Source organism: Kitasatospora sp. Ki12, assembly GCF_054601375.1.
Genome location: NZ_BAAIHT010000002.1, coordinates 795,196 through 909,790, shown reverse-complemented (window position 1 = coordinate 909,790; position 114,595 = coordinate 795,196). Strand labels below are relative to the sequence as shown.

The window sequence follows — 114,595 nt, the reverse complement described above, 5'->3', positions numbered from 1 at the left end:
CCCGCAGCTTCAGGATGTCCATGGCCGCGAGCTCGTTGGCCAGTCCCTGCTGGTCCTGCTCGGCCGCCGGCTTGGCCTGCTCCTCGTCCACGAGTTCCTGGGCCGCCGCCAGGTTGTCCTTCAGGAACTGCGGCCACTGTGCGGGATCGTTGCTGTAGGTGTAGTGCGGTGTCACCCGGTAGTGGATCAGCTTGGGCCACCTGGCGTCGGGGTTGTTCAGCGGCGCCGCCGGGTCCAGGACGTGGGTGACGGTCGGGTGCGTGTCCTTGTACGGCTTCAGCGCGGCCGCGCTCGTGGCGGCCCCCTGGACGTGCTGCCCCGGGGCGGCGAAGCCGATCTTCTTGTCGCCGAGGTCGATCGGGTGGTTGGCGGCGATCCACTGCTCGTAGCCCGCGGCCAGGCCGGTGGTGCCGCTCTGCATCGCGGTGCGGATGGGCCGCTCGACCTTGGTGAAGTGCTCGTTGGTGTTGGACTTGGCGGAGCCCAGGAAGATGTTCCAGGCGGTGTCGTTGGCGCCCGCGACGAAGTCGCCGTTGATCGCGTGCATCGCGGTGGCCGCGTTCTGCTGGCCGTTGGCGCGCACCAGGTTGCGGTCGGCCGCCTTCATCACGGAGAAGTCCGCGGGCTCGCCGGGTGACGAGCCGCCACCGCTGTTGCTGAGCATCCGCTCCAGGTACAGCGAGTTCCCGAGGGTGCCGCCGCCGGGGTAGACCAGGCCGGCTCCGTTGAGCACGTCGGTCTGGAGGCCGGCGAGCGACGCGCTGCTGGGCGTCGTCGTGGCGAACGGCGTGAAGGCGGCCGCCCGTTGCACCACCGCCTCCCCGGCCCGCGGCCCGGAGCCGTGCGCGTCCGTGTGCTCCTCGGTCGGCTCCGCGATGGCGGGCCCGTTCCCGGGCAGCGCCCTGCGCATCACCCGTACGGCGTTGGCCTCGGCCTCGCGCTCGAACCGGTCCGAGGGGTCGGAGACCCTGAGACCGGAGCCGTTGTCGGCGCCCGCGACGGGGCCCCGGCGCTGCTGGAGGACGTGGGTGAGCTCGTGCGCCAGGGTGTGCCGATCCCCGCCGCCCTCCCCGATGACGACGTGGTTGCCGGAGGTGTACGCGCGGGCCCCGACCTCGGCCGCCGAGGCGCGGGCGGCGCTGTCGTCGTGGACCCGGACGGCGGAGAAGTCGGCGCCCATCCGGCCCTCCATCTCGGAGCGGACGGCGGCGTCCAGCGGACGGCCGGGCGTGCGCAGGACGTCATGGACGGCCGAGCGCTGCACCGCGTCGCCGCTGCGTCCGTCCCGTTCGAGCATCTGGACGACGGCCCGGTTCCCGACGGCGGCCTGCAGCCCCATCAGCTCCGGCCGCGCGGCCCCGCCACCACGGCGGGAGGGGTGGGCCGTCGTACCGGCCCGTCCGGTAGCCCGTGCGGCAGCCTGGGCCCGGGCGCTGTCCCGGGCGCTGTCCCGGGCGCTGTCCCGGGCGCTGTCCCGGGCGCTGTCCCGGGCGTGCAAGGGGGCATGCAAGAGGGCCTCTTCCCACGCAGGAACACCGACCCTTCCTGCATACGCGCCCGGCGCCCGGAGCGCCAGGGACCGAAGGGCAGACCCGGGTGCCCCGACGGGCACCCCGTGGGGCAACACCCGGGGCTCAGGTGAGGGCGGCGACCAGCAGGGTGAAGGCGGTGATGATGACGGCGATGCGGACGTAGTGGTACCGGTCCCAGCGGTTCAGCTGCTCCTTCCAGTCCTCGGGCCGGTTCTCGGGGGTCCACATCTTGGTCCGGTTGTTGATCGGGACGAGCAGCAGGATCGACATGATCACGCTGAGGACCAGCAGCGCGCCGGCGGTGACGACGAGTCCGGCGCCGTCGTGGTGCCAGCCGGCGACGGCCCATACGGCGCTCAGGACGAGCGAGCCGATGTACCAGAACGGCATGACGGCGCCGAGCATCCGGCCGCCGTGGCTTCGGCCGAGTTGGCCGCTGTCCTCGGGGAGGGCGTCGAGGATCCGGTTGACGACGAAGGCGACGGAGAACTCCACCCCCACCATGAGGCCGACGATCACGGTGGTGGCGATCCGAAGTGCGTCGAGCATGACTGCCCCTCCTGGAATCTAGCGTTGCTAGCTGATGAGGCAACGCTAGTACTGCTGCCGCTTGGTTGTCTAGCAGTGCTAGGATCGAATCATGTCGGTACAGGAACGCAAGGAGCGCGAACGGGCCGTCCGCGAGCGCCTCATCGTGGCGACGGCCCGCGAACTCGCCGAGCGGCAGGGCTGGGAGGCGGTCACCACCCGTCGGCTCGCCGAGCGCATCGAGTACAGCCAGCCCGTCCTCTACAGCCATTTCCGCGGCAAGCGCGAGATCATCGGCGCCGTCGCCCTGGAGGGCGCCGCCGAGATGGCCGCGGCGCTGCGGGCCGCCGCCCGCGCCGCGGACGGCCCGCGCGCCCGGGTCGCCGCCCTCGCCCGCGCCTACCTCGACTTCGCCGAGCGCAATCCGGCGGTCTACGACGCCATGTTCCAGCTCGACGGCGGCCTGGCCTTCGCGGACGAGGAGACCCCGGAGCCGCTGAAGGACGCCTTCGCCGCGCTGCTGGAGACTCTCGGCGAGGTCGCCGGGGCGGGCGTCCACCCGGCACTGTTCACCGAGCTGTTCTGGGCGGGCCTGCACGGGCTGGCCACCCTGACCCGGGCGGGACGGCTGCCGCCGGAGGACACCGAGCGGAGGGTGGAACTGCTGGTGGACCGGCTCGCCGTGGTCTGACGTGCCGTCCGGGTGGGCCACGGCATCGCTTCTGCACACTCGCGCGCGGCATCGCCTCCGGTCACTCGTGCCGGTGGCGGACCGATCGCACACCGTGCCACGGAAGGTGAGGGATCGGGCACAGTGGGTAGGAGCCGGGCGTCACCCCCTACCCACGGGAGCCCCGCATGGCCCAGCAGGCCGACCTCATCCTCCACGGCGGCGAGATCGTCACCGTCGCCGAGAGCGCCGACGACCCCGGGAGCGCCGGGAGCACCGAACGTTCCGGTGGCGACGCCGGGCCCGAGGCCGTGGCCGTCAAGGACGGCACGATCGTCTTCGTCGGCCCCCGGCAGGAGGCGCTGGACCGGTGGAGCGGCCCGCACACCGTCGTACGGGACCTCGGGGGCCGCGCCCTGCTGCCCGGGTTCATCGACGCCCACGGGCACCTCGGCGGTATCGGCCTGCAGGCCACCATCGCCAACCTGCTGGCCGCGCCGGACGGCGACGTCACCGACCTCGACTCGCTGAAGGACAAGCTGCGCGCCTGGGCCGACAGCCCGGTGGGGGCGGACTCCGGGTGGATCGTCGGGTTCGGGTACGACGACGCGATGCTCGCCGAGGGCCGCCACCCCACCCGCGACGACCTCGACGAGGTGTCCACGGACCGTCCGGTGCTCGCCATCCACCAGTCCTTCCACCTCGGCGCGGTGAACAGCCTCGGCCTGCAGCGGCTCGGCTACTCGGCCGCCACTCCCGACCCCGAGGGCGGGGTGATCCGGCGCCGCGAACTCGCCGTCCCGCCCTCGTACGGCGAGCCCGACGGAGTCCTGGAGGAGAAGGCGTTCACCCCGGCCTCGGACCTCGCGCTGGAAGAGCTGCCGGAACGGGCACTGCTGACACTGTTCATCACCGGCGCGGCCACGGCGGCGCGCTTCGGCTTCACCACCGTCCAGGAGGGCGGCACCACCCTCAAGAACCTCAAGGCGCTGCGGGACACGGCCGCCGCCGTGCCCTTCACCGTCGACGTGGTCGCGTACGTGAAGGCCGACGAGGCGACCTCCTCCGCCCTGGACGACCCGATCGGGGTGAGCGACGAGTACGTGGACGGCGTCCGCGCGGCCGGCGTGAAACTGGTCCTGGACGGCTCGCCGCAGGGGCGCACGGCCTGGCTCACCGAGCCGTACCTGACGCCGCCGGCCGGGAAGCCCGAGGACTACTGCGGGTACCCGGCGCAGCCGGACGACGCGGTGGTGGCCAAGCAGGTCGGCACCGCCGTCGAGCGGGGCTGGCAGGTCCTGGCGCACGTCAACGGGGACGCCGCGATCGACCAGTTCCTCCGGGCGGTCGAGGCGGCCGGCCCGGGCCGGCGGCCCACCGTGGCGATCCACGCGCAGACCGCCCGCGAGGAGCAGATCGACGCCTTCGCCCGGCTGGGCGTCGTGCCGTCCTTCTTCTCCATGCACACCTACTACTGGGGCGACTGGTACCGCCGGACCGTCCTCGGCGAGGGGCGGGCGGCGACCATCTCCCCCGCTCGCTGGGCGCTCGACCGGGGCCTGCGCTACACCTCGCACCACGACGCGCCGGTGGCGCTGCCGAACTCGATCGCCGTGCTGTCCAGCCAGGTGACCCGGCGCACCCGCACCGACGGGGTCGTCCTCGGGCCGGAGCAGCGGGTGTCAGCGCTGGACGCGGTCCGCGCGATCACCCTCAACGCCGCCCACCAGTACGGCGAACAGGACCGCAAGGGGAGCATTGAGGTCGGCAAGCTCGCGGACCTGGTGATCCTCAGCGCCAACCCGCTGACGGTCGACCCGGAGGCGATCGGCGACATCGAGGTGATCGAGACGATCAAGGCGGGGACGACCGTCCACCCGCCCGCACCCGCTGGCCGGACCTCCGCGGCCCCGGCCACCGCGCCCACCCCGCGCTGGGGCTGCTGCTGACCGGCGGCTCTCACGCCACGCCCGGCGGCGGCCCAGGCCGCCGGGCGTTCGGGGCGTTCGGGGCGGAGCAGGCCGGGCGATGCCGAGTGGGAGGTGTTCAGCCCTCCAGGCGGCGCTTGCTGAGCCAGGCGACCATCTCGGGGTCGTGGTGGTCGAAGAACAGCGTGGCGCCGGTGTCGAGGGCGGCGACGGCGGACATCTGGTCGTCGGTGAGCCGGAAGTCGAAGACGTCGATGTTCTGCGCCATCCGGTCGGGGTTGACCGACTTGGGGATGGTGACGATGTCGCGCTGGATGAGCCAGCGGAGTACGACCTGGGCCACGGACTTGCCGTGGGCGTCGCCGATGCCGGCGAGGACGGGGTGGGTGAAGAGGTCGTTCCTGCCCTCGGCGAAGCCGCCCCATGCCTGGTGCCGGACACGGTGCTCGCGCATGAGGGCGTGGTCGGCGGTGCGCTGGAAGAAGGGGTGGGTCTCGATCTGGTTGACCTGCGGGACGGTCTCGTTGTTGAGGATCAGGTCCAGCAGGCGGTCGGGGTAGAAGTTGGCGACGCCGATCGCCCTGGCCAGGCCCTCGCGGTTGGCGGCTTCCATGGCGCGCCACTGGCCGTAGACATCGCCGTAGGGCTGGTGCACGGAACCGTCCGGGGCCCGGCGCGGCGGCCGGGCCCCGGACGGTGTGGGGCGCACCGGTGGGGTGGGTCAGGAGAGCAGGCCGTTGTAGTCGGGCAGCTTGAAGGTCTGCTCGGCGTGACCGCCGTTCAGGTCCGTCCAGTTGTTGCCGACGCTGGCGATGATCGTGTAGCCCTCGTTCTCGATCTCCGTGCGCTCGTCGGTCTTGTACTGCTGCACCGACTTGAAGAGATCGCCCAGGCCGCGCCCGTGCAGCTCGTCCACGGTGTAGCCGGCCTTCTGCAGGCTGTAGCGGGTGACGGGTTCGATGAAGTCCACCCGCGCGGTGACGAAGATGACCGCGACCCCGCGCGAGTGGGCGTACTGCGCCAGCTCCACCACCGGCGAGATGCCGGGCATGGTGAACGGGTGGAAGTGCGTCGCGAGGGTGGTGTTGTCGATGTCGAAGACGATCGCGGGCGTCTCGTCCGACGGCTCGGCGGTGCGCTGCTCGATGTAGGCGCGGGCGGGCGCGATCGCGGCGGTGACGTCGGCCAGCCACTGCTGCTCGGTCACCGTGCTGCCGGCCGCGGCGGCTACGGGAGCGGGGGCGGGGGCCGGGGCGGCGACGGCGGGGGTGGCGAGACCGGCGGTGATCGCGGCCGTCAGGGTCGCGGTGGCGACGAGCTTTGCCTTGAGGCTCATGTCTGGAACTCGGCTTTCGATGTGCGGGACGGACGGACGGTCGGTCAGGTGATCGGTCGGTCAGGTGGTCAGGTGGTCAGGTGGTCGGTGCGGCGCTCGGGGTCGGGCTGCGGTACGAGCCGGCCACGATGGGCCATTCCTGGTGGTAGAGCTTGAAGGGCAGGTCCTTCTCGAACAGCGGGGTGCCGAGGACGGCGATCCTCGCCAGCACGGCCCCGTCGACGTCGAGCCCGCCGTAGAGGCCGCCGCTGCCGTCGATCCCCGGCCTGACGCCGCCGCTGTCGAGCGCGACCGTGACCGTGCCCCGCACCTGGGCCCGCAGGTACGGCCGGACGGTCGCCTTCACGCCCAGCGCGTCGTACAGCGCGACCGACCCCTCGGCGACCAGGGCGCTGCGCACGTCGGCGGAGCCGGTGAAGACGGCCTTGACCGGGGTGACGCTGGTGCTGACCGGGTCGACGGCGCTGTGCCAGCCGGCCGCCTTGGTGTAGTCGGCGTGGAGGGCCCAGGTGCCGTCGACGGTCTGCCCGACGTCGACGCTGACGGTGCCGTCGGCGCTGACCTCGGCGTAGACCGTGAGGTTGAGGGTGATCACCACCGGGAGCGCGCCGACCATCACGGTGGGGCTGGCGGTGAGGGCGGCGACCGGGATCCTGACCGGGCCGGTGGAGCCGGTGAGCCCGGCGGTGAGGTGCCAGTCGGCGTGCGCGCCCAGGTCGAAGCCGACCGTGGCCTGCTCGGGAGCGAGGATGCCGTGGGCGCCCTGGTAGGTGAAGACGACGCTGGGGTCGAGTTCGATCGAGCCCGTCAGCGCGGCCGTGGATCCGCCGGGCAGCGGGACGCTGTCGTCGGCGTCCAGCTTCAGCACGGCCGAGGCCGAGCCACTGCCCCCGTCGGGCTTCGGGACGTAGGAGACCTTGAGGTCCTTGACCTTGGGGGTGACCCGGATCTTGTGCGGATCCAGCGCGGCCTTGATGTTCGCCCAGGTCTGGCCGAGCAGTTCGGAGATGGTGGCCGGGCGGGTGTCGACCTGCACCTTCCCGGCGCCGGCGGGCTTGACGGCGGTGATCGCCAGCAGCGCGCCCTGCGGAGCGGCGGCGGACGGCGGGCTGTCGATCAGCCGGCCGGTCCGCACGGCGGCGGTGGCCGCGGCGGTGGCGGACGGACTCGGAGCGTTCCTGCCGTCGTCGGCGACGACGGCGAGCACGGCCTTGCCGCTCTGCCGGTCGTACGAGGTCAGTGTGAGGTCCGCCGCCCCGGCCTCGACGGTCGCGACGGCCGGTGTCCCGGACGGGGACGGGGTGGCCGTCGTCGGAGCGCCGGGGACGATCGGGGCGGCCGACGGGCGGACGGGCGACGTGACGGACGACGCGAGGGGCGTAGGCGTGGCGGACGGTGCGCGGTCGGCGGCCGGGGTCACCAGGGTGACGGAGGGGTTGCCGCCGGGTGCCGGGGAGACGGGCGGGCTCCCGTCGGGCGGAACGGGCACGGCCTGGGCGGCGGCGCCGTGGTCGGCGGGCTGGGCTGTCGGGCTCGTCGGATCGCAGGCGCTCAGGGAGAGCACCACGGAGACGACGAGCGCCGGCAGCACGAGGGTGCGCATGGACATGCGGAGGGTCACCTTCGGCGTAAGGCGGACAGGAAACGGGCGGGAACGAGCGGGAACGGGTCGGAACGAGCGGAACAGGCAGGGAAGCCGTCGGCAGGCGATCAACAAGCTGTCAAGGGCATGCCAGGCGACCGGTCGGCAAGGTCCACCGGGGGAAGGCCCGGGTGGCTACGGCACAGCGAGGCGGGTCACGCGGGACACGGCCGAGGTCCGCCGTCGGCCGGGGCCGCGAAGGCGAGTCGCCCTTCGCGGCCTTGGCCTGGCGCCACAGGGGAAGACGCCAGGCCAAATCCGCAGGCAACCCTAAAACTAGAACCAGTAGTTTTGCCAGGCGAGAACGTACACTAGTCCACGACGAGGGACCAATACCCGGGGGTAACCACCGACGGACGAGAGGACCGAACAGATGGGCAGGCCGTCACGGCCACTGCTGACCCGGGACGGAATCATGCGGGCCGCGCTCGCCCTGGTCGACGAGGAGGGCGCCGCCGCACTCTCGACCACCCGCATCGCCGCCCGGCTGGGCGTCAAGGGGCCCTCGCTCTACAACTACGTCTCCAGCCGCGACGAGATCATCGCCGGAGTCAGCGACCTCATCGTCGCCGAGATGGACCTCGACCCGACCGTCCAGCCCTGGACCGCCGCCCTGGACGCCTGGGCCCGCTCCTACCGTGCCGCCCTCGCCAGCCACCCGAACATGGTGCCGCTGCTCGCCTCCCGGCCGACCCGCTCCGTCGCGGCCCTGCGGAGCTACGCCTGCGCGTTCGCCATGCTGCGCGAGGCCGGCTGGCCGGAGGAGCGCGTCCTCCCGGTCGTCCAGTCCCTCGAGTACCTGCTGATCGGCTCCGCGCTCCACCTCAGCCAGCCGCACGACGCGGCCTGGGCGGACGACGACCTCCCGCCCGGACTCGAACCGCTGCGCAACGCCCCGCCCGACTTCCGCGAGCAGGCCTTTGAGACCGGCCTCGCCGCCCTGATCCGCAGCTTCCAGGACACCTTGAACGACCTTCAGACCCCTCGGCGGCCCCCGCACGACGGCTGACGCGGGTGGTGCGCCGGGCCAGGGATCGGCGGGACCGGCGGTTCTGAGGGGCCGGTATGTGACGTGATGTCGCATCCGTCGTCACTGGAAGGTACGGGATTGCCGCGTTCCGCTGACCGGGAGGTCCGGGGGTGCTGGAGTGTCACCCGTGAGCGACCGCCGGTCCTACGAGAGCGACTCATCCGATGGGGTCCTCGCGGGCCGCACCGGCCGGTGTCGCACGGTCCGGATGACCGCCGCCGCCCTCGCCCGACACCTTCGCACCCAGGAGTGACCGCCGTGACCACCGTGCCCGCCCGCCACGACCACCGCATCGTGGTCATCACCGACCACGGCTCCGACGAGGGCAGCAGCGCCGTCCTCGAAGCCGCGGTCGAACAGCTCACCGGCGCCGCCGCGTTACCCCTCGACGCCCGCCGCTTCATGACCGGCGGCGCCGACCGCGCCGAGGTCCGCGACGGCCGCCTCGCCCTGCACCTCGCCGAGGACGGCCGCACCCTCACCCCCGACGCCGTGATCGTCTACGAGATCCCGCCGGGCGACCGCCACCGCTTCGAGGACTTCCAGCGGGTGCTCGCCCGGAGCGACACCGCCCGCCTCGGCGCCGCCGACAGTGCCGCCTGGCGCAACGCCACCGACAAGAGCCGCACCGTCGAACGCTTCGCCCGGCACGGCGTCCCGCACGCCCCGACCATCACCCTGGACGCCCCGGACCGGGAGGCGGCGCTCGACGCGTTCAGCCGACTGGGCGGCGACGTGTGGACCCGGCCCGCCACCGGCCTGGGCGGCGACGGCGTCTTCCACGCCACCACCACCGCCCAGCTGCTGGCCGCCCGCGACCACTACGCCGCCACCGGCCGGAAGTGGCAACTCTCCCGGGACGCCCGCAACTTCGATGCCCGGGGCCGCCGCCACCAGCTGCGCGTCGTCGTCCTGGGCGAGCGCGTGCTGCGGGTCTGCGAGCACGTGCAGGAGGCGCTCGACGAGCCGTGCAACGAGGCGCGGGGCGCGCGCTCCACCGTGCTGCCGCCCGAGGAACTGCCGCAGCGGCTCGCCGACCTGGCCGTCGCCGCGACCCGCGCGCTCGGGCTGTCCTTCGGCGGGGTCGACCTCGCGGTCGAGGACGGCGGATGCGTCTTCGAGGTCAACGTCCACCCGGTGATCAGCGGCCCCGGCGCGCTGGAGGGCGTCGCCCTGCCCCTGGTCCAGGCCCACCTCACGGGGCCCTCGGCACCCTGACCGGCTGACCGGCCCGCGCTGCTGGTGGCGAAAGGACTGGCCCTCGGCTGACGGTGCCTCAGTCGAGGGAGTCAAGTAACGGATGGGGGACGGGACTTGGCTGCGGGGCGGGTCCTGTTGAGTTCGAAGGTCGTTTCCGCAGATCAGCACGGGTGGTCGCGGTCGCGTTACCCAGTCGTTACGTCTGCGGGGCTTGTGGCCCCGGTCACACAGACTTCATCATCCTCGTCAAGCGGATGTCAACGCTGACATGAGTCAACGATGACAGTGCGGTTGCCGCTCACCCCAGCCCTGGACCTCGAGACCGCACCTCCTAGGAGCCACGATGTCTCGCACTCCCCGCCCCACCCTGTTCAGAGCCTCCGCCGCCGTCCTGGTCGGCGCCATGGCGCTCACACTGACCGCCTGTGGCTCGGGTTCGAAGGGCGCCGCCGGCACCGGCTCCTCCGGAGGCGCCGTCAAGGTCGGCCTCATCACCAAGACCGACACCAACCCCTTCTTCGTCAAGATGAAGGAAGGCGCGCAGAAGGCGGCCCAGGAGGACGGCGTCACGCTGAGCACGGCGGCCGGCAAGTTCGACGGCGACAACGCCGGTCAGATCGCCGCGATCGAGAACATGGTGGCCTCAGGCGTCAAGGGCATCCTCATCACGCCCAGCGACTCCAAGGCGATCCTGCCCGCGATCAAGAAGGCCCGGGCCAAGGGCGTGCTGGTGATCGCCCTGGACAGCCCGACCGACCCGCAGGACGGCACCGACGCCCTGTTCGCCACCGACAACAGGAAGGCCGGTCAACTGATCGGCGAGTACGCCAAGGCCGCCATGACCGGCAAGCCCGCGAAGATCGCGACCCTCGATCTCGCGCCCGGCGTCGCGGTCGGCCAGCTGCGCCACGACGGCTTCCTGGCGGGCTTCGGTGTCGCCGCCGGCGACCCGGCGGTCGTCTGCTCGCAGGACACCGGCGGCGACCAGGCCAAGGGCCAGACCGCGATGGAGAACTGCCTGCAGAAGGCGCCCGACATCAACCTCGTCTACACCATCAACGAGCCCGCCGCGCTGGGCGCGTACACGGCGCTGAAGGCCAAGGGCCGCGAGAAGGACGTGATGATCGTCTCGGTCGACGGCGGCTGCGCCGGCACCCAGGCGGTCAAGGACGGGAAGATCGCGGCGACCTCGCAGCAGTACCCGCTGGTGATGGCCGAGAAGGGCGTCAAGGCGGTCGCCGACTTCGCCAAGACCGGCACCAAGGCCTCGGGTTACACCGACACCGGCGTCACTCTGGTCACGGACAAGCCGCAGCCGGGCGTGGACCACAAGGACACCGGCTTCGGCCTGGCCAACTGCTGGGGCTGATCCCCGCTCCGAAGCAGCGGCCCGGCCAGGAACCCCCCGCCCTGACCCGGCCCGGCGGGGACCGCCCACCCCGCCCCGCCCCGGGCCGCTTCCGCTCTGCCGGCGCGACGCCGTTCGCTCGGCCCGTCGACCGGCTCCATCGGCAAGGACCTCCTCATGACGACCTCCACCGCCCCGTACGCGGACCTCACCGGGCCGACGTTCGCCCGCCGGATCATGACCGCGCCGACCGCGGGCCCGCTTGCCGCCCTCGTTCTGGCCTGCGTCTTCTTTTCCCTGACGACGGACCAGTTCCTCTCCGGCGGGAACTTCTCGCTGGTCATCCAGCAGGTGATGGTGGTCGGCACACTGGCCATCGGCCAGACGCTGATCATCCTGACCGCCGGCATCGACCTGTCCTGCGGGGCGGTGATGGCCTTCGGATCGATCGTGATCGCGAGGACGGCCGCGGACGGCACGGTGCCGCCGCTGGTCGCGGTCGCGCTCGGGCTCACCGTCTGCGCGGGCTTCGGACTGGTCAACGGTCTGCTGGTGAAGCTGATCCCGCTGCCGCCGTTCATCGTCACGCTCGGCATGCTGAACGTGGCCTTCGCGCTCACCCACATCTACTCCAAGGAGCAGACCGTCTCCGACCTGCCGAGCCAACTGACGTTCCTCGGCGGCACGTTCCCGCTCGGCCGCACCGACGTCACCTACGGCTCGCTCGTCGCCCTCGCGCTGTTCGCCCTCTTCGCCTACCTGCTGAGCAGCACGTCCTGGGGCCGCCACGTCTACGCACTCGGCAACAGCTCCGAGGCCGCCCGGCTCAACGGCATCCGCATCGGCCGGCTCACCATCGGCCTGTACGCGCTGGCCGGACTGGTCTACGGTGTCGCCGCGCTGCTCCTGATCTCCCGCACCGGCGTCGGCGACCCGCAGGCCGGGCAGACGGACAACCTCGACAGCATCACCGCCGTGGTGCTCGGCGGCACCAGCCTGTTCGGCGGCCGCGGCAGCGTGCTCGGCTCGCTGATCGGCGCTCTCATCGTCGGGGTGTTCCGCAACGGCCTCCAGCTGATGGGCGTCGCGTCCATCTACCAGACGCTGATCACCGGCGTCCTGGTCATCCTCGCCGTCACCGTCGACCAGCTCTCCCGGAAGAGGACCCGTTGATGAGCACCCGGACTCCCACGCCCGTCCTGCAGGCCCGCGGCCTGGTCAAGCGCTACGGCCACGTCACCGCCGTCGACGGCGCCGACTTCGACCTCCTGCCCGGAGAGGTCCTCGCCGTGATCGGCGACAACGGCGCCGGCAAGTCGAGCCTCGTCAAGGCCCTGACCGGGGCCGTCACCCCCGATGCGGGGGAGATCCGGCTGAACGGCGAGGCCGTCCGCTTCAACGGCCCGCAGGACGCCCGGGCGCACGGCATCGAGACCGTCTACCAGGACCTCGCGGTCGCCGCCTCGATGGACATCGCCTCCAACATGTTCCTCGGCCGAGAACTGCGCCGGCCCGGCCCGCTCGGCAGCGTGCTGCGGATGCTCGACAGGAAACGGATGCGCGAGGAGGCGGCCGAGCACATGGCCGGCCTGAAGATCGGTCTGCGCTCGCTCACCCAGCCGGTGGAGACGCTCTCCGGCGGCCAGCGCCAGGCCGTGGCCGTGGCCCGCGCCGTCGCCTGGGCCCGCAGCGTGGTGGTGATGGACGAGCCCACGGCCGCGCTCGGCGTCAAGGAGTCCGGACAGGTGCTCGACCTGATCCGCCGGGTCCGCGACAGGGGCCTCCCGGTGGTGCTCATCAGCCACAACATGCCCCACGTCTTCGAGATCGCCGACCGGATCCACGTGCACCGGATGGGCCGGCGCGCAGCCCTGATCAAGCCCGGCGACCACTCGATGTCGGAGGTGGTCGCCATCATGACCGGCGCGCTCACCGTCGACGAGGACGGCGGCGGTACCGTTGTCGCCGACGCCGACGCCGAGGCCGCCAAGGCCGCCGGAGTCGGAACCGACTGAGAAGAACGTCCCCCGCAGTGGCCTCGCGCGCGAGACCGGGGCCGCTGCCTGGCGAAGGTGGGTACATGGCCGCGCCCCGTCGTACGACGCTGCACGATGTGGCTCAGGAGGTCGGCGTCAGCGCCAAGACCGTCTCCCGAGTCCTCAACGGCGACGGCCCGACCTCGGCGCAGACCCGCGAGAAGGTCCTGGCGGCGGTCGAGAGGCTGGGCTTCCAGCCGAACCTGATGGCCCGCAACATCCGCACCGGCGGCCCGGACACCACCGTCGGACTGATCATCCCCGACATGGGCAACCCGTTCTTCGGCACCGTCGCCGGAGGAATCGAGGACGCGATCCGCGACCGCGGACTGACCCTGCTGATGGGCTCCAGCGCCGACGATCCCGACCGGGAACGGGCGCTGACCAGCACCTTCCTGGCCCGCCGGGTCAGCGCCCTGATGGTGGCGCCCACGGCCCGGGCCGACCACGCCCACCTGCGGACGGCCCGCAACAGCGGGATGCCGGTGATCTTCCTCGACCGGCCCGGTGCCGGCCTGACCGCCGACTGCGTGGTCAGCTCCAACCGGGACGGAGGCCGTGACGGCACCGCCCACCTGATCGCCCGCGGGCACCGGCGGATCGCCTTCGTCGGCGACCGGCCGGTGGGCCTCTTCACCCGCCGCGAGCGTCTGGCCGGCTATCGGGAGGCGCTCGACGCCGCCGGCCTGCCCTACGACCGCTCGCTGGTGGTCGACGGCCACACCCAGGCCGAGGCCGCCGAGGCCACCGTACGACTGATGCAGCGGGCGGAACCGCCGACCGCGATCCTCGCCGCCAACAACCTGTCCGCCATGGGCACCGTACTCGGGCTGGCCCGCGCCGGCCGACGCGACACCGCCCTCGTGTCCTTCGACGACCTGCCGTTCGCGGAGGTGCTGGAACCCGCCATCACGGCCGTCGCCCAGGACCCGGCCGCCATCGGCGCCGCCGCGGCCGAACTCGCCCTCGCCCGCCTCGACGGTGACCGCAGCCGGGCCCGGACCGTCACCGTCCCCACCCGCCTCATCGTCCGCGGCTCCGGCGAACTCCCGCCCGCTGCCTAGCGTTTCGGAGCGACCTCCGAGCACAACGGCCCACCCGGACACCGTTCCGACACGGCCGTCCCGCCGCCGTGCCTCGGCACCGCCGTGCCCAGGGGCCCACCCCGCGGATCGTCCCCGTCGCCCAGTCCCGCACACCCGACGGAAGGAGCACCATGTCCAGAACCACCCGGCGCCGCCGACTGCTCGCCGCCACGACCGTCCTGTCCGGGCTGGCCCTGCTCACCGCGTCGCCGGCCACCGCCGGCCCGCCGTATCACGAGCAGTACCGGCCCCAGTTCCACTTCACCCCGGCCCGGAACTGGATGAACGACCCCAACGGCCTGATCTGGTACCAGGGGCAGTACCACCTGTTCTTCCAGTACAACCCGTCGGGCAACAGCTGGGGCAACATGTCCTGGGGTCACGCGGTGAGCACCGACCTGGTGCACTGGACGCAACTGCCGCTCGCCATCGCGCAGGACGCCGACGAGATGGTCTTCTCCGGCAGCATCGTCCTCGACAAGGACGACTCCACCGGCTTCGGCAGCAAGGAGAACCCGCCGCTGGTGGCCGTCTACACCAGCCAGCGGAAGGGCACGGGCAAGCAGGAGCAGGCCCTCGCCTACAGCACCGACGGCGGCACCACCTGGACCAAGTACTCCGGCAACCCCGTCCTGGCCATCGGCTCCGCCGACTTCCGCGACCCCAAGGTCTTCTGGTACGCGCCCACCCACAGCTGGCTGATGGCCGTCGCCCTCTCCGACCGGCACAAGGTCTCCTTCTACTCCTCGTCCGACCTGAAGAGCTGGACCCATCTGAGCGACTTCGGCCCCGCGGGCGCCACCGGCGGCGTGTGGGAGTGCCCCGACCTCTTCCCGCTCGCGGTGGACGGCGACCCCGGGAAGACCAAGTGGGTGCTGGTCGTGGGCACCCAGTCCGTCGCGGGCGGCACCGGCACCCAGTACTTCACCGGCGACTTCGACGGCGAGCGCTTCACCTCCGACGACCCCGCCGCCTACGTCCCGCCCGGCGGCACCGTGCTGCAGGACTTCGAATCCGGCTCCTACGGCGACTGGACCACCACCGGCACCGCCTTCGGCACCGCCCCCGCCACCGGCACCCTGCCCGACCAGCAGACCGTCTCCGGCTACCGGGGCGCCGGCCTGGTCAACAGCTACAACAGCGGCGACGGCTCCACCGGTACCCTCACCTCACCGGAGTTCACCGTCGGCAGGCGCTACCTGAACTTCCTGGTCGGCGGCGGGAACCACCCCCACACCGACGGCGCCGACACCCAGACCGCCGTCAACCTCCTCGTGGACGGCAAGGTGGTCCGCACCTCCACCGGCTCCAACAGCGAGACCCTCGACTGGACCTCCTGGGACCTGAAGGACCTGATCGGCAAGCAGGCCCGGATCCAGCTCGTCGACCACAACACCGAAGGCTGGGGACACATCCTCGCCGACGACTTCACAGCGGCCGACGAGCCCGCGCTCAGCACCCCGCAGCGCGCCCACTGGGTCGACTACGGCGAGGACTTCTACGCCGCGGTCACCTACAACGACGCCCCCGGCGGCCGCCGCGTCATGCTCGCCTGGATGAGCAACTGGAACTACGCGCAGGCCGTCCCCACCTCCCCCTGGCGCAGCGCCGACGCCTTCCCCCGTCAGCTCTCCCTGCGGACCGTGAACGGCAGGATCCGACTGGTCCAACAGCCGGTCGGCGAACTGAGGACCCTCCGCGACGCCGGCTCCACCATGCCGACCACCCCTGTCGACAGCGGCAGCACCCCGCTCGCCGTCCACGGCAGCACCCTGGAGCTGGAGGCCCAACTCACCCCGGGTACCGCCGACCGCTTCGGCCTCGACGTCCGCACCGGCGGCGGACAACGCACCCGGATCGGCTACGACACGACCACCGGCGAGGTCTCCATCGACCGCACCGCCTCCGGCCTGGTCGACTTCGACCCCATCTTCCCCGGCGTCCAACGAGCCCCGCTCGCCCTCGACGGCGGACCCCTCAGCCTGCACGTCCTCGTCGACGCCTCCTCCGTCGAGGTCTACGCCGAGAACGCGCGCGGCGAGCAGGTCGTCCTCACCGACCAGGTCTTTCCCGACCCCTCCAGCACCGGCGTCGACGTCTTCGCCGACAACGGCACCGCGACCCTCGACCGCATGCGGGCGTGGCAGCTGGGTTCCGTCTGGACGTGACAGCCCCGGGACCGTGGCCCGATGCTGCTCGTACGTCCCGTCGCCCGCGGCGCGATCGAGATCAGTTGACCTGGCCGGCGGGCCGTACGACGAGGTGGTTGATGTCCACGCCTTCGGGCTGGTTGACGGCGAACAGGATCGTCTCGGCGATCTGCTCGGCGGTCAGGGTCGGGGCCGCCGCGGGTGATCCACCGCGCTCGTCCCAGAACGGGGTGTCCACGACCCCTGGGGCGACCAGAGTGACGCCGACGCGGTCCCCGGCCACCAGGAGCCGGACGTTCTCGGCCAGGGCGTGCGCGGCCCACTTGGTGACGGAGTACAGGTTGCCGGGCGTGTTCCTGGTGCCCGCGACCGAACCGACGATCACGATCCGGCCCTTGGACTCCCTCAGGTGCGGCAGTGTCTCGCGGACCAGCAGAGCCGGGCCGAGGACGTTGGTGAGGATCATGGCGGCATGGCCGCGGGGTCGTGGTCCTCCAGCGTGCCGGGCAGGGAGAACCCGGCGTTCGCGATCACCGTGTCCAATCGTCCCCACGAGCCCGTGACGTGACGCACGGCGGCGGCGACATGGTTCTCGTCGCCGGCGTCACCGGTGATGGTCAGCAGCCGCTCGCCGGCTCCGGCGGAGGCGGCGAACGCGGCCAGGCGATCGGCGTCGCGGCCGGTGATCGCCACGCGGTGGCCTTGCTTGAGCAGGGCGCGGGCAGTGGCCGCACCGATCCCGCTCGAACCGCCGGTGATCAACGTGACGGGTTCCATGGCACGGCCTCCTTGGCGACGGCGGTATCGGGGATGCGCCAGGTTCCAGGTGTCGATGAACACCGAGTCGGCGGACGCAGGCTACCTGATCATCATGATGTCGTGACGCGACACCAAGACCGGGTGGCCTGCGACGCGGGCGTCGATCCCGGGTTGACGGGGCCGCTCGACCGGCCGTCAACTCGGGCCGGAGCGACCGGATTCAGCGGACTTGTACATGACCGGTCAAGATTGGGTAACGGCCGTCCCGGCTTCTTGTCCGCTGAATTGTTAGCGTTAACACTCTCCCCAGAGCGAAACGGCGACGCCACCTCCGGTTCAGCCCACACCGCTGCCCGGACCACCCTCCCGGTGGCACAGCAGATCGACAGGAGAAGTCCATGACCGCGCTTCGCGCACGGCTGTCGGCGATGCTCATCGCCGTCTGCCTGCTCTTCACCGGCCTGGCCGCGGCCGCCCCCCAGCAGGCCGCGGCCGCCGGTCCCGGCTACCTGATGGTGCACTTCATCGGCGAAGGCTCGACCGGTCAGCAGATGTACCTCTCGCACAGCACGGACGGCGTGCACTGGAACGACCTCAACGGTGGCGGGATGGTCCTGCGCTCCACCGTCGGCACACAGGGCGTGCGCGACCCCGCACTGGTGCGCTCCCCGGACGGAAGCCGGTACTGGATCATCGCGACCGACCTGTGCATCGGCTGCGGGCAGAACTGGGACCAGGCCGTGAACAACGCCAGCCGCAACCTGGTGGTGTGGGAGTCCACCGACCTGGCCACCTGGTCCCAGCCGTGGCTGCTCAACGTCGCCGGCGCGATCCCCGACGGCCGCAACGCCTGGGCGCCCGAGGCGATCTGGGACCCGGCGAGCAGCAGCTACGTCCTGTACTGGGCGACCAACGCGACCCTCGACGGCGTACTGAAGCACCGCATCTACGCCGCCCGCACGTCGGACTTCCGCACCATCACCACCCCACAGGTGTACATCGACCGCCCTGGCACCCAGGGCATCATCGACACCCAGATCATCGAGGTGCCGTCGGGTGTCGGCAACTTCCGCTACGTGCGGGCCTCCGGCGACGGGCAGATCACCCTCGAGGGCGGCAACTCGATCCTCGGGACGTGGACCGACCTGGGTAACCTCTCCGGCATCGGCCTCACCGGCTCCCAGGTGGAGGGCCCGATGTGGATGAAGTTCAACGGCACCGACAAGTGGGCGCTCTACCTCGACCAGTACGCCAGCAGCGGTGGCTACATGCCGGTCCTGACCACCGACCCGTCCAACCCGGCCGTCTACCAGCGGCAGGCGTCGAGCGCCTATGACATGGGCGGCACGAAGAAGCGCCACGGCTGGATCCTCAACCTGACGGCCGCCGAGGAGAGCCGGGTGCTCGCCCGCTGGCCCAGCACCCCCGCCCAGCGGCTCCAGTCCTTCAACTTCCAGGACCGGTACGTGCGGCACGTCAACTTCGACGCGCGCATCGACCCGAACGTCAGCCCCGTCGACGACTCCCGGTTCCGCCTGCGGCCCGGCCTCGCGGGCACCGGCACCGTCTCCTTCGAGTCGGTGAACTTCCCCGGGTACTTCCTGCGGCACTCGGACTACGACTTCCAGCTGGTCCCCAACGACGGCAGCAGCCAGTTCGCCCAGGACGCGACCTTCCGCCAGGTCGCCGGGCTCGCCGACCCGACCTGGTCCTCGTTCCAGTCGTACAACCACCCCGACCACTACATCCGGCACTACGCGTACGAGTTGAAGCTCGACCCGATCACCACCGCGACCGGCCGCGGTGACGCCACCTTCCGCGTGACCGGCTGACCGGACCGGGTAGCTGACCCGACCGGGTGCCGGCGCCTCCGAGGAGCGCGCCGGCACCGCCTTCTTTCTCCGCCCGCACCCAGGAAGCACCACCGATGAGACGTTCATGGCACGCACTGCTGGTGTCCGCGATCCTGGCGGCGACGACCGTGCCCGTGGCCCTGGCGCCGACCGACGCCGTCGCGGCCGACGGTGACATCACCCCGTCGATCCTCGCCGACAGCGACGTGGTCCTCGGCGGAAGCGCCGTCGTGAACGTGCCGCCCGGGTCGCACACCTACTCGGGGGTGATCAGCGGACAGGGGTCCCTGCGGGTCTCCGGCACGGGCACCCTGATCCTCACCAAGGACAGCACCTTCACCCTGCCCGGCTCCCAGCAGGGCCAGTCCGTCACCATCCCCGGCGGGAACCACCCCTATGTGGTCGTCAGCAACCCCGACCGGCCCGCGATCACCGTCGACGCCGGCGCCACCCTGCAGTACGGCAACGGCGGAACCACCGGCCTGATCGGCGCCTTCCCCTACAACTCGCCCGGCTACCAGCAGAACCAGGACAACATCCGGATCGACGGCACGCTCAACCTGTCGCTCACCCGGCTGTTCAACCTGGGCACCGTCAGCGGCTCCGGGACGATCTTCCAGCCCCGCAACCTGTGGGGCACGCTCCAGCTGTGCGGAAGCAGCCCCTTCTCCGGGGTGCTCGACATCGGCACCGGCGCCAACTACGCCGCCACCACCTGCGCGGCCGACCTGCCGAACGCCAAGGCCGTCCTCAACCGCGGTTCGTGGATCATCGACACCCCGCTGAACCAGACGGTCGTCCAGCGCCAGAACTTCTACAGCCGCGAATACGGCAACGACGTCAACGTCCACTCCCGGCCCGGCAGCAAGGTCATCCTGACGGGCACCTACAGCTACAGCGACAACACCGGCACGGCCCCGCCGACGCTGAGCAACGGCAACCTCAACCTGGTACCGGTCGCCCACCAGTTGAACAAGCGCGGCACCAACATCGAGGGCGCCGACGTCCACTGGGGCGACGGCACCACCCACCAGATCTTCCTGCCGGGCACGGCCGAAACGGCGTACATCAACCTGCACGCCAACTCGCAGCGCTCGCGGCTGACCTTCGACTACAACGGCCCGGTCACCCTCGGCCTGCCCATCGGCGGCGGGAAGTACCACGACACCCTCGCCGCTCCCGGGGCGGGCGACATCGTCATCGCCGGAACGTCCGGGAACGACGTCACCTTCGCCGCCGCGCAGTTCTACGACGGCTCCACCACCATCCAGCGGGGCGCCACGCTGCGCCTCGGCTCCGGGACGGCGGGAGCGGACGGGAGTCTCCACACGAAGGGCGCCCTCGACGCGATCAGCGACGACGGCTCGCTGATCGTCCAGAACGTCCGGACGCCCGTCACCCTCCCGGCGGTGTCCGGCGCCGGGTCGGTCACGCAGAACGGCACCGCGACGACGACGCTGACCGCCGCCTCCTACACCGGCGCCACCACCGTGGCCCAGGGGACGCTCACGGTGGCCGGTGCCTCGCTCGCCTCCTCCAGCGGGGTCGCCCTCACCGGTGCGTCCGCGGTCCTCGACCTCTCCGCGGCGAAATCGACGACGCTGCGCAAGCTGGAGGCCGTCACGGGAGCGAAGATCATTCTGCCCGGCGGGGCCCAGAGCCTCACCGTGGGCCCGCAGGAGGCCGCGCTCGCCGGCGACACCCTCAGCGTGGGAGGAGCGGCCTTCTCGGTCGCCCGCACGGCCGGTCACATCGAGCTGACGGCCACGACGCCGGCGACCGAATCCGCCTCCCCGTCGGCAAGCGCCACGAACGAGGCCGCCGGCCAGGCCGACCCCCCGGCCCCGGCGGGGCCAACCGACAGCCCGGCGGTGGCCCGGGCGGGCGGTACGGCCTGGGGGACGCTCCCTTCGGCCGCCGCCGCCTTCGCCGCCCTGGCAGCCGCGGCCGGTCTCGTCCTCCTCGCCCTCCTCGCTCTCAGGATCCGGCGCAGACGCCGGCCCGTCGACCGCCACCGCCGGCGCGGCCGCCGACAGCAGCCCACCGAACCGACCTCGCACGGGGGCGGTCGAAGGCGACGCTGAGCGCGCGGCACCTCGCCGAGCAGAGATCTTCCGGGCGAAGCGCGAGAACCCTTGGGGCTGGATCAGCACGTCGCCACGCCCTGCCGAACTGGGGTGAGGCTCGGACGCCCGGTGGTGCCTCATCGCGGGCCGTCGCCGAGGACGGATGGGACGGTCGCCTGGATCGAGCGGCTCACCGAGCTGCCGGAGCACCGCTGGCCCGGCGTGCGGCGGCCGGTGCGCGCCCCCTTGAGCTGTGGGTCGCACGGGTTGTCGCGAAGCCTTGACACTGCGTCACGGGCCGAGAACCCTGGTGCTGTACTCCAGGGACGCGAGGGGCACGATATGCCGTGGATCGACGAGAGCAAGCGCCACGAGGGTTTCCCGGCGGCGGTGTTGGCGGACGGCAGCGAGCCGGCGCCGTTGCCGGACGGGCGCACCACCTGGTGGCTCTACAACGGTGCGGACGGTCCTCGGGCCGCTGCGGTGCGCGGTGGCTGCAGCTGCGGCTGGCGGGGTGAGCGGGTGCACCTGCTGGACTTCGGCGACGACGTGGCGACCGAGGCGGTGGGCGAGGCCACCGGGCCGTTCGCGGACTGGGAGGTGCACGTCGACCTGGCCGAGGGCGTGGTGCCGCGCGAGGTCGAGGAGCTGGTCGCGGCGCTGGTCGACCGGATCTGCGACCTGACGGAGAGCCGGCCGTACGCCGCCGCCCGCGCGGCTGCCCGCTTCGAGCGGGCCGCCGGTTCGACCGCGCTGCTGGCCGGCCGCAAGGCCCGCAGCAGCATGATGACCTGGGAGTACATCGGCCGCGCCTTCGGCTGCGGGCCGGAGGAGGCGCTGGAACGGTTCGGCGAGACGCTGCACGACGACGTCGACCGGGGTGAAGAGGCGTAGGCCGTCAGCCTTCACGCGTCGCCGCCGCAGGCGGCCGGAGGCGGGCCCGGGCGCCTGGGGCCGGTCAGGGGGTGGTGAGGCCGAACCAGTACTCGAAGGTGTCCAGCAACTGGTGGAGAGTGTTGAGCGGTCCGCGGACGACAGATCGTGTAGGCGAGAGGGAAGCGGACCGTCAGCCAGGGGGCCTCCTGCTCCACCGCATCCGCCAGGGGGCTCAGACGGGTGTCAGCGGACGTCCGTCCTCAGTTGCCTGTCGCCTCACGGAGGTGTGCCAGGTAGCGGTTCGGGTCGCTGCCGTGGGCCTGGTCCTGGGCTCCGTGGCGGATGTGGGCCAGGTCTCCGCCGGGGGTGATGCGCAGCATGGTGGTGGCGGCGTGGGGAGTGCCGGTGCGGCGCAGGGTGTCGGCGTCGGTGACGGGGGTTTCGGGGCCGAACATGGCGGTTGCCTGGGGGGCGGTGGCGGCGGGTGGTTGTCCGGTGCGGTTGGCGCTGCTGACGTACAGACGGGGGAAGCGGTCGAGCAGCGGGGTGAGGGGGTGCCAGCGGGTGCCGAAGAGGAGGAGGTGGCCGTCGCGCAGTGCGGGGGTGGTCCAGGCCGGTGGCGGGGTGTCGGTGTGTACGGGCACCAGGAGGGTGACCAGGTGGTCGCGGAGCAGGGTGTACGCGGTGCGCAGGGCGGTCGGTGTCAGGTCGAGTCGCGCCGTGAGGTCGGTCCAGGTGGTGTCGTCGTGGACCCACAGGGCGACTTCCTGGTCGGTGGGGCGGCCCTTGGCGTTGTTGACGGCCTGGGGGGTGGTGGCGGTGACGACGTAGGTGAGGGGGCTGGGGTTGGGCAGGATGACGGCGCGCCCGGCGGTCAGGGCGTGGGCGGCGGGGCTGGTGTCGAGCGGGGCGGTGGCCGGCATGGGGCGGTTCCGTTCAGGATCGGGGTGTGGCGGCGGTCAGGCCGTCGAGGTAGGCGGCGAAGTCGGCGTCGGCGATGACGGCCTGGTTCAGGCGGTAGGCGCGGTCCTTGGCCCAGGCCAGTGCGGTGCGGGTCTGGGCCGGGTCGAGTCGGTGGCCGAGTCGCTCGGCGACGGCGCGCAGCACGCGCCCGCTGGCGAGGTGGGTGAGGACCACGGTCGGTGCCAGCCCGAGGTGCTGTCGGGGGTCGTAGGGCTGGAAGGTCTGGGGGTGGGTGAAGGGGGTTCCGGTGGAGATGGTGGCGACGCCGGTGCCCACGACGGGGGTGGTGACGGTGAGCGGGACTCCGGTCTCGGCGGACACCATCCGCGCGATCGTCGGAAGCCGGGTCAGGTCCGGCTGCGTCCACCACGGTTCGCAGCCGGGGCCGAGGATCTGCTCGGCCTTGGTCCGGTCGTGGGCGAGCAGGAAGAGCAGCTGCTCGGTGGCGGCCATGCCGCTGCGCTCGGCCATGCCCAGCCACGAGCATGCCGCCACCCGCACTCCGCTCTCCAGGGCGGTCAGGGTGTTGGCCAGGCCCAGGCCCAGGTCGTTGTGCAGGTGCGAGACCAGGACGGTCTCGGGCCCCGCGCCGGCCGCGACCCGCTGGAACAGGTCCCGGGTCCGGCCGGGCAGCAGGTCGCCGACCGTGTCGGCCAGCACGATCGTCCCCGCGCCCTGGGCCGTCATCGCCCCCGCGTACTCCGCCACCAGGGCGTGGTCCGCGCGGGGAGCGTCCACCAGGCACACGTCCACCGCGACGCCGTCTGCCAGACCCACGGCCTCCTTCACCACGTCCAGACCCCGGCGCAGGGCCTCGCGGGCACCGCTGTGCACCAGGGCCCGGGCGGTCGCCTCGGAAGCGGCCACGATCACCATGACCCGCGCGTGCGCCGCACCCCGCACCGCGCTCAGTGCCAGCCGTACGTCCGCCACCGTGCCCCGGCAGATCGCGGACGGACTGACCGAACCCTGCGCCTCCAAAGCGACTTGGCGCGTCGCCTCGAACTCCTGCCCGCACACGGAGGGGAAGCCGGCCGCGAACACCACGTGCCGGGGCCCGTCCGCCCCGAACACCGCCCCCTGCTCCCGGGCCAGCCGGACCCGGAAGCCGGCGCTCATCAGGGTCTTGGCCTGGGCACCGTCCCGTGCCGACTCCTCGAAGAACACGACCCGCCCGGCCCCGGCCGACTCCCGTACCACGTCCACTGACGACAACGCCCCAACCCCTGTCCTGGCGCGGCACTCGCGCACCGCGATACGTCGAGACCGACTCGGGCGGATCGTAGACCACTTCCAGGCCGCCGACGTTGACGCGGCATCCCCCGCCCCAGCGTCTGATGCGCCTCGCCGAGCAGTGCGACGGCCGGCACCGCGCGCGGGTCCCGCCGCTGCGGGCGTCCTGCGGGCACCTCCCGATCTGTCAAGAGCAATGGTGGACTGACGCATCGTCATGGGAAGATCCGCAGCGAGTCGGCCGGTACGGTCCGGGTCAATGCCACGACCATGACCGGTGCGGTCGCCTCGTCCTTCACCACCTTCCAGGAAGCCCGGCCTTGACCGGGCTTCCTGCAGCCTGCGACCACTCCAACGCCTTCCTCACCCGGGCGCGCGCCGTCACCGGGGAGGAGTTCCTCTACGCTGCGACCGGCTCGCCCGGACCGTTCGGGACGTCTGGGGGAGGGCCGGTGTCAGCGGGTGCCCGGGGCCGGCCGGTCCAGGGCGGACAGGGTTCCGTAGCGGTCCGCGACGTGGACGCGGAGGTCCCGGTGGCGGGTGAGCAGTCCGTCCAGGTCGGTGCGGAACTTCGGCGAGCGGGTCATGTGCTCGGGCACGACCAGGTATCCGCCCTGCTCCGGCGGGATGATCCCGGCGACCAGGGCGCGGCGGACGACGCGGTCGTGGCGGGTGGCGGCCCCGGTGCCGTGGAGGGGGTCGTGGGCGAGGGCGACGACGCCGCCACGGGCGGAGAGCTGGTCGAGGTCGGGGACCAAGCGCCAGATCTGCTGGGCCTGGTGGCTCTGGACGGAGCCGGCGAGGTTGGCCTCCAGGCCTCGGGCGTGGCACAGGTCGACGAAGAAGCGGATCTCCTCCATGGACAGGATGCCGGTGCGGGGCAGGCCGTGGGCGTCGGTGTCGTGGGCGTCCAGGTCGACCAGCTCGTCGCTGCCCGCGGTGGAGATCAGCCCGATGCGGGCGACCTTCAGCAGGATGCTGGTGTCGATCATGATGGCGTCCGCCCCGGCGGCGGCGCTGGCCTCGACCATGGCTCGGATCGCCTCGGTGTCGGTACGGCGGCGACGGGTCAGGCCGTAATCGGCGTGCGGGAACGGCTCGTTGACGGTGACGTGGGTGCCGCGTGCCGCGGCCGGCAGGGCACCGCAGGCCTTCAGCTCGGCCTCGTCGGGACGCCGGTCGGGGAAGAGCGGGCGTCCGTCGTCGCCGAGCAGGGCGTCCGCGTGCTCCGCCAGGTCGAAGGCGCCCGGCGCGTCGGGCGCCGCCGGGTCGTACTCGCGCAGGCCCACCAGGGCACGGCGCACCTGGGGCAGGCTCTTGCGGGCGTCCCACAGGTCCAGGTCCTGTGCGAACAGCACGGACATGACGCGGGTGCGCCCGAGCCCGTCGGCGCGCCGCAGCGTGGCGGTGATCTCACCCAGGACGTCGGTGAGTTGGCCGACGCCCATGCCGTCGAGGCCGACCTTCACGATCGGGCACGGGTGGACGGCGGTGCCCATCGACACCGCGACGCCGAGCGCCGCCTGGGCGGCCTTGCCGACCATCTGGTACGGGGACTTGCCGATCGCCAGCCCGCCCGCGGCGCGCCGGTACAGCAGCTGGTCCTCGCCGATGTTGGTACTCAACTGCACGGGCAGGTCCCGGCGGGTGGCGAGCACGGCGTCGGCGATGTCCATGATGCGCCGGGGCTTGATCGTGCCCAGCGCACTGCGCGGGTCCTCGCTGTCGATGATCCGCGCCCCGCCGAGCACCGCCTCACGGGCCTCCTGCGGCCCGAACACACTGACCAGCAGCCGCCGGTCCCCATCGATCCCGCTGCGCACGCGACTTCCCCACCCTCTGATCACGATCTTGACGACGGGAGCAGACGGTAGCCGTCGGGCCATGCTCACGTCACCACTTCCGTGAGTGAAGCCCTTCCGGACATCGGATGTGATGAACTGAAGGGTTGCGGTCGCCGGCCGGCCTGATTGCGGCGGGACTTGGAGGCACTCGAACGCGGTGGTGATCACGTCGGTCCAACGCACTGGTGCAGGACCGCGTGCGGTCGGGAGTAGGTCGCCCGGCGGCGGGGCGGGGCGGGGGTCCGCGGTCCGGGTCTTTGCCCTTGCCGCCACGTTCGGCCCACTGCCCGCCGGGCTCGGGCGTCGGGGAGGCGACCCTTCGGTCCGGATCGCCGACCCCACAACGCTGTCGCAGAAGCCGGGCGGATGCTCAGGGCTGGGTCAACCGCTCCTCGTAGGCCAACGAGTTCGGCCCCCAGCCGTCCACCTCGTTGCCGTTCACGTCCACGGTGGCGTCCATGTGGCCGATGGCATAGAGGACCGCCAACGCCACCGCCTGGGCATCGTGGTCGTCGATCTCGTGGACGGAATGGCGGAGCGAGTTCTGCACGCGGCCACAGAGGTTGGCGGCGACGCCGAGAACCGAGAAGCTCGACCTGCGCAGACCGGACGCCTCCAGAGCACTGCTGCCGCCGCGCAGGATCTCGCACGCGGCGTCGAAGGCCTCGGCGAAATCCGTGGCGGCATACGAGCCGGACTCGCTCCTGTACAGGCGGAGGAAGTGGTTCTTGATGAGCCAGTCCCGCAGATTGTCCACCTGCAGGACGAGCCGCTCGGCCGCCTCCACCCACCGGATGGTGGATGCGCCCCGCATGAGCAGCCTCTCCAGTTCGGTCAGGTCATCGGGAAGGCGGTCGGTAGTGTCCATCGGAGGCGGCCTCTCTCTGTCGGAGTGTCGGGCCTGGGCGTCACCGATGACAGGTTGGCCTGGTTGCTTCGCGGACACGGACACCCCGGTTGATCACATGCGGTGGCAAGCATGCCACCGGCTGCCCGCTACCGGTAAGACCTGCGATGGGTGAAGCGAAGCCGGGGCCCGTTCAGAATTACTTGACATCCTCAACTGTTCAGTTCTACCGTTTCGGCATTACTTAATGGGATGAACCATCGAGTGAGTCAACACTTCTTGCGAGGAGCACCACCCATGAAGGCCATCACCTACCGCAGCTACGGCGGACCGGACGTCCTGGAGTACGGGGACGTGCCCGAGCCCAAGCTCGGTCCGGACTCCGTCCTGGTCCGCGTGGTGGCGGCGTCGGTCAACCCGGTCGACTGGAAGATCCAGGCCGGCTACCTCGACGGCGCGATGGACGTGGTCTTCCCCGTGATCCCGGGCTGGGACGTCGCCGGGGTCGTGGAGCGGGTCGGCGTCGGAGTCACCGAGTTCACGCCGGGCGACGAGGTGATCGGCTACGTCCGCGAGGACATGGTCCGCCGCGGCACCTTTGCCGAGTACGTCGCCGCGCCCGTGCGCACTCTCGCCCGCAAGCCCGCCAACCTGGACTTCGCCCAGGCTGCCGGCCTGCCGCTGGCGGGCCTCACCGCCTACCAGGCGCTGAGCCGCGCCCTGGAACTCAAGCCGGGTGAGACCGTGCTGGTCCACGCGGCCGCCGGCGGGGTCGGCTCACTCGCCGTCCAGATCGCCATCGCCCTCGGCGCCCGGGTGATCGGCACCGCCAGCGACCGCAACCACGACTACCTGCGCGGCCTCGGCGCCGAGCCGGTGGCCTACGGTGAGGGCCTGGCCGACCGCGTCCGCGCGCTGGCGCCGGAGGGCGTCGACGCCGTACTCGACCTGGTGGGCGGCGAAGCCCTCCAGATCTCGCCGGCGCTGCTCGCCGAAGGCGGCCGCCTCGCCTCCGTCGCCGACGGCGCCGTCCTCGCCCTCGGCGGGCGCTACGTCTTCGTGCGCCCCGACGCCGCCGACCTCGCGGCCCTGACCGACCTCGCCGAGAGCGGCCGCCTCACCGTCGAGGTCGCGGCGACGTTCCCCCTGGAGCAGGCGGCCGACGCCCAGCGCCTCAACGCGGCCGGCCACACCCGCGGCAAGATCGTCGTCACCATCCCCTGACCCCCGCCTGAACCGCCCCCATCAACAGGACCGTCCCGCACCACCCCGGAAGGACCCGCCGTGTCTCTCGTCGTGATCACCGACTGGCTCGCCGACACCGGCGCCGACCAGCACGTCGCCGATCTGCTCCCCGCCGTCACCGAGGCCGCGCTCACCGAGCCCGGCGTGCTGTCCTACCGGGTGGTCCGCTCCCTGCGGGACCAGGGCGCCTTCGTCGTCTTCGCCGAGTACGAGGACGAGAACGCCCTGGCGGCCCACCGCGAGAGCGTGTCCTACCAGCGACTGGTCCTCGCCGGCATCACCCCGCACCTCATCGACCGCCAGGCCGAGGCCTACGCCCTCGTGTGACGCGAGCCGCCGACCCGCGGCGGCGTACCAGCTCCTCCAGGCCCGAGCCGGTCGGGTCACTCACCGTGCACCGCCACTGCCTGGGGGTTCATCGCAGACAGCAACTGGTCGCAGGACCTTCCGCGAGGGTTCGGTCTTCCGAGGAAACGCACGTTGCCGGCGATCGCTTGCCGGGACGGAGGCCGAGTGCCCGGGCCGGGGGCGTTCAGTGCGAGGCTGCGGGGGCATCGGCCTCGGTGTGCGCCCGGAACGGTGCAGTTCGGGCCTCCTTGTCCGGGGCGTGGTGCTTCGCTTGCCGTTGTCCCGCCGGCCACCCGTGCTGGGAGCACACTCGGGACTCGGCGGCTGTGCCCGGAGCATGGTTCCCGGGTGGGCACACGGTGGCATGCGCGGTGGTGGACAGCGTCCCCGGCCTCGGGGACTGCGTGCGCGCGGCGCTCGCCGCACTGCCTGAGGACCGGACCGGTGAGGTTGGCGCCGTCGGCCTCGCCACCGATCTGGAACGCGGCCCGCTGCGGCTTCGGCCGGTCGCCGTCCTGCGAATCTCCCCGCCTTGTCATCCCGCGGCGGCTGGCGCCCTCACCAGGCCCGACCCGATCCTCGCAACCGCCTCCACCACCGCGAGCGCCGCCCGGGGCGCCGCGCTCGCGGCTGGGGCGGAGCCCGCCGTGGTCGTGGACGCCGCCGCGGCGGAACTGCGGTGCGTGAGCGTCACCGACGGCGAGGTGGAACGCTCCGACATCGGCCGCGGGCTCGGCGGTGTCGACCTGGACCTGGACGGGATCCGCGCCGATGTCCTTCCCCACGCCGACCTGGCGCAGGACGGTTCAGGCCAGGTCGCCGACCGGGTCGCCGCCTTGGTGGCCCGGGTCCAGCAGGCGTACGCACTGCTCTGAATTGGTGGTCGTTTCGGCGGTGAAGCGCGCCACGACCGCCGCTAAGCAGGCTCGAATGCTACGGGCGCAAGCCGATCGCCTGCACCGAGAACTCAACCGCGACGTGTGACCGCCCGCCCCCGGCGCCGCAGCGCTTCCCACACAACCCTGGCCACCAGCGGGCTACTGAGTGCTACCTCCTCCAGCCAGGTAGCTGTCAGCAAGTCGCTGCGATTGGCGACGAGTTCGTCGGCGGCCTCCTCCAACAACTCCTCGACAACAGCCGAGCTGTCACCGAGTAGATGCTTGCGGTCAACCGAAAGCGTCAGGCCGGGAGTTGAGGGCCGTAGGTTGACGACTGCGCCCCGAAGGCCCTCGTTTCCCGCGTGGGGCCCTGAATGCTGGGGGTCGACGCGCAGCCCATCGACGAGAAGCCCGCCCCCGTATTCGCACCAGATGACCTGCCCTCCGAGGCAGGGCAGAGTCCAGCCTTCAGCGCGCGGCCCGCTCTTCTCACGCCCGAGCCACCGCGCGGCCCTCAGCTCTCCGGTCTTCCATACCGACTGCCCATAATCATGATTATGGGCAGTCGCCTCAACTGAATGGCTTTGGAGGGTAGTTGTGACTTCGGCGATACCAAGCACCCGCTCCAGAGACATCAAAATGTCCAGAGGCTCTGAGCTCGCAGCCTCGAAGCTGGGCTCTCCTTCACGGAGGATGAGCCTGACGCTGGTCCCAGGTGCGCCAGTTTCGGCATGGCGGTGGATCCGGTAGAGCGAGGTTGAGCTGGCGATGGCGGGCCTTACCCCCAGACCGGCCCAGCCATGAGACAGGGTGGCGCAGGGTTGATCACCTGGGCGCGGGTCGGGCATGCGGCTATCCGTGGATTCAAGGGGTATCGAGCACACATCGGGACGGCCCTATCCGCGCGCCCTCCAGGAACTGTGGCGGGACGTGTTCATGCAGTGGTTCCGCTCGGACCCGTACGAGAGCCGGCCGGGCCCGGCGCTCCTGCGGACCCGGCCCGTGGAGATCGGCGTGGAGACCGACTCGCAGCTGTTGATCCCGGTCGAGCGGAGCGGCGGCAGTCCCCGGGCGTGAACACGGGGCCCAGCCCTTCGGACGGACGGAGTCCGTTGACCCGCCGGGCGGGTACGCCGTCCGCTCCGGGGTGAGGCCGGCGCCGAGGAGTCACCGGATTCCGTGAACGCCGTCCGGAGCCGTCCGCGCTGCATCACTCCACGGCGTCAGGCGCTTCGACCGTGAACGTCACGAAATCGACCTCGGCATCGGAGGGCAGGCCGGGATAGTGGCCCTGGAGGCCCTTCTTGAGCTGGTCGACGCTCGTGAAGCCGTCGCGCCGCGCCTGTTCGGCGGTGAGGCGATCGAGCCGGTGGCGTTCGACGCCGGTGACGGTGCCGTTCAACGTGCGGGGGGCTTCGTCGTCCTCGAAGAGGAAGATCGCGGGACCCGGCGCGATCGGATCCTCATAGCGGACGGTGGAGGTCTTCCGCGCGGTGGCGATGTCCTCGTAGTAGCGCTTGTTGAACCGGACGATCCGACGCGCATGCGCACCGGGGAAGACGTAGGCGTCCGGCAGAAGCTCCCGAATCGGGCGCAGCGTCGGCCCGTCGTCGGTCGGTACGGCGACGAAGACGTCGGGGTGGAGGTCGAGAAGCGCTTGGCGGCAGCGGCCACACGGCGGGATCAGGCCACGACCCCGATCTCCCGCAGCGGCGACCGTGACGAGCGGGCCGGCTCCCGCCGCGGCGGCGGCACCGAGTACGACGAGTTCGGCGCACGGTCCGCCGGTGAAGTGGTAGACGTTGACCGCCTCATGGATCCTGCCGGCCGTGTCCATCGCCGCTGCGGCCACGGTGTGGTTCGGGTTGCTCCCGAGGGTGGCGGCGAGCCGTTCCGCAGCCTCGATGACGCGGCGCTCGGAGTCGAAGACCTTCATGGAGACCATGGCGCCAACCGTAGACCGGGCCAGCCTGACTCTTCGACAGAATTTCCCTCGTGAACCTCACCGTCAGCGTGGTCGGCAGCTTGCCATCGAGACCCGCGTAGCAGAGGGGTGCCGACCGGCACGGTCCGCTGCGAGAACCTCGGGGGCGCGGCCACCCAGGTGCTCGGCTTCAACCGCCAGCGCGTGGAGGCCGACCGCTGGACCGCGTTCGGCTCGCACTGTGCCCTGGACGCCCTCTCCTGCGCCCGGCATCCGTGGCGGCCACGAAAAGGGCGACGTCGAGGGCCGGATCGAGTGGTTCCGCCGCATACCCTCTGGTCCCCGTTCCTTCTCCGAACCAGGCGCGGATCGGCGAACAGGCTCCGTTCTCGACGGGGCTCAGGAACAGACGTGCCAGTCGCGGTACCGTGCAGGACACCGACGAGCCGGTCGGTGGGTGGGCGCCTGAGGGCCGCGCTGCTGCGTGGTTGTCAGCTTCGCCGCGGCCGCCGGATCCGGAGTCTTGGCCAGTCGGCTGGGCACGCGCTGCCGACCCGCCCGGGGGAGTGGCACTGGTCTCCTTGCCGTCGATGTCCTGCGCGGCGCAGATGGTGGTCGAACGCGGTGGCGACACCGGGGGTTCGTCGCGCCGTGAAGGACCCGGGTGGTTGAGCGGGCCGGTTGAGCGGACGTTCGCGTGGCCCATGCGCTCACGTTGCCTTGCCTCGCCCCGCCGGCGGCGCCCCCGGCGCGGGCCGCGGCGGCGCACAACTCCCTCGTGCGCCGGTGTGTTTCCGGTCGTCGTCGGGTCGGGCGGGGCGGTCTGCCTGCGGGAACGTTCCCGGCGGTGCCCGCGCCGCCGCACCGGCGGTTCGGACGGCGCCGCGCGTGGGAACCGGGGCCTGGGCGGACGCGTCGATCGCAGCGGCCGCGATCCGGGCGGCGGCCGCCGGACAGGACTGGGGTGGGGGTCGGCGATGGACGACGAGGCGGTACGGGACGCCGGCGACTGGCAGCTGCCGGGCTACACCCACCTGCGGGAGCTCGGCGCGGGAGCCGCGGGCCGCGTGGTGCTCGCCCGCCACGACGCCACCGGCACGCCCGTGGCTGTCAAGTACCTGCACGACACGGCCGCCGGCCCCGCGCTGCGTACCGAGGCGCAGACGCTGGCCCGGCTCGACTCCCCGTACGTCACGCGGCTCTACGAGTACGTCGAGGGCGGGCCGCACGCCGCCCTGGTGATGGAGCTGGTCGACGGCGTCTCGTTGCGCACGCTGCTCAAGGAGCGGAAGGCGACCACGCCCGAGGCGGCGCTGGTCGTCCTCAAGGGCTCCCTCCTGGGGCTGGCCGCCGCCCACGCGGCCGGGCTGGTGCACCGGGACTACAAGCCCGCCAACGTCCTGGTCGCCAGCGACGGCACCTCCAAGCTGGTCGACTTCGGCATCGCCGTCCCCCGCGGGTCCGACCGGGACATCTCCGGCACCCCCGCCTACCTGGCGCCCGAGCAGTGGGCCGGCGCACCGGCCTCGCCCGCCGCCGACGTCTACGCGGCCGCCGTCACCTTCTTCGAATGCATCACCGGCAAGCGCCCCTTCACCGCGGGGACGATCGGGGGACTCGCCGTGCAGCACCGGGAGTCCCGGATCCCCGACGAGCTGGTGCCGGACCACGTGCGCCCGCTGGTCCTGGCCGGGCTCGCCAAACGGCCGCAGGACCGGCCGGCCGGCGCGGCCGAGTTCGTCCGGCTGCTCGACCGGGCGGCGGCGGCCGGGTACGGCGCGCGGTGGGAGGAGCGCGGCCACGAGGACCTCGCCGCCCTGGTCGCCCTGCTGGCCCTGCTGCTGCCCCGCGGCCCCGGCGGCCCCGCACCCGCCGGGACGACGGCGCTCGCGCACACCCGGCTCGTCGGTGCGGTCGTCGGTCCCGCCGTCCCCGGTTCTCCCGGCGCTCCCGCCGCTCTCGGGACCGTCCGGCGGCCGCTCCGGCGAAGACGGGCCCGGCTGAGGGTGGGCGTGATGGCGGGCTGCCTGGTGCTGGCCGTGATCGGCGGGGTCGCGCTGGCCGGCGTCACCGACCGGGGCGAGCGGACGCTGACGGGCAGTCCGGTGCCCCGGTTCACCACCCTCCTGGACCCGGCCCGGGCGACCGACCCGCCGCCGCCCGACCCGACGCCCTTGCCCACCGGGCGGCCCTCGCCGTCACCCACCCTCTCGCCGTCCCTCGTCCCGGTGCCCTCGCCCTCCGGTCCGCCCACCACCGACCCGGCGCCCGGTCCCGACGCCACGACGGACTCCGGCCCCGGCCGCCCCAGCCCCAGCGGGGCCGCCCCCGCCCCGTCGCGTACGCCCACCGGTCCCGTGACCTCCGCGGCCCCACCGCCGCCGCCACCGCCCCAGACCGGCCCGACCAGCCCCCCGCCGAACCGCTCCACCCCGCCCACCACGCCTCCGACCACCCCACCCCCCACCGGCAGGACCCCCACCACCCCGCCGCCGGTCCGGGTGGCGTCGGTGAACGTCGACTCGATCGCCTGCGACGGCGGCTACGGCATCCAGGCCACCGTCACCGTGGTCACCTCCGGCCCGCCCGGCGCCACGCTCGTCCTCAGCTGGACGCACAACTCGGCCCCCAAGGTCCCGAGCGAGACCGTCGCCACCGACACCGTGAAACTCGGCACCGGCCGCACCACCCTGACCGTCCACCACCAGTTCGGCACCGGCGACAGCCGCCTCCAGTGGGGCGTCCGGGTCTCCACCACACCGGCGGCCGGGAGCACCCCGACGGCCTACCGGGAGCTGTACTCCCCGTCCTGCCACGAGCCCGGCTGATCCGCGCACCACCGCCCAGGAGGTCTCCTCGTGCCCCCGTCCGGCCCCACCCCCGACCAGGACCCGACCGAGCGCCTCGCCCCGGGCGCGCCCGGCCGCACCGCACCGTTCGACCGCGTCGGCCCCGCCCCGGACGACCACGAGAGCGCCACCTTCCTCGACCCGACCGTCTGGGACTCCACCCCCGCCACCGCCACCGCCCCGGGCTCCGTACCCTCCGCGCCTTCCGTCTCGCCCGCGCCCTCGCCCGCGCCCTCGCCGGAGCCGGAGCTGCGCCGCTTCGGCCCCGGTGTGCCGCCGCAGGCCGCCGCGGTGTGGCGCGGCGAGGCGTCGACCGGCGGACCGGTACCGCCGACCCGTCGACGCAAGGCCTTCGGCCGGCTGGTCTGGGCCGCCGTCCTGCTCGTCCTGCCGGCCGTGCTGCTCACCCGCTGCCGCGCCGATCCGCCGCTCGACCTCACCGGCGTCTCCGTCACCGCCACCCCGGCCACCGGACCGACCTGCGGCGGGACGGCCGTCCTCACCGCGTCGGTCACCACGAACGGCGACCCCGGCACCATCCGCTACCACTGGCTGCGCAGCGACGGGACGTCCTCCGGCGAACTCGTCCAGCCGGTGCGGTCCGGCGAGCGCCGGGTGGACCTGGTGCTGCGCTGGACCTTCGACGGCCCCGGCACCCTGCGCGCGACCGCCACCGTAGAGGTCCTGGCCCCCCAGCGGCTCAGCGGGTCGACCACCTTCGACTACACCTGCGCCGGCTGAGCGGTCTCGGGCCGGAGTCGGTCCCGGCCGAAGCCGAGGGGGCGCAGCGCCACGGCGAGTCGACGGCAGTCCGTTCCATCGCCGACGATCCTCGGCCGAGGGCGGTATCGCATAGGTGTTCGGGCGGGCCGTCGACGGCCTTGGCCGGGCCGTTGGACGTGCCGGGTCGGTCGAGGGGGGTCGGCACGTCCGCGGCGCGCTGTTTCCGGTGTTCTGCCGAGGCGCCCAAGGCGTGGACGGCGTCGAAGCGGGTCGGGTCGGCGATCGGCGACGGGTGGCCGGTCGCCAGGGCCGCGTCATTGACGGTGTGCCGGGACACCCCGGGCCGGGCCGGCGGCTGTCCGGGCGATCGACGTCCGGTCGATGACGACGCTCTCCCATGCCCGCGTCACCGCCTGCGCCGAGGGTTTCGTCCTCGGCGCGGCGGATGCGGACGTGCCTTGGCGCCGGACCCGCCCGCGGCCCGAACAGCGGTGGCGGCGGATGCGGACGTGCCGGATCCTTGCCCGACGGCCGATCGGGACGTGCGCCGATCGGGACGTGCGCCGGTCGGCGCGGCACGCCGTCGCGCGGCACCCCTGAACAGCCGTGGGCACGACACGGCCGAGGTCATTCAGCCGGCAGGACGTCGTCAGGTCGGCAGGTAGTCTTCGCCGAAACGGATGGGATCGCAATTCCTCTCCAGAGAAAGCCCGTTCGAGCGACGGCCGGTCAGTTTCGATCCATAGAGAAATGATCCGGTAAAATTCGGCGTCACATGATCTCGGACCTCGGGGGGACACCGGGTCCGGAACCAGGGGGAAGAGAACGTGGCTGATCCTGACGCCGCTTTGGAGTTCAAGGTCCATCCCGCCGAGCTGGACGGTTGCGGGCAGAGTGCCCAGCACGTCGGAAGTCTGATACCGGGCGAGACGTCGAAGCTCTCGGAGCCGTGCAACCACGCCGCCGGCACGCTGCAGGGCTGGCTCACGGCCGCCGCGGTGCGCGACTGCGGTACCAACTGGAAGACGCTGCTGGACAAGCTCGCCTGCGACATGGGGGACGTCGGCACCAGGCTCGGCACGACGGCCGCCTACTACCGCCAGGTCGAGAAGGACGTCCACTCGAACATGCGGAACCCCGCCGCGCCGGTCCCGGACGAGCCGGACCCCTTCGGCACGACCGTCGTCCCGGGCCCGGTGAGGCCCGCCGGCGCGAAGGCCGCGGAGTAGCCCCGTGGACATCAAGACGCTCTACGACGCGAACATCAACAACATCACCATCGCGAAGAACGCCTTCGACGCGCTCTACTCGGCCTTCGGCCGGCACATCGAGTCCTGGCAGCACGAGGTCGCCGACCGACTCACCAACTCGCACTGGACCGGCACGGCCGCCAACCACGCACAGGCCCGGATCCAGCTCCTGGGCACCGAGCTCCAGTCCGCGCACAGCGAACTCGACCTCGTCGGCAAGGCGCTCGCCAAGGCCGCCGAGCAGATCGCGCTGGCCCAGGCCCACCTGGTGTACGCCCTGGACGACGCCAAGGCCGCGAAGCTCAACGTCGCCCCCGACGGCACCATCACCTGGGACAAGGAGCCCACGTCCGCGAACTACGCGGGCGCCGGCGCCGAGACGACGGCCATCGCCATCAGCAACCGCATCACCGCCGCGCTCAACGAGGCCGACCACGCGGACCAGGAGATCAGCGCCCGGCTGAACCACTTCGCGACCAACGCCAGTGACGGCACCGGCCTCGACGCCGCCACCGTGGCCAAGGACCAGGCGGCCGAGACCGCCCGCGAACGGATACCCCCCGCCGGCACCGACCCGGCAAGCGTCAAGAAGTGGTGGGACGGCCTCACCGACACCGAGCGGCAGAAGTTCGTCCAGGACAACCCCGCCCAGGTCGGCAATCTCGACGGCGTCCCGGCCGCCGCCCGTGACCAGGCCAACCGGGTCAATCTCACCCGCACCCAGGCCGACCTCCAGAAGCAGCTCAGCGACCTCGACAAGTCCGAGCCGCTATCGGTCACGGGCACCCCGTACGGGGCCACCGAGAGCCCGGACCACATCGTCTGGAAGGCCGAGCGCGACGCGCTTCAGGGCAAGCTGAAGGGTCTCCAGGCCATCCAGGACCGCCTCGACAAGCCGGTCACCGATCAGGACCCGCGCCCCTACCTGCTCGGACTCGACGCCGCGGCGCCGGGCGGCCGCGCGATCCTCGCCCTGAACGACCCGGACACCGCCGACCATGTGGCCACCTTCGTCCCCGGCACCGAGTCCAAGCTCGCCGGCGTCGGCGGCACCATGGACAAGGCGAAGGAGATGTACCGCAGCGCCATCGACGCGAGCCCCGGCGGCAAGGTCTCCACGATCGCCTACGTGAACTACACGGCACCGCAGTCGGCCAAGCCCAGTTTCCCGCAGCCGATCCCGGACGCGGCCTACGAGGGGTACGCCAAGGACGCCGAGCAGAACCTCTACAACTTCGAGTCCGGCCTGCGGGCCACCCACCAGGGGCCCCCGTTCCACAACACGATCATCGGACACAGCTACGGCAGCACCGTCGTCGGCTACGCCATGCGCGACAAGGGACTCCCCGTCGACACCGTGGTCTTCGCCGGAAGCCCCGGCGTCGGCGTCGACAGAGCGGCCGACCTCAGCACCGACCTGGCGAAGGGGACGAAGATGGACCCGTCCCACGTCTACGCGGTGCTCGGCGGCGACGACTCGATCACGGACTGGACGCCCGACCCCCTTTCCGCAGACAACTACAACCCCGCCAGCGACGACTACCACCTACGCTTCGGACGCGACCCGATGAACCCCGCCTTCGGCGCCCAGCACCTGCCGTCCCAGAACACCGACCATGACCACTACTGGAACAAGGGCACGCCGTCCTGGAAGGCGTTCGGCCAGGTCATCGCGGGAAGGCCGGTCTCATGAGCCGACCGTCACAGGTGGTACCGCGGCGCGGACGGAGCGTCGGCCGTGGACGGTCCGCTCGCGTCGCCGTCCTGGGTCTGCTGACCGGGGGCGTCCTCGCCCTGGCCGCCTGCGGGAGCGACGCCCCGTCCATGAACCTCGGACAGGCCGAGGAGAAGGTCAAGGCCTACGCGTCCGCCGCGCTCGAGGTGCTCCCGGACAAGGACACCGTGAAGATCCCCGATCCGCTGGTCGACAAGGACGAATGCGAGTCCGGGCCCGCCGACTCGCCCACGCGGTACATGCCGTACATCTCCTACAAACTGCGCGGGATCCCCGGGCAGAAGGTCCAGGGCGTCTTCGACTCGGTAAAGCAGCGGCTGAAGCAGGACGGCTTCTCCGTCGAACGAAGCGACGACAAACGATTGGACCTGTCCAACGACGCGAACAAGTTCACCGCCTCGGTCGTGGTCGGCGACCCCGAAACCGCGCCGGACACCCTGGACCTGACCGTCCTCGCCCCCTGCGTCCAACGCGGCGGCAGCTCCGGCAGCTCCGGTAGCTCCGCCCACGGCTGACCACACGCCCGCCCGGCACGGTGGGGACCGGTCCGGGCGAGCGCGCGGCAACGGTCCGCCGTCCGCCGGTGGTAGTGGAGCCTTGCTTCCACCGCCGGCGCTCGACGCTCCGCCGCAACGCTCCTCGCCGCCGGCGAGCTCCCGTTGTCGGCCTCGGTCCGCCATCGGCACCGGCGCATAGGATGCGGCTCAGGCTCTTTGACACCTCAACAGTTCACGTACGGCGTTAAAACCAATAGAGCGGCGGCATACACGGTCTTGGCAAAGAAGTAGCAAAGCCGCCGCATCGCCCCAGGTCGCGAAGGGGTCCTCCCCGCACCTGCGGGGGTCAGCCGGCCCGCCTCATCCACGCCGCACAACCCGCCAGCTCATCCACGCACCCGCGGGTCAGCCGTCAAGCGGTCAGGGTGGGCGGACGGGTATTTACCGGGAGTTGCCTTGGGGATGCGGTGGCCCCCCGCGGAGAATCCAGCGCCGGGTCGGCTTCGCTCACGTGAAGTAGCAGCGTTTGATCAGCGGTTTGGCCAGCAGTTGGCGATCTTGAGTGCTGCGGATGCTTACGAGAAATGACGTCGCCGTGGTGCGGTGTCACCGGAGTGCGGCAGAAGTGGTCCGCCTCTTGATCACCGGTCGTTAGACTCCCGGGGTTCGGATGCTGTCGGTGGACTGGAAGGCCAAGCCATGGACGATGACCGTTGGGCTGGCTGGCCGGAACAGTGGGTCGGCACGGACTGCGACGTGCGGACGGCCGTGGGCGCGATCCCGCGGGAGGTCAAGGACGGGTTCAGGTACGACGGGGTCCCTTGGCAGCGGTTCCGGCACTTCTACGGCCCGGGCGAGGAGATCCCCGGGCTCCTCACAACGCTCGGCTCCGGAGACGCCGAAGCCGCCAACAGGGCTTTGCGGCAGCTCTGGACGAATCTTCACCATCAGGGCGGCACGATCGCGGTGGGAGCACTGGCGGTGCCGTTCCTGCTCCGGATCGCGGTGACCGGGCAGCCGGGGCTCCGTGCCCAAACTCTTCGCCTGGTCGCGGAGATCGGCCGGTGCCAGCACATGGGGGACGGATCGCGGGAGGGCCTGCTCCAGGTCGCCGAGGAGCCGTTGATGTTCGAGGGCAGCACGGGGTGCCCGGTGGACTGGACGATTCGAGCCGCCCGTCAGGCCATCACGGACGACCTGGACCTTCTGCTCCCGCTTCTCTCCGGTCCCGACCCCGAGGTCCGATCCGTGACCGCCTACGTCCTGGCGGCGACGACCGGCGAGCTTTCACACGTCTCCTCGGCTCTGCAGTCCAGGCTGGCGAAGGAAGACACTGCGGTGGTCAGGGTGAGCCTGATCCTGGCGATCGCCCAACTCGCCCGCGAGCACCAGGATGGCCGCGCTCCCGCGTGGGCCCGGGACCTGTGGTCGGATCCCGGACGACCGCCCGAGGTCCGCATCGGCGCCGGCCTGGCCTGGCTGTGCCTGGTCACCGACCCCGCCCCCGACGAGCTCCGCACCCTCCTCACCGATCCGGGCACCCGTCAATACGGCGACCTGCTCCAGCCGGTGCCATGGCTCACCTGGGTCGACCCCACCGGCTTCGGGCTGCGCAGTTGCATCGACGAAATGCTCACGGCGAACATCCCCAGAACAGTGCTTGACGATCCTTGGGGTGGAAGACCATCAAGCTGAAGCATGCAGCGGTCAGCCGACTTTGGCGGGTGCTTCGGCCCGCGCCCGGGTGCTGGCAAGACGGTAGGAGTCGGTTCCGGTCGCGATGATGGTGTCATTGAAGGTGAGTCGGTCGACGATCGCCGCGCAGAGGCGGGGGTCGGCGAACGTCTTCGTCACCAACTGGGGCTGGCACTTGTTCGCTGCGGTGCATCCGCCCTACGGCCCGGTGCCTCTGGACCCAGCCAGCTGAGCAGTGTTTCAACGCTGCCTGGCTCACCGTGAGGACCAGAACACCGAGAACCCCCACGCGATCGTCACCCGCATCACGAAGACCGGCCGGGCGCCGGCATCCACCGCCCATGCCATCCACATCCTGGACCCATGCGGCATCGGACCACGGACTCTCAGGAGCACCCGCCTGGCCGGCCTCGTGAACACGCTCGACCCCGAGCTCGTCGCCGCGGCCCTCGGCATGGACCCCGAAGACGTCATGATCTACCTCTCGGACCATGTCGATGCAGGACGCCTGCCCGACCAGCAAGAACGGAGACGATAACGTGCGGCACCTCACCCGATCCTTCGCAGTAGGAGCGTTGCGCCGCGGGACGCAGATCGAACAATTCCTCGGCGCCTTCGAACACGAGGGCCGCCAGGCGCTTCGCTGGCTCGCTCTCGGCCCAGGCCGAGAGGGGATCACCATCTACCTCAGCGAAGTCGAGGACGTCGGCAGCACCACCTACTCGGCCGTCGACGACTTCCCGTCCATCGACCCCGATGACAACACCTGGGGGAAAGTCATCGCCACGAAATCGACCCCTGAGGAGGCGCTCGACCTTGCCGAGAACGAACTCGGCGCTCAACCCGGCCGCTGGGTCAACGAAGGCCTAGTCTGCTCCGAATACCACGACTACAAGATGGCGGCGCAGGACGAACTCACGAACCCGTGAAGTCTCGCCGCTGCCTCGCACACGTTCGCCGGAACATATGCACTTTGCCTACTCCCCATGCGGACGTGCAGCATGGCGCGGTGCAGGACGGTCGCTGCGGCCAGGGCGTCGGCACTCAGGTGCCCCTTCTGCGAGGGGCTGACGCGGGCGGGCCGGGTGTCGCGGGGCGGTGTGGTCGCGTCGGCCCGGCGCCCGGCCGAGGACAGGTGCCAGCGGCCGTCGTCCGGGTGAAGGTCGGCCGTCGCCGCGCGGAGTATCCCTCGATCCCCCAGGGCGATGGACACGCCGTCCGCTCGCGCTCGCAGGACGGCGCCCTGGGCGTCATGCGAGTCGAAGCGGACCTCGGTGAGGTCACGCAGCTGTACGGCCAGCGTCGCGGTCTCGGGCGAGGTGCCGTCGTCGACGGGGTAGGAACGGGTGACAGCCAGTTCGAGCCGGGCTGCTGCCGACCCGCTCGACCTGCAGATGGCGGACCTCGGCCGAGGACAGGTCGTAGTCGGCGGCCAGGTTCTGCGCGGTGTGCGCGGTCAGCGGCGTCACCGAGGCCATCACCAGTCCCCGATAGTCCCGGCGCGGCGTGGACGGTTTCCGGGGCGCGAGGAGCCCGTCCAACGGCTGTCCGGCGGCCGCGGTCTACTCGGTCATCCAGGCGCGCCGTTCCTCACCGAGGTCGGCCATCCATTCCAGCGCCGCTGTCGCTCGACGCTCGCGCCCGCCGCGCGTGCCGGCCGTCGCCACGCGAAACAGCGGGAAGGTGTTGTTGTCCCACACGTCCGCCGCCGCGCGGATCGTCTCCCGGTCGAAGCACCGGGCGTCGGCGGCGGCGTCGGCGATCTGCATCAGCGACCGGTCCAACAGCGCCCCCAACAAGGCCAGGGCAGAGTTGCGTCGGCCCTGCGCCGTTCCACGCGGCCCACCACTGTCCACACGGCGCTCCGGAGAAGAAGCATCAAGGTTCGCCATCCCCGGATCGTCGTTCGATCGGTGTCCCAGTCCGGGCCGTTCAGAGGGTGACGCTGAGCGGGGACGGTTCCGACCGGCGAAGGTCGTTTCCCGGTCCGTTGGAGATCGTTTCCCGAACTGTTCCGACGTGGGCTGTCCCTCATGGGCTGTCCCCTCGGCCCCGTCGACGTCCCACGTGTGTCGGAGGCTGCTGGAACACTGCGGCCGTGGTCAACGAAGCTGCTGTCGACGCTCCCGGCAGGCCCACGGTGTCCCTGCCGCCCCAGGCCCTCGCCGAACTCACCGCCACCGCGTGGAGCGAGCTGCCGCACGTCTGCACCGGCCTGCACAACGTGCCCGACACACCGGACGTCCTCGCCCGGCTGCTCGACGCCGATCACACCCGCCGGGCTCGCGCGGTCTGGGACCTGTACCGGCTGCTCCTCCACCATGAGCGCGTGTTCCCGGCGACCGCCCCGGCGGCGCTGGTCGTCGCCGCTCTGCTCGACGATCGGCGCACGCTCGTCGAGGGCCAGTGGGAACGGCGAGCCGGGCGGCGGCCGCTGCGCGCGGAGCTGCTGAACTGGCTGGCCTCGTTCGCCGATGTCGCCCGCCTCGACGCCGTGGACGGTGTCGGCGCACCGCGGGACCTGGCCGCCGCCCGTGCCGCACGGCCGACGCTCCTCACCCGGGTCGCGGTCTTCTGCGAGGACGGTGATCCGCTGGTGAGGGAGGCCGCCATAGCGGCCACCGCCCTGCTGCTGGCAGACCCCGCCCTCGCCGCGTCGGCCCCGCAGTACGCGCCCGTCGTCCGCGACGTCCTGGCCCGGAGTGCGGACTCGTACTACCGGTGGATCGCGCGGGAGCGGCTGGAGGCCTGGGGTGAGGACACCACGGCCCTCACCACCGGGGAGGAGGAGGAATACCGCGCGGCGGTGAGCCAGGCGCACGCGCTGGCCGAGGACCCGTTCGGCGACGGCCAGGAGCAGGCGATCCGTTGGCTGGGCGAGCAGCCGGAGGACACCGCTGCCCTGGAACCGCCCGGCCGCTGGCACCCTGACTGGACGGCACCGGCACCGGAGCCGGCGGCCCCGCACGAGCCGGCACCCGAACCGCCTACGGCCGTCCAGGGGAGTGATCCGGCGCATCGGGGCCCGTGGCGGATCGCCAGAGGCGAGGAACGCCACGAGTGGACGTTCACGCCGTACGTCGGCGTCGGACCGCTGCACTTCGGCATGACCCTGGACGAGATCACCGCCGCCCTCGGCGAAGAGGGATCCGTCTCCTCCTACTACGCCCCCGGCAGCGGCGAGCGCCAGCTCAACTACGCCGATTTCCGCACCGCCGGAGTCAGGGCTCTCTTCCGGACGGACCGCCTGGAGTGCGTGGCCGTGAACGCCCTCACCGGCCCCCAAGTACGGCTGGACGGCGCCCCCCTGACCGGCTGCGCACCGTCCCGGGTGGAGGACTGGCTCGTCCACCGCACCGCGTACGGCCGGCTGCTGTACAGCCCCGCCGCCGACCCGGTCTTCCCCGACCTCGGCCTCGCGATCCGCGCCCAGCGTGCGGGCGACGTCAACCTGACCCGGCCGCTCTTCCTGCTGCACGGCTGGCTCGACCTCTGGCACTCACTGCCCAGCGAGGAGTGGGACTGCCGGTAGCCTGCCGGGGTGCGGCCCGGCTCATCCACGGCCACCGCGGGGTCTGGAGAGCGCCTTTCGGAGGTCGCCGATCAAGGGGGCATTTCCATGGACATCGATACCGGCCGCGAGAGCCCGGACGGACGGGACGAGCTGTTCGAACCTGAGCTGCACCGTATCTTCCGGACTGTGGCCGTCGACCGGTTCCGAGGATTCGCGATGCCCCCGCACGCCGGGCTCCTCCTCGGGCGGGAATTCGGTCCATGGAGTTCGGACCGCGAGTTCCTCGGCGAGTTCCACAACGAGATCCACCACCAGGACACCTGTGACAAGGCCACCACCCAGGGCGTCCCCTTGCTGGTGGCGCTGGCCGTCGACGACCGTGTGCCGGCCCGGGAGCGGATGGGGCTGGTCATGGCGCTCTTCCGCATCGCCACCGAGGCCGACCGGCACAGGGCGGAGTACTGGCCCGGCGCGCATCCGCAGGCGGATCCCGCAGCGGCGGCCCGGGCGAGAGCCGCGGTCGGACATCACCTCGCGGAGGTGCTCGCGCGTTGGGATGCGGAGTGCCTGGGAGTCCGGCTGGCCCTCGCGGCTCTCGGGGCCGCCTTCCGTGATTCGCCCGTCGCCGCCCGCCTGCGGCGAAGGGTGAAGGCGCTCGCTGATGAGCGCGGGGAGGAGACGTCCGTGGGCGGTTACCTGCGCTTTGTGACACTGATTGCGGGCGGAACGGATCGGCAGGTGCTCACGGCGGTGACGTCACCGACCGCGTCGCACTGGCGGGCCACGCACCCTGAGGCTCCGCTGCAGGCCCGCGCCGTGCATCTGCTCGACCAGATGCTCTCGCAGGTGAGGGCGACGCTGCTCGCCTGGCGCCCCTGACCGAAGCCAGTCGCCCCCGAAGCAGCCAAGGCAGCGGAAGCAGCCGCAGCAGGCACAGCAGGCGCACGATCTACGTGTGCCGGGTGCCACCGCCATCGCACGCCGCCTCAGACAGGCGCACCCAAAGAGGAGATCCCGCTCCGCCGAACCGCCGAGCGGGATCTCGTATCCCTTCACGAGTCGGACTCCTGTGGCGCCCGGGCGCGCGCCTCCGGCAGGAAGGTCGCGAACGGCTTCTCCTTGAGGACGTGCACGCCCCGGCCGGCGCACTCCTCGATCACCGCCCGGCCCGCGTGGTGCGGGACGGCGACGATGACGAAGTCCGGAGTGACGGTGTCCAGCAGGTCGGCGACCCTCGTGAAGCCCGGGACGTCGTGCGCGTCCAGCTGGGCCCGCAGCGTGTCCGGGCTGTTGTCGCAGACCGCCACGAGTTCGGCCCGGCTGGAGGCGAGCAGGCCGGGAAGGTGGTCTTCGAGAGCCTGGTGTCCGAGGCCGATGACCGCCACGTGTCGTTTCATGGGCTGACTCCTTCCGCTTCGTGAGGGAACTTGTCGATGCGTGTCGAGTACAGCGCCAACTGCGCTTCCCTGGACAGGCGTTGTCTGTAGTCCCGGGGTTGTCCCGCGCTCGCACGCAGTAGGCTGCCTGTCACCGTCAATGATGGAAATTGGCCCCGTGGACGCCCCGATCCGGCACTCCCTCGCCTACGCCCGTGAACTCCGCGGGTGGTCACAGAGCGACCTCGTCGTGTTCCTCGACCGGGCCGCCCGCAGGCACGGGCTTCGCTCCGGCGCGGACAAGACGGCCGTCAGCCGGTGGGAGAACTGGCGCAAGCAGCCGAACCTGGACTCCCAGGTCCTGATCGCGGAAGCCTTCGAGGTCCCGATCGCCGACATGGAGCTGTTCGAGTGGCCCGACTGGCTGCCCGGACGCGAGGTTCCGCTGCCCCTGGGATCGGCGTACACCGTCCAAGCACTTCGAGACGCACAGAGAGCCGCCATGGACCGCCGCAGCTTCATGACCTTCAGCGCCGTCTCGCTGGCCGGCCTCGCCGCCCAGTGGGCCACGATCGAGCCCGATCGCCTGAATTCCGCCCTCGAGGGCGGGACAGCCGTGGACTCCGGGCTCGTGGACTGGTTGGAGCAGACCACCGCGAAGCTGACGGCCCTGCCCACCGAACAGCGCCAGCACACGGTCAAGCTGGTGGACGCTCATCTCGCCACCGTCACCGACCTGATCGAGGGCGGCGGCCACGCCGAGCCCGTCGCCAAACGGCTGCACCTCCTGGCCGCGTCACTGGCCACCACCTGCGGCTGGTACCGCTTCGACCAGGGCAAGCACTTCGCCGCGGGGAAGCTCTGGGCAGGAGCCTTGCAAGCCGCCAACGCCGCGGGTGACCGCGATTTCGGCGCCGGTGTGCTCTCCGACTTCGCCTACCAGTCGAACTGGATCGGCCAACCGGACACCGCGGTGGACCAGCTCGGCCACGCACTGTCCGCTACCAAGCACCCCACCGCCCGGTCGCTGCTGTTCCTCCGGCGGGCCAGGGCCTACGCCGCGCTCGGCGAACGCTCGGCGTGCCACCGCGACCTGTCCGCTGCCGAGACTGCACTGTCGACGCGGGCCACCGACCCCGTGCCAGGCTGGTGCGCGTGGATGAGTCCCGCAGACCTCGCGGTCGACTCCGGCCAGTGCCTACTCGATCTCGGCCGGGCCGACGAGGCGCACGCCAGGATGGCCGAGGGCCTGGCCCTCCTACCCAAGGCCCGGGACAAGACGCGCGGCATCTTCCTGACCTACCAGGCCAAGGGCTTCCTGCGATCCAACGACGTCGAACAGGCTCTCGCCGTCACCACCGAATCCCTCGATCTGGCCACCCGAATCGGCGCCGAGCGGTGCGTCACCCTGGTCCGCGAACTCGCGCCGGCGTTCAAGCCGTACCGCCGGGTCGACGGCGTCGCCGATCTCATCGAGCGCGTACGAGCCGCGTGACGGACCAGCGCCCCGGACCATCCATGATTCCCCCTTGCCCGGAGAACGGCCGGCCACCTCGAAGCCGGAGAGTCCGTCCTGGCCCCCATGGCCCGCGAGGCCGGCGAGGAACTCGGCATCACCTTCCGGGAGGAGGACCCCTTGCCGTGGTGCACACCCTCCACCGTCTCGACGCCGACGACGGTGTCGGACACCTCCAGCCGTTCTGCGCCCCGCGCACGTATACCGGGAAGGTCACCAACCATGAACCGAACAAGTACGCCACCCTCCGCTTCCGGCCGCTGGACGGGCTTCCGCAGCCGATCGTCGGATACACCGTGAACGCGCTCGCACTGATCACCGCGGACCGCTCACTGTCCGCCGTCGGCCGGCCGGCATGAGCACCGCGAGCCACCCGACGGCCGGGACGCCTGCGGGGAGCCCGGAGACTCGGCTCGTGGTCGTCCGGGGGAACTCGGCGTCGGGCAAGTCGTCGGTGGCGGCGGGAATCCGGGAGCGGTTCGGCCGGGGCCTGGCCGTCGTCGCGCAGGACAACCTCCGCCGGATCGTGCTGCGCGAGCGGGACCGGCCCGGCGGCGCGAACATCGGACTGATCGACACCGTCGCACGGTACGCGCTGAACGCCGGCTACCACGTCGTCATCGAGGGCATCCTGTACGCCGACCACTACGGCGAGATGCTCACGCGCCTGGTGGACGACCATCTCGGCGTCACCTGCTGCTACTACCTCGACATCCCGATCGACGAGACGTTCCTGCGGCACGCCTCGAAGGCCGATCGCGAGTACCTGGCCGCCGTCACCGAGCGGGAACTGCGCGACTGGTACCGCGACCACGACGTTCTGCCGGGCGGCATCGAGACCGTCATCGGCGGCGACAGCACCCTCCGCGACACAGTCGAGCGCATCATGCGGGACACCGCGCTCTCGGAGCTGCCCGCGCGCGACAGCTAGAGGCAGCTGTCGCGCGCCGTGTCCGCGCCATTGACCGTTCCACCCCGGCAAGGAGCCCCCCGACGCACGGACGGGCGGCTGTCGGTCGGCATCATCGCCCACGGCCCGGACACCGACCTGGTCACCGTCCAGATCCACCGGCTGACCACCGCGCCCGGCTGACCGGGACCGGGCCGGCCTCCGCTGACGGCCCGCACCATCGCCGTCCCGCTTGTCGCGCGGCGGACCTCCTGGAGAGAGTCAGGGAAGGGTGGCTGTTCAGGCGAGCCTGCCCTGGACGATCGAACCGTTCCGCTAGGAAGACGACGAAGGCTAACGTCAAGCTGACGAAGGCCCGGACGCGGACGTACTCGCCCGGAAGCCGGTTGCCGGCTTGCCGTCGTTCTTCGATCTGCGGACGGCCCGTGACCGCAGACGGGATCCGGTACCCGAGTGGGTACCGGACCCCGTCCGACTGTGGAGCGCCAGGCCCGGGTCGCACGGACTCTTCCTACTGAAAGTAGGACGTGCTCTGGTAGCACCGCTGACGCCTGACGAGGAATCATCTCCCTCGCGACAAGAAGAATATTAGCAGGTCAGCGACCCTCCATCGACGGCGGTCACGGGGGAGCCCCGAACCGGGGCCGACCGCCTGGAGGAAGCTGGACGGGGCGGTGGCGTCGCGCAGGGAACAGGGCGTCCTCGCCGTCGGCGTACGGGGTGCCTTGCCGCCGCTTGCGCCGTCGCCTTTGCCGTCGCCGCCGTTTCCTCCGGGGCCGACGCGCCGCGCGGTGGCCGCCGGGGCCGTCCCGCACCGCTCACCGGGGTCGCGGAGAGGCCTTGCGGAGGAGCTCTTCAGCGGTGCAGGTCTGGTCAGGGTCTATGACGAGACAGATGTCGAAGCCCTGGCCATCCCGCTGGACGTGGGCTTCGAGGTTGTCGACGGTCACGCGATTCGGCTCTGTCTCAGATCTTGTGATGCTGGGTGGTCCGCAGCTCCCACTGCCATCGATCCCCTTGAACCCCTTGAACGGCCTCTCGGAACGCCGTGCCATGCTGGCTGACCATGATCGCCATTGCTGCAAGCGGAAAGAGACACGATGCGAATCCCATGGCGCCGACGGCGGGCCGGGCGATCTCGACGGCTCCTCGAACTTGCGGGCGTGAAGCCAGGGTCGGTGGATGACGACGACGACCTGGACGTCTGCCGGCAGGTCGCCTTTCGGGTAGCCCAGCGGGACTGCGGCGCGACCGCTGAGGTTCTGGTGGTCGTCGAGGAACTGCTGAAGGACGAGGCCGAGTACGAGTTCGTTGTCACCCTCCTGGAGAACCTCCAGAACCTCGTCTCCCACGACCTCGACACGTTCCGGTCTCCCGGCGAGATACGCCTGCTGCTTGGACCCCGAAGCGCGATCTGCTGGGACACCGTGACCGGCTTCTGGGCCGCGGTAGCCGACTGGAGGGTCGGCACCGGTGCGCCGCTTGAGTCTGCCGCCACGCTTCTCGGCGTCCAGAACGAAAGCCTGCGGATGCTCCTGTGGACAGCGAACAGAACCCTCCCCACGGGCGAGAAGCTCGGGATCGCTGACGCTGTGCGCTACGAAAAGGCCGTCGGGTCGCCCATCCCTGGGTTCAGCCACATCGCCGTCGCGCTGCGCATCACCGGACAAGGCAGCTCCTGACCCGCCGACAGGGGGCAGACACGCTGGCGTTGATCTTGTGACGTAGTCGGGTCAGGGCGTGAGGAGTACGCGCTTGCGGAGAGAGTCGAGATTGGCTCGTCCGAATCCTTGCCTTTTGAGTAGCTTGGCCCTTGTGGCCTGCCCCTCGATCTGGCCGGAGCTCCACAGGGTCGAGAGCCCGGCGGTGACGGCGTCGGTGTCGCGGCTCAGGCCGTTGATCGGGGAGTGCGGAGCGGGTAGGTCGTCGGCGAGGACACGTTAGACACGGGCCATGATCACAGCCAGCGCTGACACCGACAGCGTCACAAGATCAGCGCCAGAGCCCGCGATTCCCCACAAGCTGCGGTTTCGTGTCGGCGTCATTCCCCACCCTCGTGGTCACGAGTCCCCATGGGGACGGTGACCGACACCAGGCACACGCGGTGCCGGCGTCCGGGGCAGGTCAGGCGGGTGTGCTTGGCTCCGCATGGGTGAGTTCCACCCATCGGCTCACCTCGTCGGCGTGGCTGCCTGAGGCTGTCGCCTTCGCGACAGCCGCGAGGGCCTCGGGCGTCGGCTCACCGTTGCGGAAGAGCAGGGCGAGTGGCCAGGACGGAGTGCTCGGCTGCCCGCCATCGAACGCGTTCCAGTACCACGGGGCGTCGAACTTCCACGCGCGCCCGTCGCGGTCGACGACCTCGTCGCCGGTTTCCAGGAACGCGAAAGGGCGGAAGAGCAGTTCGAGCTGGAACGGCACACCGCCGGCAGGGTCGATCTCGTAACCCTGCTCTTCGAGCCTGGCGTCGTAGGACTCGCCCTGCCGCAGGACGTCGAGGTAGGTCTCAGGTCGTGGCAGCCGGCCTGTCTCCAGGGGAGGATCGAAACGGTGGACCGCCAGGACGTGCACCACGGTCGCGGGAATCCCGACCAGGCACCTGTCGCCGGCCTTCAGCGTGTCCTCCGCCGGCACCGTCCGGAAGTACTCGCTCTTCCAGTCGTGGTCCGCTGGCGTCGGAAGAGCTACGTCGCCGTTCCACTCGATCCCGTCCGCCGCCGTGTCGATCTCCCACCACGGCCAGCGCACCGAGACGTGGGACCGGGAGACCTCAGTGACCGTGACCTCGGTAAACGCGCATTCCATCCTCAACACGTCGCCCGAACGGTAGCCCTCGGCGTCAAAGGTCTGGTTGCTCATGTGTCTCAAGGTGTCCTTGGGCCTCGGCACCGTCAAGAGCTCCGGGGAGCGATCACCATCTCACCGGGAGGCTCGGCGACTGTGCCTGGCAGGGGACGTACGTGATCGAACTGACATAGTCCTTCCCTGTTTAAGGTGATTTGCGCACTAGTTCGCCATTCCTTGCGAATCGGTCCGGTTCCCCATGGGCGTGCCGGTGCCGGGGTGAGGGTCCTGGCCGTCTCGGAGCCGCAGGTGTTCCTCGACCTGCGGGCCGAGAGGCCGGCGGACACACCGGACGGCAAGGAGTCTCGATGACGAAGTCAAGCCGTCGACGCATGAGCCCGTGGGCGCGCGCCGCAAGCATCACGCTGCCGACAGTCAACGTGTCTCTACGGCTGGAGATACTCCTGGAGCGCTGTTACAGCTGTCGCCACCGCCTCATCAGCGCTGGTCGTTTCCAGCAGCGTCTTGGCCGGGTCGCGCTTGTGTGCCACCGAGTAGCTGCCTCCGGGAAGAAGCGCGATGCACACCGGGAGAACGTCGCCCTCTCCCAGCCAATGCCGCCGACCAGTGCTGAAACAGAGCCTGGCATGGCTGGTGAAGGGATAGAACCGGCCGAGCGCGCTGTTCCGCGCCGCGTCGACGAGGGCCCCCATGATGGGCGGTACCCATGTCTCGGCGGAGCCTCGGGAGCGGTCGTCCCATTGCGCTGCGGCACGCGCCTGAAAGTCCCACTCGGCCTCGACCGAGTCGCGGGATTCGCGCTCTGGGTCCACGGTCTGATCCCCCTCCACGATGCTTGCGGCACGGTACCGCCCGGGGCGTGGAGTCTCAACGACCGAGTCAGGCCGCTTGCGCGGCTTGGCGGGGCAGGTGTGAACACCCGGTTGTCGCGCAGGAGAGCCCAGAGCACATCTGCACAGCGACGGGCGAGCACGATGACGGCCAGGACGTGTTGGTTCTGGCCGAGCTCGCCGGCGGGGCAGAGCTCAGAATCCTGCGCGCGGAGCGGGATCGGCTCAAGGCAGGCACGGCTCAGCTGCGGGAGCCCGATGCCGGGCGTGATCGGCTGCGTTGAGTGAGGAGCTGAAGGAGACCGAGGAGAAACCGGAGTCCACGCTCAAGGAGTGTTGTGGCCACCGGGTGCTCCCCTGCCGGGGTCCCTGACCGACAGGCTCTCGGCATGGGTGGACCCGGCTCCGAAGGCTCCAGCTTGCAGCGCCTGCTCGCGGATCTCCGCTCGTCGGCACGTCGCCCGTTGGCGGCGGGCGTTCGTGCTCCACGAGGTCGAGCGGCGGCCGAGGCTGACGACCTATCGGTGGCCTCGCGGATCCGCGCCGTCGAGGGCGAGATCAACCGGACGGCGTGACCGGGGACCGAATGCCGAGCCACTGCTCAGCGTCCCAGGCCTGGTACCGCTCCACTTCGGTGAAGCCCAGCTTCGCCGCGAGGCGCATCGAGCCGACGTTGGCGGTCTGGGTGGCGAGCACCACCGGCTCACTGGGAAGGACACCGCCCAGCCAGTCGAGTGCCGCCGCGCACGCCTCGGCGGCATACCCGGATCCCCACGCCCGCGGCAGGAACAGGTAGCCGAGATCGGCCTTCCCCGCGGCAGCCGGGCGATGGTGCTCCGGCGCCCTCCTGAGCAGGATCTGGCCGATCATCGACCCGTCGAGCTCGACGACGAAACTCCCCGGCCACCGCTCGGGCACCTCGGGCATCTCGCGCTCGAGCTCGTCACGCGGCCGGGGGCCGCCGAGGTAGGTGTGCGCCTCCGGCGAGGCGAGCAGCTCGATGAACGCCGCACGGTCCCGGGCCTCGGGCTCACGGAGCACGAGCCGCTCGGTCCTGATCGGCTCAGGCGGCCAGACGACGGGTCCGAGTCCGGTCATGGCGGGCGATTCCTCTCAATGGCGGCGACACCGGGAGACGGTGCCGCAGAGGGGGATGCGTCTGACGAGTGGTCCAGTTCCGGGCGACGGGTCCGCCAAGCCGTCGCCGTGCCCGGTGGACCGGCCTTGCTGTTCGGTGGCAACGGCGACCTGGTCACGCTTGTCGGAGCCTTCAGCTCCGAACGTTGCCTCCGGCATCGCCGACGTGGTCGAGTCCTCCCCGCACCCGCGGGGTGGAGTATCACCGAACGCACTGTCAGGGAATCGGGGCCGCCCTCCCATGACGGGCAAGGCCCACGACAGCGATATCAAGCCGATCCAGAAGGGCAAGCGTCCGGCGGAAGCTCCTGGCGTCCACGCCCTGACTGAACAAGGGGCCCGGGTTCGCCCCATGCGGCGGATGGGCCGAATGAGCGGCGACGCGGCCACAGCCCCGCCCGTGACACTCACCGCACGCGGCATGCCTTCGCGAGGAGCGGCACGAGGACGTCCGGCGGCAGACACCGCCCGCCGCGGCAGCGCCTGGCCAAAATCTATGACTCCCACTGTTATAGAAATATTTGACGAGGCCATGACTGTTAGTGTCCGCTCCAAGCGTCTCAGGATCTTGGAGGGGATTCATGACACGAACCAAGCGTGCCTTGACAGTTGGCGGCATCTGGATCACTGCGGCAGCAGCCTTGCTGTCGGCAGCGCCACCCGCGTCAGCAGCGGCACCGACCCGTGACTGCACGCAGGTCTACAGTGCCAGGACCGTCTATTGGGCGATGCTGTGCGCCAACGCCGGACAGCCGATCCGGGGTGCGTTCGCCACCTGGCGCAACGTGCCCATCACGTTCGACACCAGCGACAACCCCGACATCATGGTCGGGGCGGCGAACTACCTGACGGTCACGCCGGACGTCAGCTCGTTCAGCACGGTGCGAATAGGCCTCTACACGCAGAAGACCGGGCCCCAGAGCTCCAGCTACGCGCCTCACTAAGGCGTGTCTGACAAATGATCATCTGGCCGGTTCGCGGAGCCAGAGGATCAGGGAGGCCAGGACGACTCCAGCGCGGTAGCGGTCGGCGAGCTTGTCGAACCTGGTGGCGATCGCGCGGAACTGCTTGAGGCGGGCGAAGCATCGTTCGACCACGTTCCGATCGCGGTAGATCTCCTTGTCGAAGGCGGGCGGCCGACCGCCGAGGCGCCCGCGGCGTCGGCGATTGGCCACCTGGTCGCGGCGTTCGGGGATCGTGGCAGCGATGCCCCGACGCCGCAGCAGATGCCGGATCGCCCTGCTGGAATAGGCCTTGTCGCCCAGCACCCGCAACGGTGTCGTGCGCGGGCGGCCTGTTGCGGCTCGCGGGACGTGGATCCCGTCCAGGACCTCGGCGAACGTGGTGGCGTCGTTGACGTTGCCCGGGGTGAGCACGATCGACAGCGGCAGGCCGCGGCCGTCGACGGCGAGGTGGACCTTCGTGGTCAGCCCGCCTCGGGACCGGCCGAGGGCCTGGCGCGTCTGTGAGCGGCCCGGATCTTCCAGTTCGTCCCCGTCCGCGTCCCCTTTTTGCGGGCGCCGGCGGCGTGCTGGTGGGCCCGGTTGACCGTGGAGTCGACGGCGACGGTCCACTCCACCCGGCCCACGGCGTCGTCGCGGACCTGGACGTGCTCCAGCAGCCTCGCCCAGGTGCCGTCCGCTTCCCAGCGGGCGAACCGCTCGTAGACGGTCTGCCACGGTCCGTACCGCTCGGGCAGGTCGCGCCACGGGGCCCCGGTCCGAAGCCGCCACAGCACACCGTTGACCACCTGCCGGTGATCACGCCACGGGCGGCCACGCCCATCCACCTGCGGCAACAGGGGCTCTATCCGCTCCCACGCCGCGTCCGTCAACTCACCTCGACCTGCCACGAGATCAATTATCAGACAGGCCTTAGGAGGAAGTGACCGACCAGGGCGGGCGGGAGACGGCCATCGACGTCGGCTCGGGCCCGAGCCTGGCGGACGGCAGGAACCACAGCTACCTCCTCCAGCGCCAGGACGACGGCGCGCAGTGGGAGGTCTTCTACGACTTCAACTCGGTCGGCACGACCACCGGACAGAAGCCCGTGTCGCGGGACGCCCATGGGCACCGGATCGATGTCGGACTGGAGGTCAGCCACCCCGAGCACGTGAACGTGCCGGTCGTCGAGAACCGCCCGCAATGGATGGACGAGAACAAGGTCTGGGCACGGTTCGCTCCCGCCAACGCCGCCACGACGCTTGGCCTCGGCAAGTGCGGCGACCTCATGCCAGGCACCACCACCCCCTACACGGCACCGTACTGCTTCACCGCCCAGCAGAACCCCCAGCCGTCGGGCACCATCTCCTGGAACGTCGCCAAACCACTGACGGCCGCCGTTCCTCCCGCGCCGGTGGCACCACGGGGCCAGGCCTCCTCCGTCCCGGCCGCAGGACGGCCGAATGTCTTCAACGGCGTCGACCAGGACACGCTGCACACCTGCTTGCAGAACACCCCCGACGCCTGCCTGACCACCGTGCCCGGTCTCGCCGAATGCCTGCGAACAGCCGGGCATTGCAACACCGAGCAGACGGTCGCATCCGTACGGCGCGAACGCGACGACGTGACCTCGGCGGCCCCAGCCGCCGAACCGAGCTTTGACAGCCTCAAGCTGCGTACCGCCACCGAGTTCGGTGTGCCGGTCAGCTCCCTGAAGGTGAGCGCGGGAACCGTCGGTGACGACACCAGCGGGCGGCGCACGGCCGCACGGTGGGCCGCCGACACCCCGCTGTGGGTGATCACCTCCGACGCCCCCACCCACGGCCGGCAGCAGGCCGGCCCCAGCAGTGACGGCCTCGCCGTGGCCTACACCCAGAGCACGGGCGACATCGTCGACGCCTGCTGGGGTGCGGCATGCAGGCAGTGACACCCGGAGACCTCGACTGGGTCGTACCGCGCCACCCGCAGTCCTGACCACCCGCCCCTCACCTTGGGAGTCCCCTCCGTGAACATACCCACGCGTCGGTTCCTGCGCACCGCGGGCACCGCCGCCTCCGCCCTCCTACTGGCCGCCGCCACAGTCGCCGCCGACCCGGCCGCCGCCCAGGGACCTGGAGCCACCGGGTTCGTCCCCGCCTCCACCGTGCCCGCAGAGGAACTGGCACAGCTCGGCTCGCCCGTCCCCCTCTCCGAGTACATCACCGCGAAGCAGGGCCGCGACCTCGGTACCGCGTCCCTGCACGAGGCCTCGGCCCTCTCCGCCGACGACCCCGGCCTCGAACAGGAATGCGCCAGCCGTTCCGAAGCGGACACGCCTGCGGGCTGGGTCAAGAACCGGTTCGAAACCTGCGTACACCGCCACTACGACGTGGTGCTTCGACGGGAGGACGGCACCGACACGATCGGAAGGCTCCAATTCGACGCGTGGCTCCTCGGCTTCGCCTACGACGGACAGCGGAAGGTCGACTTCGTCGCCAGCGTGAAGGACGTCAAGGTCGCCGCCGTCTCCGGCGAGGACGCCACGAAGTGGTCGATCAACCAGGAGTTCACCCGCCTCGGCGGCCCGGTGACCGACCCCGGAAAGCAGCGACGCGACGATCTCCTCGGGTCGTGGGACACGAACCCCCTCTGGACGCTCACGTACACCTCGGCCGACAACGGCCCGCTGTTCGACCAGGGGAACGACCAGATCGTCAACACCACGGTGACCATGTCGATGAACGTCAAATCGCCCAGTGCACCCGCCCGGGCATGGCAGGAGGCCGACGCCGCCCACTCCGACGTCCGCTTCGACTACGCCGGCCCCAGCGCGGGCAAGCACAAGGGAACCGTCTTCACCGCCGCTCGGGTCGAACTCGTCATGAAGCTCTCCGACCCGCTCGTACGGCAGAGCGCTCGACACATAGCGGACGCGCAGAACAACCCCGAACGCACCTTCCCGTCGTTCAACGCCAAGACCGTCCCCGGCGCGAAGCAGCCCCTGCACCGCCTTGTCAACCGGGAGGAGCAGAAAAAGAACCGTGTTGTCGCGATCAAGACCTGCGAAGACATCTGGGGCGACTACACGAAGTCCGGACTGGAATGCGACGAGTACCCCTTCGCCTCCACCAAGGAAGGCGCGAACAAGGGGGACAAGCGCTACTCCGCACGCCTCATAGACGGCGATGACAACGGCAAGGGCGGCAACATGATCGGTGAGGTCTACTCCGTCAACCGGCTCTTGGACAACGACCCCTTCTACGTGAAGATCGTCCCGTAGCCGAACACCGACCGGAGTAGCAGGGAGACAGCAGTGCCCGTCCTCTTCGAGTTCCGTACCGAAACCTGGCCCGACAACGGCAAGATCGTCGTGTACGACTCGGACGCCACCGTTCCGAGCGACGAAGCCCTCCTCCAGAGCCGACGGGATGTGGTCGGTAGGACCGGTACGCAGATCTACATCCACAGCCTTCAAGGAACCTCCCCCGCCGAGATCCTGGTTCGGGTGTGGGACGGCCCGACACCGGCCGACATCGGTTGGGAAGCGGAGGGCGAACGCGAGGTGGACCTGGACACGCCCACAGGATGTGTGGTCATCCGCGCCTTCTCGCCCGAGATCGCCGGCTGCTTCGACCTGCCGCGCCCGGGACTCTACGAAGGACGCGTCTCCTGGAAGGGGCGCCAGGCCGCCGAGGACCAGCAGAGCAGCCTGCGCGCCCAACTTGCCACGCCTGAAGGCCAACTGAACTCGGACGCCGTCTTCGCGGCCCACCACGAGACGCTCGAAACCTACCGGATCGACCTGTGGTGGACTGCCGAGTCCGAAGACGAGGACGAGGACGAGGACGAGGACGAATAAGCACTACCTACCGTGTGTGGTGCCGCCCGTCGGCGGCACCACACACGGTCGACTTCGTGACCATGGAACTCCAGCACGGTGAGGACGAGGTCGATGTCGACATCCGCCCGCTCTGAGGTCTGCCGACCCACGATCCGGCGGGAGAAGTCGTCGCGGATCGTGGCCGGCCACCGCGCCCTCGCCGGTGGGGGTCAGCGAGATGTCGGCCGCCCACAGCCGGTTCGGGGCGTTCGCGGTGAAGTCGCGCCGCGATCCTGGTCGGTCTGCGGCCAGCGGTCCGTGTTTCCCGTTGTCCCCATCCGCTACCGAGGGCCCTGAGCGGCCGGAGGATCAGTGCCCGGTCTCCAGTGCGGCGAAGCGATCGGCGCACTCCCCGGCGAAGGAGCAGAGCCGGTCCACGAACCGCCGAATGTCCTGCGGATCCCACTCCCTGCGGGCCGGAACGTCCGCCCACTGCTGCCACAGGCCACCTTCGGCAAGGTACCGGGACGCGTGCTCGGTCCCAAGTACGGCGTCGAGGTGCAGCAACGCGCCGAGAGCGAAGCCCTGGTCGTAGTGGAGATCGAGCCGCGGCAAGTAGTGATCAAGGTACCTGCAGAGCGACTCCGCGTCCGCGCCCTCGCCGAACGTGGCAAGAGTGACGCAGTAGGCCGCGCCGGCGTAGGGCCCTTCACTGGCCAGCAGGAGCTCGCCGATCCGACTGCGGAACTCGGTCCTGTCGGCCACGACGACCAGCCAGGAGGCAGTCTTACGCTCCCGCCACCCGCCCTCGAACAGAACGGCGAGCTCAGCGGGAGTGATCTCCGTGGCAGCCTGAACCAACTCGCCCACGAACACCTCGCGCTCAGGCCCGCTCAACCGCAGCATGCCTCCACCCACCCGGAGATACCGGCGCCCGGGCGTGACGAATCGACGGATCAGGCGCATCAGCTCAGGGTCGGTGTAGTCACGTTGCACCCCGCCATCCTGGTCGACCGGCTCGTCGCCATCCCCGGCGTGGGACCGCGGACCGCACAGGTCATCCTTGCGGAGATCGGAACGGACATGGGCCCGTTCCCCACCGCGGACCACCTGGCCTCCTAAGCGAAACTCTCTCCCCGCACCCTCCAGTCCGGCCCGGTGACCACCTCCGCCGGTGCCGGCAAGGGCAACCCGTGGTTACGCGCCGCACTGGGCGAGGCCGCCGCCTCCGCCGCCCGCACCGACACCTTCCTCGGCGCGCGCTACCGCCGCCTGGTCAAATGACGGGGCCACAACCGAGCCCTGGTCGCCGTCGCCCGCTCCATCCTCGTCATCGCCTGGCACCTGATCCACGGCCCCGACACCGCCTACCAGGACCTCGGCCCCGAGTGGTACCACCGCCTCGGCGATCCCACCCGCAAGACCCGCGTCCTCGTCCGGCAACTCGAAAAGCTCGGCCACCAGGTCACCCTCACCACCCAACCCGCAACCTGAACACCCGCCACAGACCCCGCCGGACGGCTCCGCCGCCCGGCGACCATCCCTGCCCTACCGAACCCCGATCTTCCATTCAGCCAGCTTCACCAGTCTGCGGTCCCGTCAGCCGAAGGAGACGACGAATGGGCACTCCGGACCGTGCCGGTCCCCCCGGGCCTCGTAGCCCGCGATGTAGGCCTTTCCTCGCCGCACGTGGATGATGTTGCCGTCGACGGTGCATCGGTCTCCCGCGCGGAGCAGGTCCCCCAGCGGATCGGTGTCCTCGACCGGATACAGGGACCTGGCGCCCGAGTAGGTGAGGGTGACCGTGCCGTCGTCATGGTGGTGGACCGTCTCTCCCTCGAACCCGTACATCCGCAGCTCGGATACGCACAACAGCGGCTTCGACACGGCCGTTTCGATTGCTGCAGCGTAGTGCGGGAGTTCAGTACGGATGACCTCGCGGAGACGGCCGGCGAACTCGAGGGTGGCGGGGCACGCGTAGGAACAGGGCATGTACGGGACCAGGCCGTACAGGGTGTGCCGAAGGTGGGGGTTGCACAGCGGGGAAGGCACGCCCCGGGTGTTGCGCCACGCCGCGTAGTAGGTGTTGTCGGCGTTCCAGTTGTTGCGCTCGCGGAAGAAGTCCTGGCAGCACAAGGGGTAGCCGAGGGCGTCTCCGAACGTGTCATGATCGGCCCGGTGTTTGTCGACCACTTTGCCGTCGACGATCAGCGGGTACCAGCCGGAGCCGACCACCCGGTCCAGGGCAGCCTGGTCACGGGCGAGGAAGACGTGGGCTTCGGCGCCCTCGCGCAGGTCGGGCACGAACGCGGCCCGGGTCGTGGTGAGACGACCCGGGGCCATCCGGGCGATCTGAGGCGAGAGCCTGTCGAAGCAGGCGTCCACGTGGTGGACGAGGCCGAGCGTCTCGGTGAGTGCGCGCAGGGCGGGCCAGCCGTCCCGTGGGACCCACAGGTCCATGGCCGGTTTCAGCCCGTTCGCGACGGCGATGAGTGCGGGGAGCTGGGCGCCACCGCGGGTCGCTTCGGCCAGGTTCCAGTATTGGCCTGAGCGCAGCTCGCGTTCGACCGCCGCGGTCGCCGGCAGGTTCACCGGGCGGACCTGGGCGGGAGCCGTGTCCGTTGCTTCTGGCAGGTGCAGTCCCCATGCCAGGGCCTCCGCCGTCGTGCGTACGTCGTGGTCCGCGGAGAGCGGTTGCCGCCGCGCCATGAGCGCTTCGGTGTGCGTGAGGACGTACAGCGCTTCCTCGCGGCGGCCGAGATGGCGGAGCGCGTAGGCGTAGCACTGCCAAAAGTACGGGCTCCGCGGGCTGTGGTTGACACAAGCCGCGTAGCGCTCGGCGGCGGTGCGGTACTCCTCGCGCACGTACGCGAGATGGGCCGCTGCGAGGTCGAGGATCAGGCCGTCACCCGCGGCGGTGTCCGGGAGGATGCCGACGGTCTTGCCTCCGTGGAGCCGGTGCAGGTCGCGTACAGCCTCCAGCAGGGAGTCCGCCGGGTACCAGCGGTGGACGATCGCGCCCGGGGTCCAGTCCCCCGGGAGACCCAGGGCGTGCAGGGCTGTCTGGGTGGCGGCGTCGTTCTGGGCGGGCCATGTCACAGGCGCCGGGGCGGGGGACGCGGTGGCGGCCGTAGCCGGATGCCGTTCGTCCCACCGGGCACGGTGTGCGGAGCGCTCGCCGTCGATGTGACGGCGGTCGGCCACCGGGGCACGGGCAGGGCTGCCTCACATTCGTTGATCCGGTCGGTGACCGCATCGACGAACGCGGCTCCCAGCGGTGTCAGGGAAGCCGCGCCCCGCAGTTCAACCAGCCCGTCACGGACTTGGCGGACGACCCGGTAGGCGCGGTTCACGACGCTCCGCGTGTCCAGGCCGCCGGCATCTGGAGCGTCCAGGGCCACCTGGTAGAAGTCGGCGACGCTCACGAAGCTGTAGACGGCATGCAGCAGCCCGCTCAGCGGCCTGGGGTCCTCCCGCCAAGGTGAGTAGTGGGTGGCCTCACCGGTGTCGTCGGCGATGAGCGGGTCGAGCGCCAGGACGGCGTTGAGCTTCTGGTGGCCGTGTTCGTGCACCAACGCCTCCGCCGTCGCCATCGGCTCGCCCAGCGCCAGGGCGACCAGACCGGGCGCCTCGTGGAAGCTTCCGCTCACGTGCACGCGCGATGGGTCCGGAGAGATCACCGGGACGATAGCGCCTAGCCCGCCAGCGATCTCCTCGGCGAGGGGCGTGCACACCGCTGCGACGAGGTCGAGGTGGCTGTTCAGCTCGCGCTGCCAGCGCTGTGCCTCGTCGGGGCCTGGTTCCGCGTACGTAAACCGGGCCCGTCCGCCGAGCCTCAGGTCCCGGTCGAGCCAATTCAGCTCCGTGCCGCCGAGGAGCCGTGGCACATGTACGTGGCGTCCGCTCCAGGACAGGTGACCGTTGTCGACGGTCAGGGAGGTACGGGTCCAGGGGGCCGCACCCTCCAAGGCCAGTGCGGAGCCCGGCAGGCTGATCCGTCCCGCGGCGTCCGCGCGGACTTCGGCCGTGAGCCGCCCGTGACCGTGCAGGAGCAGCGCCGAGAGGGTGAACCGTGCGAACTCCCTGAGATGCGGGAGCAGATGCATCGAGGGAAAGCACTCGGGTGCTCGCCGTCCCACGAGGTTCCAGGCCACGTCCACCCAGAACGCCGCGCTCGGATGATTGAGTACCCGCCTCTGCACATCGGCGGGAACGGCCCGGATCGCCTCCAGGCTCGCCGGGAAGCCGGACTCCGCCAAGGTATCGGGGGCTCTCTCGGCGAGCAGTGCGGCGAGCCTGCGGATGCCGACCAGGGTGTGGAGGTACCTGGCCTGGAAGACTGCCCAGGTGGTTCCGGTCCAGCCTTGTGGGGTCGCCAGCGACGTGATGGTGGACCGGTCGAGCTGGGTGGCGGTCACGGTCATCCTGCTTTCCCCTCCTCGCGTCCGACCCGCCTGGGCAGGCGCTGCAAGTCCCTCCGGGCCGTGTCGGTGATCACGCGAATGAGCTTCTTGAGATCGGCGCAGTAGACGGACACGTTCCGGAACCCGTTCGCCCGTGAGTACCGGTGCGGGAAATACCCGCCGCCGCAGATGCGGACCAGCTCACATTCCTGGCAGGTATCCCCGAGGGCCCGCCACTTGTCCTGACGCTCTTGTACCGGGGGCGACTTCAGAGCGGTGTCGAAACTGTCGTCGAAGATGTTTAGACCCAACTCGCAGGCCCCCGGGTAGGTGACCTTCATCGTGTCCACTGCCTGTATCGCGCCGTTGGTCTCGACCACGATGAAATCGACGGGTTGCAGCCCCCACTCCTCGGAACTGTTCACGGCTCCCAGGTAGAGCGCGATGACGTCCCGGAACCGCCTGATCCTGACGGGCTGGGGGCGTTCGCCGTACCACATGTCGAAGATGCGGAGCAGCCAGTCCGCGTACGGGGTGGTGTCCAGCCGCTCCTTTCCCGCGGGCCGCAAGTCATGATGGCCCAGCGGTAGTAGGAAATCGATGGACGGCGGATCAAAGGAGCGGAAGTAGGAGTACGTCTCTGCGGGATCCGACTCGAGGTCGATCACGGCGAGGATCCCTCCCCATAACCCGCGAGCCCGAGGGCTGCTCAGCAGTTCGATCGACCGCTCCACCCGTGCGAAGGACGATCTGCCCGCGTGGTCCAGCCGGTGGCGGTCGTTGATCGCCTGCGGACCGTCCATGCTCAGTCCGAAGGAGACGTTCCACTCCCGGCAGAAGTCCAGGACCTCCTCGGTGTACGGGGTGCCGTTCGTCTGTCCGTTCCAGCGAATCCCGACGTCCGGTGCCGCCCGCGTCACCGTTTCGCAGAGCGCGCGCAGGTACTCCACCCCCAGCAGCAGCGGCTCTCCTCCATGGAGGGTCAGCTCCACCTCGTGCAGGTTGTGTGCCTGTGCGTGCTCGTTGATCCGGTGGCCGAGCTGTGCTGCGGTCTTCATGGACATGCGTATCGGTTGCGACCGCCACGACTGGTCGGCGTGCCGGTAGACGTAGCAGTAGTCGCAGTCGAGGTTGCAACGCGAGGCGACCTTGCAGATGAAGGAGCGGAACGGCTTGATCCCGGGTCCTGGGACCAGGTCAGACATGACCAGACCATGTACTCGAACTGTGTGAGCTGAAACTGCTGAAGGAACTGTGACTGCTGTGGTGGCTGTACTCCGGTCCCGACGCGGGGTCCCGGGTCCCGCTGAACATCTCCTCCAGCACCTGGCCGAGTACCGTGCCGTCGAGCGCGTCGATCGACGAGAGATCGAACTCACGCAGTTCGAGTTCGATGCCAACGCTTTCGGGGCCTGCAAGATCAGATTTTTCGGGCATGCATGCCTCCAACGATACTTGCCGTTTCAACGACGATCCCCTCTCGCCAGCGCACCGTCAACTATTCCTAGAAAAAAGGCCAGAAACAATGAGCTCGTTTCATCTTGAAGTCACAGGTCTTCGGGGCTGATATGGGTCGCGGTCGGGGTACTCGCGCAGGTAAAGCCTTGATCGGTAGATGTCGACCGTTCATGCTGACCTTGGTGAGGATGCGCCAGTTATGAGGTCGGCGAAGCCGTGCTCGTTGGCCACGGCTTCGGCATAGTCGTGTGACGTCCGGTTCGTGACGATCTGTCGGACGGCCGGGGCAGGGACGCAACAGGCACGGCTTCCAAGATCATGGAGTTCTCGACGCCCCGTGATCCGAGTGGAAGACCGTGCCTGCCGACGCATCATCGCTGATCCCGCCTGCCCTTGACCAGCTCCGCCAGCAGCCCGAGCCCCGGCCGGAGGAGATCCCCGGGCTGCTGGAACGGCTCGCAGAGGTGCCGGACCCGTGTGATGCGCGCGGGGTCCGCCACGCCCTGGCCGTCATGCTCGGCCTGACCGCGTGCGCCGTGCTGGCCGGGGCGACCTCGCTGCTGGCGGTAGGCGAGTGGATCGCCGACTCCCCGGCCCATGTGCTGGAACGCCTCGGCCTGCGGCCCGACCCGCTGATGCCTGGACGGCTTGTGCCTGCAGAGTAGACGGTCCGCCGGCTGCTGGCGCGCATCGACGGGGACGCCCTGGACGGGGCGGTCGGCCACTGGCTCGCGGATCGCCGCCCGAGAGCACAGGCGGCCGCCGGCCTACGCGGTGTGTGTCGAGCGCGGCGAAGTCGCTATCACCGGCCGGTACCGGAGCCTGGCTCACCCCGCCAGCCAGCACACCGGCTGGACCCCGACCCTCACCACCTACGCGACGAGCGGCCCTTCAAGCTCGACCAACTCCTGCAGATGGTCGACACCCTCGAAGCCAGGATCAGCGACATCACCGCCCGGCTCGAGGACCACCTTGCCCGGATCGAACCGCGAGGGGTCCCCCGCCGGCGGTGGCGCCGCCCGGACGCCGGACACCGGCGGTAACACCCGTCCGGGACTGCTTGCCCTTGCCCGGCCAACGCCCGACTGAACAGGAACTCAGGCTTGGCGTCCTTCTCTCCGTTCTGACTCTTCTCGTACTCGTCGAGGGCGCGGCAGCACTTGGCGGGTTCGCGTGATGAGGATCTGCGAAACGGCCGGTCTCGATCACCGGTCCGGGCCCCAGTTGGTTGACGGGTTCAACGGCTTGAGGAGGGTGGAGAGAGCGGGGAGAGCGCGTCGGGGTCCGCCGGTCGAACGTTGGCGCCGCCGGTCTCCGACGCAACCAGCCTCCACCTCTCCCCAAACATCGGCCCCGCTCTCGAACCGGCCATCCGGCCCGACGCCGCCACCCGCAGCCGTGACTGCTCCTGGCGATGGCCAACGCCTGCTGCCGGTGGCGCTGACCTCCTGCGGCTGTCCCGTGCGGGCTGTGGGGTCGCGGCTCGCGGTCGGCACAGGCTGTGTCACCAATTCATTCCTGCGGCCGGTAGTGCGACTGGGCCGCTCTCGGCATGACTCGAAGAAGCCTTACCCGCGTCAGCCGCTCCTGACAGGATCGCCAGTCGCAAAGCACTGGTCGAGTGGCCGGCGGGGGCCGCCGGCCCAACAGGACGGGGGAAGTCGTGCCTGCATTGTCGAAAGTGCTCAAGACCGGAATCGTTGCCGGTCTCAGCAGCGTGGTGCTCGCCATCGCGCCAAACGCCGCCATGGCCAATGGTGGTAACTGGGCCGTCCAGCTCGGGGGCAGCGCTCCAGCCTGCTACGGCTACACCAACTGGACCGGCAACCACGTTACCGGAAAGATCTACTCCCAGGCTGGCGACAACTGCTTTGTCACAATCACCCAGTGGTGGCGGAGCAGCGGTGTTCAGACCGGTGCGGACACCGAATACACCTGGGGCAGCGGAACGACGGCCGTCGCCCCGCACAACAGCTACGGGTACTACTACTACGGCCCAGCGGGGAACAACGACTACCTCTGCGTCGGGGTGTACGTGCAGGACAATGACTCCCCGCCCCCGTGGTACGCCTTCGTGACCTACGGCAGCGGCTGCTGACGGACAAGCTCTGCTGGGCGTGAGGACCCGTCATCGCGTGCCCACGCCCAGCACCACCGCCGACCTCGTTCAGACAAGGAACGACCGCCCTTACCCTGCCGGACCAGCCCCGAGGAGCTGGCGGGACGGCGCAGACGGTGTGGCTGTCAGCCTGGGGAACGAGGTGAGCAGCTCCGGCCGGGCTCTGAGCAGTAGGTGGGGAAATCAAAGATCCCTATCACGCGGACATACTGGCCTCGACGATCATGCCGCCGGTGTCCCGAAGGCCGTCCGCTTGTTGTACGGCTCCGTGCTCGGCTTCAGCGGCACGACGGGCAGTCGATACTCGGGATGGCCGGCAACGCGTCCCACTGGCAGGGCTTGTCGGCTTCCGTACCGCCGAAGTATCCACCGGTGGTCAGGCCCGACTTCCACTGCCGGAACGTGGCCAGTTCGGCGGGTGCCAGCGGCGGGTGGCCCGGCACCGGCGGGGTCGGGGGCGCCGCGGGGGTCCGGATCCGCACGTTCGGGTTGACCGGGGTGTAGACGACGAGGACCAATGGCAGCGGCAGGGCAAGCGGCGCCGGAAAGGGACAGGATCCCTGGGATCCCCGGACCGGACGGCTTCGGCGCAGCGGGCTGGCCCTGGGGTACCGGTACCCGTTTCTGGGGTGTCGTCGAGCGCGTCCGGCGTGTTGCCGGTGATCTCTGCGCCTCGGGTCTATGCACCGTGCGGTTGTGTCAGTACGTCCAGGACGTCCCGGTGCCGCGGTACTCCTCGACCGGGATCGGGTGCACGCCCTGACGCATGCGGTCGGTGTAGAGCAGTCCGCCCAGGTGGTCGATCTCGTGGGCGATGAGCCTGGCCAGGCCGAACTCGTAGGTCGCGGTGGTGACAACTCCGTCCAAGGCGGTGGCGGTGACGTCCATCCGCAGCGGTCGGGGCACTATTCCGCGCACGTCGAAGAAGCTGAGGCAGCCCTCGTACTGCTCGTCCGTCTCGTCGGAGACGGCCGTCACCTTCGGGTTGAGCAGGATGATCGGCTCAGCGCCGGCGGTCGGGGGCAGCACGATGGCGCCGGCCCGCGGGATGCCGATCTGCGGGGCTGCGATGCCCATGCCCTTGGCGAAGGAGTGAACGCGGCCGATCCGGTCGATGGCGTCGAACAGCTCGTCGATGACCGCCTGAGCGGCCGCGGCCTCCGTCGGTAGGTCGAACGGTTCGGCTGGCCGCTGGAGGATGGGAGTGCCCTGCTGGATCACGCCGAGGGACTGCATCTGCTGGCTGGGCCGCACCAGGCTCACCTGGCCTCCTTGGTCTGCTGCGGGGTGGAGCGGAAGCGCGATTGGGCGTAACAGTCTCGATCAAGCGTGAGACGTGGTTCCACTGACCCATCTGCCTCCGTCGAACCCGAGGAGGCCGGCGTGATCAGCTCAACTGCTGTCGGGCGGCCTTCTTGGCCTCCACCTTCGCCCGCACAGCCACCGCCTTGGGGGAGTCGCCGTACCACCACCACGTGTACCCGGCGATCGCCAAGAACAAGGCCACGAAGACGAAGAAGACCGGATTGACCCCAAGGTGCCCGCCTCTGGTCAGGCCGTAGAGGGTCGAGAGGGTGAGGATGATCGCGCCTCTGAGCAGGACACCCAGCGTCTTCTTGGTACGGAGATTCATGGCGCGCACTGTAAGGCCTTGCGGCGATGTTGACCAAGTGTCACGACAGAAAGGGAATACCGGGGCTGATCTGTTAAAACGCCGCTATTCGATCATCGACGAGGACCCCTCCGCCTGCTCGGCCGCGCCCAAGCGGTGTGGGTGTAGCTGTGCCGGTCGGGCACCGGGTGAAGGCGTGCGCGCTCGCGGGCGGCGCGGAAGCGCCATTCGAGGCGGTAGCGGGCGTGCACCAGCGGGTCGTCGGTGGCCCAGGCGAAGTGCCACAGCGCTCACCGTCGTTGCGGCAGCCCCTCTCAGCCACCCATGTTCAGGAGCGCCTCGCGGTGCTGCCACGCCAGCTGAAGCAGCGCTGCTCCCGCCGGCTGCATCGGCTCCCTGACGGTCAAGCGCTCCACCTGTTCAGCCGTGAACGGAATCCCTGATGCCTGCCCGGTGCCGTCCTCCAACTGCACACGGTGGCCCTCGTCGTTGGTGGAGACGATCCGCGCGAAGGTCGCGTCGAACAGCTCGGCGTCGAACACCGCGACGGTCAGCATGTCGGTGACGAGCGTGAGCGGGTCCATGCCCAGCCCCAGCCAGTACACCCGCAGCGTCCCCGCCGCTCGGGCCGCGCTCAGGGTCTGGTTGAACGGCCAGGCGTCGTAGTCGATGGGGCGGGTTTCGCTGCCGTAGTCCTCGCTGCTGCCGAGCAGTTCCTCGCTGAGTTCGCGCACGATGGCCCGCCACAGATCGAAGTCGTTGGCCTCGTTCCACGGCGCGTCATGGGAGGCCTGGAACATGCCCACCGGCATGACCTGGAAGAGGCCGCCGCCGCTCGCGACCTTCGCCGGGTCGCGCCAGTGCAGGACGAACTCCGCCGAGCCGGTCCGCCGGTCGTAGCGGATGGCGAGCGTGCTGACGGCGGCCATGACCGGCCGCCGGCCGAGGTCGGTGGGGTCGCCGATGGCGGCTCGAAACGGCGTGGCGTTCAGGTCGGTCACCGGCTGTTCAGGTGCGGCCAGGGCAGCGGCGGCGTACTCGTGAGCCGCGGCCTCGCAGACGTTGATGACGTCGAAGTAGTGGCCGCGGCCGAAGGTGAGCGTCGGCTCGGTGGCATCCTCCGCCACCTCCAGCAGCCGGTAGCAACTGCGGTTCTCGAACAGCCGCGGCTTGGCCAGGTCGCGGACAGCGTCAGCGTAGAAGGTGTACGGGGTGCCGTCGGCCCGCCGAGCGCGGGTGGCGTCCAGCTCAGGACCGCTGCCGTCGATGGGAGTGATTGGGGTCTGCTCCTGCCACCGCAACCGGACCTGCTCCAGGGGCACGGGCATCTCGGGAATCCAGTGCTTGCGTGCCAGCACCCTGCCACCGGGCGCGAATTCATGGGGAGCCCGGCCAGCCATAGCCGTCTGGGTCAGCTCGAACCGGCTGTGGTTCAAATAGTGCCGGACCTGCCGCCACTGGGCCTGGCTCGCCTCCGGCGTGGTGGCCTGCTCCGGCTGACGTGTGATGGACACGGCGCTCCTTGAGGTTGTGGCGGCTTGCCGACGACCAGCCTACGAGCCGAGCAACAGGTCGCGGTGCGGCTCCTCGTTGAGCTCGCGAACGATGTTGCGCCACAGGTCGAAGTCGAGGCCGGCAGGGTCGCCCATGACGGTGCTGGGCTGGAACTCCCCAGCGGGGATGGCGTCATACAGGCCCCCGGCGGTCTCCTGACAGGACATCACTGGCTTCCCGCCGGATGCTTGTTCGGTGAGTGTGGCGAGGATGCGCTGGTAGTGGGGAGCGAGCGCGTCCATGGAAAGCGCGGGACGCCACACCGGGACGATCGAGCCCGATCGCGCGGCCCTCGGTAGGGGAACCTCGGCGGGCGCGTTCGTCGCGGGCTCCGACCCGGAAGACTCACCGGCTCCCGGGCCAGCTTCACCTGCCTGTCCGGGCCGCGGCCCGGACAGAACCTCGCCAACGCGCTGCCGGGCGATCAGCCACTCGTGCCAGGCCGTCTCCGCTTCGGCGACCTCAGCGAGTACCCGGTCCGCCACCTCCCGAAGCTCCTCCACGCGCTCACGCGCGGCCAGCTCCCGCTCCTCCAGGACACCCACCACCGACGCCATCCCGGCACCTCCATCAACGAGACAACCCAACGGCCCGAGCATGCCTCGCCATGCTGGCATCATGCCTGAACTGCGGAAACCCGCCGATCAAGTTCGGTACGACAACGGCTTCTGAGGTCAGTCACGGCGCGTTCCTTGAGGAGTTTCGGCCCGGTGATCCGACGGTAGCGCCAAGTAGTGCTGTGACCGAGAAGGTTCGCCGGGGGGGTGCGATCAGTCGGAGCGCGCTGCTTTCCATATCCACGAGGTTCGGCGGGGAAGGCCGTCCAGTTCCTGGCGGCCGGTGCACCAGAGAAGCACCTGGACGGGGTCTCCAGGAGGGGCGTCGGGGAACAGCCGACCGAGCACGGCCGCGCATAGCGGTGCGGGCGGCTGCCAGTCCACGGCCAGTCCCTGTGTGATGTCGTGTGTGTGCAGCAGGGCTTCAGCGACGCCCATGGCTGCGAAGCCTTCGGGATCACAGGGACCCCAGTGCCAGGCCCTCGAGGTCGGACTGGCTGCGGCCAGTACGGAGCTGAGGAGGCGGCCGCAGGCGGTGACCGTCTGGAGTACCTCGGTCGGGGAGGCAGTGGGGCGGACGTTCAGGTCGAAAGGGAGGTAGGAGTCGGCGGGACTTGCTGCCACCTGCCCCGCGTAGGCCAGCAGGTCGTGCCCGATGTGCACCGCCGTTTCCCAGCAGCTCCACGTCAGCGGACCTGCCGGCACCGTCCAATCCTCGTCGGCATGCGGTCCCAGTACCTTCAGCAACTCTGCCAAGGCTGTGTCGACGTCCCGGTGGTCCATGCGGAGCTCCTCGTGAGGTTCGTGCTGTGCAACTGGGCTGTGCTCGTGGCGTCTTTCACGCCGCTCGGCTTCCGGGTCGCCCTCCCCACCGGACGCCCTGCTCGCTGCGGATGCGGGCTCGTTCCTTGCGCTGGGCCGCGAGAACGTCGGGATGGCGGGCGTTGGCATTGCGCCAGCGCAGGTAGGCGAGCAGTTTGCGGATGGACCAGCGGGTGAAGGGCTGCCCGAGCTTGCTGGGGCGCGTGGTGGCCGTCTGGACAACGAAGTCCTCGTCGTCAGGACCGAGTAGGCGGGGACGGCCTCCCTCCCACCGAGGGCCCAGGCAGGCCAGCCCGATCTCGTTGAATCGGTGGATCACATCGCGCACGGTGTGCTCGTCCGCCTGGACCAGCTGGGCGATCACCGGCACCCGGTTGCCGCCGGCCGAGGCCAGCAGCATCATCGCCCGCCGGCAGCGCACGGTGTTCGTGCTGCCACGGCGCACGATCCGCTGTAACTGCTGGCCCTCCCGGTCCGTGAGCCTACGGACCCTGACCGGCTCTGCCACTGGCCTTGCTCCTCCGAGTTGAACGTCTCACGACATCCAACCGGCTCAAGACCTGCGAGCGCCAACCCGGTGGACCTTCCCGGTCACAGCAGTAGTCAGGCGCATCACCGAATTCGACAGGGATTGCCGCCGACCGTCCCCACAGGGTTCGATGACCGCCATGTCCACCACGCGTCCGGTCCTGTACCTGTTCGGCTCCGCCGCCCCGCCGGTCCTGAACGTGGCGCAGGTCGTGCGCCACGCCCAGTTCAGGGGGTGGGAGGTCGCGCTCGGGCTCACCCCGACCGCGGAGGGCTGGCTCCAGGACGGGCTCCCCACGCTGAGGCGTCTGACCGGCCATCCGGTGAAGTCCACCTACCGTCGGCCGGGCGACCCGGACGTCCTCCCGCCCGCCGACGCGGTCCTCTTCGCGCCCGCGACGATGAACAGCATCAACAGCCTGGCCCTCGGCATCACGACCTCCTGGGTCGTAGGGTTCGCGGCCGAGGCGATCGGCAAGGGAATCCCGCTGACGGTGATGCCGTGCACGAACACGGCGCTGACCGGCCACCCCCAGTTCCCCCGCAGCGTCGCTACCCTGCGCGAGGCCGGCGTGCGCGTGCTGCTCGGCGAAGGAGGCTTCGTCCCGAACGCTCCCGGCCAGGGGCGACCGGAGGCCTACCCGTGGGAGGCCGCACTCGTCGCTGTCGAGGAGTCCATCGGGCGGTGACCCTCGGCTCCGAGGTAGCCCGGCCGACGGAGGCTGTGTACGGGCGGGCTACGGCACTAGTCCTTCGTCTTTGGTCCAACTGGTCTCAATATGGCGGCGGAGAGCGGGCTGGTGATCAGCTCGCCAATGCTCTCGGCTGCCTTGAGGGTGTGGTAGATCAACGGGCTTAGCTCGGCGGGCATTTCTGCGGAGCGCTGGAGGAGCGGGACGGCGTCCATGATGGAGTCGTGCCACAGGACCGGTGCGGCGCCGGAGTCCCAGCCGGGCATGCACTCCTGGCGGCCGACTCCGAAGCCGAGCAGGGGGGTCCAGCCGCAGGTACACCAGCAGCACCTCGTGCCCTGGGCGGAACACGACCGAGGCCACGTTCAGGATCCGCCGGTGGGCGATGTAGTGCTGCAGCACCACGATGTCCAGCTCACCCGCCGCTGCCAGCACTCCATCCAGCTCGCCGTACAGCTCCTGCGGACGTCCGGGCATCTCCACCTGCGACGCCTCGACCGGTGCCGCGATCACCTCCGGCTCGGCATGCACCCCACAGACCGGCTCGGCCGGTATCGGCAGGGAGAATCGCTGAAACCCGTTACCGTCTCGACGAGTTGCGACGTCAGCGGGTCCGGTCCGAAGACCCGACAGCGCACCAGGTCCAAGCGATGGCTTCGTTGGTGAAGCGAGGCCGGGGCCCCGGTCGTGACGCGAGGGGTGGGGCGGGGGTGTGGTGGCCCGGGCCACCACACCCCCGATCGCCTAACGTGCAGGTCGGCGCACGTTTCCGCGGGGCTTGAGCGGGGTGCCGGGGAGTTCGGGGGCGGGGAGGCGGTCGCCGGGGTAGCCCTGGACCTCGCCGAAGCGGTCGGCGGCGGCCTGCCAGTCGGCGCGGGCCTGGACGATGTCCTCGTGGGTGCGGCCGATGAAGTTCCACCACATGACGATCTGCTCCTCGAACGGCGTGCCGCCGAGCAGGATCGTCCGGGCGTCGGTGTCGCCGTTGTTGGTGAGGGTCAGGGTGGTGGGGCCGGGGGCGAGGTAGCCGAGGTCGGCGGGCTTGAGCGGGGTGCCGGCGAAGTCGACCTCGCCGGCGTCGACCAGCAGGCCGTGTTCGAAGGCGGGGTCGACGGAGAGGGTGACGGTGGCACCCGGGCGCAGGACGATCTCGGCGCCGAGCAGCGGGGTGAAGGTGGGGACGGGGGAGGTGTCGCCGGCCAGGGTGCCGAGGAAGACCCGCGCCTCGCCGCCGTCCAGGGCGACCGGGGCGGGCGCGTGGTGGTGGAAGTCGCGGCCGGTGTGCCGGTGCTCCTCGGGCAGGGCCACCCACAGCTGGACGCCGTGCAGGGTGGTGGTGTCCGGGGTGGAGACCTCGGAGTGGGAGATGCCGTGGCCGGAGGTCATCAGGTTGACCTCGCCCGGGCGGACGTACGCGTGCACGCCGAGGCTGTCGCGGTGCTCGATCTCGCCGGTGAACAGCCAGCTGACCGTCTGCAGCCCGGTGTGCGGGTGCGGGGCGACGTCCATGCCGCCGGTGTCCGCGACGTCGTCGGGGCCGTAGTGGTCCACGAAGCACCAGGCGCCGATCAGAGTGCGGGAGCGCTGCGGCAGCGTCCGGCGTACGGTCATCGCGCGCGGGCCGCCGAGCGGGACGTCGCGCGGGGGCAGGACCTCCAGGCGCGGGGCGGCGGCGTTCGGGTCGACGAGGTCGGTCTCGGTGGTGCTCACGGTCGGGGTCCCTCCCAGGTGCGAGGTGGTTCGTGGTTCCGGGTGCTGCTGGTGTGCTTCTGGAGTCCAAGATAGTTCTATATTCAACTATTATGGCATGGCAGAGTGGCGGACGACAGTGATCAAGCCTAAGGAGTTCAGGTGAGTGACGTGACGGTGGTCCCCGCGGACCGGCGGGTGTTCATCGACAAGCAGAGCCCCCAGGCCTACAAGGCGATGGTCGCGGCCGCCGAGGCGACCCGCGAGGCGGCGGCCGAGGCCGGGCTGGACCGCCGGCTGGTGGAGCTCATCAACCTCCGGGTCTCCCAGATCAACGGCTGCGCCTTCTGCCTGAACGTGCACACCAAGGCCGCGCTGCGCGAGGGCGAGACGACCCAGCGGCTGGGCGTGCTCCCGGCCTGGCGCGACACCGAACTGTTCGACGCGCGGGAGCGCGCCGCACTCGCGCTCGCCGAGGCGACCACCGACCCGGCCGACGCGACCCTGCAGGAGGCCGCCTACGGCGCCGCGCGCGCGGCGCTGAGCGAGGCCGAGATCTCGGCGGCGGTGTGGGTGGCGATCACCATCAACGCCTTCAACCGGGTCTCCATCATGAGCAAGCACCCGGTCCGTCCGGCCCCGGCGCGTTAGGGCGCCGCCCACCGGATCCCGCCCTCGGCACGGGAAGGCGGCCGGGCCGACTTCCCGTGCTGCGACCCTCCCGCGTGCTGCCCGCGTGCTGCCCGCCGTGGGGTCGGCGGCCGATCTTGTCCAGCGCGAGGAGATCGTCGTCGGGGAGCCGGAGTCCCGCGCCCGCGACGTTCTCCCGCAGGTGTGCCACCGACGAGGTGCCCGGGATCAGCAGGATGTTCGGCGACCGCCGCAACAGCCAGGCCAGGGCGACCGACATCGGCGACGCGTCCAGCCGGGCGGCCACGACCGTGAGCGCGGAGGACTGCAGCGGGCTGAAGCCGCCGAGGGGGAAGAAGGGCGCACGTAGGCGATGCCCTGTTCGGCGAGTCCGTCGATCAGCTCGTCGTCCTGGCGGTGGGTGAGGTTGTACATGGTCTGGACGCACACGATCGGCGCGATCGAGCGTGCCTCCGCGACCTGTGCCGCCGCCGCGTTGCTCGCGTTGCTCGCGTTGCTCGCGTTGCTCACGCCGAGGTGCCGGATCAGCCCCTGCTGCTGGAGTTCGACGAGCGTGTCGAACGCCTCGGCGAGGGAAGCGGGCACGGGGCCCTGGGCGTCGCCGAGCCGGAGCTCAGGGACGTCGCTTCGGCGGTCGTTCCGGCGGAGGGTGGTCCAGGACCGGCGGATCAGGCTACGACCGGTGATGGCCGTGTCCGCGATCCGTCGGACGGAACCTGGTCGGCCGACGTCGAGGGCCTCCGCCTTTCGGCGTAGGCCCTCCTATGGCGGGTGGACGACCGGTTCCTCCCGGCGGTGGATGACGAAACGTCAGGCCGGCGGCGAGGCTGGGGGGCGAGGGCGAGGGGGTGCTCGCCCGGTGGAGGTGGGGACGCATGGTGCTGGGTGGGGGACGTACGGCGGAGGGTATGGCGAGTGCGGCGGCGCGTTCGGCGCGTCCGGGGTGGGGTGGGTCGGGTGCGGCTCGGCGCGCGGCTGCCGCAGCGGCGGCGGCGGTCTGCCTGGCGGTGGCCGCGCCGGTCGCCTCGGCGGGTGCGGCCGAGCCGGGTGCTGCCGAGCAGGCCGGCGGGTCGCCGGACGGCCGACAGCAAGGGGCGGCCGAGCGCCGGGCGGCGGCACTGCGGGCGGTGACGGACGCGGGCGCCGTCGCGGCGATCGCGGAGGTCAGGGACGGTGGCCGCGTCTGGCGCGGGGGATCGGGCGTCGCTGATCTGGCCACCGGCGCGCCGGTCCGTACCGACGGCCGGTTCCGGGCCGGCAGCGTCACCAAGGTGTTCACCGCCACCACCGTGCTCCAGTTGGTGGGCGAGGGCCGGATCGGCCTGGACGACCCGGTGGAGCGCCACCTGCCCGGCCTGGTCCCGAACGGCGCGAAGATCACCGTGCGCCAGCTGCTCAACCACAGCTCCGGCCTCTGGGACTCCACCAACGAGAAGGGCGGGGTCTTCCCCGAGCTGGCCGACGCGGCGGCGGTCCGGGACTGGCTGGACCAGGGCGGGCTGACCAGGACGATCACCCCGGCGCAGGTGGTCGCGGCCTCGGTCGCGCACGCGCCCAACTTCCCGCCGGGCACCGGGTACGGTTACTCCAACGTCAACTACGCCCTGCTCGGCATGATCATCGAGCGGGTCACCGGGCACGGCTACGCGCAGGAGATCACCGCGCGCGTCCTGCGCCCGCTCAGACTGGACGGGACGTACTTCCCGGGCACGGCGACCGACATCCGGGGCCCGCACGCCCACGGCTACGTGACGCTCGTCGAGGGCCCGGGCCCGGCGGACCGCAGTGACCGGGACGTGACTGTGGCCAGCGTCTCCTGGGCGAACGCGGCGGGCGAGCTGATCTCCACCCTGAGCGACCTGAACCGCTTCGAGCAGGCCCTGACCAGCGGCCGGCTGCTCCCGCCGCAGCTGATGAAGGAGATGACGACGACGATCCCGGTCGAGATCGAGGGGCAGCCGACCGGGCTGAGCTACGGCCTGGGGCTGGCCCGGTGGCAGCTGTCCTGCGGGGAGGTCCGGGGTCACGACGGCGGGGTGCCCGGCTACAGCTCGCAGCTGTGGAGCTCGGGCGACCGGCAGGTCGCGCTGTCCGTGACCACGCGCGGTGACGACAAGCAGGTCCAGGCGCAGATGGTGGCGGAGGTCGGCTTCCTGGAGCAGGCCTTCTGCGGCACCCGGTGACGCGGCCCGGGTGGTTCGCCGGGGTGCTCCGCCGGGGTGCTTCGCCCGGGTGCTCCGCTCGGGTGCTCCGCCGGGGTGCTCCGCCCGGGTGCTCCGCTCGGCGCGGCGCCGACCCCGCCGGGGTACCTCACTGACCCCGGCGGGGTCGGCGCCAGGCCGATCCGTCCGCTGAGGGGAGCCCTCACGGGGGAATCCCTCGCGCGGGATGCTCGACGGTGTGGGCGGGTCGGAGCGGCAGCGTGAGCCGTATGGGACGATCCTCCGACCTGTACGGACGACGAGGGGCGAGCAGTGACCGACGTGACCCTGAACCTCTGGCGGCAGCCGCTCGGTGAGGTGCCGGCCGAGGTGTGGGAGCGCACCGACCTGACGGTGCTCATCCTCGCCGACACCGGGATCTCCGAACTCCCTGCAGGCATCGGCCGGTTGACCGCGCTGCGCACCCTCGACCTCGGGCACAACAAGCTCGCCGAGGTGCCCGCCGAGCTGGGCGACCTCACCGGTCTCGGCGACTTCCTCTACCTGCACGACAACGCGCTGACCACCCTGCCGGACACCCTCGGGCGGCTCACCGCGCTGCGCTACCTCAACGTCGGCGAGAACCGGCTCACCGAACTCCCCGCCACCATCGGCGAGATGGCCTCCCTGGTCGAGCTCCGGGCGCAGCACAACCGGCTCGGCGCGCTGCCCGAGGAGCTCGGGAAGCTCGGGGCGCTGCGCGAACTCTGGCTGCGCGGCAACGAGTTGACCGGCCTGCCGGACTCGCTGGCCGGGCTCACCGAACTGCGCGAGCTGGAGCTCAGGGAGAACGCGCTCACCGAGGTCCCGTCCGTCCTCGCCGGGCTGCCGCTACTGCGCCGGCTCGACCTGCGCGGCAACCGGATCGCCGAACTGCCGCACTGGCTGGCCGGACCGGGCGCGCTGCCCGCCCTGGAGAAGCTGGACCTGCGGTGGAACGACGTCCGGCCGTCGGCGCGGCTGCTGGACGCGCTCGGCGCGCGCGGGTGCGTCGTCCTGCACTGAGGTCGTCTGTCCGGTGGAGGCGGCAGAAGCCCCCAGGAGGCGCCGGGAAAGATCTTGCGTCCGTCGGCCGAACTGCTACGGTTGGTCGCATGAAGCGCGCTGCACTCGCCACGACGACGCCGGAGAGAGTCCCGGCGCGCTGACTGCTGACCTAGTCCGAAGCCCCGGGGCGAGTGCCCCGGGGCTTCGTCGTTTCCCGGTCCACTCGCCCGCATTGCCCGAGTGGAGACCGACACCGTGAACGACCGCCCCATGAACGACCGCCCCGCGCACGACCAGGCCGCGAACGACCGCCCCATCGACAACCACGCCGCGCACGACCACCGCAAGCTCGGCCGCGAACTCGACCTCTTCGACACCGACCCGCTGATGGGATCCGGCCTCCCGTACTGGCTGCCCGACGGCGCGGCGATCCGGCACACCCTGGAGGAGTTCATCCGCGGCCGCGAGCGCCGGGCCGGCTACCGCCACGTCTACTCCCCGGTGCTCGGAAAGCGAGAGCTGTACGAGATCTCCGGCCACTGGGCGCACTACCGCGAGGACATGTTCCCACCCATGCAACTGGGGTCGGAGGAGATGGTGCTGCGCCCCAGCCTCTGTCCGCACCATGCCCTGATCTTCCGCTCCCGCTCCCACAGCTACCGGGAACTCCCGCTGCGCATGGCCGAGTTGGGCGGCATGTACCGATCCGAGCTGTCCGGCGTGCTGGGCGGGCTGACCAGGGTCCGGGCGATCCAGCTGAACGACGCGCACGTGTTCTGCACCCCCGAGCAGGCCGCCGACGAAGCCGTCGCCGCCCTGGAGCTGATCCGCGAGGCGCACCGGGCGCTCGGCATCGTGCCGGTCCGCTACCGGCTCTCGCTGCCCGGCGCCGGCGGGAAGTACGTGGCGGACCCGGCGCTCTGGCAGCGCGCCACCGCCCTGCTCACCGATGTGCTGGAGCGCTCCGGGGTGCCGTTCGAGGCGGCCGAGGGCGAGGCCGCGTTCTACGGTCCCAAGATCGACGTGCAGATCGCCGACGGTGCCGGGCGCGAGTTCACCCTCTCCACCGTCCAGATCGACTTCCACCAGCCCGAGCGGTTCAACCTGCACTACATCGGCCCGGACGGCGCCAAGCACCGCCCGGTGATGGTCCACCGCAGCGTGATCGGCAGCGTCGAACGGGTGGTCGCCCACCTGATCGAGCTGTACGGCGGCGCCTTCCCCGCCTGGCTCGCGCCCGTGCAGGTCGTGCTGCTGCCGATCTCCGACGCCGAACTGCCGCAGGCCGAACGGCTCCGGCAGCGCTGCCTCGACCTCGGGCTGCGCGCGGAGGTCGCCGGGCCCGAGCACGGCAGCCTGGGCGCCCGGATCAGGGAGGCCCGGCTGGTCCCGTACCAGGCGGTGATCGGCGCCAAGGAGGCCGTGGACGACCGGGTCGCGCTGCGCCTGCGGGACGGCCGCCGACTGGAGCCGCTGCCGGCCGAGGAGGCCTGGGCGCGGATCGGCGCGCTGGTCGCCGGGTGCGGCGCCGAGCTGTGGGACGACGGCGGGGAGGGGTGAGCGGGAGGGGCCGCGGGCGGTGGCGTACGTACGACTAGTGCGGTCACGCGGTGTGTCGGCCGGGCCGGGGGTGAGGGCCACCCGTCGAATGGGCGCGGTGGCCGAGTCCACGGCCGCCGTTGCCCCCACCCGTCCCGGAGGTCCCCGATGCGCGTTCCCCGAAGACTCGTCGCTCCCGCCGTCGCCGGCTGTCTCGCCCTCGCCGGAGCGGTCGCCGCCGCCCCGGCCGGCTCCGCCCAGCACCGCCCGCTGCCCGTACCCGACGCCCGGTACTGCGCCGCCGTGGTCGGGCACGCGCCGGGCGCGGACGGCTTCTCGCCGGTCCTCGGCCGGGCCTGCTCGCCGGACTCCCTCGCCGACGCGCTCGCCCGGTCCGAAGGCCGTACCCGCGCGGCGGAGCAACCGGCCGACCGCACGCTGCTGCTGGAGGAGTTCAAGGACGCCGACTACGGCGGCGGCGTCATCTACGCCTTCTACGGGGACGCGGGCGGCTGCGACGCCACCGGCTACCACCTGGTGAACTACTTCGACGTGGCGCTCAGCGTGTCCTCGATGAAGGGCTACAACAACTGCAACGCCGCCCACCTCTGGTCCACGCTCGACGTCGAGAAGACCGTGGACCTCCCGGCCTCCGCTCTCGGGGCGAACTTCAACGACGTCGTGCGGGAGCTGCAGGTCTTCCACCGCTGACGGCGGCCGACGGGCAGTCCGGGCAGTCCGGGCCGGGCGAAACGGCCGGCCCGGACTGCGTCGCGTCACCGGCTATCGCGGCACCAGCTGTCGCGACCCCGGCTGTCGCGTCACTAGCTGGGGAAGGGCCAGGTCGGGCACCACGGCGGGATCCACTGGCCGGGGTAGGGCGGGCCCCACGGCGGGCACGGCGGGAGCTGGGGGGTGGGCGGCACCGAGGTCCAGAGGACCTTGCCGTTCTGCTCGACCGCGATGGCGCCCTCGTTGTAGACGGTCAGCTCGGCACCGGCGTGACCGGCCGTCCCGCTCGACCAGAGCGGGGTGTTGTCGGCGGCGTAGACGACGAGGTTGCCGTCGCCCTGCATGACCAGGACGTTGCCGTTGGGCATGGCGCCCTTGGCGACCCAGAGCGGGGTGGTGTCGCGGTAGAGGACCACGTTGCCGTCGCCCTGCATGGCCAGCATGATGTGGTGGTCCGGCGAGTACCAGGCCTGGTTGCGGTAGATCGCGCTGTTCATCGGGATGCGGGTGGGCGCGGACAGCGCGGTGGCCGCCGCGGCCACAGCGGCCGGGACCGCAGCCGCCGGAGCCGGGGCCGCCGGGGCCTGGGCCGGAGTCGTGCCGGGAGCGGCCTGGGCGGCGCCGGCGCTCAGGGTGGCGAACCCGATCGCGGCGACGGCCGCCAGGGCTGCGGCTCGTAGACGGAGACTGGTCATGGGAGAGTTTCGGATCCTCTCGTAGGTAACGCGCCTGTGGCACACGGCATCTGACGGTGCGTCCGGATGGAGTTCCGGTGAGCACTGAGTGAAGGCTATGGCGGTCCGGTGAGGGCCAGCGGCAGTTTCACCGGCAGATCGGCCCGGCCGGCCCTGGCAACACGGCTCGGACGAGAACACCAACGGCCTGCCGCGGCAGCACTTCCACATGGGCGCCGACCTGACCGTCCACACCCCCGAGCACCTGGCCGCCGTCGCTGCCGAACCCAACGGCCGCCCACGCAAGGCGCTCGGTGGGAAACCTCAGCCGAGCGCCTGGCCGAACTCCTCGCGGCCTGGACAACCGGCCACATCGGCCTCCGGGCCTCGTCCCAGGCCGAGCAGTACCTCATGGCCTTGTCCAAGAACGGCCAGCCGACCGCCTACCTCTTCCAGTGCCGAGTCTGTGGCGCCCACCTCGCATACGCGGACGCCGCCTAGCTCGTTCAATGAGCCTGCCAGGAAGGGGAGATGGCTACAACAGGGCTTTCTGTCGGGTGCTCCTAGTAGGACTGCAGCTCGATCAAGTGGCCGTCCGGGTCGCGGAGATGGGCGCTGCGGAGGTTCGGGCCCCACTCCGGGCGGTCGGTGGCCGGGGCGGCGAGGGTGGCTCCGTGGTGCAGGCAGAGGTCGAGGGCGGTGTCCACGTCGTCGACCCGGAAGACCAGCATCGCGGCGTCCTGTGCGGGGGCGGTGGGGCGGGCGGGGAGTTCGGTGGTGCCCAGTGTGGTGGCCATCGCGGAGCGGTCGAAGAGGACCAGGACGGCCTGGTCGGCGACGTCCCAGTTGGCGTACGGGCCTTCGGGTGCACCCTTGACGAGGGTGGCGCCGGTGAGCGGGGGGAGTATCGCGCGGTAGAAGGCGAAGCAGTCGGCGAAGCGGGTGACGAGCAGGCGGGGGTAGAGGGCGTCCACGGGCGGGCTCCTGGGGGCGGTGGGCGGATGGATGGGCGGATCGGTGGGCTCGAGAAGTAGTGGGTCGAGACCCACTATAGGAATACACCCTAGACTTCCGCCATGGCCTCCGAGGATCCGATCGACGCACCCGCACTCCCGCCGACCCTGCTGGACCTGAGCACCTACCTGCTGTCCCGGATCGGCAAGACGGCCCGGGGCCGGCTCGCCGAGCGGCTGGCCGAACGCGGGTTGCGGCTCTGGGACATGGCGGTGCTCGCCGCGCTCGCCGACTTCGGTCCGCAGGCCCAGCGGGACCTGGTGCGGCGGCTCGGCCTCGATCCGAGCGACCTGGCCAAGGTGGCCGACCAGCTCGCCGCCGCCGGGCATGTCGAGCGGGCGAGGGACCAGGCCGACCGGCGGCGGGTCTCGGTCTCGATCACCGCCGCCGGGCGGGAGCTGCTCGCCGAACTCGACGCGCTGGCGCGGGCGGTGCAGGACGAGGTGCTCGCGCCGCTGGACGCGGGGGAGCGGCAGGTGCTGCAGTCGCTGCTGTTGCGGGTGCACCAGGGGGCGGGGGAGCGGCGCAGCGGGCTGTGACGGGGTGTGCTCAGTCGGCGGGCGGCGCGGGGCGGCGGGCGCCCGCGAACTCGCCCGCCCAGCGCGGGACGTCGAGCACGTTCTCGACGCGGGCGACCAGCGTCCCGGTGCGCTCGGCGTGGATCATCGCGCCGTCGCCGACGTAGACCCCGACGTGGTGCAGGGGCGCGTCGGGGCGGGAGAAGAAGAGCAGATCGCCCGGGGCGAGCGCGGTGCGGTCCACCGGGGCGCTGAGGTTGAACTGGGCGACGGTGTAGTGCCCGAGCTCGACGGTGCCGTGGCTGGCCCGGTACCAGCAGTAGAGCGACAGGCCGCTGCAGTCGAAGCCGACCGTCTTCTCGCCCATGCACACGCCGTTCAGCCAGCCGTTCTCCTCGTCGCAGAAGCCGAGGCCCGCGCCGAGGCGGTCGCCGCCGCCCCAGGCGTAGGGCACGCCGATCTGGGCCGCGGCCACGGCGGCGACCCGCCGGCCCAGGGCCTCGGCGGAGGAGGCGGCCGGTGTGGACGCGGCCGGTGCGGACGTGGTGGCGGCGGGGGTTGCGAGCGCCGCCGGGGCGAGTGCCGGGACCAGGCCCGCGCCGAGGGCGAGGCCGAGCATACGGCGCCGTGCGACGCCGGTGTCCTGGTCGCGATCGGTCGATTGGTGGTCGGCCGGTCGTTGGTCCGTCGGTCGGTGTTCCATGGGGCGGCTCCCGGACGGCGGTTGCGAGTGGCTAGCGGTGTGTGTGCGGGCATCAGGATTCCGTGCCCGCCGGGCCGTCCGCCATCACCCGCAACGGTGAATCGTGGGCGCACCGGCCTTGGAACGGTGGGAAGTTCGCCGGTAAATGGTTTGACGGTCGTTCGGCGGAGGCCAACGATGGGCGCGAACGTTCGGTCGGGCCGTCGGAGGACCTCATGAGCAGCACCGTCACACTGATCCGTAACTCCCGGCTGACGCAGGCCGTCGACTACGCCTACGGCGCGGTGGTCGACGCCCCGGCGCGCTCGCTGTGGCTGGCCGGGGCCTGCCCGCTCGACGAGGAGGGTCGCACGGTCGCCGTCGGCGACTACGAGGGGCAGGCCCATCAGGTGATGCGCAACCTGATAACCGTGCTGGAGGACGCCGGCGCCGCTCTCACCGATATCGCCCGGACCACCGTGTACGTGGCCTCGGGCGACCAGGCGGACCTGGTGAAGGTATGGAACGTCTACCGCTCCTACATGGGGGAGCATGACGCGCCCAGCACGCTGCTCGGCGTCTCGGTGCTCGGGTACGACCAGCAGCTGGTGGAGGTCGAGGCGGTCGCGGTGCTGCCGTGACCCGCCGGGGCCCGGTCTGACCGGGCCGTCGGCAGGCCACGGCCGTCGGCGGGTCGGGCCCGGTCAGCCCGCGGCGAGCAGGGCGTCCAGCTGCAGGTAGCCCTCGACCACGCCGTGCTCCATGCCGCTGGCCAGGATGGCGTCCCGGGCCTCCAGGCTGTCGACGACCGACAGCACGGTGACGCGGGTGCGGCCCTCCCCGGCGGGTTCGAAGGTCGCGGTGTCCAGTGAGACGCCGTCCGGCATGCCCTCGAAGGTGAAGGTCTGGACGAGCCGGGTGGCCGGCCGGACCTCGTGGAAGGAGCCGTAGAAGGAGGCGACCACCTGGCCGTCGCGGTGCGCGGAGTAGCGGTAGTGCCCGCCGGTGCGTGCCTCCCAGGTGTCGATCTTCATGTCGAGGTCCTTCGGGCCGAGCCACCGGGCGACCAGTTCGGGGTCGATCCAGGCCCGGAACACCCGCTCCCGCGGGGCGTCGAACTCGCGGACGATCCGGATGGTGGGCAGCTGCGGGTCCGCTTCGATCCGGGTCTCGGGGCCGTTGGTGGAGGTCATGACGGGACTCCTTCGCTCTGCTGAGGTCTGTCGCTGTCGCTGTCGTTCTTGGCGTCGTGGTGCTCGCCCGTGGGTGCGGTCTCGTCGGCCAGGTCCGCGAGGAGGGCGTCCAGCCGGCTGAACCGCTCCTCGGCCTGGCGCCGGTACCGCTCGATCCAGCTCGTCATCAACTCGAACACCTGCGGTTCCAGGTGGCAGGGCCGGCGCTGGCCGTCCCGGCTACGGCTGACCAGCCCGGCCTCCTCCAGCACCTTCAGGTGTTTGGAGACGGCCTGCATGGATATCGCGTAGGACTCGGCCAACTCGCCGACGGTCGCGTCCCGGACCGACAGCCGGGCCACGATGTCCCGCCGGGTCGGGTCCGCCAGGGCCACGAACGCCCGGGACAGCTGGTCGACAGCCAACACACCCTCCTGTCCGTCCGAACCGATCCTCAGCCGGTGCGGCTCGACCGATCCTCAACCGATTGGTTGAGAACAACGCTACGCCGCCCCGCCCACGTATTCAACCGTTCGGTTGTGGATTCGGTCGTGAACTCCTCCGATCAGAGCGCGCAGCCGGTGGTCGTGTCGTCGGCGGCCCGGGGGACGGTGTGGCTGGGCGGCGGGGTGGCGCCCTTCGTGGTCCAGGCCACCAGGTCGTCGAAGGCCGCGTTGAAGCAGGGTTGCATCGGCCGGACGACATCCTTCGCCAGGTCGTAGAAGCCGTCGGTGTGGGTGCCGTTCTCGATCCTGTAGTACCGGTGCAGGTCACCCCGGCCGGAGTCGTTCACCATCCGGTCGTACACGTCGCCGGTCCGGGTGATCGGGAGCAGGACGTCGAAGGTGCCCTGGATGGTGATCAGCGGCCGGGTGATGCGGCCGGTCAGCGACACCCGCTCGACCGCGTCGTGGACGCTGTCGGGCCGGGCGGCGTAGTCGTAGTCGGTGTCGCAGCCGGCGCCCGTCCCTTCGGGGCAGAACGGGGTGCCGCCCTGGGCGGCGCCGTCGTAGTCCGGGTCGAGCTCCTCGCGGATGGTGCGCTGCAGGGAGTCCCAGAGGGTGTAGTAGTGGGCCTTCCACAGCTTCTCGGAGCCCTTCGGGTACCCGGCGGCGTACATGGCCTCGGCTGCGCCGGGCTCGTGCCGGTCCCAGCGGGGGTAGGCGCGCAGGGCGGGAGGCAGGTTGGTCAGCAGGGCGGGCTCGTCCCGGGTGAGCAGCAGGCCGTTCCAGTCGATGCCGCCCGTGTAGAGCTGTGGGTAGTGCTCCAGCTGCCAGCGCACCAGGTACCCGGCGGCGGAGAGGCCGGCGGCGTACGTCCGGGTCGGCGCCTTCCCGTAGTGCTTGGCGGCCACCTGCTTAGCGGCGACGGTGAGTTGGGCGACGCGCAGGTGCCACTCCATCATCGCGTCGCCCGGCTCGTCCCCGTCCTTGTACAGCTCGGGGCCGGTGTTGCCCTTGTCGGTGGCGGCGTACGCGAAACCCCTGGCCAGCACCTGGTCGCTGATGATCTGGTCGTTGGCGTACTGCCGCCGGGTGCCGGGCGGGCCGGCGACGACCAGGCCGCCGTTCCAGTGCTCGGGCAGTCGGATCACGAATTGGCTGTCGTGGTTCCAGCCGTTGTTGGTGTTGGTCGTGGAGGTGTCCGGGAAGTAGCCGTCGAGTTGGATGCCGGGCACGTGCGACGGGTTGACCGTGTCCAGCGCCTGGAGTTTGTCGTAGTCCTCGGGGTTGGTGAGGCCGAGCGGGCGGGTGCCGGTGGTGGTGAGGTCCGCCAGGCAGTGGCTGACGAGGCGTTCCGCACCGGGAACGCGCAGTCGCCGTCCTTCGCAGGCGGTGCGGGCGGCGCTCGCCTCGGCGGCGGGGAGGAGACCGACTGCCAGGAGGGCGGGGACGGCGGCGACGAGGGGGCGCCAACGCCGGTACATCGTGCGGGAACTCGTGCGGGCCATGGTCGAAAGCTCCTCGGGCCGGGTGGTGCGGTGATCGGGACAGACCGACCGTAGGCAGCGGGGCAGGGCGCCGGGGAGTGCCGAATGGCCAGTTCCTCCGGCGTCCGGTCCGTCGCACGGCCACCTCCCCCTGCCGATCGGCACATGACCTGTGGCCAGACCTTGGGAGAGGCTTGTGCTCCGGTTACCGGGGTCCCGTATGGTCCCCGGTGAAGAGCTACTGGGAGGGGGAACGGATGGCCTCGCCGTCGACCGCGGTGCCGTGGATTCCGCCCGTGCTGTACACGGCGGTCCTGGCCGGCGGGATCTACCACGCCGCCGTCTCGGGTGGCCCGGCGCACCTCGCACGCGTCGCGGGCTTCGTGGCGGGGCTGGCCCTGCTCCTCGCCCTGGAGGTCTTCGAACGGCGTTGCCGGAAGCCGAGCAGCCCCGTCCGTGGGGAGGCGGTCCTGCTGGCCGTCCGGCTCCTGCTGTTCACGGCCGTCGCCGCGCTGGACGGCTCGGGCGTCTCTCGGGCCCTGTTCGTCCTGGTGCCGTTCACGGCCTACCTCGCCTTCGGCCGAAGAGCCGGCGTGCTCTGCGGCGCGGGCTGTGTCGCCCTGCTGGTCGTCGGCTACACGCTGTGGGTCCCCCGGTGGTGGGTGCGCGCGGAGTACGTCTCAGACCTGCTGATGTTCGGCCTGGCGCTGGCACTGGCCGGATCGATGGCGGCCGTCGCCGTGCGCGAGCAGCAGGCGCGGGCGCGGCTGGAAGGCGTCCTGGCGGAGCTGGAGGACTCCCACGAGCAGCTGGCCGCGTACGCGCTGCGGGTGGCGGAGCTGTCCACGGCCGACGAGCGGAACCGGGTCGCGCGGGAGATCCACGACAGCCTCGGACACCATCTCACCGCTGTCGCCATCCAGCTGGAGAAGGCCGAGGCGTTCCGGGAGCTCGACCCGCCGGCCTCCGCCAAGGCGGTGTCGGACGCCCGCTGGTCCGCCGGACGGGCCCTCACCGAGGTCCGCGAGTCCGTGAGCGCGCTGCGCGACGCCCGGCCCTTCTCCCTCACCCGCGCGCTCGCCGACCTGGTCCGACACTTCGGCGACGACCGGATGACCGTGACCCTCCAGGTCACCGGGGACGAGGCCGGGTACGGCGCCGAGCCGCTCACCGCCCTGTACCGGGCCGCCCAGGAGGCGCTCACCAACGCTCAGCGGCACGGACGGGCCACCCGCATCGATGTCACGGCCGCCTATGGCGAGGTCGCGGCCCGGCTGGTCGTGGCCGACAACGGACGGGGCTTCGCCGCCGTCCCCACCGACCGCCCCGGCGGCACCGGCTTCGGGATCCGCGGCATGCGCGAGCGGGTCGAACTCCTCGGCGGGCGCGTCGACATCGACGGTCAGCCCACGCCTCGGGAGGCGGGCGGAGCCGTCGTCACCGTCACCGTCCCGCGTTGCCCGATACCGGTGGGGAGCGCCGGGTGAGCGGGCCGGAGGTCCCGGGGGAGCCGGTGCGCGTCCTGGTCGTCGACGACCAGGAGCTGGTCCGGGAGGGGATCGCCTCCCTGCTGGGTATCCAGCCGGGCATCACCGTCGTCGCCACCGCGTGCGACGGAGCGACGGCCGTCGAGGCCGCCGTCATCCACCGGCCGGACGTCGCCCTGGTCGATGTCCGGATGCCCGGCATGGACGGCATCGACACCACCGCCGTCCTCGCCACCCGGGTGCCCTCGTGCAGGGTCGTCATGCTGACCACCTTCGACGACCGGGACTACGTCGCCGGTGCGCTCGTGGCCGGCGCAGTCGGCTACTTGCTCAAGAACCTGCCCTCCGTCGAACTCGCCCGCTCCGTACGCCTCGTCCACGCCGGTGTCGCCCAGCTCGACACAGCAGTGCTGGCCCGTCTCGCCGCCGCCCTGACGATCCCAGGTCGGGTGACCCCGGCGGCAACGGATCCGCAGCCGGCCCCCGGTCCCCACCGCCCGGGCCCGGCAGACGCGCTGACCGGCCGCGAGACGGACGTGCTGCGCCTGATCGCGGGCGGCGCCACCAACCGGGAGATCGCCGACCGGCTCCACCTCAGCGAGGGGACCGTCAAGAACCACATCTCCCGCATCCTCAACCGACTGGGCCTCCGCGACCGCACTCAGGCCGCTCTGTACGCCCGCGACCACGGCCTGCTCTGAAACACCACCCGCACACCGCCCGGCCCCGGGGCGGAGGGGCGGCGGTCAGTGCTCCGCCAGCAGATCCCGGGTCAGTCGGACCAGGTCCGGGATGGCCGGGTGGGTCGGGGTGCCGCGGTGCCAGGCCAGTAGCAGGGGCACCGGCGGGGCGTCGGTCAGCGGCCGGTAGGCGATCATCGGGTGCCGGTGCAGCCGGGGTGTCGCCGAGGTCGAGATGCCGACGGCCCGGCCCACCGCGATGGCGGTCAGCCATTCGTCCGTGTTGGTGACCTCGATCGTCGTCCTGGGCCGGGTGGCGGCCGGCCACAGGTCCAGGGTGGTGGTGCCGGCCACCGTGTTCAGGGCGATCGGCCAGGTCGCCAGGTCCGCGAGGGTGAGGGACGGCCGGTCGGCGAGGTCGCTGTCGGCGGGCACGACCGCCACCCGGTCCTCCTCCAGCAGCAGTTGCGTGGCCAGGCCGGGGTCGGTGATGTCGCCGCGCAGCAGGGCGACGTCGACCCGGCCCTGGGTGAGCCCCGCCGTACGGTCGTCGATGCGGCGCAGCTCCAGCGGCACGTCGGGGTGTTCCTGGTCCCAGCGGCGCAGCAGCGGGACGGTGTGGTCGCCGAGCGCGGCCCAGGGGTGGCCGAGGCGCAGCGGCAGGGCGGTCAGGGTGCGGGGGTCGAGGGCGGCGTCCACGGCGGCCAGTGCGGCGGTGGCCCGGTCGTGGAAGGTCCGGCCCGCCGCCGTGAGCTCCAGGTGGTGGGTGGAGCGGTCGATCAGGCGCACTCCGAGGTGGCTCTCCAGCTGGCGCAGCGTCCGGGAGAGCGCGGGCTGGCCGATGTGGAGCCGGGTGGCGGCGCGGGTGATCGTGCCCTCCTCGGCGATGGCGAGGAAGGCCCGCAGGTGGCGCAGCTCGATGGTCATGCCTGGGAAGCATAATCGCCGGACGATCGGCATTTCACGCGGCGCGAGGGGCTTCCTAGCGTGGGGGCATGACGAACACGAGTTCACGGCCGGCGAGCGCGCCGGCCCCCGGTCCGTCGGGACCAGGTACGCCGGCACCAGGTGCGCCGTCACCCCGTACACCGTCCCCCGGCCTCGGCCGCGTGGTCACGGCGGCCGGTGGCGCGGGCAGCCTGGGCGGGGTCGGGCTGGTGCTGGCGAGCACCCTCTCGGTGCAGTTCGGTTCCGCCGTCGCCGCCCTGCTCTTCCCGCTGGTCGGGGCGCTGGGCACGGTGATGCTGCGGGTGACCGTCACGGCCGTGCTGCTGCTGGCCGTCTGCCGTCCGCGGCTGCGCGGGCACAGCCGTACGGACTGGGCCGTCGTCGGCGGGTTCGGCCTCTCCCTCGGCGGCATGAACATCCTCTTCTACCAGGCGATCGACCGGATCCCGCTCGGCCCGGCGGTGACACTGGAGGTCCTCGGACCGCTCCTGCTCTCCGTCGTCACCGCACGCCGTGCGACGAGCCTCGTGTGGGCCGGGCTGGCGTTCGTCGGCGTCTTCCTGCTCGGGCAGGACGGCTTCGGGCGACTCGACCCGGTGGGCGCGGCCTTCGCGCTCGGCGCCGGCGCCATGTTCGCCGCGTACATCCTCCTCAACTCCCGGGCCGGCGCCCGCTTTCCACGGCTGGACGGGCTGGCGGTGGCGATGGCGGTGGCCGCGCTGGTGAGCCTGCCGCTGGGCATCGGCTCGGCGGGCGGCGCGCTGCTCGAACCGGGGGCACTGGGACTCGGACTGGCCGTGGCGCTGCTGTCCTCGGGGCTGCCCTACACCCTGGAACTGCTGGCGCTGCGCCGCCTGGCCGCCCCGACCTTCGCGGTCCTGATGAGCCTGGCGCCGGCGATCGGGGCGCTGGCGGGCTTCCTGGTCCTGGACCAGACGCTGTCGGCGCGGCAGTGCCTGGCGATCGTCTTCGTCGTGGCGGCCAGTGCGGGAGCGGTGCGGTCGGGCCTCTCCCGTCGCGCGCGGGGGTGAGCGGTCCGGGGAAGTCCGTGACAGTTCGGGCCGGGGTCAGGGCTTGGCCGAGCGGTCGTCCATCCTGGTCAGGGCGTCGCGGAGGGCCGCGCGGGTGGTGACGCCCAGCTTGGGGAAGGCGCGGTAGAGGTGGGTGCTGACCGTGCGGGGGGAGAGCTGGATCCGCTCGCCGATCTCCTTGTTCGTCAGGCCTGCGGCGGCCAGCTCGGCGACCCGGCGCTCCTGCCAGGTCAGTGGCACCGCGACGGGCTCCGGGGCGTGGGGCGCCTGGGCCCGGTCGGTGCCGGCCCAGGTGGCGTGGCTTCGTTCGGAGTGGGCCTGGCCCGCCCACCCGGTGTCGGCGGGCCACCCGGCCCGCTCCGGTCGTCCGGCCCTGTCCTCGCTCGCCTCGGCAGCCCCGGGCAGCCAGGACACGGCCGCGAGCGCACCGCCGCGCCGGGCCGCCGAGCGGGCCGCGGCTTCCAGAGCGGCGGCCACGTCCTCGTCGGGATCGATGACGGCTGCCGGGTGTGGGGTGCGCTGTTCCGGTACCTCCCGCAGTATGGGCGCCAACACCCGCTGGACGGTGGGTAGTTGGTCTGCTACGGCGGTCCGGACGGTGCTCGGGCGGAGCAGCGGCGGCCGCAGGGCGAGGCCACCGGCGGCCGGTTCGACGGTCGGCAGCCCGGCCACCCGACACCGCTCGGTCGGGGACGGGCCGTCGGTCGCCGAGACGGGCACCACAACCGGCACCCCGGCCAGCCCCCCGGCCGACGCGCCGTTGAGGACCTCCGTCCCCGGGCGCAGCGCGACGGCGACCCCGACGCGGGAGGCGGCCTGGACGGGCAGCTCCAGCAGGGCCAGCGGGTTGCCGCGGGCGTGGTCCAGCACGAGGGCGCGGAGCTGCCCGTCCAGTCCGGGGTGCTGCCGGTCCAGCAGGCGCGCGGCGTCCGCGTCGGCGAGCGCGCCGATCTGCGCCTCCGGCAGCGCCGCGGTGTCGAACCGCGAGGAGGTGCCGTCGCGGACGGCCACCAGGAGCTTGACCCCGGGGGTGCCGGCCAGTCGACGGCCGACGAAGCCGCAGATGTCGGCGCTGGCGTCGTCGAGCCACTGGCCGTCGTCGAGGACGAGCAGCAGTGGGCGCTCGGAGGCCGTCGAGGAGAGCAGGTTGAGTACGGCGATACCGAGGGCCATGACCGACGGTGGTGGGCCGCCCGTCCGGTCGAACGCGGAGTCGAACGTCTCGCGGGCGGTGGCGCCCAGTCGGCTGCCGCCTGGTTGTCCGGCGTCCGGGAGCAGTGGGTAGAGGAGCTGGTGGAGTCCGGCGTAGGGCAGTTCGGTCTCCGCCTCGACGCCGGTGGCGCGGACGACCAGGTGACCGTTGCGGGTCGCGAGCTGCGCCGCCAGGTCGAGCAGGGCGCTCTTGCCGATGCCCGCGTCGCCCCGGAGCACCAGGGCCCGTCCGTCGGTGGCGCGGACGAGCGCGGTCAGCCGCGCCCGTTCGCCGTGCCGACCGACCATCACCATGCCCGGTTCCAAGGCCGGATCCCTCCCCTGCCCCAGGCCGCGTGACCGCAGCCGTATTCAACTGGACGGTTAGTTGATTACACTGTGCCCTGACAGTCCTGTCAAGTAAACGGTTAGTTAGGAGCTGGGTGCATGGAGCGCGACGCCGAGGCCACCAGGCGGAGACTCGTCACGGCCGGCCGGGCCGAGTTCGCCGCGCACGGGCTGAACGGCGCCCGCGTCGACCGCATCGCCGCCGCCGCGCGCAGCAACAAGGCGCAGATCTACCACTACTTCGGGAACAAGGCCGGGCTGTTCGACGCGGTCTGGAACGAAGTGGTCGAACAGATCATCGTGTCCGTCCCGCTCGACGTGAACGACCTGCCCGGGTTCGCGGCCGCTCTCAGTGACCTCTACGCCGAGTACCCGGACCTGCCCCGGCTCATCACCTGGCAGCGGCTGGAGCACGGCGACGCGGTCAACGACCTCGGGGTCGCCAGCGTGCGCGACCGGAGCGCCGCCATCGCCGAGCTGCAGGCCAAGGGACTGGTCTCGACCCGCTTCGAGCCCCAGGTCCTGCTCGCGCTGCTCATCCACATCGCGATGCTGTGGGCTGTGGCCAACCCCGAGGTGCTGGTGGTGGTGGGCCTCGACGACCGGGCGCAGCGCCGCGAGGTGGTCCGCCGGGTGGTCGCCGCCCTGGTGGAGTGAGCCCGCGGCTCCGCCGGGCCGGGCTCACATGGCGGTGGGTGGCCGCCGGGTCCGCGCGTCAGGACGGCGCGAGGACGCAGAACTCGTGCCCCTCCGGATCCTCCAGGCAGGTCCACGGGACCTCGCCCTGGCCGAGGTCGAGATCGGTGGCGCCGAGGGCCCGCAGCCGGGCCACCTCCGTCGCCAGGTCGGCACCGGGCCTCGGCAGCAGGTCGAGGTGGACGCGGTCCGGCACGGTCTTCCCGTCGGGCCGGCGGAGGAACTCCAGGTACGGTCCGGTGCCCTCGGGGGAGCGGAACACCGCCTGCTCGTCGGTCAGTTGCTGCGGGGCCCAGTCGATCGCCGCGCCCCAGAACCGGGCCATCTCCCGCGGGTCCGCGCAGTCGACCACCACGGCGGCGATCGGCCCGGTGTCCCGGTAGACCTCCCGGGGCTCCAGCACGCAGAACTCGTTGCCCTCGGGATCGGCCAGGACCGTCCACGGCACCTCGCCCTGACCGATGTCGACGGGCGTCGCGCCGAGCGCCAGCAGGCGTGCCACCAACTCGGCCTGATGAGCGGTGGAGGTGGTGGCGAGGTCGAGGTGCACCCGGTTCTTCGTGGCCGTCTTGGCCCCCGGGACGGGGACGACGTCGATGCCGAGGCCGACCGGCTCCGGCCGGACGAGTCCGCCGCCGGGGCCGACGTAGGTGGCCACGCCCGGGCTGTACACGCTCCAGCCGAGCGCCTCCGCCCAGAAGCGGCCGACCGCCGGTCCGTCAAGAGCCTTGATGTTCACCATGACCGGTCGCAGTGCCATGCCGGCGATCCTACGCGCCCGCCCCACGCGTCGACCGGCGCCGTCTTTCGGCTGGTGGGGGCGCTGCCCGCCTGGCAGGCCCTGCCCGCCGCCGTGCGATCATGACCGGATGCCCGAGGAACCCGACCCGCTGTCCGACCTGCCGTCCGACCCGCTGCCCGTGTCGCCGACCGACTCGCCGACCGACCCGCTGCGCGGCCGGTGGCCGCTCGCGCCGTCCGCCGAGACCGACTGGCTGATGGAGCTGTGCCAGGACGGCACCCTCGGGTTCATGCCGCCCGCGCTGCCCGACGCCGTCTGGGTGCTCAACGCCATGTACGAGCACGAGCAGGGGCCGAGGGACGTCTCGTACGACGAGTACCACAAGGCCCTGTTGGCGGACGGGAGCAGGCAGCGCCGCATGCTCGTGGGCGTGGACATCGACGCCGTGGGTGTCGCCACGGGCGGTGACCTCGGCCGCGCCGAGCACCCGGGGCCGGGCTGGCGGCGGCTGCGCTGGGCGGAGCTCGCGGAGCGGACCGGCGATCCCGTCGTCCCGGAGGGCATGCTGCCCTGCTACCGCTGCCTCCCGTCCGTACGGAAGAACGGCAGCTGGCCGCTCGGCATCCGCCCGCCCACCGAGGGCAGCCTGGACCGGGAGACCTGGAACCGCCTGGTCACCGTCCTCACCGCCTACAGCCCGGGCGGCCCGGACACCCGCTGCTTCGCCTACTACAACCCGCTGATGCTGGACTACGACTTCGAGAACCTCCACGTGCGCGCGGGCCGGCTCGGCGACGCCGCACTGCTCTACGACACCGATGACGCCGACTTCAGCCCCTCCAACCTCTGGGCCGCCGACCGCTCCTGGGTCCTGTGCACCGACTACGACCTCTGGGGCACCAAGGTCGCCGGCCCTCCGGCCCTGATCGAGGCGCTGCTGGCCGACCCCGAGCTGGAGGCGCTGCGGCTGCCTTGGGCGACCTGACGTCCGCCTGGGCGTCCGGCCGGGCGTCCGGCCGACCGGCCTGACATCCGTCCGGCCGACCGGCACGTCCGGCGACCCCGGCTCGCCATCTGAGAAATCGGATGATCTCCATGACGGCGGCGAACTCCGATGGGATGCTGTGGCTTTGGCCCGATCATCGCACCGACCCGGGGAGCCACCCATGCCGCTGTTCGGCAACCGCAAGAACCTTCCGAAGCCACTGTGCGACGAGCACGGTCCGTGCAAGGCGCTGGCCGCGATCTCGATCTTCGAGGTCCGGGACCGGCTGCGGCTGCTGGTCACCACGACCCGCGCGCTGGGCCCCGACCCCATGGCCCGCCAGATCGACGAAGAACTGTCGGTCGTCCTGTGCGTGGACGGAGGGAAGCGGGGCGGGAAGACCGAGGCCCTGGCGATAGCCGAGCACGCCGCCGACCAGTGGAGCATCAGCCGGGCCGAGCTCTGGGAGAAGGCCTTCGCCAACCTGGCCACCGAGCAGCTCAACCGGAAGTCCTTCAACGCGACGAACGGCGACACCCTCTACGCCGTCAACGGGATGGGGGCGTGGCCCGGCGCCGCGCAGGCACTGCGGCTGGAGAACGCCCTGGGCGGGGCCGAGCTGCCGCACGGCGCCCTGGTCACCCTGCCGACGAACAACGCGTTCTGCGCGGCGCCGATCCGCACCGGCGCGTCACTGAACGCGATCCGCTTCATGATCGACCTGACGAAGCAGCTCCAGATCGGCGACCCGGCCCCGCTGACCGCGTCGATCTTCTGGTACCGGGACGGCTGGCTGGAGAACCTGTACGTCGGTGACAACGGCATGATGCGCCCGTCCGCCCGCTTCCGGGACATGATGAACGGTCTCCCCGCCGCCTGACCTCCGCGAAAACCGGTTTGACCGGCACCGCACCGACGCGCAGGCTGGCGCGGTGATACCGAACCTGGCCCCCGCCACCCTGAGCTGGGACGACGTCGACCCGGCCCGCCACCCCTTCGACCCCGCGTCGGTCGAGCAGGTGGTGCGCGCGCTCGGCCCGGCCCTGCGGGTGCCCGCCGGGTGCGACGCGTCCTCCGGCAACGCCGCGCGCCAGGACTGGAGCCGGAAGGTGGCCAGGCCCTGGGCCGACGCGATGTCACACGCCCTGGCTGGCCACTACGGCGACTGGGTCGTGGGCTGGCGCTGGGCGATCGGCGAGGGCGACTTCGACGGCGGGCCGATCGCCAACTGGTGCTGCCCGCCGCACTCGGTGACCACCCCGGAGGAGACACTCGGGCGGGTCGTCGCCGCGGTGTGCGAGTGGCGCGAGTGGCTGGAGGAGCTCGCCGAACGGTTCGAGGCGTACCCGCTGGACCCGGGCCCAGGCCGGGACTCGGACCCGGACCGGGACCCGGACAGCGTCGAGGAGCGGCGGATCCTCTGGGAGCTCGCCGCCCGGGGCCTCATCCTGCGGGTGGCGGACCGCAGCGGCGGCGAGAGCGGCTGGTACGGGCACTGCCACCAGGTGCTCGGCTGGTTCCTCGCCCGCTGGGGCATCGCGGCCGGCACCGCCGAGGAACTGGTCCAACAGGCGATCGGGGGGCGGTTCCACAGTTGGAGCAGCCCGGACACCGCCCTGGTGGGGGAGGTCGCGGAGCGGCTCGCGCAGTCACTGCGGCCCGCCCACCTGGCGGGCGAACGCGCTGCCCCGGCGCTGCCGGACCACCTGGAGCGCTGGCTCGCCGTCCGCGCGGACGTTGACTGGCCCACGCCCTCGGCGGAGGCCGGACACGGGCCGGTGACCCCGGTGCGTGACGGCGCCGCGGCGGACGTCCGCGCCTTCGACCGTCCCATCGGCGTCGCCCGCGCGGACGGCCTCCTCGCCGCCCTCGACCTGCTGCGCGCCGACGCCGCCCGCGGCGCCGCACTGGACTTCGAGCTGCTCCGCGGCTGGCAGCGGCACGTGCTGAACGCACCGGAGCCGCCGCCGTTCCGCACCCTGCCCGCCTTCGCCAAGCGTGGCCTGGAGCGCTACGGCATCGGGCCCGACACCCGTGCCCGGCTCGACGCCTGCCTCGCCGAGAGCGCGGCGGGGAGCCGGGCCGAGGGCGGGGCGGGGAGCGACGCCGAGGGCGCGGCGCCGCTCCCGTTGATCGCCCGCGCTGCGCGCGCCTACCTCGACGTCTGCTTCTTCCACCCCTTCGACGACGGCAACGCCCGCGCCGCCTTCCTCGCCCTGGTCTTCGTCCTCGCCCGTGAGGGCGTCGGCCTCGACGGGGTCAGTCTGCTGCGCCGGGTCACCTTCCAGGCCGACAGCCCGCAGGATCCGCTGATCCTGGCCCGGTACATCGACGTCCACCTCGCGGAGACCCGCTGCAACGCGGCCGCCGCCGCTTCGTAAGCGCTGGGGCCGCTGGAGCCGTCGCGCCGGTGTAGCGTCCGGCGTGAGAAGTCGGCCCGGCCGACTTCTCACGCGCAGACGTGCTCGGAGGAGACGTGCGCGGTCTCGCTGCCGTCCGAGAGCCGCACCGGCTCGGGGCCGGCGGTGCCGTCCGGGCGGCGGACCACGGCGTGCAGGACGCCCAGCGCGGCCCACGGGGTGCCGACGGCGTAGAGAGTGCGCGGGCCGGAGGGCCCGGCGAAGCGGGCGACGCGCCGAGCGGTGAGGCGCTGGTCACCGCAGGCGATGTCCTGGAGCTCCTCCTGGTCCGCGTAGAGGAAGCTCACCCACCGGCCGCCGTGCACGCTCGCGAGGTGGTAGGCGTGCACCGCGGGAGTGCCGTCGTCCGGGAGGGGGTTGCTGGAGCAGCTGGTCTCCCGGAAGTTCTGGTCCCCGAGCTCGAACTCCTTCCCGTGGCAGAGCCGTCCGTCGGGGACGGGCCAGAAGTACCAGATCGTGCCACCCTCGTCCTGGTAGTGGGCCCATTCCCTCCCCGGCGGGTTGTCCGTCGCGGTGGCGCGGATCCGTTCCAGTCCGGCCGCGACCTTCTCGGCGAGCGGCAGCCTGACCGCGGTCGTCGGGATCGCGGCGCCGGCCGACGGACCGGTGTGCGTCGAGCTGCTACAGGAGACCAGGGCGGCGAGGGCCGCCCCGACGGCCGTGGACATGATGGCGGCACGACGCCGCTGGGAGTCGCGCTTCACGCTTCCCCCCGTGTACGACTGCTTGGATCATACGGTCAACTCGCCTGTACGACGCCGATCTTGGGGAGGCGGTTGCGGGACGGTGCGGGCGGGTGGGCGCCGGTCGTAGTCTCGCGGGGAGGTTCGAAGGCAATCAGAAGAAACCATTCGTTCGGTTTTTGACGGCGTGACAGGTCGTCGAAAGAGGCCCCGCCCCTGGGGTGGCCGGGGATTGTGGTGACGGATCTTCAGATGAGGCTCGGCGGGTTGGGGAGAAGGGGGAGTGGTTGGGGGATTAACCGACATCGTCTTGTCGGTCGCGGGTGGGGCGTAGCTAAGATACGGGGTGTTTGGTTTTGTTTTCCGGGATCTCAGGGCGGGGTGGTTGCGGTGGTACGGCAGGAGCGGGCGATCCGGACGCGTCGGCTGATCCTGGAGGCGGCGGCGTCGGTCTTCGACGAGTTCGGTTACGAGGGTGCGACCATCGGCGAGGTCGTCTCCCGGGCCGGCGTGACGCGTGGTGCGGTGTATTTCCATTTCGCGTCGAAGCGGGACCTCGCGCAGGGCGTGGTCGAGGAGCAGTTCTCCCAGGACGGGGTTCCCGAACGGAGCTGCAAGCTCCAGGAGTTCGTGGACACCGGGATGGTGGTGGCGCATCTGATGCCGCGTGACCCGCTGTTGAGCGCGGGTGCCCGGCTCTCGCTCGGCCAGGACGTGTTCGACGACCTCGGCGGGGGTGCCATTCCCGGGTGGATCGGCCGGATGGAGGCCATGCTGCAGGTGGCCGGCGAACGCGGCGAGCTGCTGCCGCACGTCGTTCCGGCGGACACCGCCTGGCTGATCATCGCGGCGTGGACGGGCGTGCAGATCCAGTCCCAGAAGCTCTCCGGGCGGGCTGACCTGGAGCTTCGGGTGTCCGCGCTGTTCCAGCACCTGATGCCGAGCATCGCGGTGCCGGGGGTGCTCGGGTCGCTGCAGATGGGGCCGGAGCGCGGCGCCCAGGTGGTCGCCGAGATCGCGGCGGCCCGCACCGGCGAGGACGCCCCGGACGACGAGGGCGGCGAGGCCGGCGGCGTGCCGGAGGAGGCGCGGGCGGGGATCGGCGTGGGCTGACGGGACGTCAGCCGGCCTCCCGTCCGCGGGAGGCGGGGGAGGAGCGGCGCACGGGCGGCGGCGGGACCACGGGGGTCCGGGCGCCGCCTTTGGTTTGGCCGGTGATGGCTACTCAGAGTGTCAGTGATGCTTCGAAGGGTGATCCCTTCGCCCGCCCTCAAAAACAAACAGCACGTTCGGTTTTGTATTGACAAACCGCACGTCCTGTTTTTCACTGGAGACAGTTGCCCCCTGGGCTGTCGACCCGGGTGCCGGCCGCGGCCGAGGAGCTCGCGGCGTTCCGTGTTCCGTGTGATTGGGGTGGGTCATCGTGGAAATTCGGGTACTCGGGGCGCTGGACGTCCGGGTGTGCGGGGAGTCGGTGGTGCCGTCGGCGCCGAAACCGCGTCAGGTGCTGGGCCTGCTGGCGCTCCGGGCGGACCAGGTGGTCTCGGCGGGGGTGCTGGCCGACGAACTGTGGTCCGGCCGCCCACCGCGCAGCGCGCGCACCACCGTGCAGACCTACGTCCTCCAACTGCGCGACCTGATCGACCGGGCGCTCGCCCGGGTCGGTGCGGAGGCGGGGGTGTCCTGCGCCAAGGACGTCCTGGTCACCTCGCCCGGCGGCTACATGCTCAACAGCGGCGGCGGCCTGACGGACGTCCGGGAGTTCGAGCGGCTGGCCGGCATGGGCTACCGGGCGATCGACGGCGAGGACCACCCGCTGGCCGCCCGGATGCTCGGCGAGGCGCTCGCGCTCTGGCGCGGACCGGCCTTCGCGGACGTCCCGGTCGGCGGCCAACTCGCCGTCGAGGCCAAGCGGTTGGAGGAGACCCGGCTCTGCGCGCTGGACCAGCGGATCGACGTCGACCTGCGACTCGGGCGCCACCGGGTGCTGCTCGCCGAACTCACCGTCCTGGTCGACCGCTACCGCACCCACGAGAGCCTGCACGGCCAGTACATGATCGCCCTGCACCGCTCCGGGCGGCGAGGCGAGGCCCTGGAGGCCTACCAGCGCCTGCGGAACACCCTGGTAAGGGAGTTGGGCATGGAGCCGTCGGTCGGACTGCGCCGGTTGCAGCGCTCCATCCTGCTCGCCACTGCGGAGCGCCCGGCCGGCCCGGAGCGGGCGGAGCGGGAGCCCGCCGTTGCTGGGGCCGCCGTGGCCGCCGTGGCCGCGGTGTCGGAGGCCGCGACGGCCCGGCTCACCCGGGTCGGCTGAGGAGGGCGGGCGGAGGGCGGTCGAAGGGCCCGGCGTCCGCCAGGGGGTCCGCCGGGGGCCGCCGGAGTCTGGTCGGAACGTGCTTGCTGTCGTGAGGGGTTGTGGGACGGGTGGTCCAGGAGAGGTCGGAACGGACGCGCGGGCGGCTGGTGGAAGCGGGGGCGGGGCTGTTCGACCGCCACGGCTACACCGGCGCCACCCTCGGCGAGATCGCCGCGGCCGCCGGGGTGACGAAGGGGGCGCTGTACTTCCACTTCGCCTCCAAGGAGGAGCTGGCCAGAGCCGTCTTCGAGCAGGCCGAACGTTCGCTGCGGTCGGCCTGCGGCGACCAGCGGGCCGCCTCCTCGCCGCTGCAGGGGCTGATCGACGCCGGGTACTGGCTGGTCGAGGCCTTGGGGGCGGACCCGGTGGTCCGGGCGGCGTTCCGCCTCGGCCGCGAGGACGGCGGCTGGCGGGCGGGCCGGGAGGCGCCACCCCGGGAGGCCGGGCCCGCCGTCGGTGAGGCCAAGACGGTCGGGGCCGCCGTCGGTGAGGCCAATACGCTCGGGCCCGGGTCGGTCGGGCCCGGGGGCGTCGGACCCGGGTCGGTCGAGCCCGGAACGGCGGACCCCCAGGCGGTCTTCGCGGGCCTGCGCGGCTTCCACAGCGTCTGGGCCGGCGTCGTGCGGGACCTGCTGGCCGGGGCCCGGCGCGCCGGCGAACTGCGCGACCGCTCGGCCGGGCTCGGCCCGGAGGTCCTGGTCGTGACCGCCGCCTGCGGCCTGGAGGTGGTCTTCGCCGACGGCTGCCCGGCCGAGGAACGCGCCCGCCGGGTCGGCGCCCTCTGGGAATGGCTGCTGCCCTGCCTGGTCCCCCCCGGCACGGCCGGCTCCTACCGCACCAGGCCCCCGACGCCGCAGCCGGCGTGATCCGGGCGTGCCCGTCCGTACCGCGGCGCGATCCGCGCGGCCGCGACTCCGCGCGATCCGCCGAGCCGTACGGGCGGGCACCCCGGCTACCCGCTCGGGCTCGCAACCGCGGAGGTTGCCAGGATCCGCCACGAGCGGGAGCCCTGGTGGGTGACAGGCGAGGCGGTGCGGGCCCGCACTCCCGCGAAACGGCCTGACTGGGCGTCACTATGGGGATGAATGGGCGGATCAGGCATGGATTCGCCCGGTTCCCCCTGGAGGGCCTCCTCATGAGCTGTCGCACCCCCCGCCCCGCCGTCCTGGCGGCCCTGGCGCTCGTCCTTGCCCCGCTCTCCGGCTGCGGCGGCGTCGGCGCCGGCGCCGACGGGGCAGGCCCGGTGGCCGTCGCGCCCCCGCCGCCGGAGAAGGCGTTCGGGCAGGCCTGTGCCGCTCTTCCGGGTGAGGGCCCCGGAAGCCCTGACGGGATGGGCGGCATGCCCGTGCTGACCGCCGTCGACCAGACCAAGGACCTCTCCCAGCTGTCCGCGCTGGTCAAGACGGCCAAGGCGAAGGACATCTTCGACTCGATGGAGAACGTCACCGTCTTCGCCCCCAACGACGCGGCCTTCGCCAAGCTGCCCGAGGACCAGAAGAAGGCGCTGGCCACCCAGCAGGGCGCCGGCGACCTCGTCCGCAAGCTGATCGTCGTTCGTGATCTGCGAAAGGGCGACCTCGAGGACAAGCAGTACAACACCCTCCAGGGCGTCGTCATCAAGGCCACCGGCAGCGGCGAGGACTACCGCATCGGCGGCGCGCAGGTGCTCTGCGGCAGCATCAAGACCGCCAACGCGCGCCTGGCGATCCTGGACACGGTGCCGGCCTTCGGCTGACGGCCGCGCCGGTGGGCACGTCGAGGTGAGCGCGTCGAGGTAGAGCGCATCGACGTGAGCAGGTCGAGGTGGGCAGGTCCCTTCGGACCGACCCACCTCTTCCTGCGTTCGGCGCCGGCCGCGCTGCGCCGAACGGTTCCCGGGGATGGGCCGAAAGCGCGGATTCCGAGGCGAATACCCGATGACACGACGTCAGATGATCTTTCAGTGTGCCTCGCCTCGGCACGCTCTGATCGCGCACGCGTGCATTCGCGTGACAGTCGGGTTGTCCGCACATCTGCGCCCGTGGGTGCGCGGCCGCGAGAGGAGACGCCGGATGGCTCCGGTGAGGTCGTTGCTTGGCGGTCGGTTCTCGACGGCGATGCGCGGGGTGCTCGCGCTGCTCTGCCTCGCGCCCCAGGGCGGGCTCGCGCTCGCCGCGGCCCCGCCCGCCCACGCGCCGGAGGGGCTGCCCGGGACGCAGCGGGCGCAGGTGTCGTGCACGCCCTCCAGCGGCTTCACCAACTGCGCGCGGTTCACGTACAGCGGCGGCGACCAGACCTTCACCGTGCCGGCCGGCGTGAGCAGCGTCTACGCCCGGCTCTGGGGAGCGGGCGGCGGCGGCTCGCCGAGCACCTACTACACCGGCCAGTACGGCGGCGCCGGCGGCGGGTACACCACGGGCACCATCGCGGTGACGGCGGGTCAGAAACTGACCGTCACCTCCGGGCAGGGCGGCGTGATGAACAGCACCACCGCGGCGTACGGCGGCGGTGGAGCCGGCGGCCGGGGCGGGGCCGGCGGCGGTCAGGCCACGGGCGCCACCGGCGGCGGCATGAGCGCCGTGTGGAACGGGAACTACGGCACCACCGCGCTGCTGATCGCGGGCGGCGGCGGCGGTTCCTCGCCGGGCGCCGACGCCGGCACCCCCGCGGCGGGCGGCGGCGGTGGGACCAACGGCGGCCAGGACAGCCGCCCGGCCAGCTCCGGCCGCGGCGGAACCCAGACGGCCGGAGGCGCCGCCGCCACCCAGACCAGCTGCGGCAGCGCGACGGCGGGAAGCCGGTTCACCGGCGGCAGCGGCGCGCCCAACGCCGGCAACGAGGGCGGCGGTGGCGGTGGCGGCGGCTACTACGGTGGCGGTGGCGGTGCCTGCCAGGCGTCGAGCGCCAGTGAGCTGAACGGCATGGGTGGCGGCGGTTCGGGCTACACCGGGGGTGCCGGAGTGACCAGCGCGCAGACCACCGCGGGCGCCAACAGCAGCGCCAACGGCCAGGGCGGCCTGGCCGCGGGACGGAGCGACGCGCTCTACAGCCCGGGGATCGGCAACGGCGGCGGCACCACCAACGGCGGCAACGGCGAAGTCACCCTGGAGTGGGTCACCCAGACCGGACTGTCCATCAGGAAGACGGCCTCGCCTACCACGTACGTCCCGGGCCAGGCGCTCACCTACACCGTCGTGGTGAGCAACGCCGGCCCGGCACCCGCCGTCAACGCGGCCGTCCGGGACGCCCTGCCGTCCGCGCTGTCGGGCTTCACCTGGACCTGCTCGGCCGGTTCCGCCGCCAGCGGCTGCGGCGACGCGAGCGGCACCGGCAGCATCGACACGACGGCGACGGTCGCGGTGAACGGCACCGTGACGTACACGGTGACGGGCACGGTCCCGTCCTCCACCACGGGCACTCTGTCGAACACAGCGACGGTGACCCGGCCGAGCGCCACGGCCGACCCCAACTGCGGTCCGACCTGCTCCAGCACCGTCGACACCCCCGGCCGGGTCACCACCGGGCTGTCGGTGACGAAGACGCCCGACAAGAGCCCGTACATCCCGGGCCAGCCGCTCACGTACACCATCGTGGTGAAGAACGAGGGCCCCTCGGACGCCGTCGGCACCTCGGTCCGGGACACGCTGCCCGCCTCGATCCAGAACTTCACCTGGAGCTGCACGGCGACCGGCGGCAGCAGCTGCGGCGGCACCGCCTCCGGCACCGGCAACATCAACACGACGGTCGACGTCCTGGCGGGCGGCCAGGTCACCTACCGGCTCACCGGCACGGTGCCGGCGGACGCCAACGGCTCCCTGGACAACCGGGCCACCGTCACCCCGCCGGGCGGCGCCACCGACCCCAAGTGCTCGCCCGACTGCACCAGCGCCGCCAACCCGATCCCGCCGGGCCATCAGGCGAACCTGGTCGTCTCGAAGACCCTGCTGACCAGCCCCGTGGTGCCCGGCGGCCAGATCAAGTGGCAGGTGAAGGTCACCAACAGCGGCCCGTCCCGAGCCCGGAACGTCGTCGTCACGGACCGGATCCCGGCCGGGGTGACCGGGGCGAGCATGGTCAACGACCAGGACGCCGCCGCCTGCACGATCACCAACGGCGTCGCGACCTGCCCCGCCGTCGAGATCCCGGTGAACGGCACCGCCAGCTGGACCCTGACCGGCACGCTGTCCCCCGACGCGACCACCACGCCGACCAACACCGCGGTGGTCACGGGCGGCCCCGACCCGTCGGCGACCGCGCACACGGCCGTCGCTTCGCCGTCCTCGTCGCCGTCGCCGCAGGCGAGTCTGACGGTCTCGAAGACGCTGCTGACCAGCCCGGTGGTGCCGGGGCAGACGGTTCAGTGGCGGGTGAGCGTGACGAACAACGGGCCGTCGCGGGCGCGGAACGTGGTGGTGACGGACACCGTTCCGGCGGGCGTCACGGGTGCCTCGATGGTGGCTTCGGACGGGACGGCCTGTCCGATCAGTGGTGGTGTGGCGACCTGTCCGGCGGTGGAGATCCCGGCCGGTTCGTCGCTGACCTGGACGCTGACCGGCACGCTCGACCCGAACGTGACCACCACGCCGACGAACACCGCCGTGGTCACGGGCGGCCCCGACCCGTCGGCGACCGCGCACACGGCCGTCGCCTCGCCGTCCTCGTCGCCGACGCCGCAGGCCAAGCTGACCGTCTCCAAGACGCTGCTGACCAGCCCGGTGGTGCCCGGGCAGACGGTTCAGTGGCGGGTGAGCGTGACGAACAACGGGCCGTCGCGGGCGCGGAACGTGGTGGTGACGGACACTGTTCCGGCGGGCGTCACGGGTGCCTCGATGGTGGCTTCGGACGGGGCGAACTGTCCGATCAGTGGTGGTGTGGCGACGTGTCCGGCGGTGGAGATCCCGGCCGGTTCGTCACTGAGTTGGACGCTGACCGGCACGCTGTCCTCCGACGCGACCGGAACGCCGACGAACTCCGTGACGGTGACCGGCGGCCCCGACCCGTCCGCCTCCTCCCACACCGCCGTCGCCTCCCCGACCACGACCCCCACGCCGCAGGCCAACCTCACGGTGAGCAAGGTCCTGCTGACGAACCCCGTGGTCCCGGGGCAGCAGATCCAATGGCGGGTCAACGTCTTCAACGCCGGCCCGTCCCGAGCCCGCAACGTGGTCGTCACCGACACCGTCCCGGCGGGGGTGAACAACCCCGTCATGACGGCCCCGGACGGCACCGCCTGCCCGATCAGCGGCGGCACGGCGACCTGCCCGGCCGTCGAGATCCCGGCCGGCCAGGCGCTGAACTGGACGCTGACCGGCACGCTCGCCGCCGACGCGACCGTGACGCCGACGAACGCGGTCACGGTCACAGGCGGCCCGGACCCGTCCGCGTCCTCCCGCACCGCCGTGGCCTCGCCGACGGTGACGCCCACGCCGAAGGCGAGTCTGACGGTCTCGAAGGTGCTGGTGACGAACCCGGTGGTGCCGGGGCAGCAGATCCAGTGGCGGGTGAGTGTCACCAACAACGGTCCATCGCAGGCGCGGAACGTGGTGGTGACGGACCAGGTCCCGGCGGGGGTGTCGAATGCCTCGATGGCGGCGTCCGATGGGACGGTCTGTCCGATCAGCGGTGGCACGGCGACGTGTCCGGCGGTGGAGATCCCGGTCGGTCAGACGTTGACGTGGACGCTGACGGGCACGCTGTCGCAGGACGCCACGGTGACGCCGACGAACACGGCAGTGGTGACGGGCGGTCCGGACCCGACGGTGTCGACGCACACGGCGGTGGCCTCGCCGTCCAACTCGCCTTCGCCTCAAGCGAATCTCACCGTGTCGAAGGTGCTGGTGACGAACCCGGTGGTGCCGGGGCAGCAGATCCAGTGGCGGGTGAGCGTCACCAACAACGGTCCGTCGCGGGCACGCAACGTGGTCGTGAGTGACCAGGTGCCGGCGGGGGTGAACGACGCGGCGATGGCCGCCTCGGATGGGACGGTCTGTCCGATCAGCGGTGGTGTGGCGACGTGTCCGGCGGTGGAGATCCCGGTTGGGCAGACGCTGACATGGACGCTGTCTGGCACGCTCGCCGCCGATGCGACCGCAACGCCGTCGAACACGGTGACGGTCACTGGCGGGCCGGATCCGACGGCGTCGACCCACACGGCTGTCGCCTCGCCGACCAACTCGCCGTCGCCGCAGGCCAACCTGACCGTCTCCAAGTCGCTGCTGACCAGCCCGGTGGTGCCGGGTCAGCAGATTCAGTGGCGGGTGAGCGTCACCAACAATGGGCCTTCGCAGGCTCGGAACGTGGTGGTGACGGACCAGGTGCCGGCGGGGGTGAACGACGCGGCGATGGCCGCTTCGGACGGGACGGCCTGTCCGATCACTGGTGGTGTGGCGACGTGTCCGGCGGTGGAGATCCCGGTCGGCGAGACGCTGACGTGGACGCTGTCTGGCACGCTCGCTGCCGATGCGACCGTGACGCCGTCGAACACGGTGACGGTCACTGGCGGGCCGGATCCGACGGCGTCGACCCACACGGCTGTCGCCTCGCCGACCAACTCGCCGTCGCCGCAGGCCAACCTGACCGTCTCCAAGGTGCTGGTGACGAATCCGGTGGTGCCGGGTCAGCAGATTCAGTGGCGGGTGAGCGTCACCAACAACGGTCCGTCGCGGGCACGCAACGTGGTCGTCACGGACACCGTGCCGGCCGGGGTGAGTAACGCGACGATGGCGGCCTCCGACGGGACGGCCTGCCCGATCAATGGCGGTACAGCGACCTGCCCGGCGGTGGAGATTCCCGTCGGCAGCTCGGAGACGTGGACGCTGACCGGCACGCTGGACTCGAACGCGACCACCACGCCGACGAACAGCGTCATCGTGACAGGGGGGCCGGACCCGACCGCCTCCACCCACACCGCGGTCGCCTCTCCGAGCGGTTCCCCGACCTCGCAGGCAGCGCTCACCATCGCCAAGTCGCTGCTGACGAGCCCGGTGGTGCCGGGGCAGCAGATCCAGTGGCAGGTGAGCGTGACGAACAACGGTCCCTCGCGGGCGCGGAACGTCGTCGTGACGGACCAGGTCCCGGCGGGGGTGGACAACGCGACGATGGCGGCTTCGGATGGGACGGCCTGTCCGATCGGTGGTGGTGTGGCGACCTGCCCGGCGGTCGAGATCCCGGTCGGGCAGACCCTGACCTGGACGTTGACCGGCACGCTGGACGCGAATGCGACCTCCACGCCGACGAACACGGCAGTGGTCACCGGTGGGCCCGACCCGTCGGCGACCGCGCACACGGCCGTCGCCTCGCCGACCAACTCGCCGATGCCACAGGCGAACCTGACTGTCTCCAAGGTGCTGCTCACCGATCCGGTGATTCCTGGTCGGCAGGTCCAGTGGCAGGTGACCGTCACCAACAACGGCCCCTCGCGGGCGCGGAATGTGGTGGTGACGGATCAGGTGCCGGCCGGGGTGAACGACGCGACGATGGTGGCTTCGGACGGAATGACCTGTCCGATCAGCGGTGGTGTGGCGACGTGTCCGGCGGTGGAGATCCCGGCGGGCTCGTCCGCGACGTGGACGCTGTCCGGCACGCTCGCCGCTGATGCGACCGTGACACCGACGAACACGGTGACGGTCACCGGTGGTCCGGATCCGGCGGTGTCGACGCACACAGCTGTCGCTTCGCCGTCCAACTCGCCGTCGCCTCAAGCCATTCTGACGGTCAGTAAGGTTCTGCTGACCGACCCGGTCGTGCCGGGTCAGCGGATCCAGTGGCGGGTGGCGGTGACCAACAACGGCCCGTCGCAGGCCCGGAACGTCGTGGTCACGGACCGGATCCCGGACGGGGTCGGCGGTGCGAGCATGACGGCCGCCGACGGGAGCGTCTGCCCGATCGCGAACGGGACGGCGGTGTGCCCGGCCGTCGAGCTGGAGGTCGGGCAGACGGCCTCGTACACGCTGACCGGCACGCTGGCGCAGGACGCGACCGTGACGCCGACGAACACGGCGGTGGTGACCGGCGGGCCCGATCCGAGTGCGACCGCGCACACGGCGGTGGCCTCGCCGTCCAACTCCCCATCACCTCAGGCAAATCTGACGATCAGCAAGGTCCTGCTGACCGACCCCGTCGTCCCCGGGGAGAAGATCCAGTGGCGGGTGGCGGTGACCAACAACGGTCCGTCGCGCGCCCGGAACGTCGTGGTCACCGACCGGATCCCGGACGGGGTCTCCGACGCCGTCCTCCAGGCGGACGCCGACGCGACCCGTTGTCCGGTCGCGAACGGGACGGCGGTGTGCCCGGCGGTCGAGCTGGAGGTCGGGCAGACGGCCTCGTACACGCTGACCGGCACGCTGGCCCCGGACGCGACCGTCACCTCGACCAACACGGCGGTGGTGACGGGCGGGCCGGACCCGAGTGCGACCGCGCACACGGCGGTGGCCTCGCCCACCGGTGGGCCCACGCCGCAGGCGAACCTGAGCCTCTCCAAGACGCTGGTGACCAACCCGGTCGTGCCCGGGCAGCGGATCCAGTGGCGGGTCACGGTGACCAACCGGGGTCCCTCGCGGGCCCGGAACGTGGTCGTCACCGACGCCGTCCCGGCCATGGTCGACTCCCCGAGCATGACCTCGGACGCCGACGGATCGGCCTGCCCGATCACCGGCGGGACGGCGACGTGTCCGGCGGTGGAGATCCCGGCCGGCTCCGCGCTGAGCTGGACCCTCACCGGGACGCTCGACCCGGCGGCGACCAGCACCCCGGTCAACGTGGCCGTGGTGACCGGCGGGCCCGACCCGACGGCGACGGCCCACACCGCCACCGCGCAGGCCAGTGAGACGGTCGCGCCGCAGGCGAGCCTCACGGTCTCGAAGGCGCTGCTCACCGACCCGGTGGTGCCGGGTCAGCCGATCGCCTGGCGGATCAGCGTGACCAACAACGGGCCCAGCCAGGCCCGCAACGTCGTGGTCAGCGACCGGCTCCCGGACGGTGTCGTCGGGGCCTCGCTCTCGCCGGACGCGACGAACGCGGCCTGCCCGGTCACGGGCGGCGTGGCGATCTGCCCGCCGGTCGAGATCCCGGTCGGCCGGACCGCCGCGTACACGCTCTCCGGCACCCTGGCCCAGGACGCGACCGTCACCCCGACCAACACGGCCGTGGTGACCGGCGGCCCGGACCCGAGCACGACGGCCCACACGGCGGTCGCCAGCCCGACCGGCTCGCCGTCGCCGCAGGCGAGGCTGACGGTCTCCAAGGTGCTGGTGACGAACCCGGTGGTCCCCGGTGAGGTGGTCCGGTGGCGGGTGACGGTCGTCAACAACGGTCCGTCGCGGGCGAGGAACGTCGTGGTCACGGACCGGATCCCGGACGGGGTGTCCGGAGCCGTGATGGTCTCGGACGAGGACGGCACCACCTGCCCGATCGGCAGCGGCGTCGCCACCTGCCCGGCCATCGAGCTGGAGGTCGGGCAGACGGCCTCGTACACGCTGAGCGGCACGCTCGACGCCGACGCCACCGTCACGCCGGCGAACACGGCGGTGGTGACCGGCGGGCCCGATCCGAGCGCGACCGCGCACACGGCGGTGGCGTCGCCGTCCGGCCCGCCGTCGCCGCAGGCGAACCTGGTGGTCTCCAAGGTGCTGGTGACGAACCCGGTGGTGCCGGGGCAGCAGGTCCGGTGGCGGGTCACGGTGACCGACCACGGCCCGTCGCGGGCCCGGAACGTGGTCGTCACCGACCGGATCCCGGACGGGGTGTCGAACGCGTCGATGACGGCGCAGGACGGCACGGCGTGCGCGATCGCGAACGGGACGGCGACCTGCCCGGCCGTGGAGATCCCGGCCGGTGGCTCGGTGAGCTGGACGCTGAGCGGCACCCTGGACCCGAACGCGACGGTCACGCCGACCAACACGGTCACCGTCACGGGCGGGCCCGATCCGACGGCCTCGGCGCACACCGCCACGGCCTCGCCGAGCGGCAGCCCCGAGCCCCGGGCCGTCCTGTCCGTGGCGAAGGTGCTGGTGACCGACCCGGTGGTGCCGGGGAAGCAGGTCCAGTGGCGGGTGACGGTGACCAACAACGGACCCTCCCGGGCGCGGAACGTCGTCGTGACCGACAAGGTCCCGGACGGGGTGCTGAACGCGTCGATGACGGCGCAGGACGGCACGGCGTGCGCGTTCGCGGACGGGACGGCGACCTGCCCGGCCGTGGAGATCCCGGTCGGCGGCCTGCTGACCTGGACCCTGACCGGCACGCTCGAGCCGGGCGCCACCGGCACGCCGACCAACACCGTCCTCGTCACGGGCGGACCGGACCCGCTCACGCCCACGCACACGGCGGTGGCCAGTCCCACGGGCGGGCCGGTGCCGGCAGCGCGGTTGTCGGTCTCCAAGGCGCTGCTCACCGACCCGGTCGTGCCGGGGCAGCGGATCCAGTGGCGGGTCGCCGTCACCGACGAGGGGCCGTCCGTCGCCCGGGACGTGGTCGTGAGCGACCGGGTCCCGAGCGGGGTGCTGGACGCGTCGATGACGGCGGACGACGGCACGGCGTGCGCGATCGCGAACGGCACGGCGACCTGCCCGGCCGTCGAGATCGCCGTCGGTGCGACCCGTACCTGGACCCTCACCGGCACGCTGGCGCCGGACGCGACCGTGACGCCGGTCAACACCGTCACCGTGACGGGCGGACCGGACCCGGGCACCCCGACGCACACGGCGGTGGCCTCACCGTCGGCCTCGCCCACGGCACAGGCGCGGCTGAGCGTGGCGAAGGTCCTCGTCACCAGCCCGGTCGTGGCCGGGGCCCCGATCGAGTGGCGGGTGACCGTCACCAACGGCGGGCCCTCGGTGGCGCGGAACGTCGTGGTGACGGACCGGGTGCCGGTGGGCGTGCTCGGTGCCGCGATGACCGGGCCCGACGGCGCGGTCTGCCCGGTCTCGGGCGGTACGGCGACCTGCCCGGCGGTGGAGATCCCGGTCGGCACGACGCTGACCTGGACGCTGAAGGGCACGCTCGACCCGGGCGCGACCGTCACGCCGGGCAACACGGCCGTGGTGACCGGCGGGCCGGACCCGTCGGCGACCGCGCACACGGCGGTGGCTTCGCCCTCGGGCCCGCCCTCGTCGCAGGCGCGGCTGACCGTCGCCAAGGCACTGCTGACCTCCCCGGTCGTCGCCGGGCAGCAGATCCGGTGGCGGGTGACCGTCACCAACAGCGGGCCCTCGCTGGCGCGGAACGTGGCCGTGACGGACCGGGTGCCGGACGGCGTGAACGGTGCCTCGATGGCGGCCGACGCGGACGGCACGCCGTGCCCGATCGCGGACGGCACGGCGACCTGCCCGGCCGTCGACGTCCCGGTCGGTGCGACCGTGGCCTGGACGCTGACCGGCACGCTCGACCCGAACGCCACGGCCGTTCCGGTCAACACCGCGGTGGTGACCGGCGGACCGGACCCGGCGGCGACCGCCCACACGGCGGTGGCGAGCCCGACGGAACCGATCACCGTGCGGCACGACCTGCTCCTCACCAAGCAGGCGAGCCCGGCCGACCCGAAGGCCGGTGACACCGTCACGTACACCGTCACCGCGACCAACCGGGCCGCCGGCACGTACCTCGGCGCCGTCGTCACCGACGACCTGTCCGGGGTCCTGGACGGTGCGGTCTACGGTGCCGACACCCATGCCGGCAGCGGGCGGACGTCCTACTCCGCGCCGAGGCTGACCTGGACGGTCGACATCCGGCCCGGTGCGACGGAGACGCTGACGTACACCGTCATCGTGAAGCCGGGCGCCGGGGGCAAGACGCTCGTCAACCGCCTCACTGCCGACGGCTCCAACTGCTCCGACGGCGGCAGTGGGAACGGCGGCAGCGGAAACGGCGGCGGCGGTACGCGGCGGGCGGTGCGCGTGGCGGTCGGCAATTGCTCGACCACCACGACCGTCCGGGACACGCCCAGCCCCAACCCCAGCCCCAACCCCAGCCCCAGCCCGAGGCCCGAGCCGCCGCTGCCGCCCACCGGTAGCGGGAACCCGATGCCGGCCCTGCTGGTCACCGGGCTGCTCCTGGTGGTCGGTGCCGGCCTGATCGCGGCCCGCCGCTCGCGGCGCTGACCCGCGGACACCGTCGGGCGGCCGGTAGGACCGGCCGCCCGACGGTGTCGCCCCGGGGGGGTGCGGGACGGCGGGCAGCCTTCCGCCCGCCGTCCGACTACGGCGCGATGGGGAGCTGGCGCTTGTGCTCGGTGGCGCGGTAGCGGTTCACGATGATGTCGAAGGCCCGCCCGTCCACCGGCTTGCCCTCCAGGAAGTCGTCGATGTCGTCGTAGGTGACGCCGAGCGCGTCCTCGTCGGCCTTGCCCGGGTCGAGGGTCTCCAGGTCGGCGGTCGGGGTCTTCCAGACCAGCTCGGCGGGCGCGCCCAGGGCGTCCGCGACGGCGCGCACCCGGCGCTTGGTGAGTCCGGTCAGCGGGACCAGGTCGGCGGCGCCGTCGCCGAACTTGGTGAAGAAGCCCGAGACGGCCTCCGCGGCGTGGTCGGTGCCGACGACCAGGCCGTTGTGGGCCCCGGCCACCGCGTACTGGGCGATCATGCGCTGGCGGGCCTTGATGTTGCCGTGCACGAAGTCCTGGTGGTGGGCGTCCCGGAAGGGCACGCCGGCGGCGAGCGAGGCCTCCAGCGCGGCGTCGCTCGCGGGCTTGATGTCCACGGTCAGCACGTGGTCGGCGCGGATGAAGGAGAGCGCGAGCTGGGCGTCGTGCTCGTCGCCCTGGACCCCGTAGGGCAGGCGCATCGCGTGGAACCGCGCCTCGTGCCCGGCGGCCCGGGCCCGCTCGACGGCGAGCTGGCAGAGCCGGCCGGCCGTGGTGGAGTCGACGCCGCCGCTGATGCCGAGCACCAGGGAGCGCAGGCCGGTGGACACCAGCCGCTCGGTGAGGAAGGCCACGCGGCGCTCGATCTCCCGCTCGGCCTCGAAGGCCTCGGTGACCTGGAGCTCGCGGGCGATCTCCTGCTGCAGGGCCCTGGTGGCCGACTCGCTCACGTCTGTTTCCTCACTTCTGCTTCTCGGTTCGCCGGACGGTGCCGCATCCACGTCCACCGTATCCGGGACGTCGTCCGGCAGGTCGGCGCGGGGCTCCTGCTGGCGCCGGCCGGGCCTGCGCGGGGCATGCGTTTCGGGGTCGGCGGCGGGCGCGGCCATCGCGCTCATGCATCAGTGCGCGCCTGCAAGTGATGCCGTGTGCAAGCGAGGCGGCGAGGGGCGTTTCGGGAGGCATCGGGCGGGGCGTGGCAGGACGGGCGGTGGCGGGCCCCGGTGCCTCCGTCCGGCGGTGCGGTAGGGTGGCTGACGCCGAGTATGACCGCGCATCAGGGAGGTGAGACCCATTACCGGAATGTCCGAGCGGGTGCTCCCGGAGCGCGGCCGTGCGGGCGCCTCGCGCGCGTAGCGCGCTGACGCGCCGGTGCGGCGTCGGCCCTTGCGGGAGCCCTGACGGAGTCGTTCTCCTCCGTTCACCCTCCTCCCGTCTTCCCCAAGGGGTTGTCTTGCCGGTTTTCTCCTCCGCCACCCTTCGTTCCGCGGTGGTCTCCCGACTGCGCGCCGCCGGTTGCGTGTTCGCCGAGGACGAGGCACGGATCCTGCTCACCGCCGCCGCCTCGCCCGCCGATCTGGCCGCAAAGGTGCGGGCCCGCGCCGAGGGGCGTCCACTCGAACACGTCGTCGGCTGGGCCGAGTTCGCCGGTCTGCGGATCGCCGTCGACCCGGGCGTCTTCGTCCCGCGCCGGCGCAGCGAGTTCCTGGCGGCGGCCGCCACCGCGTTGGCCGGCCCGCCCCGGGGCCCGGGCGCCGTCGTGCTCGACCTGTGCTGCGGCAGCGGCGCGCTGGGCGCCGCCGTGGCCGCCCGGGCCCCGCACCCGGTCGAGCTGTACGCCGCTGACATCGACCCGGACGCGGTCCGCTGCGCGCGCCGCAACCTGGCCGGGGCGGGGGCGCGGGTCCACCGGGGCGACCTGTTCGACGCCCTGCCCGCCGGGCTGCGCGGCCGGGTGGACGTGCTGATCGCCAACGTCCCGTACGTCCCGACCGGCGACCTCGCGCTGCTGCCGCCCGAGGCCCGGCTGCACGAGGCCCGGCCGGCGCTCGACGGCGGCGCGGACGGCCTGGACGTGCTGCGCCGGGTGGTCGCGCAGGCGCCGGCCTGGCTGGCGGCGGGCGGGTCGCTGCTGTTCGAGACCAGTGAGCGGCAGGTGGCGACGGCGCTCGCGGTGGCTCGGGCGGCCGGGCTGGCGGCAGAGGCCAGCCAGGACGAGGACCTGGACGCCACGGTGGTGACCGCGACGGCGGGCTGAGCTCCCCCTGCGATACCCGGCGAGCCCCGGCCACCCTTCCCCCGTGAGGGTGGCCGGGGCGGCTCAGATGCGGGTGCCGTACACGTGGTCGACCGCGAAGGAGAGCAGCACCCGACGGTCGGAGACCATCACCTCGCGGTACTCCCTCCAGTCGGGGTGCTCCCCGGCGGCGCGGCGGTAGTACTCGACCAGCGCGTCGACCTCGGGGCCGTCGGGGTCGGTGCCCGGGCCGGAGAGGGTGGCGACGCCCTCGGCGGTGACCCAGGAGCGTCCGTCCGGCCCGGTCACCTCCAGGCTGACCCGGGGGTCCCGGCGCAGGTTGACGGTCTTGGCCAGCCCCTCCCGGGTGGAGACCAGGACGACGTTCGCCTCCCGGTCGTAGAACGGCATGACGGGGGAGAGCTGGGGCCGGCCGTCGGCCTTGATGGTCGCGAGGATGCCGAGGCGGCTCTGCGCGAGCAGCGCGTACGGGTCGAAAGCTGTGGCGGTCATGGGAGCATCATCGGCCTTCACACCGGTGTGAAGGTCAAGGCGCGGCAGGCGTGTTGCCCGCACGGCGGACATCCTGGCCCGAGCGGCGGAACGGTGGGCGAAGTCCGGGAATCGGGTGTGCCGGCGGGCGCGGAGGTCTAAGGTCGGGCCGACAGAACGTGACGGCTCCGTCACTCGTCCGTGACGGGCCGTCGGCGCAACCGTCGTCCGAACCGAGGGGACGCCGCACGATGGCACGCGAACGCAAGCCCGTGGAACTGCTGGAGTTCTCCGACGACCTCCACTACGAGGACGTCACCCCGCTGCGGGCCTTCCTGACGGCCCGCCTCGGCGAGCTGGTCGAGGCCCAACCCGAGGGCAGCGGCGCCCGGTTCGCCGCCGAGCGGCTGGCGGCCATCACGCAGTACGACTGCATCTTCCTGTCCGACATCCTCTGCGCCTGGGAGGACGCGGTCCTGGAGGGCCGCGGCAACGAACCCGGGTGGACGCAGCGGATGCGGCAGGACGCGATGATCTGGTGGGACCGGCTGTGCCGGACGGCGGGGGAGTTCCGCGACCACCCCGACCACCGTCCCCGGTGGCGCCCGCTGCGGTTCATGAACCTCGCGCACGCGGAGTTCCTGGACGGCCTGACCGACCAGGCGGGCGGTGTGTACGGCGACGGGGCGCACCCCTGACCGTCGTCGGGGTGCAGCCCTGGGGCGTGGACGGGGTGTCCCGTCCCTGGCTGCCGACGGGGTGCCGTCCGGTCCGAAACCCCTTGGACGGGACGGGGGCCGGCTTGCTGGAATGGGAGACGGCCCCTGTCGGATGTCGGAGTCGAAGGGATGCGGCGATGACCGAGATCAGGCCGCACCTGTCGGTGCGCGGCCTCACCGACGCGGACCTGCCGTCCTGCGGCTGGGCCGGATCCGCCAAGCACGTGCGCGAGCTCGTCCACCAGAGCCGCCGCGCCGAACTCGGCGTCGAGGAGAGCAACCCGCGCGCCCGTGCCCTCTACGAACGCCTGGGCTACCGGGCCTTCGGCCGCGAACCCGGCTCCTGGGATGTGGAGGCCGAGGACGGCTCGCTCCAGCGGTACGGGACGATGTGCACGCTGATGTGCAAGGACCTGACGTGACGCTGGATTTCGAGGCGATCGTCGCCGCTGCGGCGGCCGACCCGGCCGTCGTCGGGCTCGTCCTCAAGGGCTCCCGGGCCCACGACGGCATGACCACCCGTCACTCGGACCACGACCTCTACGTGATCCTCGACGACGGTGCCTCCGCCTCCGCCTCCGCCTCTGCCGGCGGAGACGGAGACGGCGACGCGGCGAGCGGGCTGGCCGCGCTCGACGGCTACCGCTCCGCGCGGCTCGACCTGGTCGTCACCACCCTCGAACGGTTCCGCCGGCCCGCCGACTGGGAGCGGTACGCCATCTCCCGCTCCCGGGTGCTGCTCGACCGCCGCGACGGGCAGGTCGCCCGGATCGTCGCCGCGATGGGGCGGCTCGATGCCGAGGAGGCCTTCCGGTCCGGCGCCGCCCTGGTGGACGCCTACGCCAACTCGCTCTACCGCTCGGTCAAGAACCACCGCGACGGCAACCCGCTCGCCGGTCACCTCGACGCGGCCGCCGGTGTCGGCTTCCTGCTCGACCTGCTCTTCGCCCTGGACCGCCGGCCGCGCCCTTACAACAAGTACCTGGCCTGGGAGCTCGACCGGTTCCCGCTGCCCGGCTGGGACGGCGCCGCGCTGCTGGACACCGTCGCCCGGATCACCGCGACCGGCGAGGTGGCGCCGCAGCAGCGGCTCTTCGCCC

101 protein-coding genes and 10 pseudogenes (2 of these 111 running past the window's edge) are annotated in these 114,595 nt (G+C 71.7%); 64 read left to right on the top strand and 47 right to left on the bottom strand.

The genetic code is table 11. From position 1 onward, the window contains the following. Both ACYP53_RS21620 and ACYP53_RS21615 read right to left on the bottom strand, forming a co-directional pair. A protein-coding gene (locus tag ACYP53_RS21620; protein ID WP_459649804.1) for an eCIS core domain-containing protein crosses the window boundary here: on the bottom strand, nt 1–1,297 show its 5' portion. 119 nt of this gene lie to the left of the window's left edge; only the first 1,297 of its 1,416 coding nucleotides appear in the window; its start codon is at nt 1,295–1,297; its stop codon lies beyond the left edge, outside the window. 337 nt (nt 1,298–1,634) lie between these two features. Further along, nucleotides 1,635–2,081 carry an anthrone oxygenase family protein gene (locus tag ACYP53_RS21615; protein ID WP_459648589.1) on the bottom strand — a complete coding sequence of 149 codons (447 nt, stop codon included), beginning with the start codon at nt 2,079–2,081 and terminating at the stop codon, nt 1,635–1,637. A 91-nt stretch (nt 2,082–2,172) separates the two neighbouring features. Between ACYP53_RS21615 and ACYP53_RS21610 the strand changes: the two genes are divergently transcribed. Further along, the gene (locus ACYP53_RS21610; RefSeq protein WP_459648588.1) at nt 2,173–2,751 is read left to right on the top strand and encodes a TetR/AcrR family transcriptional regulator; all 579 of its coding nucleotides are present in this window, start codon (nt 2,173–2,175) and stop codon (nt 2,749–2,751) included. Between the two features lie 167 nt (nt 2,752–2,918). Then, a complete protein-coding gene (locus ACYP53_RS21605) occupies nt 2,919–4,679 on the top strand; it encodes an amidohydrolase (protein WP_459648587.1) in 1,761 nt (586 codons plus the stop codon). Nucleotides 4,680–4,776: 97 nt separating this feature from the next. Here the strand turns inward: ACYP53_RS21605 and ACYP53_RS21600 are convergent. The 3 genes and pseudogenes from ACYP53_RS21600 to ACYP53_RS21590 form a co-directional block, all read right to left on the bottom strand. After that, nucleotides 4,777–5,313 (bottom strand): annotated as a pseudogene (locus ACYP53_RS21600) (aldo/keto reductase); the annotation flags it as partial. Nucleotides 5,314–5,379: 66 nt separating this feature from the next. Then, the gene (locus ACYP53_RS21595) at nt 5,380–5,994 is read right to left on the bottom strand and encodes an HAD family acid phosphatase (RefSeq protein WP_459648586.1); all 615 of its coding nucleotides are present in this window, start codon (nt 5,992–5,994) and stop codon (nt 5,380–5,382) included. A gap of 76 nt (nt 5,995–6,070) precedes the next feature. Further along, entirely contained in the window at nt 6,071–7,603 is a 1,533-nt protein-coding gene (locus ACYP53_RS21590; RefSeq protein ID WP_459648585.1) for a hypothetical protein, read from the bottom strand. A 406-nt stretch (nt 7,604–8,009) separates the two neighbouring features. Between ACYP53_RS21590 and ACYP53_RS21585 the strand changes: the two genes are divergently transcribed. The 7 genes from ACYP53_RS21585 (at nt 8,010) to ACYP53_RS21555 (ending at nt 16,503) form a co-directional block, all read left to right on the top strand. Further along, on the top strand, nt 8,010–8,645 hold the full coding sequence (locus ACYP53_RS21585; protein ID WP_459648584.1) for a TetR/AcrR family transcriptional regulator: 636 nt from the start codon (nt 8,010–8,012) through the stop codon (nt 8,643–8,645). A gap of 279 nt (nt 8,646–8,924) precedes the next feature. Further along, nucleotides 8,925–9,884, top strand: coding sequence for an ATP-grasp domain-containing protein (locus ACYP53_RS21580; RefSeq protein WP_459648583.1), 960 nt, complete (start codon nt 8,925–8,927; stop codon nt 9,882–9,884). A gap of 325 nt (nt 9,885–10,209) precedes the next feature. Next, on the top strand, nt 10,210–11,235 hold the full coding sequence (locus tag ACYP53_RS21575; RefSeq protein ID WP_189921458.1) for a sugar ABC transporter substrate-binding protein: 1,026 nt from the start codon (nt 10,210–10,212) through the stop codon (nt 11,233–11,235). Between the two features lie 156 nt (nt 11,236–11,391). Next, nucleotides 11,392–12,387: an ABC transporter permease gene (locus ACYP53_RS21570; RefSeq protein WP_459648582.1), complete on the top strand. Its 996-nt coding sequence runs from the start codon at nt 11,392–11,394 to the stop codon at nt 12,385–12,387. After that, nucleotides 12,387–13,229 carry an ATP-binding cassette domain-containing protein gene (locus tag ACYP53_RS21565; RefSeq protein WP_459648581.1) on the top strand — a complete coding sequence of 281 codons (843 nt, stop codon included), beginning with the start codon at nt 12,387–12,389 and terminating at the stop codon, nt 13,227–13,229. Before ACYP53_RS21570 ends, ACYP53_RS21565 begins: the two co-directional genes overlap by 1 nt. A gap of 65 nt (nt 13,230–13,294) precedes the next feature. Continuing rightward, complete coding sequence (locus ACYP53_RS21560) at nt 13,295–14,314, top strand: LacI family DNA-binding transcriptional regulator (protein WP_189921452.1); 1,020 nt, start codon at nt 13,295–13,297, stop codon at nt 14,312–14,314. A gap of 152 nt (nt 14,315–14,466) precedes the next feature. Beyond that, complete coding sequence (locus ACYP53_RS21555) at nt 14,467–16,503, top strand: glycoside hydrolase family 32 protein (protein WP_459648580.1); 2,037 nt, start codon at nt 14,467–14,469, stop codon at nt 16,501–16,503. 61 nt (nt 16,504–16,564) lie between these two features. Here the strand turns inward: ACYP53_RS21555 and ACYP53_RS21550 are convergent. Continuing rightward, nucleotides 16,565–17,262: pseudogene (locus ACYP53_RS21550) on the bottom strand (SDR family oxidoreductase). A 380-nt stretch (nt 17,263–17,642) separates the two neighbouring features. On the opposite strand from ACYP53_RS21550, the gene ACYP53_RS21545 reads away from it, so the two are divergent. From ACYP53_RS21545 to ACYP53_RS21535, 3 genes are all read left to right on the top strand, one after another. Next, entirely contained in the window at nt 17,643–19,076 is a 1,434-nt protein-coding gene (locus ACYP53_RS21545) for a glycoside hydrolase family 43 protein (RefSeq protein WP_459648579.1), read from the top strand. A 95-nt stretch (nt 19,077–19,171) separates the two neighbouring features. Then, on the top strand, nt 19,172–21,181 hold the full coding sequence (locus ACYP53_RS21540) for an autotransporter (protein ID WP_459648578.1): 2,010 nt from the start codon (nt 19,172–19,174) through the stop codon (nt 21,179–21,181). A gap of 324 nt (nt 21,182–21,505) precedes the next feature. Further along, entirely contained in the window at nt 21,506–22,057 is a 552-nt protein-coding gene (locus ACYP53_RS21535) for a hypothetical protein (protein WP_189921442.1), read from the top strand. Between the two features lie 242 nt (nt 22,058–22,299). Here the strand turns inward: ACYP53_RS21535 and ACYP53_RS21530 are convergent, their stop codons facing one another. The 5 genes and pseudogenes from ACYP53_RS21530 to ACYP53_RS21510 form a co-directional block, all read right to left on the bottom strand. Continuing rightward, on the bottom strand, nt 22,300–22,962 hold the full coding sequence (locus ACYP53_RS21530) for a hypothetical protein (protein WP_459648577.1): 663 nt from the start codon (nt 22,960–22,962) through the stop codon (nt 22,300–22,302). A 13-nt stretch (nt 22,963–22,975) separates the two neighbouring features. Next, a complete protein-coding gene (locus ACYP53_RS21525; protein WP_229928977.1) occupies nt 22,976–24,208 on the bottom strand; it encodes a 2-isopropylmalate synthase in 1,233 nt (410 codons plus the stop codon). A 482-nt stretch (nt 24,209–24,690) separates the two neighbouring features. Next, entirely contained in the window at nt 24,691–26,058 is a 1,368-nt protein-coding gene (locus tag ACYP53_RS21520) for a (5-formylfuran-3-yl)methyl phosphate synthase (RefSeq protein WP_459648576.1), read from the bottom strand. 206 nt (nt 26,059–26,264) lie between these two features. Then, a pseudogene (locus ACYP53_RS21515) lies at nt 26,265–26,380 on the bottom strand (transposase); the annotation flags it as partial. Between the two features lie 69 nt (nt 26,381–26,449). Next, nucleotides 26,450–26,947, bottom strand: a complete 498-nt coding sequence (locus ACYP53_RS21510; protein ID WP_459648575.1) for a hypothetical protein — start codon at nt 26,945–26,947, stop codon at nt 26,450–26,452. Between the two features lie 276 nt (nt 26,948–27,223). Between ACYP53_RS21510 and ACYP53_RS21505 the strand changes: the two genes are divergently transcribed. The 4 genes and pseudogenes from ACYP53_RS21505 to ACYP53_RS21490 all read left to right on the top strand — a co-directional run. Next, nucleotides 27,224–28,150, top strand: coding sequence for an NADP-dependent oxidoreductase (locus ACYP53_RS21505; RefSeq protein WP_189921434.1), 927 nt, complete (start codon nt 27,224–27,226; stop codon nt 28,148–28,150). Between the two features lie 60 nt (nt 28,151–28,210). Then, the gene (locus ACYP53_RS21500) at nt 28,211–28,498 is read left to right on the top strand and encodes an antibiotic biosynthesis monooxygenase family protein (protein ID WP_189921432.1); all 288 of its coding nucleotides are present in this window, start codon (nt 28,211–28,213) and stop codon (nt 28,496–28,498) included. Between the two features lie 392 nt (nt 28,499–28,890). Then, nucleotides 28,891–29,394 carry a hypothetical protein gene (locus tag ACYP53_RS21495; RefSeq protein ID WP_459648574.1) on the top strand — a complete coding sequence of 168 codons (504 nt, stop codon included), beginning with the start codon at nt 28,891–28,893 and terminating at the stop codon, nt 29,392–29,394. Between the two features lie 897 nt (nt 29,395–30,291). Beyond that, nucleotides 30,292–30,474: pseudogene (locus ACYP53_RS21490) on the top strand (AraC family transcriptional regulator); the annotation flags it as partial. 133 nt (nt 30,475–30,607) lie between these two features. Here the strand turns inward: ACYP53_RS21490 and ACYP53_RS21485 are convergent. Then, nucleotides 30,608–31,342 carry an ASCH domain-containing protein gene (locus tag ACYP53_RS21485; RefSeq protein WP_459648573.1) on the bottom strand — a complete coding sequence of 245 codons (735 nt, stop codon included), beginning with the start codon at nt 31,340–31,342 and terminating at the stop codon, nt 30,608–30,610. 956 nt (nt 31,343–32,298) lie between these two features. On the opposite strand from ACYP53_RS21485, the gene ACYP53_RS21480 reads away from it, so the two are divergent. The 6 genes from ACYP53_RS21480 (at nt 32,299) to ACYP53_RS21455 (ending at nt 40,070) form a co-directional block, all read left to right on the top strand. Continuing rightward, nucleotides 32,299–34,149: a protein kinase domain-containing protein gene (locus ACYP53_RS21480; RefSeq protein WP_459648572.1), complete on the top strand. Its 1,851-nt coding sequence runs from the start codon at nt 32,299–32,301 to the stop codon at nt 34,147–34,149. A gap of 30 nt (nt 34,150–34,179) precedes the next feature. Next, the gene (locus tag ACYP53_RS21475) at nt 34,180–34,911 is read left to right on the top strand and encodes a hypothetical protein (RefSeq protein ID WP_459648571.1); all 732 of its coding nucleotides are present in this window, start codon (nt 34,180–34,182) and stop codon (nt 34,909–34,911) included. A gap of 809 nt (nt 34,912–35,720) precedes the next feature. Continuing rightward, nucleotides 35,721–36,122 (top strand): hypothetical protein, encoded by a 402-nt coding sequence (locus ACYP53_RS21470; protein WP_459648570.1) that lies wholly within the window; start codon nt 35,721–35,723, stop codon nt 36,120–36,122. Nucleotides 36,123–36,126: 4 nt separating this feature from the next. Continuing rightward, entirely contained in the window at nt 36,127–37,836 is a 1,710-nt protein-coding gene (locus ACYP53_RS21465) for an alpha/beta hydrolase (protein ID WP_459648569.1), read from the top strand. Between the two features lie 131 nt (nt 37,837–37,967). Then, complete coding sequence (locus tag ACYP53_RS21460) at nt 37,968–38,393, top strand: hypothetical protein (RefSeq protein WP_459648568.1); 426 nt, start codon at nt 37,968–37,970, stop codon at nt 38,391–38,393. A 681-nt stretch (nt 38,394–39,074) separates the two neighbouring features. After that, a complete protein-coding gene (locus ACYP53_RS21455; protein WP_459648567.1) occupies nt 39,075–40,070 on the top strand; it encodes a hypothetical protein in 996 nt (331 codons plus the stop codon). Nucleotides 40,071–40,082: 12 nt separating this feature from the next. On the opposite strand, the pseudogene ACYP53_RS21450 reads toward ACYP53_RS21455, so the two are convergent. After that, nucleotides 40,083–40,226 (bottom strand): annotated as a pseudogene (locus tag ACYP53_RS21450) (IS21-like element helper ATPase IstB); the annotation flags it as partial. A 335-nt stretch (nt 40,227–40,561) separates the two neighbouring features. Between ACYP53_RS21450 and ACYP53_RS21445 the strand changes: the two are divergent. Next, nucleotides 40,562–40,999 (top strand): hypothetical protein, encoded by a 438-nt coding sequence (locus ACYP53_RS21445; RefSeq protein ID WP_459648566.1) that lies wholly within the window; start codon nt 40,562–40,564, stop codon nt 40,997–40,999. 351 nt (nt 41,000–41,350) lie between these two features. On the opposite strand, the gene ACYP53_RS21440 is transcribed toward ACYP53_RS21445, so the two are convergent. Together ACYP53_RS21440 and ACYP53_RS21435 are read right to left on the bottom strand one after the other, a co-directional pair. Then, the gene (locus tag ACYP53_RS21440) at nt 41,351–41,548 is read right to left on the bottom strand and encodes a hypothetical protein (RefSeq protein ID WP_459648565.1); all 198 of its coding nucleotides are present in this window, start codon (nt 41,546–41,548) and stop codon (nt 41,351–41,353) included. 84 nt (nt 41,549–41,632) lie between these two features. Continuing rightward, nucleotides 41,633–41,962 carry a hypothetical protein gene (locus ACYP53_RS21435; protein ID WP_459648564.1) on the bottom strand — a complete coding sequence of 110 codons (330 nt, stop codon included), beginning with the start codon at nt 41,960–41,962 and terminating at the stop codon, nt 41,633–41,635. A gap of 206 nt (nt 41,963–42,168) precedes the next feature. On the opposite strand from ACYP53_RS21435, the gene ACYP53_RS21430 reads away from it, so the two are divergent. Together ACYP53_RS21430 and ACYP53_RS21425 are read left to right on the top strand one after the other, a co-directional pair. After that, nucleotides 42,169–43,602: a hypothetical protein gene (locus tag ACYP53_RS21430; protein WP_459648563.1), complete on the top strand. Its 1,434-nt coding sequence runs from the start codon at nt 42,169–42,171 to the stop codon at nt 43,600–43,602. A gap of 87 nt (nt 43,603–43,689) precedes the next feature. Further along, nucleotides 43,690–44,463, top strand: a complete 774-nt coding sequence (locus ACYP53_RS21425; RefSeq protein ID WP_459648562.1) for a hypothetical protein — start codon at nt 43,690–43,692, stop codon at nt 44,461–44,463. A gap of 173 nt (nt 44,464–44,636) precedes the next feature. On the opposite strand, the gene ACYP53_RS21420 is transcribed toward ACYP53_RS21425, so the two are convergent. Then, nucleotides 44,637–44,981, bottom strand: coding sequence for a Gfo/Idh/MocA family protein (locus ACYP53_RS21420; RefSeq protein WP_459648561.1), 345 nt, complete (start codon nt 44,979–44,981; stop codon nt 44,637–44,639). A 157-nt stretch (nt 44,982–45,138) separates the two neighbouring features. Between ACYP53_RS21420 and ACYP53_RS21415 the strand changes: the two genes are divergently transcribed. From ACYP53_RS21415 to ACYP53_RS21395, 5 genes are all read left to right on the top strand, one after another. Beyond that, nucleotides 45,139–46,455, top strand: a complete 1,317-nt coding sequence (locus tag ACYP53_RS21415; protein ID WP_459648560.1) for a helix-turn-helix transcriptional regulator — start codon at nt 45,139–45,141, stop codon at nt 46,453–46,455. A 146-nt stretch (nt 46,456–46,601) separates the two neighbouring features. After that, complete coding sequence (locus ACYP53_RS21410; RefSeq protein WP_459648559.1) at nt 46,602–46,835, top strand: NUDIX hydrolase; 234 nt, start codon at nt 46,602–46,604, stop codon at nt 46,833–46,835. Next, the gene (locus tag ACYP53_RS21405; RefSeq protein ID WP_459648558.1) at nt 46,832–47,407 is read left to right on the top strand and encodes an AAA family ATPase; all 576 of its coding nucleotides are present in this window, start codon (nt 46,832–46,834) and stop codon (nt 47,405–47,407) included. The genes ACYP53_RS21410 and ACYP53_RS21405 overlap by 4 nt, the downstream gene beginning before the upstream one ends. A gap of 30 nt (nt 47,408–47,437) precedes the next feature. Continuing rightward, the gene (locus tag ACYP53_RS21400; RefSeq protein WP_459648557.1) at nt 47,438–47,569 is read left to right on the top strand and encodes a hypothetical protein; all 132 of its coding nucleotides are present in this window, start codon (nt 47,438–47,440) and stop codon (nt 47,567–47,569) included. Between the two features lie 995 nt (nt 47,570–48,564). After that, nucleotides 48,565–49,068, top strand: coding sequence for a hypothetical protein (locus tag ACYP53_RS21395; RefSeq protein WP_459648556.1), 504 nt, complete (start codon nt 48,565–48,567; stop codon nt 49,066–49,068). A 442-nt stretch (nt 49,069–49,510) separates the two neighbouring features. On the opposite strand, the gene ACYP53_RS21390 is transcribed toward ACYP53_RS21395, so the two are convergent. The 3 genes from ACYP53_RS21390 to ACYP53_RS21380 all read right to left on the bottom strand — a co-directional run bounded on the left by ACYP53_RS21390 (nt 49,511) and on the right by ACYP53_RS21380 (nt 52,116). Continuing rightward, nucleotides 49,511–50,242 (bottom strand): hypothetical protein, encoded by a 732-nt coding sequence (locus tag ACYP53_RS21390; RefSeq protein WP_459648555.1) that lies wholly within the window; start codon nt 50,240–50,242, stop codon nt 49,511–49,513. Between the two features lie 371 nt (nt 50,243–50,613). Continuing rightward, complete coding sequence (locus ACYP53_RS21385) at nt 50,614–51,000, bottom strand: DUF6193 family natural product biosynthesis protein (RefSeq protein WP_459648554.1); 387 nt, start codon at nt 50,998–51,000, stop codon at nt 50,614–50,616. Between the two features lie 576 nt (nt 51,001–51,576). Further along, on the bottom strand, nt 51,577–52,116 hold the full coding sequence (locus ACYP53_RS21380) for a GNAT family N-acetyltransferase (RefSeq protein ID WP_459648553.1): 540 nt from the start codon (nt 52,114–52,116) through the stop codon (nt 51,577–51,579). Between the two features lie 620 nt (nt 52,117–52,736). Between ACYP53_RS21380 and ACYP53_RS21375 the strand changes: the two genes are divergently transcribed. Next, on the top strand, nt 52,737–53,099 hold the full coding sequence (locus tag ACYP53_RS21375; protein ID WP_459648552.1) for a hypothetical protein: 363 nt from the start codon (nt 52,737–52,739) through the stop codon (nt 53,097–53,099). 18 nt (nt 53,100–53,117) lie between these two features. Here the strand turns inward: ACYP53_RS21375 and ACYP53_RS21370 are convergent. Continuing rightward, nucleotides 53,118–54,007, bottom strand: a protein-coding gene (locus tag ACYP53_RS21370) for an IS5 family transposase (RefSeq protein WP_459648145.1) whose coding sequence is annotated in 2 segments (ribosomal slippage) — nt 53,118–53,653 and nt 53,653–54,007 — 891 coding nt in all. Because the reading frame shifts where the segments join, the coding sequence is not laid out codon by codon here. A 32-nt stretch (nt 54,008–54,039) separates the two neighbouring features. On the opposite strand from ACYP53_RS21370, the gene ACYP53_RS21365 reads away from it, so the two are divergent. The 3 genes from ACYP53_RS21365 (at nt 54,040) to ACYP53_RS21355 (ending at nt 56,934) form a co-directional block, all read left to right on the top strand. Then, entirely contained in the window at nt 54,040–55,023 is a 984-nt protein-coding gene (locus ACYP53_RS21365; RefSeq protein ID WP_459648551.1) for a hypothetical protein, read from the top strand. Nucleotides 55,024–55,101: 78 nt separating this feature from the next. Then, the gene (locus ACYP53_RS21360) at nt 55,102–56,355 is read left to right on the top strand and encodes a NucA/NucB deoxyribonuclease domain-containing protein (protein ID WP_459648550.1); all 1,254 of its coding nucleotides are present in this window, start codon (nt 55,102–55,104) and stop codon (nt 56,353–56,355) included. A 33-nt stretch (nt 56,356–56,388) separates the two neighbouring features. Continuing rightward, complete coding sequence (locus tag ACYP53_RS21355) at nt 56,389–56,934, top strand: hypothetical protein (protein WP_459648549.1); 546 nt, start codon at nt 56,389–56,391, stop codon at nt 56,932–56,934. 330 nt (nt 56,935–57,264) lie between these two features. Here the strand turns inward: ACYP53_RS21355 and ACYP53_RS21350 are convergent, their stop codons facing one another. Further along, on the bottom strand, nt 57,265–57,891 hold the full coding sequence (locus ACYP53_RS21350; RefSeq protein ID WP_459648548.1) for a DUF6000 family protein: 627 nt from the start codon (nt 57,889–57,891) through the stop codon (nt 57,265–57,267). On the opposite strand from ACYP53_RS21350, the gene ACYP53_RS21345 reads away from it, so the two are divergent. Both ACYP53_RS21345 and ACYP53_RS21340 read left to right on the top strand, forming a co-directional pair. Next, entirely contained in the window at nt 57,886–58,017 is a 132-nt protein-coding gene (locus tag ACYP53_RS21345) for a transposase (protein WP_459648547.1), read from the top strand. The two genes, ACYP53_RS21350 and ACYP53_RS21345, sit on opposite strands and share 6 nt — an antisense overlap. A 36-nt stretch (nt 58,018–58,053) precedes the next feature. Next, on the top strand, nt 58,054–58,179 hold the full coding sequence (locus tag ACYP53_RS21340; RefSeq protein WP_459648546.1) for a hypothetical protein: 126 nt from the start codon (nt 58,054–58,056) through the stop codon (nt 58,177–58,179). 315 nt (nt 58,180–58,494) lie between these two features. On the opposite strand, the gene ACYP53_RS21335 is transcribed toward ACYP53_RS21340, so the two are convergent. The 4 genes from ACYP53_RS21335 to ACYP53_RS21320 are packed head-to-tail and all read right to left on the bottom strand — an operon-like array spanning nt 58,495 to nt 62,735. Beyond that, nucleotides 58,495–59,994 (bottom strand): hypothetical protein, encoded by a 1,500-nt coding sequence (locus ACYP53_RS21335; RefSeq protein ID WP_459648545.1) that lies wholly within the window; start codon nt 59,992–59,994, stop codon nt 58,495–58,497. After that, nucleotides 59,991–61,319 carry an aKG-HExxH-type peptide beta-hydroxylase gene (locus ACYP53_RS21330; RefSeq protein WP_459648544.1) on the bottom strand — a complete coding sequence of 443 codons (1,329 nt, stop codon included), beginning with the start codon at nt 61,317–61,319 and terminating at the stop codon, nt 59,991–59,993. Before ACYP53_RS21330 ends, ACYP53_RS21335 begins: the two co-directional genes overlap by 4 nt. After that, nucleotides 61,316–62,503 carry an FxsB family cyclophane-forming radical SAM/SPASM peptide maturase gene (locus ACYP53_RS21325; protein WP_459648543.1) on the bottom strand — a complete coding sequence of 396 codons (1,188 nt, stop codon included), beginning with the start codon at nt 62,501–62,503 and terminating at the stop codon, nt 61,316–61,318. The genes ACYP53_RS21330 and ACYP53_RS21325 overlap by 4 nt, the downstream gene beginning before the upstream one ends. Further along, entirely contained in the window at nt 62,496–62,735 is a 240-nt protein-coding gene (locus tag ACYP53_RS21320; protein WP_459648542.1) for a hypothetical protein, read from the bottom strand. The genes ACYP53_RS21325 and ACYP53_RS21320 overlap by 8 nt, the downstream gene beginning before the upstream one ends. 377 nt (nt 62,736–63,112) lie before the next feature. On the opposite strand from ACYP53_RS21320, the gene ACYP53_RS21315 reads away from it, so the two are divergent. Continuing rightward, nucleotides 63,113–63,421 carry a transposase family protein gene (locus ACYP53_RS21315; RefSeq protein ID WP_459648541.1) on the top strand — a complete coding sequence of 103 codons (309 nt, stop codon included), beginning with the start codon at nt 63,113–63,115 and terminating at the stop codon, nt 63,419–63,421. 998 nt (nt 63,422–64,419) lie between these two features. Continuing rightward, complete coding sequence (locus ACYP53_RS21310; RefSeq protein WP_459648540.1) at nt 64,420–64,854, top strand: hypothetical protein; 435 nt, start codon at nt 64,420–64,422, stop codon at nt 64,852–64,854. Between the two features lie 299 nt (nt 64,855–65,153). Here the strand turns inward: ACYP53_RS21310 and ACYP53_RS21305 are convergent, their stop codons facing one another. From ACYP53_RS21305 to ACYP53_RS21275, 7 genes and pseudogenes are all read right to left on the bottom strand, one after another. Continuing rightward, on the bottom strand, nt 65,154–65,393 hold the full coding sequence (locus tag ACYP53_RS21305; protein ID WP_459648539.1) for a hypothetical protein: 240 nt from the start codon (nt 65,391–65,393) through the stop codon (nt 65,154–65,156). A gap of 181 nt (nt 65,394–65,574) precedes the next feature. Further along, nucleotides 65,575–66,138, bottom strand: coding sequence for a peptide deformylase (locus tag ACYP53_RS21300; protein WP_459648538.1), 564 nt, complete (start codon nt 66,136–66,138; stop codon nt 65,575–65,577). Nucleotides 66,139–66,262: 124 nt separating this feature from the next. Continuing rightward, nucleotides 66,263–66,508 carry a hypothetical protein gene (locus ACYP53_RS21295; protein WP_459648537.1) on the bottom strand — a complete coding sequence of 82 codons (246 nt, stop codon included), beginning with the start codon at nt 66,506–66,508 and terminating at the stop codon, nt 66,263–66,265. A gap of 293 nt (nt 66,509–66,801) precedes the next feature. Next, a complete protein-coding gene (locus ACYP53_RS21290; protein ID WP_459648536.1) occupies nt 66,802–68,001 on the bottom strand; it encodes a helix-turn-helix domain-containing protein in 1,200 nt (399 codons plus the stop codon). A 39-nt stretch (nt 68,002–68,040) separates the two neighbouring features. Then, complete coding sequence (locus ACYP53_RS21285; protein ID WP_459648535.1) at nt 68,041–68,598, bottom strand: hypothetical protein; 558 nt, start codon at nt 68,596–68,598, stop codon at nt 68,041–68,043. A 213-nt stretch (nt 68,599–68,811) separates the two neighbouring features. Then, on the bottom strand, nt 68,812–69,381 hold the full coding sequence (locus tag ACYP53_RS21280; RefSeq protein WP_189926876.1) for a DinB family protein: 570 nt from the start codon (nt 69,379–69,381) through the stop codon (nt 68,812–68,814). Nucleotides 69,382–69,556: 175 nt separating this feature from the next. Continuing rightward, nucleotides 69,557–69,928 (bottom strand): annotated as a pseudogene (locus ACYP53_RS21275) (helix-turn-helix domain-containing protein); the annotation flags it as partial. 160 nt (nt 69,929–70,088) lie between these two features. Between ACYP53_RS21275 and ACYP53_RS21270 the strand changes: the two are divergent. Continuing rightward, a complete protein-coding gene (locus ACYP53_RS21270; protein WP_459648534.1) occupies nt 70,089–70,637 on the top strand; it encodes a flavoprotein in 549 nt (182 codons plus the stop codon). A 747-nt stretch (nt 70,638–71,384) separates the two neighbouring features. On the opposite strand, the gene ACYP53_RS21265 is transcribed toward ACYP53_RS21270, so the two are convergent. Further along, on the bottom strand, nt 71,385–72,350 hold the full coding sequence (locus ACYP53_RS21265) for a pirin family protein (RefSeq protein WP_459648533.1): 966 nt from the start codon (nt 72,348–72,350) through the stop codon (nt 71,385–71,387). Nucleotides 72,351–72,491: 141 nt separating this feature from the next. Here ACYP53_RS21265 and ACYP53_RS21260 point away from each other — a divergent pair, with 141 nt between their 5' ends. Then, nucleotides 72,492–72,980: a carboxymuconolactone decarboxylase family protein gene (locus ACYP53_RS21260; protein ID WP_189914533.1), complete on the top strand. Its 489-nt coding sequence runs from the start codon at nt 72,492–72,494 to the stop codon at nt 72,978–72,980. Nucleotides 72,981–73,086: 106 nt separating this feature from the next. On the opposite strand, the pseudogene ACYP53_RS21255 reads toward ACYP53_RS21260, so the two are convergent. Then, nucleotides 73,087–73,604, bottom strand: a pseudogene (locus ACYP53_RS21255) (aldo/keto reductase); the annotation flags it as partial. Between the two features lie 383 nt (nt 73,605–73,987). Between ACYP53_RS21255 and ACYP53_RS21250 the strand changes: the two are divergent. The 4 genes from ACYP53_RS21250 (at nt 73,988) to ACYP53_RS21235 (ending at nt 78,418) form a co-directional block, all read left to right on the top strand. Continuing rightward, nucleotides 73,988–75,163 carry a serine hydrolase domain-containing protein gene (locus ACYP53_RS21250; RefSeq protein ID WP_459648532.1) on the top strand — a complete coding sequence of 392 codons (1,176 nt, stop codon included), beginning with the start codon at nt 73,988–73,990 and terminating at the stop codon, nt 75,161–75,163. 291 nt (nt 75,164–75,454) lie between these two features. Then, nucleotides 75,455–76,186: a leucine-rich repeat domain-containing protein gene (locus tag ACYP53_RS21245; RefSeq protein WP_459648531.1), complete on the top strand. Its 732-nt coding sequence runs from the start codon at nt 75,455–75,457 to the stop codon at nt 76,184–76,186. 252 nt (nt 76,187–76,438) lie between these two features. Continuing rightward, nucleotides 76,439–77,728 carry a threonine--tRNA ligase gene (gene thrS, locus ACYP53_RS21240; protein WP_459649803.1) on the top strand — a complete coding sequence of 430 codons (1,290 nt, stop codon included), beginning with the start codon at nt 76,439–76,441 and terminating at the stop codon, nt 77,726–77,728. A gap of 147 nt (nt 77,729–77,875) precedes the next feature. After that, nucleotides 77,876–78,418 carry a hypothetical protein gene (locus ACYP53_RS21235; RefSeq protein ID WP_459648530.1) on the top strand — a complete coding sequence of 181 codons (543 nt, stop codon included), beginning with the start codon at nt 77,876–77,878 and terminating at the stop codon, nt 78,416–78,418. A 113-nt stretch (nt 78,419–78,531) separates the two neighbouring features. Here ACYP53_RS21235 and ACYP53_RS21230 read toward each other — a convergent pair whose 3' ends face one another. Beyond that, entirely contained in the window at nt 78,532–79,134 is a 603-nt protein-coding gene (locus ACYP53_RS21230) for a hypothetical protein (RefSeq protein ID WP_459648529.1), read from the bottom strand. Between the two features lie 142 nt (nt 79,135–79,276). On the opposite strand from ACYP53_RS21230, the pseudogene ACYP53_RS21225 reads away from it, so the two are divergent. Further along, a pseudogene (locus ACYP53_RS21225) lies at nt 79,277–79,470 on the top strand (IS30 family transposase); the annotation flags it as partial. Then, the gene (locus ACYP53_RS21220) at nt 79,450–79,614 is read left to right on the top strand and encodes a CbrC family protein (RefSeq protein ID WP_459649802.1); all 165 of its coding nucleotides are present in this window, start codon (nt 79,450–79,452) and stop codon (nt 79,612–79,614) included. The pseudogene ACYP53_RS21225 and the gene ACYP53_RS21220, both read left to right, overlap by 21 nt. A gap of 62 nt (nt 79,615–79,676) precedes the next feature. Here ACYP53_RS21220 and ACYP53_RS21215 read toward each other — a convergent pair whose 3' ends face one another. After that, the gene (locus tag ACYP53_RS21215) at nt 79,677–80,087 is read right to left on the bottom strand and encodes a VOC family protein (protein ID WP_189914516.1); all 411 of its coding nucleotides are present in this window, start codon (nt 80,085–80,087) and stop codon (nt 79,677–79,679) included. A 102-nt stretch (nt 80,088–80,189) separates the two neighbouring features. Between ACYP53_RS21215 and ACYP53_RS21210 the strand changes: the two genes are divergently transcribed. Next, nucleotides 80,190–80,666, top strand: coding sequence for a MarR family winged helix-turn-helix transcriptional regulator (locus ACYP53_RS21210; protein WP_189914514.1), 477 nt, complete (start codon nt 80,190–80,192; stop codon nt 80,664–80,666). A 10-nt stretch (nt 80,667–80,676) separates the two neighbouring features. Here ACYP53_RS21210 and ACYP53_RS21205 read toward each other — a convergent pair whose 3' ends face one another. Next, nucleotides 80,677–81,348 carry a C40 family peptidase gene (locus ACYP53_RS21205; RefSeq protein WP_459648528.1) on the bottom strand — a complete coding sequence of 224 codons (672 nt, stop codon included), beginning with the start codon at nt 81,346–81,348 and terminating at the stop codon, nt 80,677–80,679. 215 nt (nt 81,349–81,563) lie between these two features. Here ACYP53_RS21205 and ACYP53_RS21200 point away from each other — a divergent pair, with 215 nt between their 5' ends. Continuing rightward, nucleotides 81,564–81,968, top strand: a complete 405-nt coding sequence (locus tag ACYP53_RS21200) for a RidA family protein (RefSeq protein ID WP_459648527.1) — start codon at nt 81,564–81,566, stop codon at nt 81,966–81,968. A gap of 63 nt (nt 81,969–82,031) precedes the next feature. Here the strand turns inward: ACYP53_RS21200 and ACYP53_RS21195 are convergent, their stop codons facing one another. The 3 genes from ACYP53_RS21195 to ACYP53_RS21185 all read right to left on the bottom strand — a co-directional run bounded on the left by ACYP53_RS21195 (nt 82,032) and on the right by ACYP53_RS21185 (nt 84,450). After that, nucleotides 82,032–82,520 (bottom strand): SRPBCC family protein, encoded by a 489-nt coding sequence (locus ACYP53_RS21195; RefSeq protein WP_459648526.1) that lies wholly within the window; start codon nt 82,518–82,520, stop codon nt 82,032–82,034. Continuing rightward, the gene (locus ACYP53_RS21190; RefSeq protein ID WP_459648525.1) at nt 82,517–82,924 is read right to left on the bottom strand and encodes an ArsR/SmtB family transcription factor; all 408 of its coding nucleotides are present in this window, start codon (nt 82,922–82,924) and stop codon (nt 82,517–82,519) included. The genes ACYP53_RS21195 and ACYP53_RS21190 overlap by 4 nt, the downstream gene beginning before the upstream one ends. A 140-nt stretch (nt 82,925–83,064) precedes the next feature. Then, entirely contained in the window at nt 83,065–84,450 is a 1,386-nt protein-coding gene (locus tag ACYP53_RS21185; protein ID WP_459648524.1) for a tannase/feruloyl esterase family alpha/beta hydrolase, read from the bottom strand. A gap of 275 nt (nt 84,451–84,725) precedes the next feature. Here ACYP53_RS21185 and ACYP53_RS21180 point away from each other — a divergent pair, with 275 nt between their 5' ends. Then, complete coding sequence (locus ACYP53_RS21180) at nt 84,726–85,916, top strand: histidine kinase (RefSeq protein ID WP_459648523.1); 1,191 nt, start codon at nt 84,726–84,728, stop codon at nt 85,914–85,916. Continuing rightward, entirely contained in the window at nt 85,913–86,617 is a 705-nt protein-coding gene (locus tag ACYP53_RS21175) for a response regulator (RefSeq protein WP_459648522.1), read from the top strand. The genes ACYP53_RS21180 and ACYP53_RS21175 overlap by 4 nt, the downstream gene beginning before the upstream one ends. 45 nt (nt 86,618–86,662) lie before the next feature. On the opposite strand, the gene ACYP53_RS21170 is transcribed toward ACYP53_RS21175, so the two are convergent. Continuing rightward, the gene (locus ACYP53_RS21170) at nt 86,663–87,523 is read right to left on the bottom strand and encodes a LysR family transcriptional regulator (RefSeq protein ID WP_189914499.1); all 861 of its coding nucleotides are present in this window, start codon (nt 87,521–87,523) and stop codon (nt 86,663–86,665) included. Between the two features lie 68 nt (nt 87,524–87,591). Between ACYP53_RS21170 and ACYP53_RS21165 the strand changes: the two genes are divergently transcribed. Beyond that, nucleotides 87,592–88,575 (top strand): EamA family transporter, encoded by a 984-nt coding sequence (locus ACYP53_RS21165; RefSeq protein WP_459648521.1) that lies wholly within the window; start codon nt 87,592–87,594, stop codon nt 88,573–88,575. A gap of 36 nt (nt 88,576–88,611) precedes the next feature. On the opposite strand, the pseudogene ACYP53_RS21160 reads toward ACYP53_RS21165, so the two are convergent. Both ACYP53_RS21160 and ACYP53_RS21155 read right to left on the bottom strand, forming a co-directional pair. Further along, a pseudogene (locus tag ACYP53_RS21160) lies at nt 88,612–88,812 on the bottom strand (response regulator transcription factor); the annotation flags it as partial. A gap of 816 nt (nt 88,813–89,628) precedes the next feature. Continuing rightward, nucleotides 89,629–90,075 (bottom strand): annotated as a pseudogene (locus ACYP53_RS21155) (AAA family ATPase); the annotation flags it as partial. Nucleotides 90,076–90,213: 138 nt separating this feature from the next. On the opposite strand from ACYP53_RS21155, the gene ACYP53_RS21150 reads away from it, so the two are divergent. Then, nucleotides 90,214–90,771: a TetR family transcriptional regulator gene (locus tag ACYP53_RS21150; protein ID WP_189914496.1), complete on the top strand. Its 558-nt coding sequence runs from the start codon at nt 90,214–90,216 to the stop codon at nt 90,769–90,771. Nucleotides 90,772–90,829: 58 nt separating this feature from the next. Here ACYP53_RS21150 and ACYP53_RS21145 read toward each other — a convergent pair whose 3' ends face one another. Further along, entirely contained in the window at nt 90,830–91,570 is a 741-nt protein-coding gene (locus ACYP53_RS21145) for a VOC family protein (RefSeq protein WP_459648520.1), read from the bottom strand. Nucleotides 91,571–91,679: 109 nt separating this feature from the next. Here ACYP53_RS21145 and ACYP53_RS21140 point away from each other — a divergent pair, with 109 nt between their 5' ends. The 3 genes from ACYP53_RS21140 to ACYP53_RS21130 all read left to right on the top strand — a co-directional run bounded on the left by ACYP53_RS21140 (nt 91,680) and on the right by ACYP53_RS21130 (nt 94,918). After that, nucleotides 91,680–92,537, top strand: coding sequence for a hypothetical protein (locus ACYP53_RS21140; RefSeq protein WP_459648519.1), 858 nt, complete (start codon nt 91,680–91,682; stop codon nt 92,535–92,537). Nucleotides 92,538–92,718: 181 nt separating this feature from the next. Next, a complete protein-coding gene (locus ACYP53_RS21135) occupies nt 92,719–93,417 on the top strand; it encodes a hypothetical protein (protein ID WP_189914492.1) in 699 nt (232 codons plus the stop codon). Between the two features lie 52 nt (nt 93,418–93,469). After that, nucleotides 93,470–94,918, top strand: a complete 1,449-nt coding sequence (locus ACYP53_RS21130; RefSeq protein WP_459648518.1) for a Fic family protein — start codon at nt 93,470–93,472, stop codon at nt 94,916–94,918. 68 nt (nt 94,919–94,986) lie between these two features. Here ACYP53_RS21130 and ACYP53_RS21125 read toward each other — a convergent pair whose 3' ends face one another. Then, the gene (locus ACYP53_RS21125) at nt 94,987–95,661 is read right to left on the bottom strand and encodes a hypothetical protein (RefSeq protein ID WP_459648517.1); all 675 of its coding nucleotides are present in this window, start codon (nt 95,659–95,661) and stop codon (nt 94,987–94,989) included. 369 nt (nt 95,662–96,030) lie between these two features. On the opposite strand from ACYP53_RS21125, the gene ACYP53_RS21120 reads away from it, so the two are divergent. The 5 genes from ACYP53_RS21120 (at nt 96,031) to ACYP53_RS21100 (ending at nt 110,070) form a co-directional block, all read left to right on the top strand. Beyond that, the gene (locus tag ACYP53_RS21120) at nt 96,031–96,753 is read left to right on the top strand and encodes a ScbR family autoregulator-binding transcription factor (RefSeq protein ID WP_459648516.1); all 723 of its coding nucleotides are present in this window, start codon (nt 96,031–96,033) and stop codon (nt 96,751–96,753) included. A 310-nt stretch (nt 96,754–97,063) separates the two neighbouring features. After that, nucleotides 97,064–97,954: an AfsR/SARP family transcriptional regulator gene (locus tag ACYP53_RS21115; RefSeq protein WP_459648515.1), complete on the top strand. Its 891-nt coding sequence runs from the start codon at nt 97,064–97,066 to the stop codon at nt 97,952–97,954. Between the two features lie 110 nt (nt 97,955–98,064). Beyond that, a complete protein-coding gene (locus ACYP53_RS21110) occupies nt 98,065–98,862 on the top strand; it encodes a TetR family transcriptional regulator (RefSeq protein ID WP_459648514.1) in 798 nt (265 codons plus the stop codon). Nucleotides 98,863–99,131: 269 nt separating this feature from the next. Next, nucleotides 99,132–99,731: a fasciclin domain-containing protein gene (locus ACYP53_RS21105; RefSeq protein ID WP_459648513.1), complete on the top strand. Its 600-nt coding sequence runs from the start codon at nt 99,132–99,134 to the stop codon at nt 99,729–99,731. 316 nt (nt 99,732–100,047) lie between these two features. Continuing rightward, nucleotides 100,048–110,070: a DUF7927 domain-containing protein gene (locus ACYP53_RS21100; protein WP_459648512.1), complete on the top strand. Its 10,023-nt coding sequence runs from the start codon at nt 100,048–100,050 to the stop codon at nt 110,068–110,070. Nucleotides 110,071–110,167: 97 nt separating this feature from the next. Here ACYP53_RS21100 and nadE read toward each other — a convergent pair whose 3' ends face one another. Then, on the bottom strand, nt 110,168–110,998 hold the full coding sequence (gene nadE, locus ACYP53_RS21095; protein ID WP_459648511.1) for an ammonia-dependent NAD(+) synthetase: 831 nt from the start codon (nt 110,996–110,998) through the stop codon (nt 110,168–110,170). A gap of 503 nt (nt 110,999–111,501) precedes the next feature. On the opposite strand from nadE, the gene ACYP53_RS21090 reads away from it, so the two are divergent. Then, on the top strand, nt 111,502–112,305 hold the full coding sequence (locus ACYP53_RS21090; protein ID WP_459648510.1) for a putative protein N(5)-glutamine methyltransferase: 804 nt from the start codon (nt 111,502–111,504) through the stop codon (nt 112,303–112,305). A 63-nt stretch (nt 112,306–112,368) separates the two neighbouring features. On the opposite strand, the gene ACYP53_RS21085 is transcribed toward ACYP53_RS21090, so the two are convergent. Beyond that, entirely contained in the window at nt 112,369–112,797 is a 429-nt protein-coding gene (locus ACYP53_RS21085) for a PPOX class F420-dependent oxidoreductase (protein WP_189914468.1), read from the bottom strand. Between the two features lie 230 nt (nt 112,798–113,027). On the opposite strand from ACYP53_RS21085, the gene ACYP53_RS21080 reads away from it, so the two are divergent. From ACYP53_RS21080 to ACYP53_RS21070, 3 genes are all read left to right on the top strand, one after another. Beyond that, entirely contained in the window at nt 113,028–113,474 is a 447-nt protein-coding gene (locus ACYP53_RS21080) for a hypothetical protein (RefSeq protein WP_189914466.1), read from the top strand. Nucleotides 113,475–113,632: 158 nt separating this feature from the next. Continuing rightward, complete coding sequence (locus ACYP53_RS21075; protein WP_459648509.1) at nt 113,633–113,917, top strand: N-acetyltransferase; 285 nt, start codon at nt 113,633–113,635, stop codon at nt 113,915–113,917. Next, a protein-coding gene (locus tag ACYP53_RS21070; RefSeq protein ID WP_459648508.1) for a hypothetical protein crosses the window boundary here: on the top strand, nt 113,914–114,595 show its 5' portion. It continues 113 nt past the right edge of the window; 682 of the gene's 795 nt are visible here — the first part of the coding sequence; its start codon is at nt 113,914–113,916; its stop codon lies beyond the right edge, outside the window. The genes ACYP53_RS21075 and ACYP53_RS21070 overlap by 4 nt, the downstream gene beginning before the upstream one ends.

Coding starts and splice junctions, on each gene's coding strand:
- ACYP53_RS21615 (WP_459648589.1), bottom strand. CDS start 2,081: ATGCTCGACGCACTTCGGATCGCCACCACCGTGATCGTCGGCCTCATG.
- ACYP53_RS21610 (WP_459648588.1), top strand. CDS start 2,173: ATGTCGGTACAGGAACGCAAGGAGCGCGAACGGGCCGTCCGCGAGCGC.
- ACYP53_RS21605 (WP_459648587.1), top strand. CDS start 2,919: ATGGCCCAGCAGGCCGACCTCATCCTCCACGGCGGCGAGATCGTCACC.
- ACYP53_RS21595 (WP_459648586.1), bottom strand. CDS start 5,994: ATGAGCCTCAAGGCAAAGCTCGTCGCCACCGCGACCCTGACGGCCGCG.
- ACYP53_RS21590 (WP_459648585.1), bottom strand. CDS start 7,603: ATGTCCATGCGCACCCTCGTGCTGCCGGCGCTCGTCGTCTCCGTGGTG.
- ACYP53_RS21585 (WP_459648584.1), top strand. CDS start 8,010: ATGGGCAGGCCGTCACGGCCACTGCTGACCCGGGACGGAATCATGCGG.
- ACYP53_RS21575 (WP_189921458.1), top strand. CDS start 10,210: ATGTCTCGCACTCCCCGCCCCACCCTGTTCAGAGCCTCCGCCGCCGTC.
- ACYP53_RS21570 (WP_459648582.1), top strand. CDS start 11,392: ATGACGACCTCCACCGCCCCGTACGCGGACCTCACCGGGCCGACGTTC.
- ACYP53_RS21565 (WP_459648581.1), top strand. CDS start 12,387: ATGAGCACCCGGACTCCCACGCCCGTCCTGCAGGCCCGCGGCCTGGTC.
- ACYP53_RS21560 (WP_189921452.1), top strand. CDS start 13,295: ATGGCCGCGCCCCGTCGTACGACGCTGCACGATGTGGCTCAGGAGGTC.
- ACYP53_RS21555 (WP_459648580.1), top strand. CDS start 14,467: ATGTCCAGAACCACCCGGCGCCGCCGACTGCTCGCCGCCACGACCGTC.
- ACYP53_RS21545 (WP_459648579.1), top strand. CDS start 17,643: ATGACCGCGCTTCGCGCACGGCTGTCGGCGATGCTCATCGCCGTCTGC.
- ACYP53_RS21540 (WP_459648578.1), top strand. CDS start 19,172: ATGAGACGTTCATGGCACGCACTGCTGGTGTCCGCGATCCTGGCGGCG.
- ACYP53_RS21535 (WP_189921442.1), top strand. CDS start 21,506: ATGCCGTGGATCGACGAGAGCAAGCGCCACGAGGGTTTCCCGGCGGCG.
- ACYP53_RS21530 (WP_459648577.1), bottom strand. CDS start 22,962: ATGCCGGCCACCGCCCCGCTCGACACCAGCCCCGCCGCCCACGCCCTG.
- ACYP53_RS21510 (WP_459648575.1), bottom strand. CDS start 26,947: ATGGACACTACCGACCGCCTTCCCGATGACCTGACCGAACTGGAGAGG.
- ACYP53_RS21505 (WP_189921434.1), top strand. CDS start 27,224: ATGAAGGCCATCACCTACCGCAGCTACGGCGGACCGGACGTCCTGGAG.
- ACYP53_RS21485 (WP_459648573.1), bottom strand. CDS start 31,342: ATGGTCTCCATGAAGGTCTTCGACTCCGAGCGCCGCGTCATCGAGGCT.
- ACYP53_RS21480 (WP_459648572.1), top strand. CDS start 32,299: ATGGACGACGAGGCGGTACGGGACGCCGGCGACTGGCAGCTGCCGGGC.
- ACYP53_RS21460 (WP_459648568.1), top strand. CDS start 37,968: ATGAACCTCGGACAGGCCGAGGAGAAGGTCAAGGCCTACGCGTCCGCC.
- ACYP53_RS21455 (WP_459648567.1), top strand. CDS start 39,075: ATGGACGATGACCGTTGGGCTGGCTGGCCGGAACAGTGGGTCGGCACG.
- ACYP53_RS21445 (WP_459648566.1), top strand. CDS start 40,562: ATGTCGATGCAGGACGCCTGCCCGACCAGCAAGAACGGAGACGATAAC.
- ACYP53_RS21440 (WP_459648565.1), bottom strand. CDS start 41,548: ATGGCCTCGGTGACGCCGCTGACCGCGCACACCGCGCAGAACCTGGCC.
- ACYP53_RS21435 (WP_459648564.1), bottom strand. CDS start 41,962: ATGGCGAACCTTGATGCTTCTTCTCCGGAGCGCCGTGTGGACAGTGGT.
- ACYP53_RS21425 (WP_459648562.1), top strand. CDS start 43,690: ATGGACATCGATACCGGCCGCGAGAGCCCGGACGGACGGGACGAGCTG.
- ACYP53_RS21420 (WP_459648561.1), bottom strand. CDS start 44,981: ATGAAACGACACGTGGCGGTCATCGGCCTCGGACACCAGGCTCTCGAA.
- ACYP53_RS21405 (WP_459648558.1), top strand. CDS start 46,832: ATGAGCACCGCGAGCCACCCGACGGCCGGGACGCCTGCGGGGAGCCCG.
- ACYP53_RS21390 (WP_459648555.1), bottom strand. CDS start 50,242: ATGAGCAACCAGACCTTTGACGCCGAGGGCTACCGTTCGGGCGACGTG.
- ACYP53_RS21380 (WP_459648553.1), bottom strand. CDS start 52,116: ATGACCGGACTCGGACCCGTCGTCTGGCCGCCTGAGCCGATCAGGACC.
- ACYP53_RS21375 (WP_459648552.1), top strand. CDS start 52,737: ATGACACGAACCAAGCGTGCCTTGACAGTTGGCGGCATCTGGATCACT.
- ACYP53_RS21330 (WP_459648544.1), bottom strand. CDS start 61,319: ATGACCGTGACCGCCACCCAGCTCGACCGGTCCACCATCACGTCGCTG.
- ACYP53_RS21325 (WP_459648543.1), bottom strand. CDS start 62,503: ATGTCTGACCTGGTCCCAGGACCCGGGATCAAGCCGTTCCGCTCCTTC.
- ACYP53_RS21320 (WP_459648542.1), bottom strand. CDS start 62,735: ATGCCCGAAAAATCTGATCTTGCAGGCCCCGAAAGCGTTGGCATCGAA.
- ACYP53_RS21295 (WP_459648537.1), bottom strand. CDS start 66,508: ATGAATCTCCGTACCAAGAAGACGCTGGGTGTCCTGCTCAGAGGCGCG.
- ACYP53_RS21285 (WP_459648535.1), bottom strand. CDS start 68,598: ATGGCGTCGGTGGTGGGTGTCCTGGAGGAGCGGGAGCTGGCCGCGCGT.
- ACYP53_RS21280 (WP_189926876.1), bottom strand. CDS start 69,381: ATGGACCACCGGGACGTCGACACAGCCTTGGCAGAGTTGCTGAAGGTA.
- ACYP53_RS21270 (WP_459648534.1), top strand. CDS start 70,089: ATGTCCACCACGCGTCCGGTCCTGTACCTGTTCGGCTCCGCCGCCCCG.
- thrS (WP_459649803.1), top strand. CDS start 76,439: ATGAACGACCGCCCCGCGCACGACCAGGCCGCGAACGACCGCCCCATC.
- ACYP53_RS21235 (WP_459648530.1), top strand. CDS start 77,876: ATGCGCGTTCCCCGAAGACTCGTCGCTCCCGCCGTCGCCGGCTGTCTC.
- ACYP53_RS21230 (WP_459648529.1), bottom strand. CDS start 79,134: ATGACCAGTCTCCGTCTACGAGCCGCAGCCCTGGCGGCCGTCGCCGCG.
- ACYP53_RS21210 (WP_189914514.1), top strand. CDS start 80,190: ATGGCCTCCGAGGATCCGATCGACGCACCCGCACTCCCGCCGACCCTG.
- ACYP53_RS21205 (WP_459648528.1), bottom strand. CDS start 81,348: ATGGAACACCGACCGACGGACCAACGACCGGCCGACCACCAATCGACC.
- ACYP53_RS21200 (WP_459648527.1), top strand. CDS start 81,564: ATGAGCAGCACCGTCACACTGATCCGTAACTCCCGGCTGACGCAGGCC.
- ACYP53_RS21195 (WP_459648526.1), bottom strand. CDS start 82,520: ATGACCTCCACCAACGGCCCCGAGACCCGGATCGAAGCGGACCCGCAG.
- ACYP53_RS21185 (WP_459648524.1), bottom strand. CDS start 84,450: ATGGCCCGCACGAGTTCCCGCACGATGTACCGGCGTTGGCGCCCCCTC.
- ACYP53_RS21170 (WP_189914499.1), bottom strand. CDS start 87,523: ATGACCATCGAGCTGCGCCACCTGCGGGCCTTCCTCGCCATCGCCGAG.
- ACYP53_RS21165 (WP_459648521.1), top strand. CDS start 87,592: ATGACGAACACGAGTTCACGGCCGGCGAGCGCGCCGGCCCCCGGTCCG.
- ACYP53_RS21150 (WP_189914496.1), top strand. CDS start 90,214: ATGGAGCGCGACGCCGAGGCCACCAGGCGGAGACTCGTCACGGCCGGC.
- ACYP53_RS21145 (WP_459648520.1), bottom strand. CDS start 91,570: ATGGCACTGCGACCGGTCATGGTGAACATCAAGGCTCTTGACGGACCG.
- ACYP53_RS21140 (WP_459648519.1), top strand. CDS start 91,680: ATGCCCGAGGAACCCGACCCGCTGTCCGACCTGCCGTCCGACCCGCTG.
- ACYP53_RS21135 (WP_189914492.1), top strand. CDS start 92,719: ATGCCGCTGTTCGGCAACCGCAAGAACCTTCCGAAGCCACTGTGCGAC.
- ACYP53_RS21105 (WP_459648513.1), top strand. CDS start 99,132: ATGAGCTGTCGCACCCCCCGCCCCGCCGTCCTGGCGGCCCTGGCGCTC.
- ACYP53_RS21100 (WP_459648512.1), top strand. CDS start 100,048: ATGGCTCCGGTGAGGTCGTTGCTTGGCGGTCGGTTCTCGACGGCGATG.
- ACYP53_RS21085 (WP_189914468.1), bottom strand. CDS start 112,797: ATGACCGCCACAGCTTTCGACCCGTACGCGCTGCTCGCGCAGAGCCGC.
- ACYP53_RS21080 (WP_189914466.1), top strand. CDS start 113,028: ATGGCACGCGAACGCAAGCCCGTGGAACTGCTGGAGTTCTCCGACGAC.
- ACYP53_RS21075 (WP_459648509.1), top strand. CDS start 113,633: ATGACCGAGATCAGGCCGCACCTGTCGGTGCGCGGCCTCACCGACGCG.